Below are 110,631 nucleotides of genomic sequence, written 5' to 3' on the forward strand. Positions count from 1 at the left end.
TGGGCTGGATCGGCACGGCCGTTCACCTCCAGAAGGGCTGCTACCGCGGCCAGGAGACGGTCGCCCGCGTCCAGAACCTCGGCAAGCCCCCGCGCCGCCTGGTCTTCCTCCACCTCGACGGCAGCGAGGTCCATCTGCCGCCGCACGGCGCGGAGTTGCGCCTCGCGGACGAGGGCCCCGAGGGCCGCAAGGTCGGCTTCGTGACGACGTCCGTACGCCATCACGAGCTGGGCCCGGTCGCCCTCGCCCTGGTCAAGCGGAACGTCCCGGTCGACGCCCGCCTCCTCGCGGACACCACGGCGGCGGCTCAGGAAGTGATCGTCGAGCCGTAGCGGCGGTTCACATCTCCAGCAGCACCGTGAACGGGCCGTCGTTCGTCAGCCCCACCCGCATCCGCGCGCCGAACCGGCCCGTCGCGACCGTCGCGCCCAGCGCGCGGAGCTGCGCCACGACCTCGTCCACCAGCGGCTCGGCGACCTCGCCCGGCGCCGCCGCGTTCCAGGTGGGCCGGCGGCCCTTGCGGGCGTCCCCGTAGAGCGTGAACTGGCTGATCACGAGGAGCGGCGCGTCGATGTCGGAGCACGACGTCTCGTCGTGCAGCATCCGGATCGACCAGAGCTTGCGGGCGAGTTGGGCCGCCTTCTCCTTGGTGTCCTCATGCGTGACCCCGACGAGGACGCACAGTCCCTCGCCGCTGATCTCGCCGACCGTCTCGCCGTCCACGACGACGCTCGCGCCGTCCACCCTCTGCACCACCGCACGCATGAGGACCATGATGCCGTGCGCCCCCGAGGCGCCCGAAAGGGGCCGACACAACCCCGGTCCCTCCAAGGCGCCACTCCCTGATGCGCTTGGGCTCGTTGTGCATCGGTGATGCCCTTGTGCCCCGTGTTGCCGTCCGGTTCTCTTCCGGTTCTCTTCCGGACGCGTCCTCATTGGTCCATAACGCCCCCATCTGGGGCTGATCGGGGGCACTCGGTCACACAACGGCCACTCACGGTGGCACGATGCGTGTGTTGCGGCGTATCCGTGGGGTGCCGCGCCGGTCGAGGGGACGGTTGAGAGGTACATGAGCACACCGAGTACCGGGCTGCCGCCGGAGGCCGTGGCGCCCGCCTGCACGGGCAGTACGGGGGAGATCCGGCCGACCGTGGGCAGTACGGGCGAGATCCGTCCGCCCGTGCAGCGTACGGACAGTTGCCTGCCCGCGGACCCTCCCGAGGACGACCTGTCCGCGCTGCGCCTGGCCGAGCTGCGCACGCTGCGCCGGGACGCCCAGCGGGACGAGGCCGACCTCAGCTACGTACGGCGGCTGCTCCAGGGCCGTATCGACATCCTGCGGGCCGAGCTGGCCCGGCGCGGCGGACGGGCCGCCTCGGAGGGGGTCGTGGAGCGGCTCTCGGAGATCCTCGCGGACGCTCCGGCCCGGCAGCGCTCCTCCGCCCGCCATGTGACGCTCGGCACACCGCGTGGCGAGGAGTACCGGCGGCTGGCGGCGGAGATGCTCGCCGAGGTCGAGCTGTCCGACCTGCTGGCGCGCACGGACGAGGAGTTGGCCGCGGGCCTCGGCCGTCTCGTGGCCTACGAGCAGCAGGCGTCCCGGCGGCGGCAGCGGTTGCAGCGCACGGCGGACGGATGCAGTGCCGAAATCGCGCGCAGGTACCGTGAAGGAGAAGCACAAGTAGACGACCTGCTCATGTGACGTGGTGGGCTCCGGCGAACCCGGAGCCCGCCGGTGCGCACGGCGGCCCCAGACCCCGGTGCCGGTCGCGGCCCGGAAGAGTCCGGGTGGCGCGGCGGACGGGAGCGCCTGGGCCGTACGCGGTGCCGTGTCCGGTGGGATCCCACCGGGCCGGAAGGCGCCGGGCGGGTCCCCCGTCGACCCGAAGGCCGCCGCCCATGTCCACCGCTGTCCAGATCACCACCCCGTCCGCTCCGTCCGCCGTCCCCCCGGTGCTCGCCGAGGTCGTCCGCTCCGGGTTCGTCGAAGGGCGCCACCGGGGCAGCCTCGTCGTGCTGGCCGCCGACGGCAGCGTGGAGATGGCGCTCGGGGACGCGACGGCGCCGGTCTTCCCGCGCTCGTCCAACAAGCCGATGCAGGCGGCCGGTGTGCTGCGGGCGGGCCTGGAGCTGACCGGGGAGCGGCTGGCGATCGCCGCCGCGAGCCACTCGGGCGAGGCCTTCCACCGGGACCTGGTGCGCACGCTGCTCGCGGAGCACCGCCTCACCGAGGAGCAGCTCCAGTGCCCGCCGGACCTCCCGCTGGACCCGGAGGAGGCCGAGGCGTACCTGGCCTCGGGCGCCGTACGCGAGCGGGTCACCATGAACTGCTCCGGCAAGCACACGGCGATGCTGGCGGCGTGCGCGCTGCGCGGCTGGCCGCTGGACTCCTACCTCGACCCCGCCCACCCGCTCCAGCAGTTGATCCACTCCGTGGTGGAGGAGGCCGCCGGGGAGCCCGTGGCGGCGGTCGGTACGGACGGCTGCGGAGCCCCGCTGATGGCGATCAGCCTCGTCGGCCTGGCCCGCGCCTTCCGCTCCTTCGTCCTCGCCGCGCCGGGCACGGCGGAGCGCCGCGTGGCCGACGCGATGCGCGCGCACCCGGAGTACGTGGCGGGCACGCGCCGCCCCGACACCTGGCTGATGCGCGAGATCCCCGGCGCCCTGTCGAAGATGGGCGCGGAGGCGGTCCAGGCGGTGGCCCTGCCGGACGGCCGGGCCCTGGCCTTCAAGGTGGACGACGGCGCGGTCCGCGCACTCGGCCCGGTCCTGGCGCGAGCCCTGCCCCTGCTGGGCGTCGAGGGCCCGGTACTGGAACGGATCGGCAAGGCACCCCTGCTGGGCGGCGGCCGTGAGGTGGGGGAGATACGGGCGGTGTTCTAGAACCTGCGGGGCCGGGGGCTTCGTCGGGCCGGTGGGCGCCGCGAAACCCCCGCGACAGGTCCGTGGGCGTGCGTCTAGCGTGACCCCATGAGCCGCCGCATGCGCGACATCGACGTACGCCCCGTCACCGAGGGTGACATCCCCGACTGGACCCGCGCCCTCAACACCGGGTTCCTGCGTTCCTCGGCCTCCACCGAGGCCGAGTTCGCCGACCGCGGCAGCTACCTCGTCCCCTCCCGCACCCTCGGCGCCTTCGACGACGGCCGCTGTGTGGCGACGTTCCGCTCCTTCGCGCAGGAGCTGACCGCGGTCGGCGGCAGGCCCGTCCCGGCCGACGCGATCAGCAACGTCACGGTCACCGCCACGCACCGCCGCCGGGGCCTGCTCACGCGCATGATGGCGCTCGACCTCGCCGCCGCGAAGGAGCGCGGCGATGTCGTGGCGACGCTCATCGCCGCCGAGTACCCGATCTACGGCCGCTACGGCTTCGGCCCGGCCACGCACACCGCCGAGTGGACCGTCGACGTCCCGCGCACCGGTCTCGACCGCCACCGCCCCGTCCCGGACGACGGCGGCCGGATCGACCTCGTGGACCCCGCCGAGGTGCGCAAGCTCGGCCCCGAACTCTTCGAACGCGTGCGGAGCACGCAGCCCGGCGCCATCAATCGCGACGACCGTTGGTGGCGGGTGAACACGGGCGAGATCCGCCTGGCCCGCGCGCCCTGGAGCGAGCCCTTCTACGCCGTCCACCGCGCCGCCTCCGGTGAGGTCGAGGGGCTCGCGGCCTACGTGTGCGACGACCGCTGGAACGACGACAAGCGGCCCCTGAACACGGCGACCGTCAAGGGCCTGATCGCCACGAGCCCGGCCGCCGAGCGCGCCCTGTGGCACTACCTGTGCTCCATCGACTGGATCACCACGGTGAAGTCGGGCTACCGCGCCCCGGACGACCTGCTGCCGCACCTCCTGCCCGACCCGCGCGCCGCCCGCCTCACCACGTACGCCGACTGGCTGTGGGTACGCGTCCTGGACGTCCAACGGGCCCTGGAGGCACGGACGTACGCGACCTCGGGCACGCTCGTACTGGACGTGGTGGACGAGGCGGGCCTGGCCGGGGGCCGCTATCTCCTGGAGGCCGGACCGGACGGCGCGCGGTGCACGCGGACCGACCGGGAGGCCCAGTTGACCCTGTCCGTGGGCGAGTTGGGCACCCTGTGGCTGGGCGACGAGTCCGCCGTGCGGCTCGCGGCGCTCGGGCGGGTGCGGGAACAGCAAGAGGGCGCCGCCTTGGTCGCCGACGCCCTGCTGCGTACGTCCAGGCGACCGTGGTGCCCGGACATGTTCTGAGCCTCGCGGCTCGTGGGAGGGGTACTCCTTCCGCGCGCGTGGGTGGCCGCTGTACTGGTGCCGTTCATCCGTAGCGATTCGAGCGATTCAGTTGTGGTGGTGCGGCAGGACGCGAACCGGCGGGGCTCCCGGCTCCCCTCTGGAAGGGAGCCTCGTCGGCGGTACATCCGGGACCTGGCAGAAGTTGGCGACCAACTCCCCGTAACTATCTCCGCGTCCACATGTCTCATAACCGCCTTTCACCGAACTATCCCAAGATGGCGCCAAGTTGAAGGTGCCGTGCGGACGCGTGGCGGCGGGACCCGTTGTATCGGCCGGTCCGCGACGTGGTCGGTCTGCGCCAACCTCTCTCCACAACTCCCCATGGCTACAGGCTGGTTGTAGCGTCGATGGCGTGGCCCAGGAGGAGAACGGTGCAGTGAACGGCAGCGGAAGGTTCTCGCCCCAGGACATCGCCGACGCCCTGCGGACCCGTATCCGCACCGGCGACCTGAGGACGGGCGACCGCCTGCCGACCCAGGCCGAACTCGCCGAGGAGTTCAGGGTGGAGCGCGGCGCGGTCCGCCAGGCCCTGCGCGTCCTCCAGGGGGACGGGCTGCTCAGCGATGTCAGCAAGGGCAGCCCGCCCCGGATCGCCGAACCCCGGCCGACGAGGGACGAGCCGCAGTCGCCGCTGGTCGGGCTCGCGCCGAGACTCACGGCGGCGTTCGCCGCGCCGCATGTGCGTATCGACGCCGCCTGTCTGACCGCCGAGACGCTGACGCTGGCACTGGGCGAACCGGTACGGCTGATCCACGAGGGCAGGATCCGCCCGGTGTCGATCGACGTCCGCATCCTGCTTCCGTCCCGCGACATCAATCTGGCGTTCCCCGTCCCGGTCGACGCGGGCGGCGAGGACGCCCCGGTCCACAAGCGCTGGCTGGACCAGCGCAACGCCCAGGGCCATGTCCTGCGCCACAACCTCCAACTCCTGCGCTCCTCGCACGACATCGACGTCCATGTGACGTTCCGCGCGCTTCCGTTCACCCCTCCGGTGAAGCTGTACCTCCTCAACGGAACGGAGGCGCTGCTGGCGTACTACATGCTCACGAAGCGCGAGGAACAGGTGGAGAGCCGGACGCTGGAGATGTACGACACCCTGGGCGCCAAGTCCCTTCTCTTCTCCTTCGAACGCCGCACCGGCCGACGCGACGCGGCGTTCGTGGACCAGTCCCAGAAGTGGTTCGACGCCCTGTGGGAGACGATCACCACGGACCTGACGCTCTCCTCGTGACGTGGAGCCGCGATCAGGTGCCTACACGTTCCTGTACGTGCACTGCGCCAACTCCACGACATCGGCGACCACGCAACTGACGTTGTCGGGGCCACCGGACTCGTTGGCGAGGGCGATCAGTTCGCGGACCGCCCGGTCGGGCTCACCGGTCTCGCTGAGTACCCGGCGGATCTCCTCGGTCGGCACGACGGTGGACAGACCGTCGGAGCAGAGCAGATACCGGTCTCCCGACAGGGCGTCCTGGAGGCGCAGTTCGGGGGTGCCGTCGGCGCCCTCGCCCAAGCCCCGTACGAGCAGGGACCGTTGGGGATGCGAGGCGGCCTCCTCCGGGGTGAGACGCCCCTCGTCGATCATCGACTGCACCAGGGTGTGGTCATGGGTGATCTGGAACAACTCCCCGTCGCGCAGCAGGTAGATGCGTGAGTCACCGATGTGGACGAGCGCCAGACGCGAACCGGTCCAGAGCATCGCCGTGAGGGTCGTACCGGCGCCCTTCGGCCACGCTCCGGCCCCGGCGACGCCCCGCACGGCCCGCCCGGCCTGTTCGACGGCGTCCTCCAGGACGTCGAGAAGATCGCCCGCCGGGACGCTCTCGGTCTCCAGACGCTTGAGCGCGTCGACGGCGGCGGCGCTCGCGGGTGCCCCCGCGCTGCCGAACCCGTCGGCGACGGCGAGCAGTCGGGAGCCCGCGTAGGCGGTGGCCTGGTTGCTCTCCCGGACGAGCCCGGTGTCGGACAGTGCGGCGTAGCGGATGCCCAGGGGTTGGGCGGTCGCGGTCATGAGAGGGTCCTTCCAGGTCAGTTGGTCGATGAGGAAGGTGGCCAGGTCCCGCCGCGCGGCGGTGTCGGCCTCGACCGCGGCCCAGTACGCGCGGACCTCGCGGGCCGCCGGGCCCGCCTCCAGCGTGCAGACGTACTGGATACGGGCCAGCGGCATCCCGATCCGCCGGAGCCAGGCGACCAGTCGGGCCTGGTCCAACTGCTCCGGTGCGTAGCGGCGATAGCCGGTGACCGGGTCGACGCGGGCGGGGGCCAGCAGACCGAGTTCGTCGTACAGCCGCAGTGCCTTCGGCGACAGCCGGGACGCCTTCGCGAACGCCCCGATGGTCAGCAACCCCATGCCCCGCCCCTCCCTCGTACCGAGCACGTCGCCCGGCCCCACCGATGCTGCGGCTTCCCCCAAGGTGAAGGTCAACCACCGCCCTCCGGTCGCATACGTCAGCCCTCGCCGCGGGTGGCCACCACCGCCCAGGTGCGATGCGGGACGTCGAGAACCTCGCCGGGGAAGCGGTCGTTCAGCACCCGGCCGAGGGCGTCGTCGAACCGTTCCACCTCGTCCGTCGGCAGCGCGGCGCCGACTCCGGCACTGGCCCGGATCCGGCCCCGCCACGCCGTGGGCGAGTACGGCACGGCGAGGTCGAAGGAGAAGGTCTCGATACCGGTGAAGCCCGCGGTCGCCAGGTCGGTCAGCCAGCGCGGGTACAGGCCGGTGCCGCCGCCCATCGTCCAGGCCGGGTTGACGGAGAGGATCAACTCCTCGGTCGCCTCGACCACGGTGCCCGGCAGCGGCAGCCAGTCGAAGTGGGCGATGACGGCCCGGCCGCCGGGGCGCAGCAGCCGCCGTACCTCGGCGGTGGCCTTCGGCGCGTCGAACCAGTGCCAGCACTGACCGGCGCTCACCACGTCGTACGACGCGTCCGGCAGCCCGGTCGACTCCGCCGTGCCCACCCGGTAGTCGATCTCCACTCCGGCTTCCCTGTCCAGCTCCCGAGCCTGCTCCAGCAGCGGCTGCGCCGGGTCCAGCCCGGTCACTCGCGCCCCGGCCCGCGCGAACAGCCGGCCAAGGGCGCCGGTACCGGTCCCGAGGTCGAGCACGTCCTTGCCGGGGAAGGCGATGCCGTGCCGGTACAGGTGGGCGACGATCTGCGGCGGGAATCCGGCGCGGTGGCGACCGTAGTCCTGCGCGGTGAGCCCGAAGTCGGGACGGAACGAGGTGGTCATGAAGGGCCTCCTGGCAGCGGAAGGGGGCATGCGGGACGCGGGATTCGAGCCGGGCTGTTCCGGCTGGTCGGATCCCCGCATGACGGATGGGTCGCGACTGAGCCATGCCTATGGCTCGGCGCAAGACATACCCACCCTGCTGGACCGGATCGCCCCGGAACCGAAGCCCGAGCTGTGGAGCGACCTGTGGTCGGCGCTGTGCCATCAGGGCAGCGTCTACTCGGCCGGCTTCGCGGCGCTGCCAGCGAGGACTACGCGCTCTCGGACGGCGACGGCGATGTCGAGAAGAGACCGCTGCTCCCGGCCGCCCCGGCGAACCTGGACGGCATCGGCCGCCGTCTCCACGCCATCGCCCGCGCCGACGGCCGACACGAGGTCGCCCACGCACTGACCCACGTATTCGGCCACGCGACGTGCCCGGCGTGCGAAACCCACCTCTCCGTGGCCGACCGGTGTCCTGTCCCAGATAACTGTGAGCAGGGCGAGGTGCTGACGTGCGGTGCCTACGGTTGGGTGGGACGAGCTTCCCTCCGCCCGTCCCACCCAACCGTAGGCAGCCGCCCACCTGACCAGGCTCGTCCCTGCGCTCAGGCCGATCTCAGTTGATGTGGTCCGACTTCGCTGTGCCGTCGGCCGCAACCGGACCGCTGGCGTGGCTAGGACTGACGGCGTGCGAAGAGGACCGCACCTGGAACGCTCTCGTCGGGGGTGATCAGCATTTGGGCCTCGACGGTGAACCCGGCATCGCGTAGCCAGGCCGCCACTTGGTCAGGCTGGCGGCGGTGAACGTGGACGTTCATCGGGTGGCCGCCGTAGCCCTGCGTCTTCAGCCTTGACCCGTCGCCGACGTGAAAGCCGAGCAGCAGTGGTCCGCCGGGACGCAACACGCGCCGGAAGTGGCCGAAGACCGTGGGCACTGTTTCGTCGGGGACGTGAATCAACGACCAAAATGCGAGCAGGCCGACGACTGAAGCATCTGCGAGGTCGAGGTCGGTCATCGAGCCCACCTCGAACCGCAGGCTGGGGTGGTCACGTCGAGCCATGTCGATCATCCCGGATGAAAGGTCGATGCCGAAAGCGTCCACACCCAGCTTGTGCAGGTGAGCGGTGACGTGTCCAGGTCCGCAGCCCACGTCCGCCACTGGGCCACTGCCAGCGGCGTGCACTAAGTCGGCGAACAGCGCCAGAGCCGCCCGAAGATATGGCGCCCCGGCCAGAGCCTCGCGTAGTTGGTCGGCATAGCTGACAGCGACCGTGTCGTAGGAGGTCCGGGTGTCTGCCAACCAGTGGTCCGCGTTCATGGCTCGACAGAGTAGTGCAGCGGTCAGGATGACGAACCAGAGCAACTGAGTTCAACGACGAATCAGACCAGGCCACTTGAGACGGAGACCAGATCCTTCGAGAAGGAACAGCGTCCTAGGATCTCGACCGATGCCGAGCTGTCCCATCTCAGATGGGTCCGGGCAGCGTAGGCCGTTGACCAGGGACGCTCAGAGCTGAGTGGGGCGAGGAAGGTGTGGGGCGTCACGGTTGGCGATGAGCGTGGCCACGGCCTCGGGGTTGCCGAGCCGATACTCGATCTCCGCGGCCGATGACTTGACGGTCTTCGTGAGCCAGACGCGGCTGGTGCCCCGAAGCGTGCTCTTGGTGGGGAAGCGCTGGTGGAACTGGGCGATGCTGCTGAGGGAGACGTAGAAGTCGTCGCTCATCGCCAGTTTCCTCCAGTGGGGTGACGTGAACATGTGGATCAGCGCGACGCGTTCGGGGAAACCGGCTGCTGTCAGCCAGGGTGCCTTCCTGTCCGGCTCGACTTCGGGTCCTTTGACTCGGACCAGGTCGTGAAGGGTCTCGGCGCGGTGGACGAGCCGGTAGTGGCGGTGGGCGAGGCCTGTCCAGAGCCCTGTGGTGAGTTCTTCGCAGAGGTCGATCAGGGCCGGGCCGTGATGTCGGCGAAGGCGCCAGTACTTCTGCTGTGCTCGAACGACATCGGGGGTGCGGGACAGATCGAGCTGCTCCTCGGGCGCGTAGACGTGCTGACCGACCCAGAGTTTGTGGCGGATGCAGACGTTGTCGTGGACGGGTGCCCAGATCTGGGCGGGCAGTGCCGCGCCGGTGCGCGCGACGACGCAGCGGCGGCAGGCCCAGCGAAGGACGTGGTCATCCGGGATGGCGGGCCGATCCGCAGGGCGGCCGTCGGTCTGAAGGTCAGGGAGTGTGCGGACCAGGCGTTGTCGAGTCTGACCGCTGAGGATGCAGAGGACATTGACGCTGGTCAGCTGCGATTCCAGCCAGCGTGACGGTGCCCGCAGCCGGGCCAGAGGGACATGGTTGGCCAGGGCCAGTCGGGACCAGTAGGACGACTCGCACTCGCCGGGAAACGGCGGCAGAGGGATGGGCAGAGGACGGATCAGAGCCGGGCGGAACATGTTCATCCCGCGTGGGGCAGGGACGAGGGACGGCCGTGGCCGGAGGATTCGCTGCTGTGGTCGATGCGGATGTTCTTGATCGTGGCCCGCGTGATGCGTTCACTCTGGTCGAGGATCGCGGAAATGGCCGCGGCCCGAACGAGGTGGGAAAGGCTTCCGATCATGCCGCCTGTGCGCTGGTGCAGGTATCTCACCATCTTCACCAGGGTGTTCGGCTCGTGCTGGTGGAGGCGCAGGGTGTTCTCCATGGACGCGATCAAAGACCGCCACTCGGTGTTGAGGGGGAAGGGGCCGGTGCGAAGAAGGACGCAGCGGCCGGCGAGCTGCTTGCCGCGGATGCCGGTGAACAGCCCCGACTGCTCGACGTTGATGCCGGCATAGACGAAGGTCGCGGGCAGGTGCTCCGTGAAGTACTTCAGGTGGTCGGAGAGGTCTTCCCCGGCGATGGTGGCGTGATTGAGCAGGTGGATCTCGTCGACCAGGACCAGGTCCGTGCGCGCTTCGATGAGCACCTGGCAGACAGCGCTGGTGACGTCGATGGTGTTGTGCCGCGGGCCGATCACGGGCAGGCCGAGGAACCGGGCGAACTCCATCGCGAGTTTGCGCGGCGAGCCCTTGGGCGGGGCGGTGATGTAGACGACCGGGTCGCTTCCCGGATAGCGCTGCCGGACACGGAGTTCGTGCAGGCGGCCGAGCTGCTTGAGCGCGGTGGTCTTCCCGGTGGTCCACTCCCCGGAGACGATGAGTCCGCGACGGGCGCCGTGCTCGCGCTGGTTGAGCAGGGTCAGAAGCCGCCCCTGGTGGGCGATGTCCTTGACCGTGGACGTGCCAGCCGCACCAGTTGCCCTGGCCTCGGAAAGCCGGGAACCGACGCTCGGGTCGTACGGACTCGAACCGCACCGGCCACAACCAAAGGCCCCCGCTCACGGACACCGGCCGTGCTGACGTACTCCAGCTCGATGTCCTCCGCCGACACCTCATCCGCATCCATCCCGGGCCTCCGGTACGACGCCGACCAGCCGCTCCGACCGTAGAAGCGCCGTGACCGCCGTACCTACACAAGACCGGAACTCTCCAGAACTTGCCTACACATGACCGGGACCCAGCCCCGTATGCCTACAGATGAATGGGACTGCCTACACATCGCAGAGACAGGACAGGCCGGTCGGTGTCAGGATCAGTCGCCGACCGGCAGGTCAACGGGTTCGACACACTCTTGCAAGCAGATGCTTGCAAGAGTTAGCGCCGATGAGGCAAGGTGGAGGCATGGCATCGCTCAACGTCGGCGGTCTTGGTGAGTACCTGCGCGAACAGCGGCGCAACGCGCAACTGTCGCTCAGGCAGCTCGCCGATGCCGCCGGGGTGTCCAATCCGTATCTGAGTCAGATCGAGCGCGGGCTGCGCAAGCCGAGCGCGGAGGTGCTCCAGCAGGTCGCCAAGGCGCTGCGGATCTCCGCCGAGACGCTGTACGTGCGGGCCGGCATCCTCGACGCCGAACGGGACCCGCAGGAGTGGCGGAGGGAAGAGGCGACACGCGCCGCTCTCCTCCACGACCCCACGCTCACCGAGCGGCAGAAGCAGGTGCTGCTCCAGATCTACGAGTCCTTCCGCAAGGAGAACGGCTTCGAAGCCGCGCGGGCAGGCGCGGCGGCTCAGGACGCGGACGACGACACCCAGGACGCCGCGGCCCCCGGCCCCCATACGGCCGATGGCGGCGACGTCGGTCCGCGGCCGACGGTCAGTTGACCGGGACGATGACGAGACGATCGGGGCAACCGAGATGATCGGGACGATCAGGATCATCGGGACGACGGGAAGGCGCCCGCGGACCGCCCCTCAACCCTCAACCGAAAGCCGAACCGGGAGGACCATCCCCATGGCCATCACCGACGACCTGCGCAAGACCCTCAGCGACCCGACCCCGCTCTACTTCGCCGCCGGCACCGCCGACCTGGCCTTCCAGCAGGCCAAGAAGGTGCCCGGCCTGATGGAGCAGTTGCGCGCCGAGGCCCCGGCCCGTATCGACGCCGTCCGCAACGCCGACCCCAAGGTCGTGCAGGAGAAGGCGACCGCGCGTGCCAAGGAGGCCTCCGCCCGGGTCAAGGAGACGCAGGAGAGCATCCAGACGAAGGTCGGCGAGATCCTCAGCTCGCTCGACCTGGACATCAAGAAGCTCGGCAGCAACCTCGACGCCGACCTGAAGAAGCTCAGCGAGGGCGCCCAGGACCTCGCCCTGCGGGGCGTGGGCGTCGCCGCCGAGTACGCGGTCAGGGCCCGTGAGACCTACGAGAAGGTCGCCGAACACGGCGAGCAGGCCGTACGGACCTGGCGCGGTGAGGCCGCCGACGGGATCGAGGAGCTGGCGGTCGCCGTCGAGCCGTCCGCGGAGCCCGTCGAGGTCAAGGACGAGCCGAAGCCGGCCGCGTCCGAGGCCGAGCAGGCCAGGAAGCCCGCGATGAAGAAGGCCCCGGCCCGCAAGCCCGCGGCGAAGAAGACCATGCCGCCGGCCCAGTAGAAGCCACGACGGGGAACGGGCCGGGCACTCTGGAAGTCTCCGGCCCGTTCTTACGGGTACACGGCCGCCGGACACGGGTACGGTGGCCGGAGGAACGACTCGACTCGGGTGGTGGGCATTGTGCTGATGACGGCATTCGGCGGCCTGATGTGGCTGCTCTTCACCGCCATTCTGGTGCTCGCCGTGGTGGCACTGGTGATGGCGGCGCTGTTCCGGGACGACGCGTACCGCGCCGCGGACAAGCAGAACAAGGGCTTCTGGCTGATCATCCTCGGCCTCACGGTCGCGGTGAACCTCCTGGTGCCCATCCTCTTCCTGCAGATCATCGGCCTCATCGCCACGATCGTCTTCTTCGTGGACGTCCGCCCGGCCCTCAGCCAGGTATCGGGCGGCGGCTGGGGCCGCCGACGCCGCGGCGGCAGCAGCAGCGACGGCCCGTACGGGCCGTACAACGGCGGCCGGTAGACCCCCCCGCGATCTCGCTCACGGCCCCCGGTCGAGCAGCAGTACCGCGACGTCGTCCGTCAGTTCTCCGCCGTTGAGGTCGCGGACCTCGTTCACCGTGGTGCGCAGCAGTTCCTTGCCGCTCAGGCCCTCGGCCAGTCGGCGGCGGACCAGGTTCACCATGCCCTCCTGGCCGAGCCGCTCCGTGCCCTCGCCGATGTGGCCCTCTATCAGACCGTCGGTGTAGAGCATCAGGCTCCAGACCTGGCCCAGCTCCACCTGCGTACGCGGCCAGCGGGCACGCGGCAGCAGGCCGAGCGCCGGGCCGTTCTTGTCGTACGGCAGCAGCTCGGCCGCGCGGTCGGGACGGGCGAGCAGCGGTGAGGGGTGACCGGCCAGGCACAGCCCGGCGCTGCGTCCGTCCGGCGCGATGTCCACCGTGCACAGCGTCGCGAAGATCTCGTCGTTGTCGCGCTCGTGCTCCAGGACCTGCTGAAGCGTGGCGAGCAGGTCGTCGCCGCACAGGCCCGCCAGCGTCAGGGCGCGCCAGGCGATGCGCAGCTCCACGCCGAGCGCGGCCTCGTCCGGGCCGTGCCCGCAGACGTCGCCGATCATCGCGTGCACCGTGCCGTCGGGGGTGCGGACGGTGTCGTAGAAGTCGCCGCCGAGCAGCGCGCGGGAACGGCCGGGCCGGTAGCGGGCGGCGAAGCGCAGGGAGGAGCCGTCCAGCAGCGGGGTGGGCAGCAGGCCCCGCTCCAGGCGGCGGTTCTCCTGCGCCCGCAGCCGGGACTCGGTCAGCCGCCGCTCGGTCGTGTCGGAGCGCTTCCGCTCGACCGCGTAGCGGATCGCGCGGCTCAGCAGCCGTCCGTCCAGCTCCTCGCGGAAGAGGTAGTCCTGGGCGCCCACGCGGACCGCCTCGGCGCCGCGCTCGGCGTCACCGGACGCGGTGAGCGCGAGGACGGCGTGGCGGGGTGCCAGTTCGAGCACATGCCGCAGCACGGCCAGCTCGTCGCCTTCCTCGTCGGCCCGTCCGGGGGCGGGCAGCGCGAGGTCCAGCAGGATGCAGTGGACGTCGTCGGTGAGCAGCCGCCCGGCCTCGGTGAGGTTACGGGCGGTACGCAGCCGGATGGGCCGGCCCGCCGAGTCGAGCAGCTCGGGCAGGAGCGGTGAACCGGCCGGATCGTCCTCGATCACCAGCAGGGTGAGCGTGTCGGCCGGGCCGCCCTTGGTCCGGGGTGCGGCCGAGGTCCCCGGCGGGGGCCCGGCGGGAGCCTGACCACTCTCCACGGCCGGGGTCACCCTCTGCCGCGGTACGGGTACGGGCATCGTGTCTGGGTTCCTTCCCTCCCCCCGAGGGCACGGTGGGGCGAGGGACCTCGACCCACCGACGGGGACCATAGCGGGAGCAGTGGTCGCAACGGAATGCCCGGTGGGGTGACGCGCGGAATCAGGCTGACGTCATATGCCGCATCCCGTACCGCAGTTGGACAGGGCGCGGCCGGTCCGGGGATGAGGAATGTCACGCCGTGCGGAGGTTTGACGCGGCGGTGGCGTGCGCCAGGTCACAGGGGGGACGTCACGGCGTGTCCGGCCCCTCGACGGGCGGTGCCCGGCCCGTCGAGGAGCGGTGTCCACCGTGTGCTCACGCGTCGGGCCGTACGACCCCGAGGATCGGCATCGTGCCCGCTCCCGCGAGCGTCACCGTCCGGCCGGGCCGCGGCGCGTGGACGATCGTGCCGTCGCCGACGTACATCCCGACATGGCTGGCGTCCTTGAAGTAGATGATCAGGTCGCCGGGGCGCATGTCCTTGACGCCGACGTGCCGGAGCTGTCTCCACTGCTCCTGCGAGGTGCGCGGAATGCCCGTACCGGCCGCCGCCCACGCCTTCGACGTCAGCCCCGAGCAGTCGTACGACTTCGGGCCCACGGCGCCCCACTGGTACGGCTTGCCGATCTGGTCGGTCGCGAAGTCCACGGCTCTGCGGCCGTCCTCGGACGCCTTGCCGTTGATCTCCCGCAGTATGCCGGAGCCGAGCCAGGAGGCCTGCGCCTTCTTCGCCGCTTCCTCCTCCAGCTTCCGCAGCCGTTGCTGCTCCTGCTTCTTCAGCCGGGACTCGACCTTCCGGGCCGTCCCGATCTGCTTCTCGATCTTCTTCTTGGCCTCGGCCTTGGCCTTGCGGTTGGCCTCGAGCTTCTTCCAGTGCTCGGAGGCGTCGTTCGCGTACTGCTTCAGGTCGTCCTGGGTGCGCGTCAGCTCCGTGAGCATGCCCTGGGTCGCGTGCTCGCCCTGGCGGACGGTGCCCGCGCCGTCGAGGAACTCCTGGGGGTTGCGGCTCAGCCAGAGCCGCACCTCGGGAGGCAGGCCCTCGCCGCGGTACTGGGCGCGGGCCGCCGCGCCCGCCCGGTCCTTCAGCCGGGTCAGCTTCTCCTGGCCCTTGACGATCTCCTGGGCCAGCTCGACGAGCTGCTTCGACTGCTTGTCGGCCTTCTCCTCGGCCGCGTTGTAGGCGTCCGTGGCGACCGCGGCGTCGTGGTAGAGGTCGTTCAGCTTCTGGCGGATCGCCTCAAGGTCCTTGTCGGGGGCCGCAGTCGGGCCGCCGGACGGAGTGGGTGCCGGAGTCGGCCGGCTCGGAGTCGCGTGTGCCGCGCCTGGCGCGCCGAGCACACTGACCGCGCAGACCAGGGCGATCGCCGCCGTGGTCAGGGTCCGCTTGCCGGATCCCATATGTCGCCCCCACATCTGATTTACCGTCAGTAACTAGCGGTCGCCTGGGGGATCGTGCCATGTCGGCGCGGAATGTGACAGAGGTGGGGCTCGAGCGCGCGAAAGTCCCTCCCGTTGCCGTACCCAGTACGACGATCTCCTTTCCCCCGCACCGGCCCGCGTACGGCGCTCTTCCGCGAATGTGACGAACGACGCAGGAGGAACGTCCTCTTGGGGGGCGCGAGGGTGGAGCGGTGAGCGCCCCGGGGTGGGGCGGGCTCACGCCTGAGGGGCCAACGCCCCCCAGGAGACGGTGACTTCGCCCTGGCGCCAGCGCGTCGGGCCGTCGGTCACCGGCCAGTCCGCCGTCAGTTGGCGGACCGTGCGTATCCAGCGCTGGCGCGCGCCGTACGAGGCGTAGGGCGCGGCGGCGGCCCAGGCGCGGTCGAAGTCGCGCAGGAAGGCGTGCACGGGCTCGCCCGGGACGTTGCGGTGGATGAGCGCCTTCGGGAGCCGCTCGGCCAGGTCGGACGGGCGGTCCAGCGAGCCGAGCCGGGTGGCGAAGGTGACCGTGCGCGGGCCCTCGGGGCCGAGGGCGACCCAGACGTGGCGGCGGCCGATCTCGTCGCAGGTGCCCTCGACGAGCAGTCCGCCACAGGAGCCGGACGCCGGATCGGCGGGCGCGAGCCGGGCGCACAGCCGCTCCCAGACGGCCGCGACCTCGCGCTCCTCGTACTGCCGCAGCACGTTCGCGGCGCGGATCAGGGACGGGCGGCCGGGGACGGGTACCTCGAAGCCGCCGTGCCGGAACACCAGGCCCTCACGGGCGTACGGCTGCGCGGCGGCGACCCGGGCGGGCTCGATCTCGACGCCGACCACGCGGGCGCGGGGCGCGGCACCGCGCAGGCGGCACAGCAGTTCCACGGCGGTCCACGGCGCGGCGCCGTAGCCGAGGTCGACGGCGACCGGGTCCGCCGTACGGCGCAGTTCGGCGCCGTGGACCGCGGCGATCCAGCGGTCCATCCGGCGCAGCCGGTTCGGATTGGTGGTCCCGCGCGTCACCGTGCCCACGACGGGGGTCCCCCCGGCCGAGCGAGGCCGAGAGCGGGGGAGGGGCGAGGTGCGGGTTGGCATGTGTACGAGAGTAAGCGGCCGGATGACGGGGCCGAGCAGCCTGTGGATAACCCCACTGGCCCTCCCGCAGCGCACCCCCGTACCCCGCCACGCCTCGAACGGTTGAGCGAAGTTTGGTAATGATTCGGTAAAGCGACGTGTGGGGGAAATGGAGCGCCGCGTTCTGGTGTTCCCACCCCTGGAGAGAGGGTCCGCACCGTCCGTCGGGCATGGCCGCAACAAGGAGGAACGCCAGGTGAGCCAGTATGTGAGCAGGCTCGGGCGTCGCTCTCCGGCGGCTCCCCCCAGGCTGCGGCTGCACCGCCGCCCCCGCCGCGTCGCCATGCTCTCCGTGCACACCTCACCGCTCCACCAGCCCGGCACGGGCGACGCGGGCGGCATGAACGTCTACATCGTGGAGCTGGCCCAGCGGCTGGCGGCCATCAACATAGAGGTGGAGATCTTCACGCGCGCCACCTCCGCCGCGCTCCCGCCGAGCGTCGACCTCGCCCCCGGCGTCCTCGTCCGGCATGTCGACGCCGGTCCGTACGAGGGCCTCGCCAAGGAGGACCTGCCCGCGCAGCTCTGCGCCTTCACCCACGGCGTGATGCAGGCCTGGGCCGGCCACCGGCCCGGCTATTACGACCTCGTGCACTCCCACTACTGGCTCTCCGGCCATGTCGGCTGGCTCGCCGCCCAGCGCTGGGGCGCCCCCCTGGTGCACGCCATGCACACCATGGCCAAGGTCAAGAACGCCTCCCTCGCCGAGGGCGACACCCCCGAGCCTGCCGCCCGTGTCATCGGCGAGACCCAGATCGTGTCCGCCGCCGACCGGCTCATCGCCAACACCGCCGACGAGTCCGAGGAGTTGGTACGCCACTACGCGGCCGACCCGGGCAAGGTCGCCGTCGTCCACCCCGGCGTCAACCTGGAGCGCTTCCGGCCCGCCGACGGCCGTGCCGCCGCCCGCGCCCGCCTCGGGCTGCCGCAGGACGCCTTCATCCCCCTCTTCGCCGGGCGCATACAGCCCCTCAAGGCCCCCGACGTCCTGCTGCGCGCCGTCGCCGTGCTCCTCGACCAGCGTCCCGAACTGCGCCCCCACATCGTCGTACCCGTCGTGGGCGGGCTCAGCGGTCGCGGTCTGGCCAGGCCGGAGGGGCTGCAGAAGCTGGCCGCGCGGCTCGGGCTGTGCGACGTGGTGCGCTTCCATCCGCCCGTCGGGCAGGACCAGCTCGCGGACTGGTTCCGCGCCGCGTCGGTGCTGGTGATGCCGTCGCACAACGAGTCGTTCGGACTGGTCGCCATCGAGGCGCAGGCGGCCGGTACCCCGGTGCTGGCCGCCGCGGTCGGCGGACTGCCCGTCGCCGTCCAGGACGGCCGGACCGGATTCCTCGTCCAGGGGCACGATCCGGCCGCCTACGCGCGCGTCCTCGGCGAACTCGCCGACGACCCGGGGCTGTCCCTCCGGCTGGGCGAGGCCGCGGCCCGGCATGCCCGGTCCTTCGGCTGGGACACGGCCGCCCGCGCGACGGCCGATGTCTACACGGCCGCCATCCAGGCCCATCGGCGCCGGGTCCGCGCGTACCACGGCTGACAGCGGTCGCGTAGGCTCCCGGCATGGCTGAGGAACAGCGGGCGGCGCGGGTCATCGAAGAGACCCTCAAGGACGCCGAACTGGAGTGGGAGAGCCCGCGTACCGGCTCGTACGTCGTGAAGCTCCCCGGGACGCACAAGCTGTCCACGACCGTCTCGCTCCTGGTCGGCAAGCACTCCCTGTCCGTCAACGCGTTCGTCATCCGGCACCCCGACGAGAACGAGGCCGGGGTGCACCGCTGGCTGCTGGAGCGCAACCTCAAGCTGTACGGGGTGAGTTACGCCGTCGACCCGCTCGGCGACATCTACCTGACCGGCAGGCTCCCGCTCACCGCCGTCACCGCGAACGAGGTGGACCGCCTGCTCGGCTCGGTCCTGGAAGCGGCGGACGGAAGCTTCAACACCCTCCTGGAACTGGGCTTCGCGTCCGCGATCCGCAAGGAGTACGCCTGGCGCGTCTCACGCGGCGAGTCGACCCGCAATCTGGAGGCGTTCAGCCACCTGACCGGACGCCCGGAGTCCTGAGCCCCGACGGGAGGGCCGGGGCTCAGCCGCACACCAGGCGTTACCTCGTCGAGCGGGAGCGGTATCCGGCCACTGTGGACGTGACGTTCCTCGACGCGGTTGTGGGGAAGGTGGCGGCGGACGGCCCGTCACAGGCCTCAGGCCGTACGGACTTCCGGCTCGGCCGCCTCCACGTGCGCCTTCGCCACCGGCTGTTCCACGGGCAGGCGGCGCATCAGAACCCCGTACCCGAGGGCCGCGCCCGTGCCGATCACCGCGCACATGCCCCACAGCCACTCCGTGCCCAGGCGGTCGATGACGAAGCCGGACATCAGGGGGGCGGTCAGGGCCGCGACCGCCCAGGACAGGGTGTACATGCCCTGGTAGCGACCGCGTCCGTGCACAGGGGAGAGGCGGACGACGAGGCCGGTCTGGGTGGGTGCGTTGACGATCTCCGCGAGCGTCCACACGCACACCGTCAGCGCGAAGACGCCGACCGAGCCCGCGAACGCGGTGAGTCCGAAGCCGTATCCCGCGAGCAGGGACGAGATGACGAGCAGCCGACGCGGGTCGCGGTGCTCGATGAAGCGGGTGACCGGGATCTGGAGCGCCACGATCAGGACGCCGTTGACGGCGATCGCCATGCCGTAGTCCGCGGGGGTGAAGCCCGCCTTGCCCATCGCCACCGGCAGGCCCACCGACCCCTGCTGGAAGATGAGCGCGACCAGGAAGGACAGGCCGACCACGCTCATGAAGCGGCCGTCGCGCAGAACGGTCCCGAGGCCGACGCTCTCGGCGGCTTCCTTGGCCGTCGGCTCCGGACGCGACTCCGGCAGCTTCACGAAGACGACGATCGCGCAGACCATCGTCATCCCCGCCTCGATCAGGAACCCGGCGAGATAGCTGTACTCGGCGATGAAGCCCGCCCCCATCGAGGAGACCGCGAAGCCCAGGTTGATCGCCCAGTAGTTGAGGGAGAACGCGCGGACCCGGTCCTCGGGCCGGACGATGTCGGCCATCATCGCCTGCACGGCGGGGCGCGAGGCGTTGCTCGCCATGCCGACCAGGAAGGCGACGGCCGCGATGGCCACCGGGTCGTGCATGAAGCCGAGCAGGGCGACGGAGAGGGCCGTGGACGTCTGGGCGATCAGCAGGGTGGGCCGTCGTCCGAGCCGGTCGGTCATCACGCCCGCGCCGAGGGAGGAGACGACCCCGCCGAGGCCGTGCAGCGACGCGACGAGACCGGCGTACGAGGCGGAGTACCCACGCTCCAGGGTCAGATACAGCGCCATGAAGGTGGCGACGAAGCCGCCGAGACGGTTGACGAGCGTGCTGGTCCACAGCCACCAGAACTCACGGGGGAGCCCGGAGACGCTCTGTCGTGCGGCGCGTCTCAGGGCGGTGAGCGGCATCAGGAATCCCCCAGGGTGTAAGCGGTACAGATCGCTTCGACACCTTACGAAGAGGGATCGGACGGAGCCACTCGATTAACAGATGTCGTCAACCGTCGTATCAGCCGTCGTATTCCAGCCGCTGGGCAGCCGTTCCGGGCCTGCCGTTTCGTACGCCGGGCGGGCGCGCAGGCGTCCGGAGGGTTCGATTACGCTCAGGACCATGGCCGACGCACCGTACAAGCTGATCCTCCTCCGCCACGGCGAGAGCGAGTGGAACGCGAAGAACCTGTTCACCGGCTGGGTGGACGTCAACCTCAACGAGAAGGGCGAGAAGGAGGCGGTCCGCGGTGGTGACCTGCTCAAGGACGCCGGCCTGCTCCCCGACGTGCTCCACACGTCCCTCCTGAAGCGCGCGATCCGCACGGCCCAGCTCGCCCTGGAGACCTGCGACCGCCACTGGATCCCGGTCCACCGCACCTGGCGCCTGAACGAGCGCCACTACGGCGCCCTCCAGGGCAAGGACAAGGCGCAGACGCTCGCCGAGTTCGGCGAGGAGCAGTTCATGCTGTGGCGCCGGTCCTACGACACCCCGCCGCCGGAGCTGGACCGCGACGACACGTACTCCCAGTTCTCCGACCCGCGCTACGCGACCCTCCCGCCGGAGGAGCGCCCGCAGACGGAGTGCCTGAAGGACGTCGTCGGCCGCATGCTCCCGTACTGGTTCGACGCCATCGTCCCCGACCTCCTGACCGGCCGCACGGTCCTGGTCGTCGCGCACGGGAACAGCCTGCGCGCCCTGGTCAAGCACCTCGACCGCATCTCGGACGCCGACATCGCGGGCCTGAACATCCCCACGGGCATCCCCCTGGCCTACGAACTCGACGCCGACTTCCGCCCGATCACCCCCGGCGGCACCTACCTCGACCCGGACGCGGCAGCAGCCGCGATCGAGGCGGTCAAGAACCAGGGCAAGAAGAAGTAAGCGCCCACGAGTTAGCCCCCTGCCTGCGGATTCTCCGCTGGGAGGGGGCTTCTTCGCGCTCTGGGGCCGCCTGCGGGCCGTTGGGGTGATGGGGCCGTGTGCTCTCCGGGCTCCGGTTCCTGTTTCCACTCCGCTCTGGCGCCGACGCTCTGGAGCACAGCGACAGCGGACTGGACCCTGTACGCAGACAGCCCTCCAGGAGGGTGACAGGCGCTTGGCGCGCCAGCGCCCGGCTGTGCCACGAACTCAGTCCGGAGGTGATCAGGTCGACCTCAGGTGCAGTTGCTCGCAAATCGCGAAGTCGCGCTTTTGGAGGAATGGTGAAGGAGAAAGTAAACGATGTCGACGCGCTGATACGGTATCCGAAGCGAAGGCTCGTAAAGAGCTGGTAGCAGAATCGAGACCGCTTCAATAAACGATTCTCTTCCCTTCGGACGTAGGTAATAGGGCAACCGATGGAAAGTCAGTTGAGTATCACGCATCGCTCGCGTCGCTTCATTCTGCGGCAATACGATTCCGCATCGACTGCATCCAGGGTAGCCATGGAGAGGGGGTGGCAGGAGGTCGGCAAAACTGAGAACAAGGGCTTCAGGAAGAAAGCGCTGCACATTGCTTGGGAGATGTCATCGGGGGTTGGGCTCAGCTATTTGAGTGACAGTAAGGAGCGGACGTCGTACATGCTCATCACGAGCAATTCGACCTCGGATCTTGATCCTTATGTGACTCAACTCATGGAAGCGAATCTAGAATTTTACACACCTGAGGAACTCCTCGATGAAGTGGTAATGGCCCGTACTCCCAAGATCAAAGGGCTGGCGCTCATTCGATCGGGTATCGGAGCTCCGGAACATCCGACGAAACCGTACGTGCGCACCTATTTTGAAGCAATGAGAAGCTCATCGCCGAGTGTGCGTCTGAGCGGAATCACGGCCATTGGGTATTCCGAATGGCCGGAGTTCCTGGAACTTCTGGATGCCGTAGCGGTAGAAGACGACGACAAAGAAGTGAGGAGTCATGCAACGAGCATGGCCAACGCCTTCCGGAAGGCGACGAGAGGAGAAGAATGACCCGCTACCCCGACGTCCCGATGGTCAGGCACATTGTCCGGCGCCCTTTGCTGCTCCTAGTCCTCGTGCTGATTGCTGTGGGAACCAGGTGGCTCAAAACCCTGTTGCCGCAGTCATGGGACGGTGTGCCTTACGGGTTCGCCATGCTCGCTGGTGTGTGGTCCATACGATCGACACTCCGCCGAGCTACGACCACCGCTTGATGATCTTTGCTGGAAGTTCCGGGGCCGGCCACACCTGGATGCGGATTCTCTCGGTGGTTTCGGGGCTCTCGTCAGCGTCGATGTCGGCCTGAGCCGCCCGAGCCAAGTTGTTCCGGGACACGCGGACACGATTCCAGCCTGCCGGGACCTCGAACGTAGCCGCATCGGGGGCGTAGTCCGTACAGCCCAGGACCATCAGGCGCCCCAACGACACATCGAGGCTGGCCTCAACCACGTGATCGAATTCCGAGCTGTCATCACTCGGCTCCTGAGGCAGGACAACGACAGTGACGGATACGTTGACGTTGACCGCCGTGCCAATGCCCAGCGCATCCTGCGCAACCGCGAGGTGATCGGTAACGGCCTGATCCGTCCACGCGTCGCTGAGATCACCGTCCGAATCCGCATCGGAGACGTGTATCTGGAAGTAGTCGGCGAAGAGGGTGAGCTCTGTCGTTGTCGTCATGGCGGCACAGTGCCATGCAGCACTGACAGCGCTGTCGTCCCACTCCGGCTCGAAGTAGGGCTCAGGTGCTGCCAGTTGCCGACGCATCTCGGGGCGGCGGGGAAACGGCGGTGGTGGTGCTCCGTGTTCGGGATGGACTCGTCGACGACGTACGCGGAGTCGCAGTGGTACCCCTCCTCCGTGAACGCGTCCAGGACGGCCTCGTGCAGGGGCAGGGCCGAGATGTGCAGCAAGTCGTTGTCGACTTCCACGCCCTCGTCGCCCCAAGTGCGACGGAGCTTGCTCTTCACCGAGAGCACCACTCCCAGGGCCCGTCCGCCGAGTTCGCTCACCGGCGTCTCCCAGGACAGCCGCTCGCCCTTGCGCAGAGTGATGTCCGAGGGCCTGGCGACGCAACTGTCGAACTCGTAGTCGCGCTGCTCGCCGCTGTAGTGTGTGTACCGGACCGTGAAGCGCAGGTAGATGCCCTCGATGCGCGTGTCGCGCGTGTCGCCTCTGAGGAGGACCTCGCCCTTCACCTCACCGCCCGGATACACCGGCCCCCGGACCCGCGTGTCCACCTCGACCGCCTCGTCCGGGTCCCCGATCCCGAACAGCCGCTTGAACCCCGGCTACAGCGGGCTCAACGCGGCGGCCTGGCACGGCCGTTGTCAGCCCGTGCTCGTCCAGGCGTCCGGGCGCGGCTCCAGCACCGCGGAGACGACCTCGGCGGACGAGGTCATGACATCGGAGACGAACCGCAGGCGTGGGATGCCGAGTCGGCGCAGCGCCCGGCCGTGGTCGGCGGCGACGACGACGGTGACGGCCAGGAGAAGGAGCCGCCACAGGGCCATCACCGGGCGGCGTATCACGCGAGGTAACTCCGCCATCGAGGCGTGCAACCGCTCGCAGTGGAACGGGACATGGCGCTCCTCGTCGGACAGGATCCGTCCCGCCACATCCGAGGTGAGGGGGTCGTCGGTGCCGTCGCGCAGGGCCCGGTAATAGCGCAGGGCCACGAACTCCGCGATCATCAGGACCAGCAGCTCCAGCCGCAGGCCCATGAGGCGCCGTAAGCGTACGAAGACCGTGTCGCTCCAGTGGCCGGTCAACGTCCGTACGCCACCCGAGGCCAGCAGCCGGGCGAGGAGACGGGCGTGGTTCTGCTCCTCGGCGACGAAGAGCCGTACCGCGCGCGTGTAGTCGGCGTCGCCCGCCTCGTCCGCCTTGGCGACGAGGTTGGCTCCGTCACCGTCCTCACCGACCTGGAAGCGCTGGATACTGGCCCAGACCGCCGGATGCAGCCGCGCACCCCGCTCCCAGTCCGGGTCGCCCAGAGCGTTCCTGCGCTCACGCTCGTCCTCGAACCGCCTTGTCCACTTGGCGAAGTCGCCCGTACCCACCCGGTCTCCCCTCTCCGGGGCACGGTCGCGTGCCCTGGAGAGGGACGACGCTCGCGGGCAGTGAACCGTTCCCTGAGCAACAGACCTTGCTCACGGGACGAGCAGGGCGGCGATCAAGACGATCGGACGGTCCCGCTCGTCAGCCGCACTGGCACGGCGCGCCGGACTGGCAGCCGCAGCCGCAGCCCGAGCCGCAGCCGCACGCGCCCACCAACGGCAGGCTCCTGAGATCGGCGGGCTGTGGGGTGTCGCGCTCCTGCGTGGGGTCGGGCGTGCTGGGGGTCTCGGCCATGGGGCCCTCCTCGAGGCTTTCGAGACTGGTGCCGTACCCATTGCACGCCCGCCGTACCCGGCGCATCAACGGCGCACGGAGGCTCGTGCGCGCCCGAGGGCCTTGGGCAAGCCCCTCGGGCGCCCCCGTTCCGTCAGGCCCCCTCGGCCCCCGTCACCGGCGGCATCTCCGGCTGGAGCTCGTCCGCGTGCTCGCCGGTCACCAGGTACACCACCCGCTTCGCCACCGCCACCGCGTGGTCCGCGTAGCGCTCGTAGTAGCGGCCCAGCAGGGTGACGTCCACGGCCGTCTCGATGCCGTGCTTCCAGCGGTCGTCCATCAGGTGCTGGAAGAGCGTGCGGTGGAGCTGGTCCATCTCGTCGTCGTCCTGCTCCAGTTGCAGCGCCAGGTCGACGTCCTTCGTGATGATGACCTCGGCCGCCTTCGCCATCAGACGCTGCGCGAGCTGGCCCATCTCCAGGATGGTCGCGTGCAGGTCGTGCGGGACGGCGCGCTCGGGGAAGCGCAGCCGCGCCAGCTTCGCGACATGCTGGGCCAGGTCGCCCGAGCGCTCCAGGTCGGCGCTCATCCGCAGGGACGTGACGACGATCCGCAGATCCGTCGCCACCGGCTGCTGACGGGCGAGGAGGGTTATGGCGCGTGCCTCCAGCTCGTGCTGAAGATCGTCGACCTTCTGATCGCCCTCGATCACCGCTTCCGCCAGCTTCAGGTCGGCGTCGAGGATGGCCGTCGTGGCGCGCCCGATCGCCGACCCGACGAGTCGGGCCATGTCGACCAGGCCCTCACTGATCGAGTCCAGTTCCTCGTGGTACGCGTCCCGCATCAGGTGTCCCTCTCTCACGTCCGCTTCGGGGCGGGGGCCGGGAGCCCACCGCCATGGCGACCACGGTGGCCACGGGGCCTCCGCACCCCACGCTCCCACGTTCCGGCCCGTACGCGACTGTTTCCGGCATCCCCGGTGAATCACTCCTTGCTCCAAGGTGAACTCTGGGCGACGAGTGGTCCAGGTCGCACTCCCGTGGCTGGGGGCAGGGGACAGCAGGTGCCTAACCTGGATGCATGGACGTGAACGCGGCGGTCGCCGCAGCGGCAGCGATCGCCGGAGTACTCACCGGTGTCATCGCCATGCTGGCGTTCCGCTGGAGCGAGCGCGACCAGAAACGCCCCACCCGTACCTCCTCGCACCCCGAGTCCGTGCTGCCGCCCGGTGTGGACACGGTGCTGTCCGTACTGGGCTCCTCGGCCGTCGTCCTGGACGAGGCCGACACCGTGGTCAAGGCCAGCTCCGCGGCGTACGCGCTCGGTCTCGTACGCGGCGGGAAGATCGCCGTAGAGCCGATGCTCCAGATGGCGCGGGACACCCGGCGTGACGGCGAGATCCGCCAGGTCGAGCTGGACCTGCCGCGCCGGGGCACCGGACGCGGCGAAGCCCTCGCCGTCTCCGCGCGGGTGGCGCCCCTCGGCTCCCGGCTGGTGCTGCTCCTCGTCGAGGACCTCACCGAGGCCCGGCGCATCGAGGCGGTGCGCCGTGACTTCGTGGCCAACGTCAGCCATGAGCTGAAGACCCCGGTCGGCGCCCTGTCGCTGCTCTCCGAGGCCGTCATGGACGCCTCCGACGACCCCGAGGCCGTGGAGCGCTTCGCGGGCCGTATGCAGATCGAGGCGACCCGGCTGACGAACCTGGTCCAGGAGCTGATCGACCTCTCGCGGGTGCAGAACGACGACCCGCTGGAGGACGCCGAGCCGGTCCGCGTGGACGAACTGGTCGCCGAGGCCGTCGACCGGTGCCGCCACCAGGCAGGCACCAAGCAGATCACCATGGCCTCGAACATCTGGACGCCTCCGGGGCGCGACCCCAAGAGCGGCGGCGCCGGTCTGCACGTGTGGGGCAACCGCGGCCAACTGGCCGCCGCCCTCGGCAACCTCGTGGAGAACGCCGTCAACTACTCGCCCGCGCGCACCCGCGTCGGCATCTCGGCGCGCCGGGTGACCGCGTCCGGCGGGGATCTGATCGAGATCGCCGTGACCGATCAGGGCATCGGCATCTCCGAGAAGGACAAGGAGCGCATCTTCGAGCGCTTCTACCGCGTCGACCCGGCCCGCTCCCGTGCCACGGGCGGTACGGGCCTCGGTCTCGCGATCGTCAAGCATGTGGCCGCCTCGCACGGCGGGGAGGTCACCGTGTGGAGTTCCGCGGGTCAGGGCTCCACCTTCACTCTGCGGCTGCCGGAAGCGGGCGTGGCCCGCGACCGCGCGGCCGGCCATCCGACCGGACTCGATGACGAGGACGGCCGACCCGACGGGACGACCACCGTCTCTTCCCCGTACGAACCGCATCCCTCCCCGGAGGTCCTTCAGTGACCCGAGTGCTCGTCGTCGAGGACGAGGAGTCCTTCTCCGACGCCCTGTCCTACATGCTCCGCAAGGAGGGCTTCGAGGTGGCCATCGCGGCCACCGGGCCCGACGGTCTCGACGAGTTCGAGCGCAACGGCGCCGACCTCGTCCTGCTCGACCTGATGCTGCCCGGACTGCCGGGCACGGAGGTCTGCCGTCAGCTCCGGGGCCGTTCCAACGTTCCAGTGATCATGGTGACCGCCAAGGACAGCGAGATAGACAAGGTGGTCGGGCTGGAGATAGGGGCCGACGACTACGTCACCAAGCCGTTCTCCTCCCGGGAGCTGGTCGCCCGTATCCGGGCCGTCCTGCGCCGCCGCGGCGAGCCGGAGGAGGTGACGCCCGCCGCGCTGGAGGCCGGTCCGGTCCGTATGGACGTAGACCGCCATGTGGTCACGGTGGCCGGTGCCAAGGTCGACCTGCCGCTCAAGGAGTTCGACCTGCTGGAGATGCTGCTGCGCAACGCGGGCCGCGTGCTGACCCGTATGCAGCTCATCGACCGTGTCTGGGGCGCCGACTACGTGGGCGACACCAAGACCCTCGACGTCCACGTCAAGCGGCTGCGCGCCAAGATCGAGCCGGACCCGAGCGCCCCGCGCTATCTGGTGACGGTCCGCGGCCTCGGCTACAAGTTCGAGCCGTAAGCCGACGACGGCGCGGCACGGTCACGCACGACACAGGGCGGCACCCCTTCCCGGAGGAGGGGTGCCGCCCTGTCGTACGGGTGTGTCAGTGCCCGGCGGTGGCCGACGCCGACGCCGACGGGGCCTTGCTGTCGCCCGGCGACGCCGTGGCGCTCTCGGTCGGCGCCTCGGGGGCGGCCGGCGACGGGATGGCCGTCGGGCCCCACTTGGTGAAGTAGCTCTCGGCCGGGACGGCGAAGGCCTCGAGGCTCACGTCACCGGTCTTGCTGAAGGAGAAGGTCACCTTGTGAGCGCTGCCGCTCTTGACGGCCTCACCCGGATTGCTCAGCGCGGCGGAGGTGTTGCCCTTGCCGCCGATGACGACGGACCCGCCGGCCGGGACGGTCACCTTGCCGCCCTTGACGGGCGTGAGGTCGGCGGTGCCGGCGCCCTCCACGGCGATCGAGTCCAGCGTCTGGGGCGTGCGCCCGTCGTTGAAGACGGTCGCGGCGATCACGGCCGGGCCGCTCGACTTCTGGTCGGGCTGGGTGATGACGATCGCGTTCTGGATCTTGATGTCACCAACGGCGGTCGCGGCGTGGTCCGGCTTGATTCCCAGCGTCTGGGCGTCGTTGCCGGCACCGCACGCGGTGAGCGCGGTGATCGAGAACGCGATGGCGGCAGCGGCGAGGGCGCCGCGTCGAAGGCTGCTGCTCACGGCGGCGGCAACTCCTTGAACGTGGGCGGAGCAGGACGACCCCCTGATAAAGCCGCCCTAAGTGTCTGTCAGCGGCCATAGGTTACCGAGCCGTCCAGGAGCGCCCGCACCCGACCCTCCCCTAACCCCGACTTCGCCCCCGCGGGGACCGTACGACGACGCTCCCGGCACCCTGCCGCCGCGTCCCCTCACCTCCCGCAGTTCCCGCGGGTCTCACCAGCCGGACACATTGACCTTGCCGGAAGTGGACTTGGCGGAGTGGACCTTGACGGAGTTCCGCATTCACATAAGCGGGTTCCGAGTCCGGGCCTGGATTTCGGTAAGGAATGCGCGGCGGTAGGGAAAATCGATCAACGGGACAACAAGCGCGGATCGCCGTACGGCTTGATCAATTCCGGATTCGTACCGCATCCGGCTCCGGGCACCGAACGGAGTAGCGGAAGCGGAGCGGCCGGAGGAGGACAAATCTGGACGATCGGGCCCTCGTCAAGCGTTCGTGAAGCGTGTAACGTACGCGTTTCCCTTCGCCCGCAGAGCCGCTCCGACCTGCGAATACCTCCTTCCGCTCCCCCCTCGAAGCACGTCCCCGTCGCGGTTGTCAAGCCCCGAGATATGCCCTGACCTGCGAAAACGCCATTCAGAAGACGCAGTTTCCGTGTTACCCTGGATAGCCACGGAAGGGGTACCTGTCACATGACGTTCAAGGTTGGCGACACCGTGGTCTATCCCCATCACGGGGCCGCGCTGATCGAAGCCATCGAAACTCGTCAGATCAAAGGCGTGGACAAGACCTACTTGGTGCTGAAGGTCGCCCAGGGCGACCTGACAGTGCGTGTGCCTGCGGACAATGCGGAGTTCGTCGGTGTGCGTGATGTGGTCGGCCAGGACGGGTTGGACCGGGTCTTCGAGGTGTTGCGCGCGCCGTACGCCGAGGAGCCCACGAACTGGTCGCGCCGCTACAAGGCAAACCTGGAGAAGCTCGCCTCCGGTGACGTCATCAAGGTCGCGGAAGTCGTACGTGACCTGTGGCGCCGTGAGCGTGAGCGCGGACTGTCCGCCGGTGAGAAGCGGATGCTCGCCAAGGCCCGCCAGATCCTGGTGAGCGAACTCGCCCTCGCGGAGAACACGAACGAGGACAAGGCCGAGGCCCTGCTCGACGAGGTCCTCGCGTCCTGACGCTCATGCCGCCCCCTCGCTTCCCGACCAGGGCGCGATGGGCGGTCCGGTGCATTCCAGCACCCAGCACGCATGCACATGCCGTGGTGCCCGATGACGCAACAGCTGTCGCCGGGCGCCGCGGCATGTGCATACCCATGGGCATGCCCATCCCTACGGGCGTGGTCCTGCCCATGAGTCCTGCGGTGAGGTCCCCCCAGGAGCGAATGCCGGCCCGAGCGCCGTACGCCGGTGACCACCCCCGATACTCGGCGCCGGACCCCGGGCGGCTGCCGCCTCGACCAGAAGTCACGGAAAGGGTCTCCGGTCTGGGCGTCGCGCCCGGCATCCTGGCCATACCCACACCTGCCGAGCACACAAACCTGACAGGATCCGATGTCTGACGAATCACGTCCCTCGCCCGGCGCAGCCAGTACAGCCGCCGTGATTCCCGCCGCCGGCCGGGGTGTACGCCTCGGTCCGGGCGCCCCGAAGGCGCTGCGCGCGCTGAACGGCACGCCCATGCTCATCCACGCCGTGCGCGCGATGGCCGCCTCCAACGCCGTCTCCCTGGTGATCGTCGTGGCCCCGCCCGACGGCGCCACCGAGGTCAAGTCGATGCTCGACGCGCACGCGCTGCCCGAGCGGACGGACTTCGTCGTCGTCCCCGGCGGCGCGACGCGCCAGGAGTCCGTGAAGCTCGGCCTCGACGCGCTGCCGCCCGGGTACGACACGGTCCTCGTCCATGACGCGGCCCGCCCGCTCGTCCCGGTGGACACGGTGGACGCCGTGATCGACGCGGTACGGGACGGCGCGCCCGCCGTCGTCCCCGCGCTGCCGCTCGCCGACACCGTGAAGGAGGTCGAGCCCGCGAGCGCCCCCGGCGCGCCGGAACCGGTGGTCGCGACCCCGGACCGCGCCCGGCTGCGCGCGGTGCAGACCCCGCAGGGCTTCGACCGCGCGACGCTGGTCCGGGCCCACGAGACGGTGACGAACGACGTCACGGACGACGCGAGCATGGTGGAGCAGTTGGGGCTGCGGGTCGTGGTGGTGCCCGGCCACGAGGAGGCCTTCAAGGTCACCCGGCCCCTGGACCTGGTGCTCGCGGAGGCCGTGCTGGCGCGCAGGAGGCTCAACGATGGCTTCTGAGACACCTCTGTTGCCCCAGGTGGGCATCGGCACCGACATCCACGCCTTCGAAGAGGGGCGGGAGTTGTGGTGCGCCGGTCTGAAGTGGGAGAACGCGGGGCCGGGTCTCGCGGGCCACTCGGACGCGGACGTGGTCGCCCACGCCGCGTGCAACGCGCTCTTCTCGGCGGCCGGACTCGGCGACCTGGGACAGCACTTCGGCACGGGCCGGCCCGAATGGTCGGGCGCGTCCGGCGTCACGCTGCTGACGGAGGCGGCCCGTATCGTGCGCGCGGCCGGATTCCGGATCGGGAACGTGGCGGTGCAGGTCGTCGGTCCCCGGCCGAAGATCGGCAAGCGCCGCGCGGAGGCGCAGAAGATCCTGTCCGAAGCGGTGGGGGCACCGGTCTCCGTGTCCGGCGCGACGACGGACGGCCTCGGCTTCCCCGGGCGCGACGAGGGGCTGATGGCGATCGCCACGGCGCTCGTGGTGCGCGAGGGCTGAGCGTGTGCGAGGGTACCCGGAGAGTGACCGGAGAACGAGGTCCCGGAGGTACCCATGCCCGCCGCCGTACTGTCCGACCGGCTCAAGAACCTGCTCGACAGCCCCGTCTTCATCGTCGTCGGGACACTCCAGCCCGACGGCGGTCCGCAGCTCTCCCCGGTGTGGGTCAAGCGGGACGGTGACGCGATCCTCTTCTCCACGACGGCGGACCGGCGCAAGAAGCTGAACCTGGACCGCGATCCCAGAGTGAGCATCGTGGTCCAGGACCCCCGGTCGCCGTACGAGTACGCGGAGATCCGGGGGACCGTGGAGGTGTCGACCGAGGGCGCCCGGGACCTCATCGACGAGCTGTCGCTCAAGTACACCGGCAAGAAGTACGCCGAGTTCAACCCGGAGTCGGTGCGGGACGCGGAGCGGGTGGTGGTCAGGGTCGTGCCGCGGAAGGTGGTCGGCCGTATCTGAAGTCGGCGCCGCGTACGGGTCACCGCCGTGTCCAGGTCACGGCCGTATCGCGGGTCGGCGCCGTATCCGCGTCAGGCGCGAGGCACTCCCCGCGGCCCACTACCCTGGACACGTGACTATTCGCCTGTACGACACCAGCGCCCGGCAGATCCGCGACTTCTCCCCGCTCAAGCCGGGTTGCGTCTCGATCTACCTGTGTGGCGCCACCGTGCAGGCGGCCCCGCACATCGGGCACATCCGCTCGGGCCTCGACTTCGACATCATGCGCCGCTGGTTCGCCTACCGCGGCTACGACGTCACGTTCGTCCGCAATGTGACGGACATCGACGACAAGATCATCACCAAGTCCGCCGACCAGGGCCGCCCTTGGTGGGCCATCGGGTACGAGAACGAGCGCGCCTTCAGCCGGGGCTACGACGTCCTCGGCTGCCTGCCGCCGACCTACGAGCCGCGCGCCACCGGGCACATCACCGAGATGGTCGAGATGATGCGCACGCTCATCGAGCGCGGGCACGCCTACGAGGCCGACGGCAACGTGTACTTCGACGTGCGCTCCTTCCCCGACTACCTCCAGTTGTCCAACCAGGAACTGGAGAACCTCCTGCAGCCCTCCGGGGCCGGGGAGACGGGCAAGCGGGACCCGCGCGACTTCGCGATGTGGAAGGCCGCCAAGCCCGGTGAGCCGACCTGGGAGACGCCGTGGGGACGCGGCCGACCGGGCTGGCACCTGGAGTGCTCGGCGATGGCGCACAAGTACCTCGGCTCCGCCTTCGACATCCACGGCGGCGGCCTCGACCTGATCTTCCCGCACCACGAGAACGAGATCGCCCAGGCCCAGGCCTACGGTGACGAGTTCGCCCGGTACTGGGTGCACAACGCCTGGGTCACCATGAGCGGCGAGAAGATGTCGAAGTCGCTCGGCAACTCCGTGCTCGTCTCCGAGATGGTCAAGCACTGGCGCCCCATCGTCCTGCGCTACTACCTCGGCACCCCGCACTACCGCTCGATGATCGAGTACAGCGAGGAGGCCCTGCGCGAGGCCGAGTCCGCGTTCGCGCGCATCGAGGGGTTCGTGCAGCGCGTCGTCGAGAAGGCGGGGGGCGCCGTCGAGCCCGCCGACGAGGTGCCGCCCGCGTTCGCCGAGGCGATGGACGACGACCTGGGCGTGCCGCAGGCGCTCGCCGTGGTGCACACCACGGTCCGGCAGGGCAACAGCGCGCTGGCCGCCGACGACAAGGACGCCGCCGTGGCCCGGCTCGCCGAGGTGCGGGCCATGCTCGGGGTCCTCGGCCTCGACCCGCTCGACGCGCACTGGGCCGGGGAGAACGACCGCGGCGAGGATCTCCACGGCGTCGTGGACAGCCTCGTGGGCCTCGTGCTCCAGCAGCGCGAAGCCGCCCGTGCCCGTAAGGACTGGGCCACCGCGGACGCCATCCGCGACCAGCTCGGCCAGTCCGGGCTCGTCATCGAGGACAGCCCCGAGGGGCCGCGCTGGACGCTCGGCCAGCGCTGAGCCGCTCACCGATCCGATGATCGATTGTGCCGCCCGGCCCTCCGGGCGGCACACTGCATACGTACCGCATGGACGTACTGCACAGACGTACAGACGAACGCTTCGAAGAGACAGGTAGGTCATGGCCGCGAACAACCGCCGCATGTCCGGCAAGAAGGGCGCGCAGGTCGGCAGCGGCGGCCAGCGGCGCCGGGGCCTCGAGGGCAAGGGGCCGACCCCGCCCGCCGAGATGCGCAAGGGGCACGCCAAGCAGCGCGCCGCCCAGGCGAAGGCGCGCCGTACCCAGCCGGGGCGTCCCACGCGCCGTACGGGCGGGAAGTCCTCGTCCGAGCTGGTCGTCGGGCGTAACCCCGTGGTCGAGGCGCTCCGCGAAGGGGTGCCCGCCTCCACGCTCTACGTCCAGCAGTTCATCGACAACGACGAGCGGGTGCGCGAGGCGCTCCAGCTCGCGGCCGAGCGCGGCGGCATCAACCTCATGGAGGCCCCGCGTCCCGAGCTGGACCGGATGACGAACGGGCTGAACCACCAGGGCCTGGTCCTCCAGGTCCCGCCGTACGAGTACGCGCACCCCGAGGACCTCGCCTCGGCCGCCTACGACGAGGGCGAGGACCCGCTGATCGTCGCCCTCGACGGGGTGACCGACCCGCGCAACCTCGGCGCCGTCGTCCGTTCCGTCTCCGCCTTCGGCGGGCACGGTGTCGTCGTGCCGGAGCGGCGCGCGGCCGGGATGACCGCCGGTGCGTGGAAGACGTCCGCCGGTACGGCCGCCCGTACGCCTGTCGCGCGCGCCACCAACCTCACGCGCGCCCTGGAGGCGTACAAGAAGGCGGGCATCACCGTCGTCGGTCTGGCCGCCGACGGAGAGGCCGAACTCCACGCGCTGGAAGCCCTGGACGGGCCGGTCGTCATCGTCGTCGGCAGCGAGGGCAAGGGCCTGTCGCGGCTCGTCGGCGAGACCTGCGACGTCCGGGTCCGGATCCCGATGCCGGGTGGGGCGGAGTCGCTCAACGCCGGTGTGGCGGCGGGCATCGTGCTCTACGAGGCGTCCCGCAGGCGCGTCTGACCGCGCGGGTCGTATAGGCGATGAAGGGCTGAACACATGTTCAGCCCTTCACACGTAAGAGGCGAACCCCTCGCTGGGGACGCGCTTGACGGGGTCCGGACAGATCCGCGCGGTCAAGGCAGTGTCCTAACCACACGTCACTCGGTTAGATGAGTGTGGAGACCAGAACGCCCCGCACACCCACGGGGGACCGATCGTCGGGATTCGACGACACCCCCGTGCTGAGCATGGTGAAGGTGCCGAGCGATCCGGCGCAGGTCATCGTCAATCACGCCAGCTTTCGCGTGCAGTTGGGCGCCCCGGCGCGGCGCGCCCAGCCCCGGCGCGTCGTATGGCAGGCGACCTCGCCGCAGGTCGTCGCGCGTATGCCCTACGCCGGTGCGGCGGACAGAACTGACGTGTCCGGTACGCCCGTTGCTCCCGCCCGCCGCCGTCGGCCGGTCGTCTGGACCGGGAAGTCGGGGCCCGACGACACCGGCGCGCACCGGCTGTTGCAGGCGGTGCGGAGCACGAGCGTGGGCTACGGCGAGGACGCGGGCGCGACCCAGGTCCTGCCGCGCGTCGACGGCCTGCCGGGGACCGACGGCTATGACGAGCTGACCGAGGCGACCGTCCCGACACCGATCGTCGGTGGCGGGCACGGCCACGGCCGCGATCTGGGCCGCACCCGGCTGCTGCCGCACATGCGCAGCGCCGACGACGCGTACGGCGAGTCCGGCCACGACCCGTACGAATCCCCGTACGGGGAGCGGGAGTTCGCGGCCGCGGACCGGCCCCCGGGGCGGCGGCACGCGGGCGACCAGACGCGGCACGCCTACTACCCCGGCCGCCGGTTGAACCTCGGCGTGGTGCTGCTGCCCCTGCGGATCGTCCTCGGCTCCATCGCCGCCTACGCGGGCATGAGCAAGCTCTGCGACCCGGTCTACTTCGACGGTGGCAAGCAGGGCTCCATGGTCGCCTGGCTCCACACGCTGCACCCCTGGCAAGTCGCCGAGCCGCTGCGGCAGTTCGCGCTCCAGCACCCCATCGGCACGGGTCTCGCCGTGGCCTTCCTCCAGGTGATCGTGGGCGTGCTCACGGTCCTCGGCCTGTGGCAGCGCGTCGCGGCCGTGCTCGGGGCCCTGCTCTCGGCCGCGCTGATCGTCACGGTGAGCTGGCGGACGGACCCCGCGTACGAGATGGCCGACATCCTCTATCTCGCGGCCTGGTCCCCGCTGATCATCGCCGGGGCGCCGGTGTACTCCGTGGACGGACGGCTCGCGGCGGGGGCGTGGCGCACGCTCGGGCCGCGCTCGGACATCTGGGAGCTGCGGCAGTACGTGCTGCGCCGCGGCGCGCTGGTGGCGGGGCTGGTGACCGGGGTGATCCTGCTGGTCGGGTCGCTGCTCGGCGGTGCCGTGCGGGACGCGAACCGCGTGGTCGTGCCCGGCCCCGGCGAGGCGCCGCGCAACGAACTGCCGGGCTCGCCGCTGCCGGAGACGCCGGGCGCGCGGCATCACAAGGCGAGCCCCTCGGCCTCGCGGCCGCCGACGACGCACGGAACGACGTCCTCGCCGTCCGGCGCGGCCACGGCCCGGGAGACGGCCGGTGCGACGGGCGCTCCCGGTACGACCGGCGCCCCCGGCCGGACGGGCGCGACGGGCGCGGCCACGGGCGGTCGGCCGAGCCAGACCCAGGGCACCGTGGGCCAGGCCCCGCAGCGGCAGTCGGTACCGCAGCGGCAGGCCCCGAGCACCAGCGCGGGCCCGTCGTCCTCCGGCGGCAGCGGCACGGGCGGCCCGACGGGCGGCACGGGCGGCGGAAGCAGCGGCGGCTCCGGAGGCTCGGACCGTCTGGTGGGCGGCCTGCTGGGGTAGCTCGCGGTGGGTGTACAGGAGGGGCCCCTGCACGATGTCCGTGCAGGGGCCCCTCTTGCGTGAGACGTGAGAGCTGTCAGCGGTTGTCCGGTCGGCCACTGCGGTGGCAGGCCCCGAGCGTCTGGTGGGTGGCCTGCTGGGGTAGCTCGCGGCCGACACACAGCAGGGGCCCCGCGCGATCTTGTGCACGGGGCCCGCCCTTGTGTGAACGTCCGGTCAGCGGCCCAGCGCCGCCAGCTCCCTGGCCGCCTCCGTGAGGTCCTTCGCCGTGTCGATGGCCCGCCAGTACGCGCCCTGCGGGATCGGGAAGCCGGCCAGCCGCCGCTCCCGGGCCAGGCGGGGGAACGTCGTACGTTCGTGGTCCCCACGCTCGGGGAGCAGCCCGGCGAACTCGGCGGAGAAGACGTAGACGCCCGCGTTGACCTCGTACGTCGTCGGCGGGGACTCGATGAAGTCCGTGACATGGCCGAAGCCGTCCGTCTGGACGGCGCCCCAGGGGATGCGCGGACGCGCCAGCGCGAGCGTGGCGACCGCGTCGCGCTCGGTGTGGAAGTCGGCCATGTCGCGCAGCGAGAACCGGGTCCAGATGTCGCCGTTCGTCGCGAACCACGGCTGGTCGGGGTGGGGGAGATGCGAGGCGGCGTACCGCAGACCGCCACCGCGGCCGAGCGGCTCGGTCTCGACGACCGTGGTGACGCGGACGGGCAGTTCGGTCGACGCCAGCCAGTTTTCCAGGACGTCGGCGAGATGGCCACAGGAGACCACCACGTCCGTGACGCCCTCTTCGGCGAGCCAGGCGAGCTGATGGCCGATGATCGGGGTCCCGGTGCCCGGGATCTCCACCATCGGCTTGGGGCGGTCGTCCGTGTACGGACGCAGCCGTGAGCCCTGGCCGCCGGCCAGGATGACGGCTTGAACGGGGCGCGAGGCGGCGTGCGGATCGGTCATGACCCGCACTGTACGTCGCGCCCCGTCAGCCGTTTCGGGCGGTATGCCCTGGCGCCGGGCGAACTTCAGCCGTGCTGCGCCACGCCCGAGGCGAAGGAGGTGTCGCAGGCCGGGCGGGCGTAGGACTGCGCGCGGGAGGCGCCGTAGACCCGGACCGCGGCGCGGCCGAGGGCGCGGGCGATGGACGTGCAGTGCTTGGCCAGCGCCGGGCGGCCGTTCACGGCCTGCTGGAGGTGGGTGAGCGCGACGCCGGGGTTCTCCTGCTGGAGTTCCAGCAGCAGCCGGTCGCGCAGCACGTCCTGCGGGGCGCGGGCGGAGCTGTGCGCCGCCCCCTTCGCCGGGATCGCCTCCGAGGCGGCGAGCACCGAACTCGAAGGGTTCCCCGACCAGTTGACGCGCGCGACCGCCAGGGTCCCGGACAGCACCAGGACGACAGGCAGGACGAGGGCGAGGGTGCGGCCGACCCGGAGAGCGGGGCCACGGCCGCGCCGTGCCCGTGGAGTAGTGGAGTGCTTCACGCGAGCGAGCGTAGCGCGAGGTAGTGATTTGGCGACATTTAGTCACCGGTTCGAGGGATACGGAAGCCGTGAATTGTGGGTAAGGGGTTGACGCGCGCCGCTCGAATTGCCCTTGTTCGCCGGGGTCTTGGCGGATAGCGGAGACCGAAGGTGAAGGTCCGCGGGCGAGGGTTGACGACGAAGAGGGCCCCGCGGCGAATCGCGGGACCCTCTTCAGCGATGCACAGGTGTCAGTCGGAGAGCCGCTCACCCGTCGACGTCGAGAACACGTGGGTCTCGCCCGGCTGCGGTACGACGTGCACGGTGGCGCCCTTCTCCGGGACCGCGCGGCTGCTGACGCGGACGACGAGGTCCGTGTGCTCGCCGCCGACCTCGACGGAGCCGTAGATGTACCCGTCGGCGCCCGTCTCCTCGACGACGTTCACGGAGACGGCCAGTCCGGCCGGGGCGTCCTTGGAGAGCGCGGACGTCGCGCCGTCGCCCTGCTGCACGTCGAAGTGCTCGGGCCGGACGCCGACCGTGACCGTACGGTCCCCCTTGTCGGTGGCGGCCTTCAGCGCCTCGCGGCTGACCGGCACCACGCTGTTGCCGAACTTCACCCCGCCGTCGGTGATCGGGACCTCGACCAGGTTCATGGCCGGGGAACCGATGAACCCGGCGACGAACAGGTTGGCGGGCTTGTCGTACATGTTGCGCGGGGTGTCGATCTGCTGGAGCAGCCCGTCCTTGAGCACGGCCACCCGGTCGCCCATCGTCATGGCCTCGACCTGGTCGTGGGTGACGTAGACGGTGGTGATGCCGAGACGGCGCTGCAACGAGGCGATCTGCGTACGGGTGGAGACGCGGAGCTTGGCGTCGAGGTTGGACAGCGGCTCGTCCATGAGGAACACCTGCGGCTCGCGCACGATGGCGCGGCCCATGGCGACCCGCTGACGCTGACCACCGGAGAGCGCCTTCGGCTTGCGGTCCAGGTACTCGGTGAGGTCGAGGATCTTCGCGGCCTCCTCGACCTTCTTGCGGATCTCCGCCTTCGGTACCCCGGCGATCTTGAGCGCGAAGCCCATGTTGTCCGCGACGGTCATGTGCGGGTAGAGCGCGTAGTTCTGGAACACCATCGCGATGTCCCGGTCCTTGGGCGGCAGATGCGTGACATCGCGGTCACCGATCCGGATGGCACCGCCGTTCACGTCCTCCAGACCCGCCAGCATGCGCAACGAGGTGGACTTGCCGCAGCCGGACGGGCCGACCAGGACGAGGAACTCCCCGTCCTCGATCTGGATGTCGAGCGCGTCGACGGCGGGCTTGTCGGAGCCCGGGTAGACCCGGGTCGCCTTGTCGAACGAGACAGTGGCCATGGTGAATGGGCCCCCTTCACCGGCAGGAACGTGCCGGACGATCCGTTGTAAAGGTGGTGAGCCACTACGGGGTTCCGTTGTGGTGTAGTCCACACGAGTGAACTGATTCAGGACGGTACCCGGCGTCACCGCACCCTGTCAGTACCGGGGGGAGGACGAACTTCCCGGGAATTCCCGCCGGAGCCACAACGGGACCTGGGTACACTGCACGGGCACACACACGCAGGCCTCCTTAGCTCAGCTGGTCAGAGCGCCGCTCTTGTAAAGCGAAGGTCGTCGGTTCGAATCCGACAGGGGGCTCCATCGCTGAACAGCGCGAACGCCCCGGCCGAGGATCGGTCCGGGGCGTTCGGTGTTCCTGGTGCTGCTGTGGGGCTACTTCACGTCGACGAAGTCGCCCGTGGCGTTGACCGCGGGGGTCGTGGTCGTGCCGGCGAAGCTCCAGCGCCAGTAGCCGTCCTGTGCGGCCTTGACCGTGGTCTTCAGCGTGCCGGTCTTGGAGGTCTTCACCGTCTTGACGGTGGTGTACGTGCTGCTGTTCTTCTTCCGGAACTGGAGCTTGACCGGCTGGGACGTGTAGCCCGCGTACTTACGGGTGTCCCAGTTGGCCCGGTCCAGCTTGCCCGTGACCGTGATGGTCCTGCCCTTCTTCACGGGCTCCGGGGAGGCGTTGACCGTCAGCCGGGACAGCCGCTGGAACCTGACCGAGGAGAACGAGTCCCGCTCGGTGAAGTTCCCGTCCTTGCCCCAGGCGGCGGCGTAGACGTGCCAGCTCGTGGCGTTGGTGTTCCACAGGTATCCGGGGTCGACCGTGATGGTGAGGGTGCAGGTCGAGGTGGTGGCCTTCGCGGCCTTGCACTTGGCCCTCGACCCGTCCGGGTGGAACCCGAAGCCGTACAGGTTCGGCTTGCCGTCGCGGCCCCTCCAGAGGTAGGAGAGCGCGTCGTCGATGCCCGAGGCGTGGGACGCGGTGACGGAGACCGTCACCTTCTTGGTGGCGGTGGTACCGAGCACGATCGGCTTCCCACCGTTGACGACGACCTTGCTGATCACCGGGGCGGAGTCCGCCTGAGCGACCGGCACGGTGAGGGCGGACAGGGCCAAGGCGCCGGAGACAGCGGCAACAGTGGCACGGATACGCATGTGTTCCCCAAGTCTGGTCCGTGGGTCTGCTGACCCGACAGGCCAGACCTGAGGTGAACGCGAAAGGTTGTACGGAGAGACGGCATCTGCGCGCAGAGGCGTGGGTGTACGCCCCTTCACCCACGTGGTTCATACGAGTCGCGCGCTTCCTGTGGCCGGAACACGATCGAGGAACGCTGACGTCGCGTCACCCGCGCTCGGCGTCGACCTCCGCCCGGTGAAGGAGATGTGCCCTCAAATGACCACAACGTCTGAACGTGTTTCAGAACCGACGACCCGGCCGGCGACGAAACGAGTCTCCCAGTCCGTGTTCGACGGCTCCCGCCTCCGTGTCGTCCTGCTGGTGGACGTCCACGACGGCATGCAGCCGGAGTTCCTGAAGGCGTACGAGCACCTGTGCGGCCAGGTCGCGAAGGTCCCCGGCCATGTCAGCGACCAGATCTGCCAGTCGATCGACAACCCCGCGCAGTGGCTCATCACCAGCGAGTGGGAGAGCGCCCCGCCCTTCCTCGCCTGGGTGAACAGCGAAGAGCACGTACAGATGGTGCGGCCGATGAACACCTGTATCCGGGAGACCCGGTCGATGCGCTTCCACATCATGCGCGAGACCGGCATCGGCGTCCCGGCCGTGTCCGAGGACCGGCGACTGCGGAACGCCCCCCGGATCGGCGACGGCGTGATCCGCCACGCGATCACCTTCACGGTCAAGCCGGAGAGCGTGCCGACCGTCGCGAAGATCCTCGCGAACTACGCGGCGCCCGAGGCGCGGGTCGACGACACCACCCGGCTGTGCCGCACCTCGCTGTTCATGCACGGCAACCGGGTCGTGCGGGCCATCGAGGTCGAGGGCGACCTGCTCGCGGCGCTGCGCCATGTCGCCCGGCAGCCCCAGGTACGGGCCGTCGAGGAGGCCATCAACCCGTATCTGGAGCAGGAGCGCGACTTCAAGGACCCCGAGGCCGCCCGGATCTTCTTCGCCCGTGCCGCGCTGCCCGCCGTGCACCATGTGACGGCCGGGCAGGAGTACCAGGACACCGAGCGGCACGCCCTGTACTACCCGGCCCGCCCCGGCTGCGGGATGAAGCTCGCCCGGCTGCTCTCCGAGCACGACGAGGCCCAGGCGGAGAACCCGGCCGGCCCCGTCTGCGGCAGCACGATCTTCCAGCGCGACGACATCGTGGTCCGGCTGATCGACGTACGCGGCGGCCTCGCCGCCGACCCCGTCCGCTCGCTCGGTCTGCGCGACCCCGAGCAGGCGGCCGAGCTGGCGGCCCTCGTCGACACCGCCGCCGGACCGGACGCGTCCGCGCTGGACAGCGGCGACCTCAAGGGCTTCCTCGAGTTCGCCCGCATGGACCTCGTCACCGACCGCCACGCGTCGACGGCCTGACCGGCCCCCGTCGGCCGAGCCCCCGCCGACGCAGCACACCATCGGAGGAACGACGTGATCAAACCCCGTCCCAGAATCGTGGATCTCAGCGAGACCGACCCCAACCGCAGACGCGGAGGCGATCTGCGCGCCATGCTCACCCCGGCCACGGTCGGGTCCACCAGCGGATTCATGGGCGTGGCCATCGTGCAGCCCGGCGACCGCATCGGCGAGCACTATCACCCGTACTCCGAGGAGTTCGTGTACGTCATCTGCGGAGAACTGGAAGTGGACCTCGACGGTGAGGCCACCCCGCTGCGGCCCGAGCAGGGGCTCATGATCCCCGCCTATATGCGCCACCGCTTCCGCAACGTCGGTGACGAGGAGGCCCGGCTCGTCTTCCACCTCGGCCCGCTCGCGCCCCGCCCGCAGCTCGGCCATGTCGACACCGAGGACGACGCCGCCGTCCCGGTCGCCGCCGCCGAGGGAGCAGGGGCGGCCGACCGAGACCAGGTTCCTTCATGACCCGGCGCGTGGCGGTCACCGGTATAGGCATCGTGGCCCCGGGCGGCATCGGCGTACCGGCGTTCTGGGACCTGCTCGCGGCGGGCCGCACCGCGACGCGGGGCATCACCTTCTTCGACCCGAGCAGCCTGCGCTCACGGATCGCCGCCGAGTGCGACTTCGACCCGGTGGCCCACGGGCTCGCGCCGGAGGACGTCGAACGCGCCGACCGGTACATCCAGTTCGCCCTGGCCGCGGGCGACGAGGCCGTCCGGGACGCCGGGCTCGACCTGGCCCGGGAGGACCCCTGGCGGGTGGGCGTCTCGCTGGGCACCGCGGTGGGCGGCACCACCCGGCTGGAACACGACTACGTCCAGGTCAGCCACCACGGGCAGCGCTGGGACGTGGACCACCGCGAGGCGGACCCGCATCTTCACCGCGCCTTCTCGCCCAGCACGCTGGCCTCGATGGTGGCGGAGCGCTTCGGGGCCCGCGGGCCGGTGCAGACCGTCTCCACGGGCTGCACCTCGGGCCTCGACGCGGTCGGCTACGCCTTCCACACCGTCGAGGAGGGCCGGGCCGACATCTGTGTGACCGGGGCGTCGGACTCGCCGATCTCACCGATCACCATGGCCTGCTTCGACGCGATCAAGGCCACGTCCCCGAACAACGACGACCCGGCGCACGCCTCCCGCCCCTTCGACGCCGACCGTGACGGGTTCGTCATGGGCGAGGGCGGCGCGGTGCTCGTCCTGGAGGAACTGGAACACGCACGGGCCCGTGGCGCGCACGTGTACTGCGAGATAGGCGGATACGCCACCTTCGGCAACGCCTACCACATGACCGGTCTCACCAAGGAGGGCCTGGAGATGGCCAGGGCGATCGATGTCGCGCTGGACCACGCCCGGCTCGACGGCTCGGCGATCGACTACGTCAACGCCCATGGCTCGGGCACCCGGCAGAACGACCGTCATGAGACGGCCGCGGTGAAGCGGGCCCTCGGCCACCACGCCTACGACACGCCCATGAGCTCCATCAAGTCCATGGTGGGGCACTCGCTCGGGGCGATCGGGGCCATCGAGGTCGTGGCCTGTGTGCTGGCGCTGGCCCACCAGGTCGTGCCGCCGACCGCGAACTACGAGACCCCCGACCCCGAATGCGATCTGGACTACGTGCCCCGTGTGGCCCGCGAACGGAGACTGAACAGCGTGCTCTCCGTGGGCAGCGGGTTCGGCGGATTCCAGTCCGCGGTGATCCTGACCCGGCCGAGGGAGAGGACACGATGAACGCACCGCACGTCCGGCGCGCCGCCGTCACCGGAATCGGCGTCGTCGCGCCCAACGGAACGAGCACCGACGCGTTCTGGAAGGCCACCCAGGAAGGAGTGAGCGTCCTCGACCGGGTCACCCGCGAAGGGTGCGAGCAGCTACCGCTGCGGGTGGCCGGTGAGGTCCGTTCCTTCGACGCGTCGGCGGCCGTCGAGGAGCGCTATCTGGTCCAGACGGACCGGTTCACGCACTTCGCGATGGCCGCCGCCGATCTCGCGCTGACGGACGCCCGGCTCGGCCAGGCCGATGTCGACGGCGCGCCGTTCTCCCTCGGTGTGGTCACCGCCGCGGGATCCGGCGGCGGCGAGTTCGGGCAGCGCGAGTTGCAGCGGCTGTGGGGCAAGGGCAGCCGGTTCGTCGGCCCGTACCAGTCCATCGCCTGGTTCTACGCGGCCAGCACCGGTCAGATCTCGATACGCCGTGGCTTCAAGGGCCCTTGCTCGGTCGTCGCCGCCGACGAGGCCGGCGGTCTGGACGCCCTGGCGCATGCCGCGCGGGCCGTGCAGCGGGGCACCGACGCGATCATGGCCGGTTCCACCGAGGCGCCGCTGGCCCCGTACTCGATGGTCTGCCAGCTCGGCTACGAGGAGTTGAGCACCGTCGACGACCCGGCGCGGGCCTACCTCCCCTTCACCAAGGGCGCCCGCGGATTCGTGCCCGCCGAGGGCGGCGCCATGCTCGTCGTGGAGGAGGAGACCCGGGCCCGGGAGCGGGGCGTACCGGTCCGGGCTGTCATCGCCGGACACGCGGCGACGTTCACCGGCGCCTCTCGCTGGGAGCTGTCCCGCGACGGGCTCGCCCAGGCGATCCGCGGCGCCCTGCGCGAGGCGCGCTGCGCCCCCGAGGAGGTCGACGTCGTCTTCGCCGACGCCCTCGGGGTACCGGAGGCCGACCGTGCCGAGGCGCTGGCGATCACCGACGCCCTGGGTCCCCACGGCAGACAGGTGCCGGTCACGGCGCCCAAGACCGGTACGGGACGCGGCTATTGCGCGGCGCCCGTCCTGGACACGGCCGCGGCGGTGCTCGCGATGGAGCACGGCCTGATCCCACCCACCCCCAACGTCTTCGACACCTGCCATGACCTCGACCTGGTGACCGGCCGCGCCCGCGCCGCCGAACCGCGCACGGCGCTGGTCCTCAGCCGGGGACTCATGGGGTCGAACTCGGCCCTCGTACTGCGGCTCGCCTCCTAGGCGAACGACCGACAGCCGACCGACCGCCAGCCGACCGACCGCCAGCCGACCGACCGCCGGCCGAACGACCGACAGTCGAGAACCGAAGGGCGAACGACCGACCACGCGACGCCTCGCAGCGAGGCCGCCCTGGAGCAAAGGAGAGGAACCGCATGAGCGCATCCATCACCCTCGAAGAACTGGCCGAGCTGATGAAACAGGCCGCCGGTATCACCGTGGCCCCGCAGGACCTCAAGGAGCAGTACGACTCCGCCTTCGACTCGCTCGGCCTCGACTCGCTGGGCCTGCTCGGCATCGTGGGCGAACTGGAGAACCGCCACGGCACGCCGATGCCTCCGGACGCCGAGCGGTGCAGGACGCCCCGGCAGTTCCTCGACCTCGTCAACAGCACTCTGATGGCAGGAGCCTGATCATGGCCGGACACACCCAGAACGAGATCACCATCGCCGCGCCGCTAGACCTCGTGTGGGACATGACCAACGACCTGGAGAACTGGCCGCAGTTGTTCAGCGAGTACGCGGCCGTGGAGATCCTCTCCCGCGAGGGCGCGAAGACGACGTTCCGGCTGACCATGCATCCCGATGAGAAGGGCACGGTGTGGAGCTGGGTCTCGGAGCGGGAGACGGACCGCGCCGGGCTCAGCGTCAAGGCCCGCCGCGTCGAGCCGGGCCCCTTCGCGTACATGGACATCCGCTGGCGCTACGAGGAGGTGGCCCAGGGCACCCGGATGGTGTGGGCGCAGGACTTCGAGATGAAGCCGGACGCGCCCGTGGACGACGCCTGGATGACCGACAACATCAACCGCAACTCGAAGATCCAGATGGAGCTCATCCGGGACCGCATCGAGAAGGTGGCGGCCCAGCACCGCCCGGCCTCGGTCCTGGCCGACTGATCCAGCGGGAGCACGGGACGGAGAGCAGGACGATGTACCAAGAGTTGATCGTCGCCCGGATGGCCCCCGGCTCGGCCCCGGACATCGCCAAGGTGTTCGCGGAGTCCGACCGGGGGGAGCTGCCGCACCTCGTCGGGGTGGCCCGGCGCAGCCTCTTCCAGTTCGGGGACGTGTACATGCATCTCGTCGAGGCCGAGCGGGACCCCGGCCCCGCCATCGCCAAGGTGGTCGGCCACCCGGAGTTCCGGAACATCAGCGAGCGCCTGTCGGCGTACGTCACCGCGTACGACCCGGAGACCTGGCGCTCGCCCAAGGACGCGATGGCGCAGTGCTTCTACCGCTGGGAGCGTGACGCCACGTCCTGAACAGCCGCCCACACCGCCGACGATCGCCGGGCCCTGTCCTCCCACGGGCCCGGCGATCAGCCGCGCAGTGCGCGTCCGATCTCCAACTGCACCGTCTCCAGCGGGCGTTCGTCCTCGATCTCCCACAGGCAGTTCTGTAGCACTCGCCCCAGCGTCCAGGCCCGTGCCCGCTCCCGGTCCAGGCCGAGGGCGGCTGTCAGCGCGTCGAAGCGCCACCGGGTCTCGGCGGGGTCGTAGCGGTTGTCGAGTGCGGGCATGAGGTCGAAGCCGGGGTCGCCCGCGAGCGGCTTGGGGTCGATGGCCAGCCAGGGGGCGCGGTCGGCGGCGAGGACGTTGGCGTAGTGCAGGTCCCAGTGCAGCAGGCGGTCGCCGGGCTCGGAGAGCACCTCGCGGACCGCCGCCGCGCAGTCCTCGATCAGACGGCGGTCCGCCGGGTCCGGGATCCGCTCCAGCACCCGGGGCACCTGCTCCAGCATCCCCCGCGCGATGTCGCCCAGTCGGCGTATTCCCGCCGGGGCGGGCCGGGAGGTCAGCCGGGCCAGCAGCTCGGCGATGACGAGGACGGCCTCGCGGGCGTCCGGCAGGTCCGTGAGCGCGCGCTCGTGGTCGAGGCGCTCCAGCAGGAGCGTGCAGGTCGCCGCGTCGTGTTCCAGCAGCCGTACGGCCCCCTCGCCGCCCCAGGCCCGCAGCGCGACCGGCTCGCCCTCGCTCTCCGCGTCCAGGAGCTGGAGCTTCAGCGCGGCCGGTGTCCCCTCGGCCCGGCGCACCGGAAGGACCAGCGCGCACACCCCGTACATCGAGGGCCCGTCGATCCGCAGCCGCCAGCGGTCCAGGAATTCCGCCGCCCGCCGGGGCAGGTCCGCGATGAACGCCCGCCCCGCGTCGCCGTTGAACATCTCCTGTGAGGCGGCCAGCTCGCCAGGCACCGGAATCACCTCCCCGACGATACTGGCGAGTGTGAAGCGGGGCATACGTTTCCGACGTCTGCCCGGGGCAGCGGCGGCCTACGTCCGCAGCGCCCCGGGGACCTACCTCTGGCTGCTGCTCCTGTGCCTCACCACGGTCGCCCTGCGCCATATGCCCCCGGGGGTGGCCGAGCACTTCCTGCGCCGGCGCTCCACGAACCTCCACGAGCTGTCGTCCCACCCCGTACGGGCCCTCATCGCCAGCGCGATGTGGATCGAGGGCGGATACGTCCTGCCGTACGCCGTGCTCTACACCGTCTTCCACGCGCAGGCGGAGCGCTGGCTGGGCACCGTGCGCTGGCTGGCCGTGTGCCTCGCCGCGCACGTCCTGGCCACGCTCGCCAGCGAGGGCGCGCTGCTGCTCGCGATCCGGGACGGCAGCGCCCCGCGCTCGGCGTTCAACGCCCTTGACATAGGCGTGAGTTACGCACTGGCCGGGGTGGTGGCAGTGCTCACGTACCGGATCGCTTCGCCCTGGCGGTACGTGTATCTGGCGGGCGTCCTGCTGGTCTACGGGACCCCGTTCGCCCTCGCCCCCGACTTCACCAAGTTCGGACATCTCGTCTCGGCGGTGATCGGTCTGGCCTGCCGACCGCTGGTGGTGGGGCGGGGAAGACCATGGAATCCGAAGGAGACACTGGCCGCACTCAGGAGTTAACGTCCGGCGCATGAGCAGCGCAGCGAACAGCGTGGTCAACGGCGGTATCTCCTACTGGTACGCGGACGACGGCCTCCCCGCCCCGCGGGAGCCCCTCGCCGGGGACGCGTCCGCCGACGTCGTGATCGTCGGCGGTGGCTACACCGGCCTGTGGACCGCGTACTACCTCAAGAAGGCCGCGCCGTTCCTGCGGATCACGGTGCTGGAGCAGAAGTTCTGCGGCTACGGCGCCTCCGGGCGCAACGGCGGCTGGCTCTACAACGGCGTCGCGGGCCGCGACCGGTACGCGAAGCTGCACGGCCACGAGGCCGCGGTGAGGCTCCAGCAGGCGATGAACGAGACGGTCGCCGAGGTCGTACGGGTCACCGAGGACGCGGACATCGACGCGGACGTACACGTCGGCGGTGTCCTGGAGGTGGCGTACACGCCCGCGCAACTGGCCCGGCTGAAGGCGTTCCACGAGCACGAGCTGTCGTACGGGGAGAAGGACCGCGAGCTGTACGGCGCCACGGAGACCGCCGAGCGGATCCGGGTCGCGGACGCCGTCGGCTCGACCTGGACCCCGCACGGGGCGCGGCTGCACCCGGTGAAGCTGGTCAAGGGCCTCGCGGCGGCCGTCGAGGCGCTCGGTGTGACCGTCCACGAGCAGACCCCGGTCACGGAGATCCGCCCGAAGCACGCGGTGACGCCGTACGGCACCGTCCGGGCGCCCTATGTGCTGCGCTGCACCGAGGGGTTCACGGCGTCGCTGAAGGGCCAGCGGCGTACCTGGCTGCCCATGAACTCCTCGATGATCGCGACCGAGCCGCTGACCGACGAGCAGTGGGCGGAGATCGGCTGGGAGGGCCGCGAGACGCTCGGCGACATGGCGCACGCGTACATGTACGCGCAGCGCACCGCCGACGGCCGGATCGCGCTCGGCGGGCGCGGGGTGCCCTACCGCTTCGGCTCGCGCACGGACAACGACGGCCGCACCCAGCCGGCCACCGTCGAGGCCCTGCGCGAGATCCTCGTCCGCTTCTTCCCGTCACTCGCCGGGGTGAACGTGACCCACGCCTGGTCGGGCGTGCTCGGGGTGCCGCGCGACTGGTGCGCCACGGTGACCCTGGACCGCTCCACGGGGCTCGGCTGGGCGGGCGGTTACGTCGGCTCGGGCGTGGCCACCACGAACCTCGCCGCGCGCACGCTGCGCGATCTGGTCCAGCAGGACTCCGGCCAGGCGGGCGCGACCGAGCTGACCGCGCTGCCCTGGGTGAACCACCGGGTGCGCAAGTGGGAGCCGGAGCCGCTGCGCTGGCTCGGCGTGCACGGCATGTACGCCACCTACCGCACGGCCGACCGCCGCGAACTGACCACGCACAGCGCCGAGTCCTCGAAGCTGGCCAGGATCGCGGACCGGGTGGCGGGACGGCACTGAGCCCCCGGAAGATCACGTTCCGGGGCTTGCCGGAACCCGCCACCCCTGTGTGACACTGCGCCCATGATCCGCACCGCGACCCCCGCCGACGTCCCCCTCATCCACACGATGATCTGCGAGCTGGCCGAGTACGAGAAGGCCTCGCACGAGGCACGGGCGACGCGGGAGCAGCTCCACGAGGCCCTGTTCGGCGAGCGCCCGGCGGCCTACGCCCATGTCGTCGAGGACGGGACGGGCGAGGTCGTCGGCTTCGCGCTGTGGTTCCTGAACTTCTCCACCTGGCGCGGGGTGCACGGCATCTACCTGGAGGACCTGTACGTCCGCCCGCAGGCCCGCGGCGCCGGGTACGGCAAGGCGCTGCTGACCGAACTGGCCCGCCTCTGCGTCGCCCGCGGCTACGAGCGCCTGGAGTGGTCGGTGCTCGACTGGAACACCCCGGCCATCGGCTTCTACAAGGCCCTGGGCGCCCGCCCGCAGGACGAGTGGACGGTGTACCGGCTGACGGACGAGGCGCTGGCGGAACTGGGCGGCGGCGCCGAGCAGAGCTGACTCAGTCCGCCACCCGCAGCCCTATCTGCGCCGCCAGCACGGGGGCCAGGTCCAGGAGCTGGGCGTGGCTGACCACCGCCCCGGACAGCCGGTCCACACCCCGGGCGATGTCCAGCTTCGCCGCGCCCCGCAGGTCCACGTCCACCAGGGTCGCGGCCGTGAGGTCCGCGCCCTTCAGGACGCAGTCGGTGAACGAGACGCGCTCCAGCCGGGCGGCCCCGAAGTCCGGCTCGACCAGGACGCAGCCCTCGAAGACGACGTCCTTGAGCCGCGCCTTGCGCAGGTTCAGGTAGTCGATCTTGCCGCCGCGCACCAGCACCCGCTCAAGGACGGCGCCGTGCAACTGCACCCCGCCGAGCCGGGCCTCCACCAGCTCCACATCGCGCAGCGTCGCCTCGGCCAGGTCCGTGCCCACGCCCCGTATGCCCGTGAGGACCGAGTCCAGGATCCGGGCATGGCGCAGCCGCGTCTCGTCCAGCGCGCAGCCCGTCAGCGCGCAGTCCATGAACCGGGCGCCCGCGCCGTCCTGCCCGACGAATTCCGCGTCCCGGAACTCCAGCCCGTCGTAGTCCCCGTCCGGCGTCAACTCCCCCTCGTCGAACGCCATCAGCTCCGGCAGCCGCACCTCGGGCCTGCGCGCCGCCTTCACCACCCGCTTCCTGTGCACCATGTCCCCATCGTGCACCCCACCACTGACACCGCCCCCGGCCGTCGCCTCTCTGACCGGCCCTTCCCCGACCTGTCCTGAAGGTGCGTTACGTGGTGATCCATGGTCTTCTGGCAGGGTGATCGCCCTCCGAGCGGGAGAGCCCGCGGCAGCCGAGGACGCCGATCCCCGCCGCTGGTGGGGCCTGGCGGTCATCGCCATGGCCCAGTTGATGGTGGTCCTGGACGCGACGATCGTGAACATCGCGCTGCCGTCCGCGCAGCACGACCTCGGCATCTCCGACGGCAACCGCCAGTGGGTGGTCACCGCGTACACCCTGGGCTTCGGCGGGCTGCTCCTGCTGGGCGGCCGGGTCGCCGACCTGGTGGGCCGCAAGCGGACGTTCGTCATCGGGCTGATCGGCTTCGCCGGGGCGTCCGCGATAGGCGGCGCGGCCACCACGTCCGGGATGCTCTTCGGCGCCCGCGCGCTCCAGGGCTCCTTCGCCGCAGTCCTCGCCCCCTCCGCGCTCAGCCTGCTCACGATCACGTTCACCGATCCGCGGGAACGCGGGAAGGCCTTCGGCGTCTACGGCGCCGTCGCCGGGAGCGGCTCGGCGATCGGGTTCATCGCGGGCGGGCTGCTGACCGAGTACGTCGACTGGCGCTGGTGTCTGTACGTCAACGTCCCCGTCGCGATCGCCGCCGTCATCGGCGCCGTGACCGTGCTGCACGACCGCCCCGGCCACGCGGGCGCCCGCCTCGACGTCCTCGGCGTACTGCTGGGCTGCGGCGGGCTGGTCGCGCTCGTGTACGGGTTCAGCGAGGCGCAGCCACGTGGGTGGACCGACCCGGCGGTGCTGGCCCTGTTCGCGGTGGGGGCGGTGCTGCTCGTGGTGTTCGTGTGGTGGCAGGCGCGGGCGCCGCGACCGCTGCTGCCGCTGCACATCGTCCAGGACCGCATCCGGGCCGGGTGCTTCCTGACGATGTGCCTGGCCGTCGTCAGTGTCTTCGGCGTCTCGCTGCTGCTGACCTTCTATCTCCAGGTCGTCCTCGGCTACTCGCCCCTGCGGACGGGCCTCGGCTATCTGCCGATGACCCTCGCGAGCGTCGTGGCCGCGACGCAGATCTCGGCCCGGCTGCTGCCCCGCGTGGCGCCGCGCGTGCTGATGGTGCCGGGCACGGTGCTGACGGCGACCGGGATGGCGCTCCTCACCCGGATCACGGTGGACTCGCCGTACGCGACGGAGATCCTGCCCGGTCTCGTGCTGATGGGCCTGGGCATGGGCCTCACCTTCATGCCCATCTACGCGACCGCGACCGCCGGGATCGCGCCCCATGAGTCGGGCGTGACCTCGGCCGCCGTCAGTACGTCGCAGCAGGTGGGCGGTTCCATCGGGACGGCCCTGCTGAACACCCTCGCGACGACCAGCGGCACGGCCTATCTCGCCGCGCATCTGCACGATCCCGCCGAGCGGGCGCAGATCGTCCGGCAGGGCACCGTGCACGGCTTCACGGTCGCCCTCTGGTGGGCGGCGGGCGTCCTGCTCCTCGCGGGCCTGGCCGCGGGCCTGATGGTCGAGGCGAAGCCCGCGGCCCGCGGCCCGGCCCCGGTGCCCCTGCCGCAGGACGCGCGCCGCTGCTGACCGGCGCTACGAGATCCGGGGGAAGCGGGCTTCGAGCGTCCAGATCGCCGGGTTGTCCCGCAGGCCCTCGTGGAGGTCGGTCAGGTCGGCGATCAGGTCGTGCAGGAAGTCCCGTGCCTCGCGGCGCAGTTCGGTGTGGGAGAAGGTGAGCGGCGGCTCGTCCGCCGGGATCCACTCCGCCTCGATGTCCACCCAGCCGAAGCGGCGCTCGAAGAGCAGGCGGTCGGTGGACTCGGTGAAGTCCAGCTCCGCCTGCTGCGGCCGGGCGGCGCGACTGCCGAGCGGGTCGCGGTCGAGCCGCTCGACGATGTCGCACAGCGCCCACGCGAAGTCGAGCACCGGCACCCATCCCCAGGCTGTGGACAACTCCCGGTCCGTCTTGGTGTCGGCGAGGTAGACGTCACCGCAGAACAGGTCGTGCCGCAGCGCGTGGACGTCCGCGAGGCGGTAGTCGGTCTGCGGCGGGTCGGGGAAGCGGTTGGAGAGGGCGTAGCCGATGTCGAGCACGGGCTGATGGTGTCACGGCCGGGGAGCGGGGCCGTACGCGGTCAGGACGGCAGGCCGCCGTCCAGCTCCGTGAGCAGCTCACCCAGGCGGGGCGGCCATACGGACTCCGACGTCTCGACGAGCTCCCGCCGGGTCCACCAGCGCCACCCGAGGATGCCGTCCTCGGCGTGGGCGGCGGCCAGGTGGGGACCGCTCAGGTCGCGATGCGGGCCGTGGGCGACGTAGATGTGCTCGTGCTGGTGGACAGGGATCCCGGAGTGGGTGAAGTCGTGTTCCCAGGTACACAGCAGCGGGCCGGGCTCCAGATCCGTCCAGCCGGTCTCCTCGCGCAGCTCGCGTACGGCGCCCTCGCGCGGCGTCTCGTCCTTCTCCAGGCCGCCACCGGGCAGCGCCCAGTGATGGCCCACCTCGACGTTGTCGTAGCGGAAGAGGAAGACCGAGCCCTCGGGGTCGACCACGGCGACGCGAGCCGCCTTGCGCGGCGTGCGCAGCTCCTTGCGCAGCACGGCACAGGGGCGGCCGAGCCTGCGGTCCGCGCGGTGGTCGACGGTCGCGTAGCCGAGGGCCGTCCAGAAGGCGAGGCCCTTGGGGTTGTTCGCCAGCACGGCGAGCCGGACGCCGGTACGTCCAGCGAGCCGGAAGCGCTCCTCGACAAGTGCCGCGAACTGTCGTCCGTATCCGTTCCGTTGCGCCCCCGCGTCGACCATCAGCAGCCCGATCCACGGGTCGGGGTCGGCCGGATCGGGGTGGTGGGCGAGCGTGATCGCGATCCCTACGAGACGTCCCGCCGAACTACGGGCGAGGAGAACCTCCGCATCAGGGTTCGCCAACTCCTCGACCAGCGCGGCCTTCACCTGCTCGGGACGGATGTCGTACGGGTCCGGGAAGTCACCGCTGAGGGTGTGGAACTCGTGCTGGGAGGCGTACAGCGCGGTGAGTTCGGCGAGCAGCGGGGCCGGGATGTCGTGGTCGGGGGTGAGGAGAAGCGGAGTGAGGATCATGTCCTGCAACGTAAGGGCTCGTCGGGCCTGTACGCAGTCAGAGTGTTCTTTCCGCGAACGCCTGCGCGTAGCCCGGGGGCGTAATTACCTTGCGTCTTCCGAGAGATACGACGCCGTGGAGGACGCGATGCCGCCGAGAAGGGTGATCACGGGGCGCAGTCAGGAACCGCGCAGGCGCTTCGCGGAGGAACTGCGACTGCTGCGCACGGAACGGGGGTTGAGCCTGCGCAAGCTGGGCGAGGCGCTGGGCTGGGACTGGTCGCTGTTCGGCAAGATGGAGAGCGGCCAGACACTGGGGAGCCCGGAGGTGGTCCAGGCGCTGGACCAGTACTACGGGACGCCGGGGTTGTTGTTGGCGTTGTGGGAACTGGCGGTGGCCGACCCCTCGCAGTTCAAGGAGCGGTACCGCCGGTACATGACGCTGGAGAGCGAGGCGGTGAGCCTGTGGCACTTCGCTGCGGCGGGCCTGCCTGGTCTGCTTCAAACCCCGGAGTACGCACGCGAGTTGCTGGCAGCAGGTGGGCTGTGCGGGGACGAACTGGATGCGCAGGTCGAGGCCCGCGTCGGACGCCGCGAGGTGCTGATGACGGACTTCGCACCACAGTTCCGCACGATCCTCTCTGAGGTCGTACTGCGTACTCCGCTGCGGGACGCCGAGGCGCGGCATGCGCAACTGGACCACTTGCTGTGCATGGAGAGCCGCGCCAACATCGCTATCCAGGTGCTGCCTATGTCCGCAGGACTCCATGCGCTGACGAACACTGACACCATGTTCCTGCGTGGCGCTGGCGGCTTGACCACGGCGTGGGTGGAGAACGGCTACGCGGGCGACCTCGTTCAGGAAACGGCCGCTGTCGAACGGCTTCAGCATCGATACGATCTGGTACGCGATTTGGCACTGTCTCCGGCCGAGTCGCGGAAGTTCATCCTGTCGATGTTGGAGGAAGTGCCGTGCGAGTCACCGACCTGACCAACCCGACGTGGCGCAAGAGCAGCTACAGCAACCAAGACGGCGGCCAGTGCGTAGAGGTCGCCGACAACCTCCCCTCCGTCGTCCCCGTCCGTGACAGCAAGGCCCCCGCTGTCGGCGCGCTCGTCTTCGACGCCACCGCCTGGGCGTCGTTCGTCGGCGCGGTGAAGCGTGACGGGCTCCGGGGCTGATTCCGGGCAACTCTGCCGCTCCGGGTGAATTCCGGTGGGCGCCCCGCGTGTAGCGGGGCCTCGCCGTCCCGTCCTGCTACACCGTCGCCTATGCGTTGGACAGGACACTTCCACGGTTACGGCCCCTGGATCGGTTCGCCCGACCACTACCACCGAGAGGGCGACCGGCGGCCCGTGCATCCCGACCCCCCGGCGCCGCCCGTCTCCGACGACGACAAGGTGGCCATCCGCGTCCAACAGCGATACCGCGAGGTGGCCGCCGAGTTCGCGGCGTCCGAGCTGCCGCCCAAGATGTCGGGCCACTGGCTGATGAAGCGCGGCCGGGCCTCGGCCGAGCGGACCTGGGACGACTCCTCCGTGGTCCTGGACTGGCTGACGCGGCAGTTCCTCGACCACCCGCCGATGGTGCGCGAGGACGGGCGGCAGGCGTACGTCGACCTGGACATCAAGCGCGCGTACGTGCTCGACGTACTGCCCGTCGGCGTGGACGTGAGCTGGGTCTACTACAACCGCTCCGGCGGCATCGTCTCGCTCGACGTCGTCTGCTGCCCGAACCGGCACCACCCCGAGCTGACCTGCCCGCTCGGCTGAACAGGGAGGGCGAGGAGGTCGGAGTACAGGCCGGCGTCGGCGAGGCGGCGGATCAGGGGGGCGTCGGTGTTGCCGTCTGCGTCGAGCTCGGGGGCCTGGCTGTCGATGGGCAGGCGGATGAGGCGGGTGCCGGGCAGCAGCTCATGGAGGGTCTTGCCGGCCGTTCCGGGGAACGGTGGCCAGGAGTGGGCGCATGAAGGGCATATGGCTTCGGCGAGGTTTTCCACGACGGCGACGAGTGGCACCGATGCTTCTTCGAGCATCCGGAGGGATCGGCGGACGTCGCGGAGGGCCAGTTCATGGGGGGTGGTGACGATGACGGCCCCGGCGATGTCGAGTTCGTCCAGCACGGCGAGTTGCGGTTCACCGGTGCCTGGGGGCAGATCCACCACGAGGGCGTCCAAGGGGCCCCAGTCGGTGTCGTGGAGGAGCTGGTGCATGGCGCCGCGCAGGAGAGGACCGTGCCAGATGAAGGGCCGGTCGGCGTCGGCGAGAAGCCCGGTGGACACCACGGGGATACCTGCGCTGATCGCGGGCTGGATGCGCTGGCCGACGACGCGCAGGCGGCCGTCGACGCCGAAGAGGGCGGGGGCCGAGGGGCCGGTGAGGTCGGCGTCGAAGTGACCGGGGCGGACTCCGTGAGCCTTGAGGCCGCGGGAGACGGCCTTGGCCACGGTGCTCTTGCCCACACCTCCCTTGCCGCTCCACACGATGATCGCCCGGGTCTCGAATGGTGGGTCAGATGCCATCGGTTCGGTTCCTCCTCAAGGTGACGGCCGGTTCGGTGATCGTCAGGGCGGTGGTGTCGACGGTGGCGGCCACGCCGAGGGGATAGGTCGGCATGGGGTCGACGTGACCGCCCTCCACGTCGATCAGTACGGGGTAGGAGCCACCGCGGGACTGGGCGCGCAGGACATCCGCGTATGCGACGGTTTCCTGGCCGGTCGGGGTGCGCAGCATGACTACGGCGGCGGGGTCGTGGGTCAGGCCTGCTTGCCGAAGGTGGGTCAGGTCGGCGTCGAAGTCCGCGGGGCCGTAGGCGTGGTCGCTGATGTCCAGGAGCAGGATGCGGCCGGTCAGATCCGGCTGCCACGCCGTCCCGGCGAGGAGTCGCATGGAGGGTAGGCAGAACGGGGCGAGAGGGCCGTGAGCGCGGCCAGGGCGCAGGGCCGTGCGAGGCGGGGCCGGGCGTGTGCTCCGGGCCCGGTGGGCGGCTTGGGCCGTGCGATGGCCTTCGTGGACGAGGTAGCCGGAGACCAGGATGGGGCCGGGCCCGGTGGTGGTGGTCGTGGTGACCGTGCGGAAGTGGCTGATGGTGTAGGGGAAAGGGCGCCCGTGCTCGCCCCACTGCGGGATGACTGCCGGCCCGTAGAAGGTGACCATGCCGGTCATGCGGTGGATGGCGTAGTGGAGGGCGGTGGTGTCCGAGTACCCGCAGAACACCTTGGGGTTGGCGGCGATCGTCTCCCAGTCCAGGTACGGCAGGAGTTGCGCGGAGTGGTTTCCGCCGATGGTGGTGACGATCCCGTCGATCGCGGGATCGGCGAAGGCGTCGTTCAGGTCCTTCGCGCGCCGACGGGGGGTTCCGCTCGTCCAGCCTGTGCGGCCGGTCGTGGTCGGTGTGGCCACCGTGCGGAAGCCTGCGGCGTTCAGGCGGGCGACGCCTCGGGCGTAGGCGTCGGGGTAGTCGGCCGGGCCCGGCGCGGAGAGCGTGACCACGGCGAGGGTGTCGCCGGGGGCGAGGGCGGCCGGTCGTAGCAGGGCTGTCACGGGCACACCTCCCTCAGCAGGCGGGTCATGTCGTCGGGGACGCGAGCGGCCCACCTCGCGAGGTCGTGGGCGAGGGCGTGGGGGTAGTCGCCGCGCATGAGGCCGAGACAGACCAGGCCCACGGCGACGGCGCCCCCGGCCGGCGGCAGACACGCCCGCTCCACCGGGGTGAGGGCGCGCACCTGGGTGTAGGCGGTGAGGATGTCGGCGGCCTCGCCGCGGTTGATCAGGCCGGGCACGGCGGGGGCGAAGTTGGTGGTGTCCTGGCGGTATCGGACGGCGCAGAAGGACAGGAGCGCTTCGGCGACGTCGCGGAGGCTGGGGCCCCGGTGGGCGTTGTCGAAGTCGATCAGGGCGGCTGCGGTGTCGGTGTAGATGAGGTTCCAGGGGTTGGTGTCTCCGTGGGTGAGCTGTCCGGTCAGCGATTCCCAGCCCGAGGCCGCCGCCTGGGCTGCCCAGGAGCGGACCGCGTGCCGCATGAGGTCGAGCGCGGCCGTCGAAGCGGACGTGACAGGAGCGAGCGCGATGTGGTCCAACGCGCCCACGAAAGCGTCCTCGGAAGGGGCGTTGGGAATGTCTGCGGGGGTGGAGTGGAGCAGGGCCATCGTCCGGGCGGCCTGGGCGCGGTCGTGGGGCGTGCCGGTGTAGCGGCGGCCGGGCACGTACTCGGTGAGGGTGAAGGATGATCCGCCGATGTCGTACCAGGCGCTGCCCTCGGTGGTGCGCAGGATGCGGGGTACGGGGAGTCCGGCGGCGGTGGCCTGCGCCTGCCAGGCGGTGGCCAGCGTGAGCGTGTCCTGCTCGCAGTACCAGGGAATCTGCTTGAGGAAGAGGCGGTCCCCGTCGGCCGTCTCGATGATCATCTTGCGGCTGGTCTGGGACCGGATGTCGATGAGCGTGACGTGGTCGCCGTCCAGCAGGACCGGCCGGAACCCGGTCAGGGGCCCCAGGCCGTAGGCGACCGAGAGCTGTTGGAGCAGACCCCCGTCGAAGGCAAAGAAGCCGTACCGGTCCGGCTTGGCTGAGATCGGCATATTTGTGCACCTCCCAGACCGGCTCCGCCGCTACCATCGGGTCCCCGTACGGGGCCGGTCGGAGGAGGAGCCGTGAGGTATTCGGTCAACGTTGACGTGGCGCTGCGCCGTGGTGATGAGTGGCTGCTGATCGTGCGAGGACTGAACGAGGAACACGCAGCGGGAACGCTGTCCCTGGTTGGCGGGACGGTGGACACGCAGACTCCCGGCGGGGACGTGATCACCGACACCGCCCGCCGGGAAGTCCAGGAGGAGATCGGCGTGGACCTGGACGGAGTCCAGTTGGTCTACGCGGAGAGCACGTTCTTCGTCACGGACACCGGCAGCCCGGTCATCAACATCGTGCTCGCCGGTGAACTCCCCGAGGGAGCGAAGCCGGTGATCGCCTCCCCGGAGGAGGTGGCGGACATCCGGTGGGAGTCGCTGCCCGCTCTGGAGTTGGATGCCGCGTGTCCGCCGTGGACGCTGCGCAGTGTGCAGCAGGCCACGGCGGCACTCGGCCGAGCAAGCACGGCCGCTTAGGGCACGCAGTTCTGCCCGTTGACGCGGGGCAGGATCTGGAGATCGCGGATGTCGTGGTGGTCGAGCACCCACATCAGGAACCGCTCGACCCCCATCCCGAAGCCGGACGTGTGCAGGGGCCGCCGCTCGCGCATCGCGAGATACCAGCCGTAGGGACCCTCGCCGACGTGGTGCAGGGCGAGCGCGGATCGCACCTGCTCGGCGGTGGTATGTCGTTCCCCCGCACCGACGATCTCACCGAGGCCGAACAGCAGGTCGGCGTTGAGCGCGCTGTGCTGGCTGTCGTCGGCGAACGCCTGGTAGAAGGGCACGGCCAAGTGGTCGTAGTGGGTGACCCAGACCGGGCCCTTGCAGCGGTCGATGAGCAGCCGTTCCGCCTCGCGGGTGAGCGTGCGCCAGGGGCGCCGCCCCGGCGCCGTTCCGGTGCGGATCAGCCCGGGGTCGTGGTTCAGCAGCCGGGCCGTGTCAGTGAAGGTGATCCGCTCGAACGGGCCGTCGCCGTCCGCCATCTCTTCGAGGTGGGCGACCGTGCCCGCCACGGCGCGGATGGTGTCCGCGCAGGTGACGAGCAGATGCCGGGCCAGGTAGCGGACGTACTTCTCCACCGCGGACATGGTGGTGTCCAGGCCGCCGGGCAGCTCCGCCTCGCTGTGGAAGAACTGGCACAGGTGGGAGGGGTCGGGGTCCTCGCCGCGGAACGACGGCATGAGGTAGTAGCAGCCGGTGTCGGCCATCCGGCACCCGTACTCCAGCGCGAACTGCATGGAGTCCGCGAGGTACACGTCCTTGCCGAACACGCGGGCCTTGACCGGCTGGGAGTCGGAACCGAGGCCCATCGGGGAGGAGATCGCGCCGGTGGTCACCGGCAGGTGCAGGGTCGGCACGCCGCGAGCCGCCCAGAACTGGACGGTGGCGTAGGACAGCGCGTCCTGCACCGTGACCAGCGTGCGGCCCCACGGAGAGTCCATGAGGTCCAGGTACCGACCGGGGCCGGACCACAGAGGCGGGGCACTGGTGGCGGTCGTCATCAGATCGTCTCCGATTCCGTCAGGGGCACGAAGGCACGCTCGAAGTGCGGGTCATAGGCTCCCGGCTCGATGAACAACTCCGGCTGCTCCGGTACGTCGTCGCGCACCGGCCGGCGAAGGACGAGCTCCAGGACCCCCAAGTACGCGTGGTTGTCATTGAAGACGCGGCTCACCTCTCGCCACTGCTCGCGGACCCGCGCGCGCTCCTTGACCGGCAGCGCCGCGATCCGGGAGGTGCTGGTCAGGGCGTCGGCGTAGGCGTCGACCACGCGCGTGGGCCGGGCGGCCATCGGCCTGCGGTCCAGGTGGTAGACCTCCCAGCCGATCGGAGCGAGGTCGGCCAGCCACTGCTCCCACCCGTACACGGGCACCGTGAACCCGAGGATGTCGGCGAGGTGGCCGGACAGGTCAGGGGGCGGAGTGCTGCGGTAGTACAGGTGGGTGATCGACACCATGCCGAGCGGGCGCAGAACGCGGCGGATCTCCGCGAACGCGGCGGGCCGGTCGGTGACGAATCCGAGCGCTCCGCCGCACACGACGGCGTCGAAGACGTCCGCCCCCCAAGGCAGGGCACGGACGTCGCCCACGTGGAAGGCGACCCGCTCGCCGATGTGGGAGGGCAACTGGGCGGCAGCCCGGTCGGCTTCGGCGACAGCGGCCGGGTTGATCTCGATCCCGTCCGTCCGACAGCCGGTGAGCACGGCCAGTTCGATGGACGTGAATCCAGTGTTCGAGCCGACTTCGAGCACGCGGTGGCGGGAGTCGAGGTGCATCGTGTGGGCGAGACGGGAGATGGCCCGCTTGCCGCCAGGGCATCGGTTGGTCTCGCCGACCAGGGAGACCAGGTCGACGTACGGCATGGGAACGCTGATCGTCACTCATCCTCCTCGTAGGGCAGGTGGAGCGGGATGCCGGTGCGGCTCTGAGCCCGTTCGGCGGTACTGGGTCCGGTCAGAGGGGTGCCTCGGCAATGAGTCCCGGGCTGGGGTACATCCCGCCCGCTTGCCTCGGAGAGGAGATCTACGGGCGGGATGGCCACCTGAGGCGGCAGACAGACAGTCAACGGCGATGGGGGTATCCCGGGAGACTCCAGAAGGCGACTCCAACCCGGAGTCATCTCACGGCAGTTGGGCATAGCATCAACTCACCGTTACTCATGGGAGTCGCGTGTGAACCGGCAGTTACCAGACCTCCGTGTGATCGTGGCCGGTCTGCTCAGTGATGAGCGGCTCCTTCGAGCCTGCGAAGAGCGGGACATGGGTGCCCTGTTCCGGATACTCAACACCCGAGGCGTCAGCACCCGCCGCATCGCCGCCGCCGTCGACATCACGCAAGGGCGTCTCTACGACTACATGAACGGCAAGAGTCGGGTAGAGAAGCTGGCCCTTTTCGAGCAGATCGCCGACGCCTTCCACATTCCGGGTCACCTGCTGGGGCTGGCTCGCCGAGCGTGGGAGCCCAGGCCGGTGGATGGCGAGCACCATCGGGCGGACGACCATCCGCCGCCGGACGGCGACGACCTGGTGACCATGGATCACTTCCGCAGTGCCGACCGGCAGACCGGAGGCGGCCGGCTGTACGGGGCCGTCGTGCGCCACCTGTCGGACCAGGTGGCGCCCCGACTGGTCGATGTCGGCAGCGGGCCGCAGGTGTTCGCCGCTGCGGCAGCGCTCACCGAGATGGCAGGCTGGATGGCCCACGACTCCGGGCACGATGACCGCGCCACGCGGCACTTCGCCCGCGCGCTCCTCCTGGCTCACACCTCCGGCGATCTCCCGCTGGCCGCGCACGTCGCCGCGAGCAGTAGCCACCTTGCACTCCAGACCGGGGATGTGGCGAAAGCGGTCGGCTGGGCCCGGACCGGCCTCGACCTCGCGGCGCAAGGGTCTCGGATTCCGGCCCTGACCGCACGCCTTCACACCATGCAGGCGCGGGCCCTGGCCGTCGCAGATCAACGCACCCCGGCCGCCCGCGCGCTGGAAGCCGCACAACGCGACATCGAAGGGGTGGCTACCGCTGATCACCCGTGGCTGAGCCCGTTCGACGCCGCTGCGCTGGCCAGCGAGTCAGCGCTGATCCTGCGTGACCTGGGCCGGTTGGAAGGCGCACTGCGCGAGGCCGAACAGGCGGTCACGCTACGGGAGGTGGGGCGGGCACGGTCACTGGCGCTGTCCCGGATCACGCTGGTGGACATCCACGTGTGCCGCGGCGACCTGGACGCCGCCGTGCACGTCGGCCATGACCTTCTCAGCACGAGCCCGACTCTGGGGTCCATCCGGGTCGTGCGGCATCTGGACGGGCTGCGTCGGCTACTGGACCCGCACAAGAGGTACGGGCCGGTCCGTGAGTACCTGGTGCGGTTCGATGACGCACGCCGCGCCAGAATGCTCCTGCTGGCCGATCTCATTCCACCGTCACCGGGAGGCACCACCGCATGAGGCCCACCGAGACACCGACTCCCGCCGACCCTGAAGCGTGGTTCGCCTACCTTGCGGAGGGCAACGCCAAACAGGCCCGCAAGCGCGTTGCCGCTGACGTGCTCCTACGAGATCCAGCCGGGCGCGTCCTTCTGGTGAACCCCACCTACAAACCCGGCTGGGACCTGCCCGGCGGGATGGCCGAGGCAAACGAGTCGCCGGAGGACGCAGTACGCCGCGAGCTGCTCGAAGAACTCGGGCAACAGATCACGGTGCGCGGGCTGTTGGTGGTGGACTGGGTCGCCCCGCACGGACCCTGGGATGACCAGCTCGCGTTCATCTTCGACGGCGGAACCGTCGCCGGGGACCAGATCGACCGGCTCACCCCACAGGACGGCGAGCTGGCCGAAGCCGCGTTTCTGACCACAGACGTCGCCCATGCCCGCCTCGGTGACCGCATGCGCTTGCGTTTCACGGCCGCACTCGACGCCGTGACAGACAGGTACCCCCGCTACCTCAGGAACGGCACACGCCTGTTCTAGATGCGGCGTTACAGGCTGAATCGCATCCTCAAGCAAGAGCGCTTCGGCCACCTCGTATCCACAAGAAGACCCCTCAAGGGCCAAGTTGAGGGGCCTTCCTACTGACCAGGTCAGGGGCTCGACTAGACGTTGACGCCGAAGTCCTGGGCGATGCCGACCAGGCCCGAGGCGTAACCCTGGCCCACCGCGCGGAACTTCCACTCCGCGCCGTTGCGGTACAGCTCACCGAAGACCATGGCCGTCTCCGTGGCCGCGTCCTCCGAGAGGTCGTAGCGGGCGATCTCCTGGCCGCCCGCCTGGTTCACCACGCGGATGTACGCGTTGCGCACCTGGCCGAAGTTCTGCGAGCGGTTCTCCGCGTCGTAGATGGAGACCGGGAAGACGACCTTGTCGACGTCGGCCGGGAGCCCCGCCAGGTTGACGTTGATCGCCTCGTCGTCGCCCGCGCCCTCGCCCGTGCGGTTGTCGCCGGTGTGGACGATGGTGTTGTCCGGGGTCTGCTTGTTGTTGAAGAAGACGAAGTGCTGGTCCGAGTAGACCTTGCCCTCGGGGTTGACCGCGATCGCGGACGCGTCGAGGTCGAAGTCCGTACCCGTGGTGGTGCGGACATCCCAGCCCAGGCCCACGGTGACGGCGGTCAGGCCCGGGGCCTCCTTGGTGAGCGAGACGTTGCCACCCTTGGACAGGCTTACAGCCATGGTGGGGAGTTCCTTCCCTCGTCGCGTACGCGGTGCGTTGTGTGCGGCTTCGTACGGTCACGAAGCTACCGCTAACGGTTGCAACGTCGAGAGGGGTCCCCATGGTTCCGCCCCCCTTTACTTTCTTTACCCGACTGCCCGAAAACGAGGTGACGCGGATCGGACAGGCGCGCGACCATGGAGGCATGTCCGGCCCCTACGTCATCCGCGGCTCCGTCTCGCTCCCCGAGGCCGAGCTGATGTGGCGTTTCTCGCGTTCGTCCGGGCCCGGTGGACAGCACGTCAACACCAGCGACACACAGGTGGAGTTGCGCTTCGACCTCGCTAACACCGAGGCGCTGCCGCAGGTGTGGAAGGAGCGGGCCCTCGAACGGCTCGCGGGGCGGCTCGTGGACGGCGTCGTCAGCGTGCGCGCCTCCGAGCACCGCTCGCAGTGGCGCAACCGCGAGGCCGCCGCCGTACGCCTCGCCTCCCTGCTCGCGGAGGCGAGCGCCCCGCCGCCCCGGCCCCGCCGGGCGACCCGTATCCCGCGCGGCATCAATGAACGCAGGCTGCGCGAGAAGAAGCAGCGCTCGGAGACCAAGCGAGGCCGGTCGGGGCGGGATTGGGGCTAGCGCCGGTCTAGCTCAGGTCCAGTACGCCCACCGTCTCGTCCCCGCTCGTCTCGCCGGTCTTCCGGAAGCCGAGCCGCAGGTAGAACTTCTCGGGACCGTCCGGTCCGGGATGCCAGGTGACGTAGAGGCGGTCGCCGCCCCGGCGTCGTATCTCGGCGGCCACGGACTCGACCGCGAACCGCCCGTACCCCAGGCCCTGTTCACCCGCCGCGATGTTCAGCCGCCACAGGCCGGAGCGGAAGAGGCTGCCGTCGTTGTGCCAGTCGATGTCGAAGAAGGCCATGAGGAAGCCCACCGGGCGTTCGCCGTCGACGATCAGGCGCGGCCAGGCGACGCCCGCGGGATGGACGTACGCCTCCGCCAGTGACTGGACGACGGGGGAGACGGCGTGCTCCTGGTCCGGGCGGACCTTGATGGCGATCGCGGTGTCGAAGTTCCGGGGCGTGACCTCTTCGAGGCGCGGGCCCGTCGTCGTCCGGTTCTGGTCTGTCGTCGTCATCCGGGCACCGTAGGCGGGGAGGTTCCCGGCGGGCCACGGAATTACCGCGCGCCCCCGGGCGTCAGCCCAGGTGCCGGTAGCGCCCCCGGAAGTACGTCAGCGGTCCGCCCTCCGCGCTCGGGAGCTGGGCCGCGAGCACCCGGCCGATGACCAGCGTGTGGTCACCCGCGGCCACCCGCTGCTCCGTACGGCACTCCAGGGTCGCGAGGGCCCCGCCGACCAGCGGCGCGCCGCTCGTCTCGCCGCGCACGTACGGGATGTCCTCGAACAGCAGCCGGTCGCTGATGCGGCCCTTCATCGCGAAGCGGCCCGCGATGTGCCGCTGGCTCTCCGCGAGGACGGAGACCGCCCACATCGGCTGCTCGGCGAGCAGATCGTCCATCCGGGACCCCTCGCGCAGACTGACCAGGACCAGTGGCGGGTCCAGGGAGACCGACAGGAACGCGGTCGCCGTCATGCCGACGTCCTCGCCGCGCGGCCCGTCCGGGGCCAGCGCCGGCTCGTGCGCGGTCACCAGGACCACACCCGCGGCCAGCCGGGACATGGCGGCGCGGAACTCGTCGTTGCTCACCCCCTCAGCATGCCCGGAGGCGGGTGGGACGGCGGGGACGCGGAGGGCGGCAGGAGTCTTGAGCACGTGAGCACGCTAGTCGCCGTCGCCGGGCCGACACATCGGACCAAAGCCCCGATCAGGACCTAGGACCAGCGCCGCACCGCAGGCCCGGACCTGTCGTCACGGCCGCGCCGCGAGGATCTCAACCCGCCCTGGAAGTACGTGAGTTGGCGCGTATGATCACTCCATCTCCACCGACCCGAGGCAGGCTCGGGAAGCGCTCGGGAAGCATGGGAGCCCCCGCTCAACCTCCCACACATAGCTGTGACTTGAGTCACAGGAGTCGTTATTTGTTGACCCTGTGTACCTAGTGGGCAGCGCGCTGTGATTCAGTGGCGGTGACGCTGCACCACGCTACCTCCGGAGTACGCGCAGTAGCGTCGGCGAGACAGACCGAGAGAACCGTGGAACCCGACGCGTCCCTGGAGTTGCTGCGAGACCTCGAGGGGAGGGCGAGTGGAGGCCGAATCCGAGCCGTACGTCCGTCTTGCGACCCTGCGACAGTTGCATCAGGTGATGGCGGACATGAACACCGCCCGCAGCCTGGCGGACACCCTCCAGACCGTCGCCGAAGGCATCGTCAGCGGCCTCGGCTATGAGCTGGCGGCCGTCAACCTCGTCCGCTCGGACGGTGACCTCGTCGTGGCCGCGTTCGCCGGTGACCCCGCCGCCGAGGCGCTGATCACCGGCCGGGTCGGCTCCCGCGCCTCCTGGGAGCGCCGGTTGGAGATGGGCGAGGCCTGGGGAGACCTGCGGTTCATACCCCACACCGAGGGCTGGGTCCTTGACGAGGACGACGTACCGCAGTGGTACACGGGCGGCCCCGACCCCCGCTTCGAGGACGAGTGGCACCCCTGCGACCGCCTCTTCGCCCCCATGCGCACGCCCAACGTCCCGAACGGTGCCGCGGGCGAACTCATCGGGGTCATCTCGGTGGACCGCCCGCGCAACGGGCGACGGCCCGGCGCCTGGGGGCGCGAGGCGCTCCAGGTGTACGCGTTCCAGGCGGCCATCGCCATCAGCAACGCCCGGCTGCGGGCCAACATGCAGCGCGCGCTGGTCCGGCTGGAGCGGGAGCAGCAGGCCCTGCGTGCCAGCGAGGAGTCCTTCCGCCAGGCCTTCGAGTACGCGCCCTCCGGTATGGCCATCGCCGAGCTGGGCGGCGACCAGCACGGGCGGATCCTGCGGACCAACGACGCGCTGTGCCGACTGCTCGGCCGCCCCGCCTCCGCCCTGCGCCGCTACTCCTTCGCCGACCTCGTCCACCCCGAGGACATAGGCACCCTGCTGCGCACCTCCGCGGAGGGCGGCCGGGCCGAGCTCCGGCTGGTGCGCCGGGACGGCACGTACGTATGGGTGTCGCTGCGCAACTCCGTCGTCGCCGACGCCGCCGACGGGCCCCGCTTCCTGCTCACCCATGTCGAGGACATAGAGGAACGCAAGCGCCGCGAGCTCCAGCTCGCCCACCGCGCCTCCCATGACTCCCTCACCGGCCTGCCCAACTCGGCCGAGCTGCGCTCGCGGTTGTCCGCCCGTCTCTGCCAGCGCCCGCACGCCCTGCCGCCGAGCGCGGCCGACTCCCTGGACGCCGCGTACGGGAGCCATGCGGCCGGTCATCCGGGGGCGTACGAAGGCGGCGCGCACAGCACCGATCACCCGGTCGTGTACGAGGGCGACGCGGGGCAGGGCGCGGGGCATCCGGCCGGGTACGAGAGCGGCGGGCACGCCTTCGACCTCCATGCCGGGCCCGGCCCGTACGACGCCTTCGACCACCACGTGCACATCGCCACCCCCGAAGGCGGCGTGGACGACGGCACGAAGGGGCTCGCGGTGCTCTTCTGCGACCTCGACGGCTTCAAGTCGATCAACGACCGCTTCGGGCACAACGCGGGCGACGCCGTCCTGATCGAGGTCGCCCGGCGGCTCAGCAACGGCGTACGCGACGGGGACACGGTCGCCCGGCTCGGCGGTGACGAGTTCGTCGTCCTCGCCGACGGGCTCGGCAAGGCCGACGCGCAGGACCTCGCGGTGCGGCTGCGCAACGAGATCATCCAGCCCATCCGGGTCGACGGCCGCGCGATGCGGGTCGGTGCCAGCTTCGGTATCGGCTGGGCCCATTGCGGCATGACGGCCGACGAAGTGTTGAAGTCGGCTGACGAACGGATGTACGTAGAGAAACGATCTCGTCCCAAACAGCATCGGCGTGCGGGGTAAACCGCAGGTCAGCGAAGGGGTGACCGGGAGAGCACCGGTAAGGGTTCCTGGGAGCAGGTAGGCTCGCCATTCAGCCACATACGCATCTGGACCCGCACCTGTTGAGGAGACCAAGGGATGACGGCCGGCGACAACGGCGCGAGCACGCCCGAGGACGACGACCCGTTCGGCTACCTCTACGCCGATGGCCAGGCCAACGGTGCCCAGCCACCCACCGGTGGCTACGGCTACCCGGGCTCCGTCAACAGAGTGCGCGCGGTCGGACAGCGTCAGTACGGTCAGCCGCAGCAGCCCCCCGCGGGCGCCTACGGCCAGCCGCCCCAGCAGGCGTACGGCCAGCCGAACGCGCACTACGCGGCCCCCGAGACGATGCCGGGCGGCGCGCAGGCGACCCGGCAGACGCCGATGGGTCCGGGCGGCGGCGCGGGCGGCCGGGGCCGCGGGCCCAACACCAAGGTGCTGCTGATCGGCGCGGTCGCGGTGGTGGCCGCGGTCGTGATCGGCATCAGCGTCGCGATGCTCGGTGGCGACTCGAAGGACGACAAGGCCGACAACCGGCCGACCGTCACCGAGACGACCGAACAGACCGACGAGCCGAGCGAGCCCACGACGACCAAGCACCCGCCGAAGAGCACGGACCTGCCGAAGACGGACGCGAAGGCGCTGAAGCTGGACGGCGGCGCGGCGGCGGCGTCCGACATCAAGGGCGCCCGGTCCGAGGACGGGTCCTATGTGACGCTCAACCAGGCCGGTGCCGCGCTGACCTGGTCCGTGGACGTCCCCGCGACCGGCAAGTACACGCTGTACAGCAACTACGGCGTGCCCGGCGCCGACTCCGACGCCACCCTGTCGATCAACGGCACACCGCAGACCAAGCCCCTGGAACTGAAGAACTTCTCCCAGGCGCCCCAAGGGGACTGGGAGAAGGGCTGGACGAACCGGTACAACTGGGTCGAGTTGAACAAGGGCACCAACACGATCCGGATCTCCTGCGAGCAGGGGAACCAGTGCAACGCGAACTTCGACCAACTGTGGCTGGCGGAGGGCTGGAAGCAGTAGCGCCCCGGCGGGGTCAGGCCGCCGTCGCCTCGCCCGTCACCGTCACCTGCTCCAGCAGTTCCTCGTACGTCCGCCGGTCGAACTCGCCTGCCACCGGGGCCAGTACCGTCGCCGTCGACAGGGCCACCGCGCGCGTCAGGCGGTCCGGCCAGGGCAGATGTTCCACCAGGCCCGACAGCAGGCCCGCGACCGCCGCGTCGCCCGCGCCCGTCGGGTTGCCCCGGACGCGGCGCGGTGGGGCCGCGCGCCAGCGGCCCTGAGCGGTCAGCGCGAGCAGACCCTCCGCGCCCAGTGAGGCGACCACCGTGTGCGCCCCGCGTCGGCGGGCGTCCTGCGCGGCCCGCAACGGCTCGTGGGAGCCGGTGAGTTCGGCCAGTTCGTCGGCGTTCGGCTTGACGATGTCCGGGCGGGCCGCGACCCCGCGACGCAGCGGTTCACCGCTGGTGTCGAGCAGCACGGGCACGCCCGACCCCCGTGCGGTGCGCACCAGTCGGGCGTACGCGCCCACCGGCACCCCCGGCGGCAGGCTGCCGCACAGGGCCACGGCCGCGGCGGAGCGCACCAGTTCCTCGTACGTCGTCAGGAACGCCGACCAGTCCTCGGGCGTGATCTCCGGTCCCGGCTCGTTGAGTTGGGTGGCATCGCCGGTGCTGTCGTCGACCACCGCGACGGTGCGCCGGGTCACGCCCTCGATGGGGATCAGCGCGTCCGTGATGCCGGGGGAGTGGGCGAGCCCCTCCTTGAGGGAGCGGCCGGTCGCGCCGCCCGCGAAGCCCGTGGCGGTCACCTCGTGGCCGAGCGCGGCGAGCACACGGGCCACGTTCAGGCCCTTGCCGCCGGGCCGTTCGGTCACCTCGGTCACCCGGTGCGAGGCGTGCGGCCTCAACGCCCGTACGTGATAGGTGACATCGAGAGCGGTGTTCAGCGTGACCGTCAGGATCACCCGGTGGACCTCCCTCGCATGCGGATGGCGCGTGCCGCGGCGCGGTGCGGCACGATCATGCCAAACACGTCGGCGGCCGTCCCACTCGCCCCGGGCGACCGCCGTACGCCAAAACGCTGACGAATCAGCCCAGTTGCGGATCGACTACCCACTCACCCCGGCGCATCACACCCTTGAGGCCGAACTCCTCGTCCAGCAGCACCAGATCGGCGTCCTTGCCGGGCTCCAGAGAGCCCACCCGGTCGTACACGCCCAGCAGCTTCGCCGGGTTGGCGCTGAGGGCGGCGACGACGTCCTCCACCGGGAGCCGGTCGAGCGTGACGGCCCGCCGGAACGCCCGGTCCAGGGTGAGCGTCGAGCCCGCGATCGAGCCGCCCTCCATCAGTCGCGCCACGCCCTCGACGACCTCGACCTCCAGCGGGCCGAGCATGTACCGGCCGTCGCCGCCGCCGGCCGCGTCCATCGCGTCCGTGATGAGCGCGACCCGCCCCGCGCCCGCGTGATGGAACGCCAACTGGAGCGAGGCCGGGTGCAGATGCGTACCGTCGTTGATCAGCTCGACCGTGACCCGTTCGTCCTCCAGGAGCGCGGCGACCGGGCCGGGCGCGCGATGGCCGAGCTGCGGCATCGCGTTGAACAGATGCGTCGCCACGGTGGCGCCCGCGTCGATCGCCGCCACCGTCTGCTCGTACGTCGCGTCCGTGTGCCCGATCGCCGCGATCACCCCGTGCTCGGCGAGCAGCCGTACGGAGTCGACACCGCCGGGCAGTTCGGTGGCCAGCGTGACCATCCTCGCCCGGCCGCGGGCCGCCTCGATCAGCTTGCGCACCTGGGCCGGATCCGGGTCGCGCAGCAGGGACTCGGAGTGCGCGCCCTTGCGGCACGGCGAGATGAACGGCCCCTCGAAGTGGATCCCGGCGATGTCGCCCTGCTCGGCCAGTTCGGCCAGCAGCCCGGCCTGGCGGGCGAGCACGTCGAGGTCGTCGGTGACCGTCGAGGCGACGACGGTGGTGGTGCCGTGCAGCCGGTGGGCGCGGACGGCGGTCAGGGCCTCCTCGGCCGTGCCCGAGAAGGACGCGCCGCCGCCGCCGTGGTTGTGCAGGTCGACGAAGCCGGGGACCAGCCAGTGCCCGGTGACATCGACGGTCTCCGCGCCCTCGGCGGCGCGCTCGGCGATCCGGGTGCCTGTCACGGCGATACGGCCGTCGGGCACGGTTCCGGTGGGCAGCACCACACGGGCACCGGAGAGAACCTTGCTAGCGGCCATCACGGGGTACCTCCGGGGAGTCGGCGGATTCGTCAAGGAGATCCCAGGCGAGGAGTCCCGCGCCCAGGCAGCCGGCCGTGTCGCCGAGGGCGGCGGGGACGATGGACGGCAGCTTCTGAAAGGTGACGCGCCGCCGCACGGCCGCGCGCAGCGGGGTGAACAGCGTCTCGCCCGCCTCGGCGAGCCCACCGCCGACGATCATCGTGCGCGGGTCCAGCAGGGTGAGCGCGGTGACCAGGCCGTCCGCGAGCGCGTCCACGGCGTCCTGCCAGACCTTCAGGGCCCGCGGATCCCCGGACTCCACGGCCTTGGCGCAGTCGGCCGCGTCCGCCTCGGGGTCGCCGGAGGCCTCGGCCCAGGCCTCGCTGACGGCCGCCGCGGAGCCGTAGCGCTCCAGACAGCCGTACTGGCCGCACGGGCAGGCGAGGCCGCCGGGCCGTACGACGACATGGCCGATCTCGCCCGCGAAGCCGTGCGCCCCGGCCTCCACCCGGCCGTCGATCCCGATGGCGCCCGCGATGCCGGTGCCCAGGGGCACGAACAGGAAGCGGTCCGCCCCCCGGCCCGCGCCGATCCGGCCCTCGGCGAGCCCGCCGGTGCGGACGTCGTGCCCGAGCGCGACGGGCGCGCCGCCCAGGCGGCGGCTGAGCAGCGCGCGCAGCGGTACGTCGCGCCAGCCGAGGTTGGCGGAGTAGGCGGCGATGCCCTGGTCGGCGTCGACGATGCCGGGGACGGCGACGCCCGCGGCCACCGCGGGCGCGCCGAACCGCCGCTCGCCCTGGGCGCGCAGCTCGGCGGCGAAGCCGAGGATCGACTCCACCACGGCGTCGGGCCCGCGCTCGCGTTCGGTCGCCCGGCGCGCCTGGTACAGCAGCTCACCTCCGGCCCCTACCAGGGCAGCCTTCATCCCGGTGCCGCCCACATCGAGGGCGATGACATGTCTCACGGTGACAGTGTGGCGCCTTGGCCCAGAGAGGTCTAGTCCACTCGGCCAGTCCGCTCGGTGCGGGAAGCACCCTGTCGGCCCCGCCGGTTACCGTTCCCTCATGGACGACCTCACCCCTCGCGAACTGGCCATCCTCGCCCTGGAGGGGCGCGGCTTCGCCGGGCCGGGCGCGAAGGAGCGCGCCATACGCGAGCAACTGGGCCTGGCCCCGGTCCGCTACTACCAGTTGCTCAACGCCCTCCTGGACGATCCCAGGGCCCTCGCCCACGCCCCGGTCACCGTCAACCGCCTGCGCCGCGTGCGCGAGTCCCGCCGCGAGGAACGCTGACCCGGCGCACCCCGGACGGCACACATCCGGCCGACTCCCGCCGTACGGGTGTGCACTCGGTGCCACTCGGCCCGCGGGCGCACTAGCCTCGACCCATGGGCAGCCACACGGACTCCTTGCCGACGCCCGCGACCCCCGCCGGGCGTGACGGTCTCGACGCCATCCTCACGCGGCCCGACCGGGCCGTCCTCGTGTTCGACTTCGACGGGACGCTCGCCCCGATCGTCCCCGACCCCGACCAGGCCCGTCCCCACCCCGACGCGGTCCCCGCCCTCGCGGCGCTCGCCCCGAAGGTCGCCGCGGTCGCGGTGCTCACCGGCCGCCCCGCCGGGGTCGCCGTCCGCCAGGGCGGCTTCGCGGGCGTGCCAGGACTCGACCACCTCGTCGTCCTCGGCCACTACGGCGCCGAACGCTGGGACGCCCGCACCGCCACCGTCACCGCCCCCGCCCCGCCCCCCGGCGTCGCCGCCGTCCGCGCCGAACTGCCCGGATTCCTGGACGAGATCGGCGCCTGGCGCGGCACCTGGATCGAGGAGAAGGGGCGCGCGCTCGCCGTCCACACCCGCCGCGCCGAGGATCCGCAGGCCGCCTTCGACGCCCTGCGCGGCCCCCTTGCCGACCTCGCCGCCCGCCACGGCCTGATCGTCGAGCCCGGCCGGCTGGTCCTGGAGCTGCGGCCTCCGGGCATGGACAAGGGCGTGGCCCTGCTGGAGTACGTCCGCGAGACAGGCGCCGAAGCGGTCCTGTACGCGGGTGACGACCTCGGCGACCTCGCCGCCTTCGCCGCCGTCGACAAGCTCCGCTCCGACGGCATCGAGGGCCTGCTCGTATGCAGCGGCAGCGACGAGGTCAAAGAACTGGCCGACCGCGCGGACCTGGTGGTGGCAGGCCCGGCCGGGATCGTCGGCCTCGTCCGCGCGCTGACGCGACGGCTGAGCCATGAGTGACCTGAGTGGCCTGAGCGCCCTGGAGGGCTCACGCCTCCAGGGCCGCCAACTGGTCCAGGAACCACTGGCCGGGTGGCAGCGCCGTGGCACGGGCCGCCAGGGCCTTCGAGCGTTCGGCCCGTTCCGGTGTGGGCATCGACAAGGCCTCGTGCAGTGCGGCCGCCGTCCCCACGATGTCGTACGGGTTCACCGTCACCGCGTGCTCGCCCAGCTCCTCGTACGCCCCCGCCTCCCGTGACAGCACCAGCGCACAGCCCTCGTCGGAGACCACCGGGACCTCCTTGGCGACCAGGTTCATCCCGTCCCGGATGGGGTTGACCAGCGCCACGTCCGCCATCCGGTACGCGGCCAGGGAGCGTGCGAAGTCGTCCTTCACATGCAGCTCCACCGGGGTCCAGTCCGGCGTCCCGTAACGGGAGTTGATCTCCTCCGCGACCCGCCGGACCTCCGCCGTGTACGCGCGGTAGACGGCCAGATCCTGCCGGGACGGATAGGCGAAGGCGACATGGACGACCCGCTCGCGCCACTCCGGACGCGCCCGCAGCAGCTCCTCGTACGCCAGCAGCCCCCGCACGATGTTCTTCGACAGCTCCGTACGGTCCACCCGCACGATCGTCCTGCGCGGCGTCCCGTCCGGCGCCGACCCGATCTGCTCGCGCAGCACGGCCAACCACTCGTCCACGTCCGGCCGGTGGGCCCGCTCCCGCAGGAAGTCCGCGTCCGCGCCCAGCCCATGGACACCGACGCGCTCGCCCGAGGGGATCCCCGGGCCGAGCACCGCATGACAGCAGTCCGTGAACGCGTCCGCCCACCGCCGGGTGAGGAACGCCGCCCGGTCCGCGCCCAGGATCCCGCCGAGCAACTGCGCCGCGATGTCGTCCGGCAGCAGACCGAAGTACTCCGGCGGCGCCCACGGGGTGTGCGAGAAGTGGCCGATGCGCAGGTCGGGACGGAGACCGCGGAGCATCCGGGGCGTCAGGGCGAGGTGGTAGTCCTGGACCAGGACCGCCGCGCCCTGCGCCGCCTCCTCGGCCAGCGCCCGCGCGAACGCCTGGTTGTACGCCTCGTACGACGCCCACTGCCGCCGGAACTCCCGGCCGAACGCGGGCTCCAGCGGGGTCTGGTACAGCATGTGGTGCACGAACCACAGCACCGAGTTCGCGACGCCGTTGTACGCGTCCGCGTACACCCCCGGGTCGATCCCGAGCATCCGGACGCGCTGCCCGCCCGTGTCCGCGGTGTCCAGCGCCCCGCCGGTCCGCCGCACGGCCTCGCGGTCGCCCTCGCTCAGCGCCGCGCAGACCCAGACCGCGTCCGCGTCCGGACCGATCGCCGACAGCCCCGACACCAGCCCGCCCCCGCCCCGCCGGGCCACGAGCGCCCCGCTCTCGTCGAGGGAGTACGAGACAGGACCGCGATTGGACGCGACAAGGACACGGGCGCCTTCTGTGACAGCCATGCCGGGAAACCTAGCGCCTCGGCAGACAATGTCCACCCCGTCGCGACGCCCGGCACTCCCCCAAGCTCTTCGAGCAGGGGGGACCCCCACTCGCCGCACCGGCCGAAAGCCCACGTACGTCCAGTACGAGGGCTTCCGTCCGGCACACCGAGAGCACGCACCGAACGCCGCTCCTTGACGGGCGAACATTGCCTGCCGAGGCACTAGCCCGGCCCCCAAACGCCCAAACGCGCGGTTCGGCCGTCTGCGAAGGCGTGGCCGGAACAGCGCGTCGGGCGCCCTCGGGCTCAGGCCGCCGTGCGCTTCACGTACTCCGCTATCTGTGTCATCGGTGGCCGCTCCTCCGTGTCCACCGGGTAGGTGCGCGGCTCGAAGCCCGCCGCGCCCCGCTCGAACTGGGTGAGGGACGGGCGGATCAGATGGCCGCGGGCCAGGCGGAGCTGTGCGGTGCGGTAGATCGCGGCGGCCATCCGGCCCAGCGCCTGGCCGTCCTGGTGGCGATGGATACGCACTCCGACGTCGACCTGCGCGAGAGCGTCCAGGCCCACCAGATGCAGCGCGTCGACGAGCATGCCCAGCTCCACCCCGTACCCCACCGGGAAGGGGAGCCGCTCCAGCAGGGCGCGGCGGGCCGCGTACTCGCCGCCGAGCGGCTGGACGAACCCGGCGAGCTGCGGCCAGTGCATGTTGAGCAGCGGGCGCGCCATCAGCTCGGTGACCCGGCCGCCCTGACCCGCCGCGGTCGCGTTGCCGGTGCCGTCGCCGGGCAGGGTCAGCGGGCGGTCGTACATCGCCTTCACCAGGTCCACGCCCGGATCCGTGAGCAGCGGGCCCACGATGCCGACGACGAAGTCCGACGAGAACTCCCGCAGGTCCGCGTCGACGAAGCAGATGATGTCGCCGCTGGTCACCAGCAGGGAGCGCCACAGCACCTCGCCCTTGCCGGGCACGGCCGGGATACGCGGCAGGATCGCGTCGCGGTGCACCACCCGCGCCCCGGCCGCCGCCGCCACCTCGGCCGTACGGTCCGTGGAACCCGAGTCGACCACGACGATCTCGTCCACCAGCGGAACCCGCTCCACGAGATCACGGTGAATGACGGCGACGATCTCGCCGACCGTCTTCTCCTCGTCGAGTGCCGGCAGCACGACACTGACCGACGAACCCGAGTCCCGTTTCGCGGCCATGATCGCGTGAAGCGGGCGATCGGCCACGGACCAGGAACGCGTCCTCAGCCAGCGCTCGACTTCTTCCAGCACGGTCTTCCGGCTCCTTACCTACGTTCGACAAGACAAGTGTCCGAGTGACCTGTCTCGCGCTTCGGACGACTATCTCAACCCACCTGGCCTTCGGTTACAGTCTTGGGCAACGCCGACGGACTTCCGAAGCCGGGGGTCGTCGCCTGCGTATATCGAGAGAAACAACTCCATACAGCTCATCCAGAGGGGCAGAGGGAAACGGCCCGGTGAAGCCCCGGCAACCCTCCAGTCGGTACTCGTCGTTGATCGCGAGGCTCCCGGCTAGGGAAGGTGCCAAATCCGTCTCATGACGAAGTGCGTCATGAGGAAGATGAGGAGAAAGGGCCTCGCCGGACATGGCTGCTCAGTCAGTTGTCAGTACCTCCGCACACACCACCTCCACCTCCGCGGACACCTCGCGTCCCGTGGATCTCGGCCCCGCCGCCGCGCTGTCCTGCCGCGAGTGCGGACACCGGGTGCCGCTCGGCCCCGTCTTCGCCTGCCAGGAGTGCTTCGGCCCCCTGGAGATCGCGTACGACTTCTCGGCCTACGAGCCCGAGGAACTGCGCCGCACGATCGAGTCGGGCCCCGCGAACATCTGGCGCTACGCCCCGCTCCTGCCGGTCCCGGCGGATGTCGCCACCAAGCCGAACCTCAACCCCGGCTGGACCAAGCTCGTCAAGGCCGACCACCTGGCCCGCGAACTGGGCGTCACCGGCGGGCTCTATGTGAAGGACGACTCCGGCAACCCGACGCACTCCTTCAAGGACCGCGTCGTCGCCCAGGCGCTGGAGGCGGCGCGCGCCTTCGGCTTCACCACCCTGTCCTGCTCCTCCACCGGCAACCTCGCGGGCGCGGTCGGCGCCGCCGCGGCCAGGGCGGGCCTGCGCTCCTGCGTCTTCATCCCGCACGACCTGGAGCAGGGCAAGGTCGTCATGGCCGCGATCTACGGCGGCGACCTCGTCGGTATCGAGGGCACCTACGACGACGTGAACCGCTTCTGCTCCGAGCTGATCGGCGACCCGGCCGGCGAGGGCTGGGGCTTCGTCAACGTCAACCTCCGTCCGTACTACGCCGAGGGGTCCAAGACCCTGGCGTACGAGATCGCCGAGCAGCTCGGCTGGCGGCTGCCCGACCAGATCGTGGTCCCGGTCGCCTCCGGCTCCCAGCTCACGAAGATCGACAAGGGGCTGCGGGAGCTGATCGCACTCGGGCTCGTCGAGGACCGGCCGTACCGGATCTTCGGTGCGCAGGCCGAGGGCTGCTCGCCGGTGTCCGTCGCGTTCAAGGCGGGCCACGACGTCGTACGGCCGCAGAAGCCGGACACGATCGCCAAGTCGCTGGCGATCGGCAACCCGGCGGACGGCCCCTATGTCCTCGACATCGCGCGCCGCACGGGCGGCGCGGTGGAGGACGTGACGGACGCGCAGATCGTGGACGCGATCAGGCTGCTCGCCCGCACCGAGGGCATCTTCGCGGAGACCGCCGGAGGTGTCACAGTGGGCGTGACCCGCAAGCTCATCGAGAGCGGCGCCCTCGACCCGACGAAGACGACGGTCGTCCTCAACACCGGCGACGGCCTCAAGACCCTCGACGCGGTGGCCGGCACGGGCGCGACCGCGACGATCCGTCCGAACCTCGACTCCTTCAAGGCGTCCGGCCTCGTCTGACCTGTCCCGACCCGCCGTCCGTCTCTCTCCCCCCACCCGCCGTACCCAGACCGGAGGTCACCCGTATGAGCGTCACCGTCCGCATCCCCACCATCCTGCGCACCTACACCGGCGGCCAGTCCGAGGTGGCCGCCCAGGGCGCCACCCTCGCCGAGGTCATCGAGGACCTGGAGAAGAACCACACCGGCATCGCGGCCCGCGTCCTGGACGACCAGGGCAAGCTGCGCCGCTTCGTCAACGTGTACGTCAACGACGACGACGTCCGCTTCGAGCAGGGCCTTCAGACGAAGACGCCGGACGGCGCGGGAATCTCCATCATTCCCGCCGTCGCCGGCGGCTGAGGGTCGACTTCCCGCCACCGATGTGCCGCCCCCTCCGTCACGCGAAACGGAGGGGGTAATTCTTGGGGATTGAGCACGGTACAGTTGGGGAACACGCTCGGACCCTGTTAGCCGGGCGTTCTGAGTTCCTGTCTTCGTGTACGGCAAGAAATAGCCAAAGTAGGCAGGCCATTTGCGCCATTCGCTCCCTTTGTGGGGCCCGACTTGCCCTGAAGTCGGCCGAATTCTTCGTACATTCCCGACCGGCCATGCCCGGATTTCTCGTCCGACTGCCCTGTTGCAGAGGGCAGTTGGACAGATACATTCAGCCGCGGTCGACGCGTTCCGGCGCACGCCCCCAACCGTTGGGGGGTGAGGTCTGACCCGGATCCGCGAAGTGTGGATCTGTGCAAGGGCCAGTAATAGGGGAGTTAGGCATGGCTCAGGGCACCGTCAAGTGGTTCAACGCGGAGAAGGGGTACGGCTTCATCGCGGTCGACGGTGGTGCGGATGTTTTCGTCCACTACAGCGCCATCCAGATGGACGGCTACCGCACTCTGGAAGAGGGTCAGCGGGTCGAGTTCGAGATCTCGCAGGGCCAGAAGGGTCCGCAGGCGGACATGGTTCGCCTGGCCGGCTGAAGTGCGCGCCGACGACTGAACTGTTCGATGTGCCGAGGGGCTCGTATCCCACTGGGGGTACGGGCCCCTCGGTCTGCCCGGAAGCCGCCGCGGGGGTGCCCCGGGACCTGCGTCCGCAGAGGGTGATCGTGCCCCCGTCGTGTTCCCCATCGAGTCCGCTTTCGCGGCTGCGCCTTGCACTCGGAGGGGGCGAGTGCTAATCATTGGCGTTAGCACTCTGAAGGTGAGAGTGACAAAAGAAGGACCGAGTCGGTGAGGCCGTGGCCGGGTGGGGCAAGGAACCACAGGCCGGGGTCGTCCGTCGCGGGCGCGGGCGCGGTCCGAAGTCATCACCCCCAGTCCTGGGAGGACCACTTCACATGGCCAAGATCATCGCGTTCGACGAGGAGGCGCGGCGCGGCCTCGAGCGCGGCATGAACCAGCTCGCGGACGCCGTCAAGGTGACGCTCGGCCCCAAGGGTCGCAACGTCGTCCTCGAGAAGAAGTGGGGCGCCCCCACGATCACCAACGACGGTGTCTCCATCGCCAAGGAGATCGAGCTCGAGGACCCGTACGAGAAGATCGGCGCCGAGCTGGTCAAGGAAGTCGCCAAGAAGACGGACGACGTCGCCGGTGACGGTACGACCACCGCGACCGTGCTCGCCCAGGCGCTGGTCCGCGAGGGCCTGCGCAACGTCGCCGCCGGTGCCAACCCGATGGCCCTGAAGCGCGGTATCGAGAAGGCCGTCGAGGCCGTCTCCGCCGCCCTGCTGGAGCAGGCGAAGGACGTCGAGACCAAGGAGCAGATCGCTTCCACGGCCTCCATCTCCGCCGCCGACACCCAGATCGGCGAGCTGATCGCCGAGGCCATGGACAAGGTCGGCAAGGAAGGCGTCATCACCGTCGAGGAGTCCCAGACCTTCGGTCTGGAGCTCGAGCTCACCGAGGGTATGCGCTTCGACAAGGGCTACATCTCGGCGTACTTCGCCACCGACATGGAGCGTATGGAGGCCGTCCTCGACGACCCGTACATCCTGATCGCCAACTCCAAGATCTCCAACGTCAAGGACCTGCTCCCGCTCCTGGAGAAGGTCATGCAGTCGGGCAAGCCGCTGCTGATCATCGCCGAGGACGTCGAGGGCGAGGCCCTGTCGACCCTGGTCGTCAACAAGATCCGCGGCACCTTCAAGTCCGTCGCAGTCAAGGCCCCGGGCTTCGGCGACCGCCGCAAGGCCATGCTCGGCGACATCGCCATCCTCACGGGCGGCGAGGTCATCTCCGAGGAGGTCGGCCTCAAGCTGGAGAATGCGACCCTGGACCTCCTGGGCCGCGCCCGCAAGGTCGTCATCACCAAGGACGAGACCACCATCGTCGACGGTGCCGGTTCCTCGGACCAGGTCAACGGCCGCGTGAACCAGATCCGCGCCGAGATCGAGAACAGCGACTCCGACTACGACCGCGAGAAGCTGCAGGAGCGCCTGGCGAAGCTGGCCGGCGGCGTGGCCGTCATCAAGGCCGGTGCCGCCACCGAGGTGGAGCTCAAGGAGCGCAAGCACCGCATCGAGGACGCCGTTCGCAACGCGAAGGCGGCCGTCGAGGAGGGCATCGTCGCCGGTGGTGGCGTGGCCCTGCTCCAGGCCTCCCAGGTCTTCGAGAAGCTGGAGCTGGAGGGCGACGAGGCCACCGGTGCCGCCGCCGTCAAGCTGGCGCTCGAGGCCCCGCTGAAGCAGATCGCCGTCAACGCCGGTCTCGAGGGCGGCGTCGTGGTGGAGAAGGTGCGCAACCTGACCCCGGGTCACGGCCTGAACGCCGCGACCGGCGAATATGTCGACCTGGTCAAGGAAGGCATCATCGACCCGGCGAAGGTGACCCGTTCCGCGCTGCAGAACGCCGCCTCCATCGCCGCGCTGTTCCTCACCACCGAGGCCGTCATCGCCGACAAGCCGGAGAAGGCCGCCGCGGCCGCTCCGGGCGGCATGCCGGGCGGTGACATGGACTTCTGATCCTCCCGAGGATCGGACCCGTCCTGCACGGACCGAGGGCGGCACTCCCTGGCGACAGGGGGTGCCGCCCTCGGGCGTATCCGGAATCACACCCCGCGGGCCCGCCGATGCGGAATGCGGGGAACCGTGAAGCCGTTGGGATGGACGAACGCCGTATGCGTATGCATGTATCCGGCGTGCCCCACCCCCTTCCCTCGGCTTGGAGTTCCCTGTGTCTCTCTCCGCCTCCGCGTCCCGCGCGGCCGAGATCCTCTCCCGCCCCACGACGATCAACGGCCTGACGGTCCGGAACCGCATCGCGATGGCGCCCATGACCCGCCAGTTCTCGCCCGGCGGCATCCCCGGCGAGGACGTCGCGTCGTACTACGGGCGCCGCGCCGCCGCGGACGTGGGCCTGATCGTCACCGAGGGCACCTATGTGGACCACGCCTCGGCCGGTGAGAGCGACCGCGTCCCGCGCTTCCACGGCGAGGAGCAACTGGCGGGCTGGGCGCGGGTCGCCGAGGCCGTGCACGCGGCGGGCGGTGCGATCGTGCCGCAGCTCTGGCACATCGGCATGGTGCGCAAGGCCGGTGCCCCGCCGTTCCCGGACGCCCCGGCCGTCGGCCCCTCGGGCATCCGTCTCGACGGCACCGAGGGCACGGGCCGGGCCATGACGCGGCAGGACCTGGACGATGTGATCGCGGCCTTCGCCGGGGCCGCCGCCGCGGCGGAGCGCATCGGCTTCGACGGCGTGGAACTGCACGGCGCGCACGGCTACCTCGTCGACCAGTTCCTGTGGGCGGGCACCAACCGCCGTACGGACGCCTACGGCGGCGACCTCGTCGCCCGTACGAAGTTCGCCGCCGAGATCGTGGCGGCCGTACGGGAGGCGGTCTCGCCCGAGTTCCCGGTGCTCTTCCGCTTCTCGCAGTGGAAGTCGGACAACTACGACGCCAGGCTCGCCGAGACCCCCGAGGAGCTGGAGGCCCTCCTCACCCCGCTCGCCGCGGCCGGTGTGGACGCCTTCCACGCCTCCACGCGCCGCTACTGGCTCCCGGAGTTCGACGGCGCCGACCTCAACCTCGCGGGCTGGACGAAGAAGCTCACGGGCAAGCCGACGATCACGGTCGGCTCGGTCGGCCTGGACGGCGACTTCGTCCGCGCCTTCGCGGGCGAGGGCGCCCCGGTCAAGGGCATCGACAACCTCCTGGACCGGATGGAGTCGGACGAGTTCGACATGGTCGCCGTCGGCCGCGCGCTGCTCCATGACCCCGAGTGGGCGGCGAAGGTCCTGCGGGGCCGTTTCGACGACCTGAAGCCGTACGACGCGGCGTCCCTGAAGACGCTGAGCTAAGGACTAGTCCAGCGCTGCCGCCCGCTCCAGTGCCGTGCGCAGACGGCCTTCGCTCTCCGCGAGGAGCCGGGCGGCCGAGGGGCCGTCCACGTCGGCCAGGATCGTCAGGATCGCGTTCTTGACCTCGCCGTCCGTCGCCGTCAGGGCGCGCTCGATCTCCTCGTCCGGCGCGCCCGTCGCCAGCGCCACGATGCGGCGCGAGCGGGCGCGCAGCTTGTCGTTGGAGGCGCGGACGTCGACCATCAGGTTCCCGTAGGTCTTGCCCAGGCGGATCATCGTGATCGTCGAGAGCATGTTGAGGACCAGCTTCTGCGCCGTCCCCGCCTTCAGCCGCGTCGAGCCCGTGATCAGCTCGGGGCCCACCACGACCTCGATCCCGTGCTCGGCGGCGGCGGCCAGGGCGCTGTCCGCGTTGCAGGACAGGCCGACGGTGAGCGCGCCGAGCGAGCGGGCGTGCGTCACCGCGCCGACCGCGTACGGGGTGCGGCCCGAGGCCGAGATACCGACCACCGTGTCACGGGCGGTCAGCTCCAGCGCGTCGAGGTCGCGGGCCGCCAGCTCGCCGGAGTCCTCCGCGCCCTCGACCGAGGTCACCATGGCGCCGGGGCCGCCCGCGATCAGGCCCACCACCTGGGCGGGGTCCGTGTTGAACGTCGGCGGGCACTCGGAGGCGTCCAGGACGCCGAGCCGCCCGGCGGTGCCCGCGCCCGCGTAGACGAGCCGGCCGCCGTGGGCCATGCGCGCGGCGAGGGCGTCGATCGCGGCGGCGATCTCGGGCAGTCGCGCGGCGACCGCGCCCGCCACGCTCGCGTCCTCGCCGTTCATGAGGGTGGCGATCTCCAGCGTCGGCAGCCGGTCGATCTCGGCCAGCTCGGGACGGAAGGCCTCGGTGGTCAGGGTCTCCAACTGGGCGCGCAGATCACGGGGTTCGGACGTGGGGGAGGTCATCGCGGCTGACTCTTTCCGGTGCGGCGTCACTGCTCTGGGAGAGGGGGCGGGGCTAGCGCTTGGTTCCGCCGCGTGGGCTGTGGCGGTGGGCGAGGGCCTCGTACGAGGCGGACAGGGCGGGCGCGGCGGTCTCGTAGGTCCGTTGTGCCACGCCGATGAACAGACAGTCCACGACGAGGAGTTGACTCGTACGGGACGACATCGCGGCAGGCCGCAGCTCGCTCTCGCGCGCCGTGGACGTGGTGAGGATGTGGTCGGCGTACTGCGTGACGGGCCCGTCGGGGCGGCCGGTGATCGCGACGGTCGTCGCACCGCGCTCGAAGGCGACGCGCAGTGGTTCGATGACGTCCCCGGTGGAGCCGGAGTGCGTGATCGCGATCGCCACGTCCTTGGCGCGCAGTTGCACGGCGTTGGTGACGGCGAGATGCGGGTCGCTGTGCGCATGGGCTATGAGCCCTATCCGCAGCAGCTTCTGCGCGAGGTCCTGGGCGACGAGTCCGGACGCCCCCACCCCGTACACATCGACGCGGCGCGCGGCGGCGAGCGCCGCCACCGCGGCCCCGAGCTGCACGGTGTCGAGCCCGGCCGCCGTGTCGGCGAGGGTCTGCTGTTCGTCGTAGGCGAGCTTGGCGACGACGTCCGCGAGCGGGTCGTCCACCGCGATGTCGGCCGTGACGGACGGGGCGCGGCCGGACTGCTGCTGGGCGGCGAGGCCCGCGAGCGCGAGGCGCAGATCCCGGTAGCCGGGGTAGCCGAGGAGGCGGGCCGTGCGGACGACGGTGGCCTCGCTGGTGCCGGTCAGCTCGGCGAGCCCGGTGACGGTGAGCGCCGCGCAGCCCGCCGGATCCCCGGCGACGGCCTCGGCGACGCGCTGCATGGACCGGGTCATGGAGGGTGCGAGGGTCCGTACCTTGGCGGCCAGCGCGGCGGGAGCGGGCGGCGTACCGGAGCCCACGGGGGCGCGCGCGAAAGTTTCCTTCACATCCTGGGTCACACCATGAAAGATATTTTCGACTCGTAGCGATGGTCAAGACTGCGCACAATAGGGGCATGAAACCCATCACCCCCCAGGAACAGGCCCTGCACGCGGCTCGCGCGCTGGTGCTCGCCGATCTGGTCGCGGGGGAGGTCGCCAAGGCGGACGTCGTCTCGCTCGTCGAGGACTCCGTGGTCCAGCGGCGCTGGTGGGTGGAGCAGTGGCCCGAGGGCGCGGAGTACGTGGCGGGGCTGGTCGCGCAGGACGTGCAGGACGCGCTGCTGGAGCGGTACGGCCGCTGGCCGCTGTGTCCCGTCTGCCCCTCCGGCGGCCCGCACGCCCTCGATGTCGAGCCCGAACTGGGCCCCGACCCGCACTGGGTGTGCCACAAGGCCGGGGTGCGGGTCGCGGCGGTGGGGTCCCTGGGGCGGGCGACGGGCGCGATGCCGTCCTCCTGAGCCGGGGACCGGCGGGTTCAGCGGGTCAGCGCGTAGGTGTACGTCTGCTCGTCCTCGGCGACCCGGCTGAACCCGGCGCGTGTCACCACGCCCTGCGAGGGGAGGTTCGACCGGTCGATGACGGCCGTGAGCGTGCTGACGTCGTCGCGTGCCAGCGTCCGGTCGGCGAGGGAGCGCAGCGCCTCGGTCGCGTAGCCGTGGCCGCGGGCGCCCGCCACCAGGTCGTAGCCGATCTCGACCGTCCCGTCCGCGTCCGGGGCGCTGTGGAAGCCCATGGCGCCGACCGCGAGACCGTCCTCGGCACGGACGAGCACGAAGACGCCCCACTCCGGCCGGTACTGCCCCGCCTCGTACGCCTTCACCAGCATCCCGGCGGCGTCCCGCGTGCCCTCGAAGGGGCCGCCGTCGAGCCAGTCGAAGCCGCCCGTGCCGCCCTGGGCCAGGTCGGTGGCGCGCGCCGGGGTGAGGCCCTCCAGGGTGAGCCGCTCGCCCAAGATCACCACGTTGTTGGCCCAGCGCCAGTCGGTCACCGGGGCGCGGCCGGGCAGATCGCCGCGGCCCGTGGCCCACAGGAGCGTGCGCCAGGGGGCCGGGCCGGGCTGGACCCGCGGGAAGATCCGGGTCAGCACGCCCTCGCACAGCTCGGCGGACGGCTCGTAGGCGAGGCCGAGCCCCTCCGCGATGTCGTGCGTGTGCAGCAGTACTTCGGCGATGCCCATCGCGGCGAACCCCTCGCGGTCCGCGCTGCGGAAGGGCCACGGGTGGAAGGCGCGCACCGCACGGGGCGCGGTGTCGACGGCGGCGGCGAACAGCGCCCCCGTCAGCTCGATCCCCTGCACCGCTTCCTCGTTGTCGGCTTCCTCGTCCAGGGTGATGTCGAAGGCCAGATACACGTCCTGCGCCCGCCCGGCCAACTGCGCGGCGTACGTGACGAGATCGCTCGTGATGTGCCCGGCGGTGAAGCGGCAGCTCCACGTCAGCCGACCGGCCCGTACCTCTTCCCAGTCCCGGTCCGTCGCCGTACGCAACACGGCCGCGCATCCCGCGACGGCCTCCTTCACCTGTTCCCCACCCATGATTCGCATGCCGGTGAGGATAGGTTCTGTCAGGCCTCGCTCCGTACCGGATTTTCCACCGCCGCCGGTGCCCCCGCCACGACCCGCGACGTTCCCCCGCGCCGCTGCAACCGCAGGGAGAGGGCCGCCGCGCCCAGGCCGGTCACGGTGAGCGCGGCGCCCGCCCACGCGGTCGACAGATAGCCGAACCCGCCGTCGATGACCGCGCCGCCGAGCCAGGGGCCGCTCGTGTTGCCGAGGTTGAAGGCCGCGGTGGTGGTGGCACCGGCCAGTGTGGGGGCGGCCCCGGCCACGTTGAACATCCGGGCGTTGAGGGCGGGGGCGGTGTAGAAGGACGAGACGCCGAGGAGGAAGGAGATCAGGACGGCCGCGGTGGCGAACTGCCCGAGGAGGGCGAGCGCGACCAGGAAGACGGTCGAGGCGCCGGTACCGGTCAGCAGAACACCGAAGAGATGCGCGTCGGCAATCCGTCCGCCGATCGTCGTGCCGATGACCGCGCCGATGCCGAACAGGGCGAGCACGGTGGGCACCCAGCCGGAGTCGAGCCCGGCCACCTTGGTGAGCAGCGGCGCGAGGTAGCTGAACGTGCAGAAGACACCGCCCGCGGCCAGCATCACCGTGATGATGCCGAGCCAGACCTGGGGATCGCGGTAGACCAGGACCTCGCGGCCGAGGCGCGGCTTCTCCTCCGGGAGCGGGATCTGCGGGATGAGGGTGGCCACACCGACGAGGGCGACGGCCGAGGCGGCGGCCACGGCCCAGAACGCGGACCGCCAGCCGAGATGCTCCCCGAGGAAGGCGCCCACGGGGACACCGACCACGTTGGCTATCGACAGACCGCCGATCATCACCGCGAGCGCGCGGGCGCGGGCCCCCGACGACGCCATGGCGACGGCGACAGAGGCACCGACCGCCCAGAACCCGGCGCAGGCGAGCGCGCTGACCACACGGGACGCGAACAGCACGCCGTACGACGGCGCGAGCGCGCCCGCGACCTGGCCGATCCCGAACAGCGTGATGAGCGAGATGAGCGTGGTCCGCCGCGGCAGCCGCAGGGTGGCCACGGCCAGCAGGGGAGCGCCGACGACCATGCCGATCGCGAACGCCGAGATCAGCAGCCCGGCCCGGGGGATCGAGACATGCATGTCCTCGGCGATGGGCGGAAGCAGCCCGGAGAGCATGAACTCACTGGTCCCGAGCGCGAAGACGGACAGTCCGAGGATGTAGACGGCCAGGGGCATGCGAGGGCGTGCGGTGGGTGCGGGCATGTCCGTGGGCAACGCCGTCCGGCGCCGCGGCATTCCCGCGCGTCAGACGTCCAGCCGTGCCAGCTCGCCGCGGAGGTTGCGACGGGCCGCCTCCGCCCACGTCCGCTCTCCGTACGGGGTCCGGAACATCCGTTCCTGGCCGAGGAGTTGACGCAGCAGCGCCGCGCGCGCCGTACGGAACACCTGCTCGGGGACGAAGGCGTACTCCGCCCGGACCGCCGCCGTGTAGGTGGCGTACGTCTCCTCGGGCGCCGCCAGGATCGCCAGGTCGGCGTCGCACAGGACGGCGCCGTTCGCGTCGCCGGGTGCGGGCGCGTGGTCGGCGGTGAGCCGGACCAGCCGGGCGACCTCGGTCGTCGTGGCGCGCTCCACCCCGGCCTCGGGCAGCGCCCGCTCGGCGAGACGGGCCGAGCGCTCCTCGTTCTCCGAGTGCTCCGGCCGGTAGACCGCGTCATGGAACCAGGCTGCGAGGCGCACCGCGTCGGGATCGTCGGCGTACGCGGCGAGCCGGTCGACGTGATCCAGGACAGCCACCAGATGGCCGACCGTGTGGTACCGGCGCTGCGGCTCCGACCAGCGGCGCAGCAAGTTCTCGGCGTACGGCGCGGCGTCGGGCTCCGCCACGCCCCGCCGCACGGCCAGCAGGGTCCGCGCCCAGCGGGAGCGCAACGCGTCGAGATCGGTCATCCGGGCATTCTCCCGTGCAGACAGGCGTCGGAGCCTAGGGCCTTTCGTTTGGATCAGGCCGGATCAGGGAGCGGGGTCTGGTGCCGTGCTTCGCAAGGCGGAGGAGGGCGGCAGGGCGGAGTCCTGCCAACCGACGACAACGCGGCGAGGTGCGGTGCCAGGGCCCGCGAGCCCGGCATGATCCAAACGAGAGGCCCTAGCGTGGGCGCATGACCAACACAGATCTGCAAGGAGAGGTACGAGACCCCGAGCTGCCCGGCCGGCTGCTGACCGTCGAGCGTGACGCGCTGATCCCGCTGCTGCGGGCGCGTCCGGACGCGGACTTCGCGTTGCCGACCGCCGCCTGTCCGGGGTGGACCGTGCGGCATGTGCTCGCGCACTGCTCGTCCGCGCTGGCCCGGGTGGTGGAGCACCGGTTCGAGAAGGGCGTGTTCAGCCCCGAGGCGAACGACCGCGACATCGCCGAACGCGCCACCTGGACGAACGCCCGGGTCGTCGACGAGCTGGAACGGGGGATGACCGAGGCGGGGGCCGCGATCGCGCGGGCCGGTGGCGTGCTCGACCTGGTGGCGCTCGGGGAGTGGGTGCACGCCGGGGACGTACGGGAGACGTTCGGGGAGCCGGGGGCGTACGCGGGGGACGGGCTGCCGTACGCGCTCGCGCTGCTCGCCCACCTCACCCGCGAGCGGGGGCATGTGCCGCTCCACGCGGACCTGGACGACGCCGACGAGCCGCTGCGTCTCGGCGAGGTGGACGGGCGGCGCCCCCCGGCCCGGTACATCGGTGACACGCCCACCCTGATGCGGCTCTACTCGGGCCGCCCGCTCACGGGGACGCGGTACGAGCTGGCGGGGGTGGCGGAGCGGGAGCTGTGCCTCTTCGAGTGAGTGGCTTCCGAGTGGCCTCCTTCGACTGAGTACCCTTCAATTGGACTAGACCTGTAGCAGCGCCAGGGGAACACGACGGAAGGGGCCCTATGAGCACGCGTGCAGTCCTGGAGGTGATCGCCCTCGACGCCGAGGACGCCGTCGCCGCTCAGGCCGGAGGCGCGGACCGCCTCGAACTGGTCGCCGACATGGCCGCCGACGGGCTCACCCCGCCCGTGCCGACGTTCGCCGCGATCCGCGCCGCCGTCGACCTCCCGCTGCGCGTGATGCTCCGGCTGCGGGACGGGTTCGCCGCCGGTGACGTCGAGGTGCTCGTCCGCACCGCGTGCGAACTGCGCGCGGCCGGAGCCGACGCGTTCGTGCTCGGCTTCCTGGACGAGAGCGGCGGACCCGACCTCCCGGCCCTGGAACGGCTGGTCGCGGAGCTGGACGGCTGCCGCTGGACCTTCCACCGCGCGATCGACCGCGCCGCCGACCGCGCGGCCCTGCGCAAGCAACTCGCCGACCTGCCGGGCCTGGACACCTACCTCACGGCGGGCTCGCCGGACGGCGTGGACGACGGCCTGTCCACCCTCGCCGCCGAGGCGGCCCGCGGCGGCGAACCCGGCTACACCCAGCGGCTCCTGGTCGGCGGCGGGCTGCGCCTCGACCATGTGCCCCGGCTGCGCGCGGCCGGTGTGGACGCCTTCCACATCGGCGGCGCGGCCCGCCCCCACGGCTGGCACGCACCCCTCTCGGCGGAGGCGGTCCGCGCGTGGCGCACGGCTGTCGACGGCTGAACCGGGGACACCTGGGGCAGGTGAGGGCAGGTCACAGGTGCATATCCGCCACGTAGTTGTTGTGTGCGGGGTTGTCCCCCGACGATCACCACACGCGCGCGGACGTGCATAGTAGGGGCGGGCCGGCCATGCCGGTGCATGACAAGAACCAGCCACGGGGAGACCACGCTCCATGCCATTCATACGCCGCCGAGGCATCACGGCCGCAGCCGCCGTGATCGCCGCGGTCCTGGTGACCACCACCGCCTGCGACAGCAAGACGAAGGACGAGGGCAAGGCGTCCGCCTCGTCGTCAACGCAGGCGGAACAGCACGATCCGGGCGTCGACACCGGTCAGGACAAGGGCGGGTTCTCGCTCGGCGGCTACAAGCTGCCCGACGGCATCCCCACCGACCTCACCGGTCAGGCCATGCAGAAGTGGAAGGACGGCGGCTGGGAGGACTTCGGCGACTGGAAGTCCAAGGCCGAGGAGTTCGCCAACCCGTACATCAAGGACTTCTGGACGCCCGAGCGGGTCGCCGAGGCCAAGTCGAACATCCCCGGGGTCACCGCGGCGAGCAGCACCAGCACCAACTCCGGTGGTGGCCAGACGTACATGTGGGCGCCCGACGGCACGGTGAAGCGCAAGGCCGCGACGCGGGTGAAGACGACGTACCACCGCTACGCGCCGCCCGTGGGCAAGATCTTCTTCAGCACCCCGCAGGGCAGCATGGTGTGCTCCGGCGCGGTCGTCACCGACCCCGCGCACCCCGGCAAGTCCAACCTGGTGTGGACGGCCGGACACTGCGTGCACGCGGGCAAGGGCGGCGGCTGGTACCGCAACATCGCCTTCGTGCCGTCGTTCGACAACACCGGCCGCTACAACATCCAGCAGGCGAGCCAGAACATCCGCTCCACGTCGGTCTCGCCGTACGGTATCTGGTGGGCGAACTGGGCCACCACGTCGCAGAACTGGATCAAGGGCGGCGCCCACCAGGGCACCGTGGCCTCCACCTACGACTACGCCGTGCTGCACGTGAAGCCTGAGAAGGGCCACAAGTCCCTTCAAGAGACCGTGGGTTCGGCGCTGCCGGTGTGGTTCAACGCGCCCGCGGCCAACAAGGTCAAGAACATGGCGGTCCGCGGCTACCCGGCCGAATCCCCCTACGACGGCTCGAAGATGTACGACTGCCGCGGCGCGACCAAGCGTTCGGTGCTCGGCTACAGCTACCCGAGCAAGTACCCGGCGATGTACATGCTGGGCTGCACGCTCAACGGCGGTGCCTCCGGCGGCCCTTGGTACATGGTGCACAACGGCCATGTCTACCTGGTGTCGGACAGCTCCCTGAGCGACCGCAGGTCCTATGTGACCGGCCCGCGACTGGGCGCCAACGCCAAGCAGGTGTACCTGGCGACCAGCAACAAGTTCAAGAAGTCCAACTGACCTCTTGAAGGCTCGACTTCACGGCCCCCGGCGCCTCTCGGCGCCGGGGGCCGTGTCGTTCAGCCGAGTTGGGGCGGCAGCGGTGCCGCGTGGGTGACGATCAGGCCCGAGACCGCACGGGTCAGGGACACGTACAGGCGGCGCAGGCCCGTGCGTTCGTCGGGCTCGCCGTCGACGACGGCCCGCGGCTCGTCCAGGACCACGTAGTCGTACTCCAGACCCTTGGCGAGCGACGCCGGGACCAGGGTCAGCCGGGTCTCCCGCGTGGTCTCCTCACCCGGGCCGAGATGGCCGATCCCGGCCGCGGCGAGCGACTCGGCGAGCGCGGGGATCCGGGCGTCGGCGGCGATCAGGCCGATCGAGCCCTCCTGCTTCAGCAACTCCTCGCAGGCGGCGACGACTTCGCGGTCCGCCTCGATCGCCCGCACCTCGAAGAACCCGGGGTTCTCGCGGACCGACGCGACCGGGGCGAGGCCCGGCGCGATGTGCGGCAGCAGCCGGGAGGCGTACGCGATCACGTCCGTCGGCACCCGGAAGCCCGCCGTCAGCTCCTCGACCACCGCCTCCGACTTCCCGAGATGCGTGAGCGCCTCCTGCCAACTCCGCGTCGCCCAGGGCGTGGTGCCCTGCGCGAGATCGCCGAGCACGGTCGCCGAACCGGTCGTGCAGCGGCGGCCGACGGCCCGGTACTGCATCGGCGAGAGGTCCTGGGCCTCGTCCAGGACGACATGCCCGAGGGAGTGCGTGCGCTCGACGAGATCGCTCGCCTCGTCGATCAGCACGGCGTCCGCGGGCGACCACCGGGCGGACTTCACCGACCGCACCGGCTTCGCCCAGAGGATCTCCTTCTGCTCGTCCTCGTCCAGGATCCCGTCCGCGTGCTCGGCGAGGAAGTCGGCGTCGGTGAGCAGCCTGAGGACCAGCTTGGCCGGGTCGACGGGCGGCCAGATCGCCTTGACCGCCGCCTTCACGGCCGTGTTGCGGGCGACGGCGTCCTGCACCCGGTCGTCCGGCGCCTCCCCGGCCCGCTCCATCTGGACGAGCACCGCGTGCGCGATCCGCTGCGGCAGGGCCTCGCGGGCGGCGCCGTAGCGGATGTCCCGGTCCTGCAACTGCCGGACGATCTCCTCCAGTTCGTACGCGGGTACCCGCCAGCGGCGCGAGCCGCGCACCACCACGACCGGCTCGGTGGGCGGCGTGACATGCGAGTGGACGGCCCGGCGCAGCACCTCGGCCATCCGGGCGTCGCCCTTGACCACGGCGGCGCTCGCGGTGTCACTGCCGCGCACCTCGACCTGCGCGACGAGGTCGTCGACCGTCGCCTGCTTGACCTCCAGCTCGCCGAGCGCGGGCAGCACCTGCTCGATGTAGTGCAGGAAGGAGGCGTTGGGGCCGATGACGAGGGTGCCGGTGCGGGCGAGCCGCTCCCGGTGGGCGTAGAGCAGATAGGCGACCCGGTGCAGGCCCACGGCGGTCTTCCCCGTCCCCGGCCCGCCCTGCACACAGACGGTGCCGGACAGCCCGCTGCGGACGATCTCGTCCTGCTCGGGCTGGATGGTGGCGACGATGTCGCGCATCGGGCCGACGCGCGGGCGCTCGATCTCCTGCTGGAGCAGCTTGCTGGTGGTCGCCGCCTCGGCCGGGTCCGAGAGGTGCTCGTCCTCGTACGCGGTGAGGTCGCCGCCGGTGTAGCCGAAGCGGCGGCGCAGCGCGACGTCCATCGGGTCCTTCTTCGAGGCCCGGTAGAACGGCTGGGAGACGGGCGCACGCCAGTCGATCACCATCGGGTCGCCGTCCGCGTCGTGCACATGGCGCCGCCCGATGTAGAAGCTCTCGCCCGCCGCGCCCTCCGCCTGCTCGGCGCCCGGGGCGTGCAGATAGTCGAGGCGGCCGAAGAAGAGCGGGGTGTGGCTGAGGTCGGCGAGGGCCTTGATGCGGTCCTCGATCTGACGGCTGAGGACCTCGGCGTTGACCCAGTTCGCGGTGACATCGCGGATGTCGAGGTTCTTCACGTCCTCGCGCATCGCGCGCAGCGCGGCCCGGGAGGCGGTGAGGTGGGTCTGCTCGCGGACGAGGGGGTCGGGGGTGGTCGGGACGGACGGCGTGGACACGGGAGGGTGCCTCCGGGCGGGATCGAGCGACGTCGGGTACGCGGGGGGTGGCGGGCCGGGCCGTCGCGGTGGCGGTGAGGAATCAGCCGTCCGCGGGGTGGCCGGCGGTCATGCCGTCCGGTTTCCGTCCGGACGACGGCTCTCCGTGAAGGGAGGCAGGCAAGGGAGGGGATTGTAGAAGAACACGGATGCGGCGGCCACTGAATATCGGCGGCCCGCTATGTCACGCCCATGTGCACGTCCATCCCCGTCCCCGTCCACCCGCGTCTCCGTCCATCTCCGTCCATGGTCCGACGCCATTCGGGTCGCGGGGTTCCACCATGGGGAGCATGAGTGCAGCAACCGTTCCCGGTGGGCCCGGAGCGACCGCCCTCGGCCGGGTGCACCGCCACCGCCTCGGCGACGCCCTGCACGCCGTGCAGGTCTACACGGGCGCCGCCTTCGACGTCCTGCTCTTCGGCGAGTACTGCGAGGAGGCGGGTCTGCGGCGCCGTGGCAGCCACGGCGCCCTGCGGTACCTCAGCTCTCCCCGGCGAGCAGCTCGTCCGCGTCCATGATCCGGTAGGCGTAGCCCTGCTCCGCCAGGAAGCGCTGGCGGTGGGCGGCGAAGTCCTGGTCGATGGTGTCGCGCGCCACGACCGAGTAGAAGTGCGCCTGATGCCCGTCGGCCTTGGGCCGCAGCACGCGCCCCAGCCGCTGGGCCTCCTCCTGCCGTGACCCGAAGGTCCCCGACACCTGGATGGCGACGGTCGCCTCCGGCAGGTCGATGGAGAAGTTCGCCACCTTGGAGACGACGAGCACGCTGATCTCGCCCTCACGGAAGGCGTCGAAGAGCTTCTCGCGCTGCGCGTTGGAGGTCTCGCCCTTGATGACGGGCGCGCCCAGATGCTCGCCCAACTCGTCGAGCTGGTCGATGTACTGCCCGATGACGAGGATCTGCTGCCCGGCGAAGCGCCGCACCAGCGCCTCGGTCACCTTCCGCTTGGTGTCGGTGGTGGCGCAGAACCGGTACTTCTCCTCCGTCTCGGCGGTGGCGTACGCGAGCCGCTCGGAGTCGGTGAGGTTGACCCGCACCTCCACGCAGTCGGCGGGCGCGATGTAGCCCTGCGCCTCGATCTCCTTCCACGGCGCGTCGAACCGCTTCGGGCCGATCAGGGAGAACACGTCCGACTCGCGGCCGTCCTCGCGTACGAGCGTCGCCGTCAGCCCGAGCCGGCGGCGCGCCTGGAGGTCGGCGGTGAACTTGAAGACGGGCGCGGGCAGCAGATGGACCTCGTCGTAGACGATGAGGCCCCAGTCGCGGGAGTCGAACAGCTCCAGGTGCGGGTAGACGCCCTTCCGCTTGGTCGTCAGCACCTGGTAGGTGGCGATGGTGACCGGGCGGATCTCCTTCCTCGTACCGGAGTACTCGCCGATCTCGTCCTCGGTCAGCGAGGTGCGCTTGACCAGCTCGTGCTTCCACTGCCGGGCGGAGACGGTGTTGGTGACGAGGATCAGGGTGGTGGCCTTGGCCTGGGCCATGGAGCCCGCGCCGACCAGCGTCTTGCCCGCGCCGCAGGGCAGGACGACGACCCCGCTGCCGCCGTGCCAGAAGTTCTCGACGGCCTGCTTCTGGTAGGCCCGCAGGGACCAGCCGTCCTCGCGCAGCTCGATGGGGTGCGCCTCGCCGTCGACGTATCCGGCCAGGTCCTCGGCGGGCCAGCCCAGCTTGAGCAGCGTCTGCTTGATCTGCCCGCGCTCGGAGGGGTGGACGGCGACGGTGTCCGGGTCGATCCGGGCCCCGACCAGCGGGGCGATCCGCTTGGACCGCAGCACCTCTTCGAGGACGGGCCGGTCGGTGGAGGTGAGCACCAGCCCGTGGGCGGGGTGCTTGGTGAGGGTCAGCCGTCCGTAGCGGTCCATGGTCTCGGCGATGTCGACGAGCAGCGCGTGCGGTACGGGGTAGCGGCTGTACTGCACGAGCGCGTCCACGACCTGCTCGGCGTCGTGCCCGGCCGCGCGCGCGTTCCACAGCCCGAGCGGGGTCACCCGGTAGGTGTGGATGTGCTCCGGCGCCCGCTCCAGCTCGGCGAACGGGGCGATGGCCCGACGGCAGTCGTCGGCCTGCTCGTGATCGACTTCGAGGAGCAGGGTCTTGTCGGACTGAACGATGAGCGGACCACTCACGCGCGGCATCCTTTCCATGGGGCCAAACGTCCAGTGTGCCTCATTCCGGGATGATCACCGCTGGTGTTCCTGGCTGTTCATGGCGGTTCCACGGCCGTTCCGCGGCTGTCTCATGGCTGCTCGTCCGCGGGCTCGGCCACCCCCGTGACCCGGTGCAGCGCGTAGGTACGGACCTCGTCCGCCGTGTGGTCGTAGGCCGTGACGAAGCCGCCCTCCACACGGACGGGGGCGATGAGCCGCTGGGAGGCGGCGCCCTCGGCGTTGACGTAGCCGATCCACAGGGAACCGCCGGTGAGGACGGCCGCCTGCACGGTGGCCAGGGTCTCGGCGGCGCTCGTACGGGGCAGTTCGCCGCCCGTGGCGGGCACCCCGCCGGACTTGCGCGGGGCCGTGGCCGCCAGATCCCCGGCGCGGATCGCGCGCAGGGCCGCCGTGAGCAGCGCGGCGTCCGGGGCCGGGGGTCCGTCCGGGACCGGCGCCGGGGCGGTGCGCGGCGGGGTGCGGCGGGTGTGCGCGCGGGCGATCAGGACATCGCCCTCGGCGGACTCCGCGGCCGGGGCGAAGCCGAGCGAGCGCAGTCCGTCCAGGAGCGAGGCCGGGTCGGTCTGGGCGGCCAGGACCGTCGGGGCCAGGCGGCGCAGCCGCAGGGAGGCCGCGCGCTTGTCGGCGAGGATCTCGTTCAGCACGGCGTCGTCGTCGCAGCGTACGTACGCCGAGGCCGCCCCCACCCGCAGATGCCCGTGCCGCCGGGCCACGTCGTCGATCAGATAGGAGAGCGGCTGGGGGACGGGGGTGCGGGAGTGCGTGGCGAGGAACGCGTGCAGATCCGCGGCCGAGCGGCCCGCGTCCAGGGCGCGGCGTACGGAGGCGGGCGTGAAGCGGTAGACCGTCGCGCCGCCCTTCGACTCGATGTCCGCGAGCACCCCGAGCACCTCGGCCAGCGGGCGCTCCAGCGGGCCGGGGGCCACCGCGGTCAGATCCGCCTGGAGCAGCACATGGTCCAGCGGCTCGGGGAGCAGCGGCGCGAGGAGCCGCGCGGCGTGGGAGGCCGCTGTCGTCCGCTCCGCGGTGGTGCGGGGGCCGTCGTGGACGGGCCGGTGGTGGCGGTGGCGCACGGGGAGCTTGTCGCCCGGACCGGCCGGGGGCGGTGCCTGGCCGGGGTGCGGGCCGAGCAGCGCGCGACCGTGCGCGGACAGCGCGCCGCGGCCGGTCACGCCCAGCGTCTCGGCCTCCGACAGCGTCCAGCGCGCGAGGCGGCTGCGCAGATCGTCGCCCGCCGTCCGGTCGCCGCGCGGCGGACGCTCCCAGCTCAGCCGGGCCAGGATCGACTCGGGGGTGGGCGAGGCGCCGTCGGGGAGCGCGGCGAGCAGTTCGAGGACGCGGTGGCGGACCTCCGGCGCGGCCGAGCGGTCGAGGCCGGGGCCGAGCGCGGAGAGCGTACGGTCTTTGGCGTCCCGGCCGCCGACCAGGCCCGGTGTGCGGGTCGCCGTGAGCCAGGCGGTGGCGAGCCGGGTCCAGCGCTCGGCGGGCGGCAGCTCGCGCCACTCGTCGTACGCCGGGGTCGCCGCGTACCGCTCGTCGACCTCGCTGTCCGCTGCCAACAGGCCTGCCGCGTAAGCGAGTTCGACCCAGAAGGCGGCGGCGGGCTCGGGCAGGTCGAGGGCCACGGCCGTCCGCTTGAGGTCACGGACGCTCAGGCCGCCCGCGCGCAGCACCAGCGGCCCGCCCTCGTCCCAGTCCCGCAGCAGCTCCTCGACCGTCGCGAGCGCGGTGTACGCCTGACCGGCCGCCGAGGCGTCCACCCCCTGGGGACGGTGCGTCGCGGCGGTCTCCACGGCGGGCGGGAGCGGCTCGGTACGGCGGTGCGCGTGACCGTCGCGCAGATGCAGGGCCACCTCGCGGGGCAGGACGACCGTGCCGGGCGCCGTCGGCAGCAGCAGGCCCCGGTCGAGGAGCCAGCGCAGATGCGGCGCCGGGCGCGGGGTGACCTGGCCGTACGGCGGCCCCCACACCAGCCGGGACAGTACGTCGAGGGACTCGGCGGGGGCCGCGGCGAGGAGCGCGGAGGTACGGGCGCGGTCGGTGAACAGGGCGGTGAGCGAGGCCACGGCGGACACCGCGTCATGCGTGGTCGGCAGCCCGGTGGCGGTCAGGATCTCCTGGACCCGGCCGGGCGACATGCCCGCGGTGGCCTCGGCGACGGTGGGGCCGAGACCGGTGGGAGAGGGGTGCTGCGGCGAGGGGGCGAGCATCTCGCGGGCCGTGCGGACCAGCCGGAGACGCTCGTCCGTGCCCCAGACGAGGGCCTGTTCGCGCAGGGTGCCGAGGGCGCGGGGGAGCGCCTCGGCGGTCACGGGGTCGGCCTCCGGGCCGCCGTCGCCCGCCAGCAGACGCAGGAGCTCGTCGTACGTCGCCGGGTCCGCGGCCACCGCCAGGGCCTGGGCGGTCTGTAGAGCGAACCGGTCGAGGCGCTCCAGCGCGCGGACCACGCTCGCGCGGGTGGCGGCACGGGCGGCGAGCTGCGCGAGGTCGGTGGGGACGGGCGTGATGAGGTCCGGGCGGGCACACAGCAGGGCGGCGAGGGAGGCGTCGTCCCGCGCGCGCAGAGCCTCGGCCAGCGAGCGGGGGGCCGCGGGGGCCGGGGGTTCCTTGCGTGAGTGCGCCTCGGGGGTCATCCGATCAACGGTAGCGGGTGAGACCGGGGTGGGGCCGGGGTGTGGGGGGTTCGGCCGGGTGCGGCGTACGGGGGTGGCCGACGCGGAGGCCGGTCGGGAGACTCCCGGTGACGGTGCGACCGGGAAGCCTGGGTTGGGGGGCGGTCGGGGCCGAACGCCTGAGGTGGTCGACGTGGAGGACGGGTGCGGTGGACGCGGTGGTCGACACGGGGCCGGTCGGGGGACCCCGGTGACGGGGGGAGCGGGATACGGTACGACGGGTGAACCCGGCGCACCCCGGAGGGACTTCGTGGGGATCGAGAGCGATCAGTTGGTCTTCGACTATCTGAGCAAGGTCGGCGACCTGGCCCAGCAGCAACAGCTTCCGTCGGGCGCGCGCATGCGGCTCGTCTCCGGGCTGCGCCACGAGATCGACCGCAGCCGCGCGGGGTCCGCGGCCGACAACCCGGCCGCCGTGCGCCGCATCCTCGACCGGCTCGGCACCCCCGACGAGGTCGTGGCCGCCGCGTCCACCGACAGTCCGGGCGCCGCCGCCCCGAGCCCCGTCGTCGACGTCCCCGCCCAGCGCGCGGACTCGGCGGACACCCGCCCCCGCGCCCGGGGCCTGCGCCGCGCCGTACCCCGCCCGCGCGCGGCCGAGCCCCGGCCCGCCGACACCTCCGCGAACGCCCCCTCCCCGCCCCACCTGGCCGGTGCGCACGAACTCGGGGACAGCGCCACCCGGCCCGACTGGTGGCGCACGGACGGTGGCAGCGCGTTCGGGCTCGGGGACAGCGTGCCGGGGTTCGTCGGTGGCCTTGAGGTTCCGGAACTGCTGAAGCCGCCGGTATCGGAGGAGGAGGCAGTTCCGGCCAAAGAGAAGCCGACCGAAGGGAAGTCGGCTGACGAAGAACCCACTGACGAGAAGCCCGCCACCGTCCCGCGCCCCCTGCTGCCCCGCCTCGGCCGCGGCCTCAGCGGCCGTCGCAACCCCCTGCTGCTGCTCGCCGCCCTGTTGCTGGTCGCCGGCGCGATCACGGGCAGCCTGATCGCCCTGGGCCTCGGCTGGCTCATCGCCTGGGCGTCCCGCAGACTGACCCCCGCCGAGTCCAAGTGGGCCGTCATGGGCATGCCCGGCCTGGTGGCCGCCGCGGGCATCATCTGGCTCTGGGGCCGCACCGACCACCGCTGGGGCGACCCGATCGCCCAGGGACAGATGTCCGACGCGATCGCCCAGACCTGGCCCTGGGTCGTACGCGGCGCGGCCATCGCCTCGGCCCTGTACCTGGCCTGGCGCTCACAACGGGAACGGTGAGACGCGGGCCTACGCGGTACGCCCCCGACAACCCGCCATCCGTACGAAGGAGCCCTTCGCGGGGCGAGGACAATGGGGCATATGACCTCTCGTGCCTTCACCGTCGGCTTCGATCTCGACATGACGTTGATCGACTCCCGGCCCGGCATTCATGCCTGCTACCGGGAGCTGTCCGCGCGGACGGGGACCTATATCGATGCCGATCTGGCCGTCACCCGGCTCGGGCCGCCGCTGTCGGACGAGTTGGTCAACTGGTTCCCGGTGGAGCGGATCGAGGCGATGGCCGATCTCTACCGCGAGATGTATCCGACGATCGCGATCGCCGCGACGCCCGCCATGGTCGGTGCGCGTGAGGCGATCGAGGCCGTGCGGGCCGCGGGTGGCCGGGCGATCGTCGTCACCGCCAAGTACGAGCCCAACGCCGAGCTGCACCTGGAGCACCTCGGCATCGAACCCGACGCGGTCATCGGCGACCTGTGGGCCGAGCGCAAGGCGGAGGCGCTGCTGGAGCACGGCGCGGCGGTCTACGTCGGCGACCACACCGGTGACGTCCGGGGCGCCCGGCGCGCCGACGCGTACTCCGTCGCCGTCGCCACCGGCCCCTGCGGCGCCGAGGAACTGCGGGACGCGGGCGCGGACGTCGTCCTGACCGACCTCACCGAGTTCCCCGCCTGGCTGACGTCGTACGCGTCCCGGTAGCACCGGGCCGCCTGCCTACGACTTGGCGGCGCGCGCCCGCCTGCGGCCCTCCGCGATCGACTGGAGCAGCCCCGCTCCGGCCATCAGGAAGCCCACGGCCATGAGCATGCTCAGGCCGAACATATAGGTCGGGAACGGCGTCGCGCCGAGCAGCATCGGGGCCACGGTGACCAGCGTGGCCACCGCTCCGAGGAAGAACACGATGACACCGGCACGGATCAGCCAATCACCGGCCGCCGGGGAATTCGCTTGGGTTTTGTCACGCACCCCACCAGGGTAGTTCCCAGCGCGAGGAACAACTCGGCGGCGTCTTGTCACCGGCCCCTGGACCATTAGCCTTGGTACCGGCGGGTCCGTGGCGACCCGCTGTAGTGCTATCCAGAGCTGTTTTGCACCGTGCAGACGCAGTTTCCGACGAGTACGAGGACGAGGACAGACGTGCCCACCGGCAAGGTCAAGTGGTTCAACAGCGAGAAGGGCTTCGGCTTTCTCTCCCGCGACGACGGCGGCGACGTCTTCGTCCATTCCTCGGTTCTCCCCGCCGGAGTCGACTCCCTGAAGCCGGGGCAGCGCGTGGAGTTCGGAGTGGTCGCCGGTCAGCGCGGCGACCAGGCGTTGTCCGTCAGCGTCCTGGATCCGACGCCCTCGGTCGCGGCGGCCCAGCGCAAGAAGCCGGACGAACTCGCCTCCATCGTCCAGGACCTGACGACGCTCCTGGAGAACATCACGCCGATGCTGGAGAAGGGCCGCTACCCCGAGAAGGCCTCCGGCAAGAAGATCGCGGGCCTGCTGCGCGCGGTCGCCGACCAGTTGGACGTCTGACCGCGCGCCGGACCGTCCGGCCGACTCAGGGGAACGCGAGCGCGTTCGGGCCGAGGGGCGGCAGCAGCCCCTCGGCCGCCGCGCGCGTGAGCAGCCCCCGGATCGCGGCGTAACCGGCCTCGCCGAGGTTCGCCGTGAACTCGTTGACGTACAGCCCGATGTGCTGGTCGGCCACCGCCGGGTCCATCTCCTGCGCGTGCGCCATGACATAGGGACGCGACACCTCGGGGTCGTCCCAGGCCATCCGTACCGACGTCCGTACGGACTCGGCGAGCAGCCGCAGCGTGTCCGCGCCCAGCGTGCGCCGGGCGATGATCGCGCCGAGCGGGATCGGCAGCCCGGTGGTCCGCTCCCAGTGCGCGCCCATGTCGGCGAGCTTGTGCAGGCCGTAGTCCTGGTACGTGAAGCGCGCCTCGTGGATGACGAGCCCCGCGTCGACCTTCCCGTCCCGCACCGCCGGCATGATCTCGTGGAACGGCATGACGACGATCTCGCCGACCCCACCGGGCACGGTGTCCGCGGCCCACAGCCGGAACAGCAGATACGCCGTCGACGTCTCGCTCGGCACGGCGACCGTCCGCCCCCGCAAGTCGGCCCCCGGCTCCCGGGTGAGCACCAGCGGACCGCAGCCCCGGCCCAGCGCCCCGCCGCACGGCAGCAGGGCGTACTCGTCGAGGACATGCGGCAGGACGCCGTACGACACCTTCAGAACATCGAACTCACCGCGCTCGGCCATGCCGTTGGTGATGTCGATGTCGGCGAAGGTGACATCGAGCGGCGGCGCGCCCGGGACCCGGCCGTGCGCCCAGGCCTCGAAGACGAACGTGTCGTTCGGGCAGGGCGAGTAGGCGATCTTCAGGGGCGTGCTGGATGCGGTCATGCGGGGTTCCAACCCTCCAGGACAGGTGCGAGCTTCCCGAAGCCCTCGGTGAGTGCGGTCAGCGCCTCGCCGATGCGCCAGGCGGCGCGGTCGCGCGGGCCGACCGGATTGGAGACGGCGCGGATCTCCAGGACGGGGACGCCGTGCGCGGCGGCGGCCTCGGCGACCCCGAACCCCTCCATGGCTTCGGCGAGCGCGCGCGGATGGCGGGCGCGCAGTTCGGCGGCGCGGGCGGCGCTCCCGGTGACCGTCGAGACGGTGAGGACGGTCCCGGTCAGGGCCCCGGTGGCGGCGGCGACCTCTCGTACGAGTGGCTGCGGCGGGCGATGGTTGACGGTTCCGAAGCCGAGCGCGGTGACCGGCAGGAAGCCGTCCGGGGTCTGCGCGCCGAGGTCGGCGACGAGGATGTCGTCGGCGACGACGAGCGAGCCGACGGGCGCGTCGGGCGCGAAGCCGCCCGCGATCCCGGCGCACACGACGAGGTCGTACGGGGCACCCCGCAGGGCCGCGGCGGTGAGCGCGCAGGCGGCGGAGGCCGCGGCGAGGGCGGGGCCGACGCCCGCGGCGAGCAGATCGAACGCGCCGGTCCGGCGCAGGCTCACCCCGGGGAGCGCGACCTCTTCGGCCGGGGACGCGAGCGCCTCGGCCACCGCGTCCCGTTCGACGGGGACCGCGGTGGCCACGAGCACGCGCGGGGAGGACGTGGTCAGGAGTTCTTCTTGAACTTGAACGTCCACAGGCCCGTCAGCGTGTTCTCGCCCTGCTTCACGGAGACACGGGTCGAGCTGCCGCTGGCCCCGTACTGCGCGTTGAAGAACACGCTGCCCGGGATCGTGCGGTACGTCTTGGTGCTGGAGTCGGTCAGCGGCTGACCGTTCAGCAGGATCGTCCAGCCCTTGTCCGCGATGCTCGGGTCGACGCCGAAGCGGACCGTGTCATCGGGGTCGACCGTGATCGACTGGACGTCCTTCGCCGTGAGGCACTTCGTCGCCTCGGCGGCGCTCACCGCCTTGCCGTCGTGGTAGCAGTCGGTCTGAGTGCTCACCGTGTTCGTGCCGACCGTGACGGTCGCCATGGGCGTCGGCTTGTCACAGGCGGACAGCAGGAGAACTCCGGCGGAAACGGCGCCGAGGGCGGCTACGGTGCGGCGGGAACGCAGTGCGGTCATGGCCGAAGGCTATCGGGCGTGTCCAGTTCACTCCCCACGTGGGGTGTACGACGTGCCGCGCGCTCGTGCGATCAGGTGCCGTCGGCCCCACCGGTCAGGGCACCCGCGGCGGCGGTGCGCCGGGCCGAGGCGAGCAGCCCCCGTACGGTCGCGAGCCAGCCCGTCGCGACGATCGCGGACGCCACCGCGAGACCCAGCATCCCGTTCAGCGGCAGCACGATGCCGACCGCGCCGCCCAGCACCGACGCCACTTGCAACAGCGTCTCGGAGCGCGCGAACGCGGACGTACGGACCAGGTCCGGCACATCCCGCTGGATCAGCGCGTCCAGCGACAGCTTCGCGAGGGCCTGCGCGAACCCGGCGACCGCCGACAGCAGCGCCACCATGAACAGGCTGAAGAAGAGCGCCGTGGTGAGCGCCGTGCCCAGCGCGCCCGCTACCACCGTCACGATGATCACTTCCGGTGCGCGCGCCTTCAGCCAGGCGCCGACCGCCGTGCCCAGCGCGTTGCCCGCGCCGGCCGCGACGCCCGCGATCCCCAGGGACACCGCGGCGCTCTGCCCGGCGAGCGGGTGCACCCGCAGCAGGAACGCCAGGAAGAAGATCAGGAAGCCGGTCAGACAGCGCACCGTGGCGTTGGCGGCCAGGGCGTGGGTGACGGCGGGCCCGACCGTACGCAGTCCGGGCCGCGGCTGTCCCGTACCGCCCTTGCCGCCCTTGCGCGCATGCGCGTGCCCGGTGCTCGCGGTGAGCAGCGCGGTGTCCTCGCCCTTGGCGGAGTCCACCTTCGGCGGCAGCGAGAACGACAGGATCGTTCCGGCGACGAACAGCGTGAACGCGCCGAAGAGCGGCCAGCTCGGGCCGATGGTGTGCAGCCCGGCGCCGAGCGGAGCCGCCAGACCGGTGGCGAGGAGACCGCCCAGCGTGACCCGGGAGTTGGCCTTCACCAGCGAGAAGCGCGGCGGCAGCAGCCGGGGCACCACCGCGCTGCGGATCACGCCGTAGGCCTTGGAGGCGACCAGGACACCGAGCGCCGCCGGATACAGCTCCAGGCTGCCGCTCGCGACCGCCCCGGAGATGACCAGCGCGAGCAGGGCACGCGCGAGCATGGCGCCCGCCATCGCCGCCCGGCGGCCGTGCGGCAGCCGGTCGAGGAGCGGGCCGATCACCGGGGCGAGGAGCGTGAACGGCGCCATGGTGATGGCGAGGTAGAGCGCCACCCGTCCGCGGGCCTCGTCCGTCGGTACGGAGAAGAACACGGTGGAGGCGAGCGCGACGGTGATCATGACATCGCCCGCGCCGTTCACCGCGTGCAGCTCGATCAGCTTGCCGAGGCCGGACTCGCCCGCGCCGTGCGCGAAGGTCGCCTTGCGGATGCCGCGGACGACGGCGACGAGCGGCAGCCGCAGGGCACGGCCGACCGCACGGACGGACCCGCCGAACCGGCCCGAACCGCCTTCTCGGCCACGCCCCTCCACCTCGTCGATCCCCGGGGCTTCATGGGACGACCTTGCCGCTGCCACCCCGTCATAGTGCCCTGAGAAGGGCGAGCGTGGTGAGGTGGCGGCGCGTCCGGGGTCCTGTGGTTGTCGTACCGACGGGTGCCGACGGCCCCCTGGTGGGGCCCGAGGTGGCGGCGGGCGGTGACTCGGTGTGGGCGCCGTGGCCCGGAGAAGGTAGCGTGCGTAGCGCGCCATGGCGGTTGCTCTCGGCCGCGCGCCTCTTGTCCATCCCTCAGAATGGGTGGTGTGGGTGCGCCCGAGTGCGATCGGGCGCGGGCGTAGACGCGGTCCCCGGGTCCGCTCCGTCCGCACCAAGCCGAAGAAAGACGCACCCGTGAGACGCGTAGGAGAGAAGCGATACCTGTGAGCGCAGCGACAACGCGAAGCCGCACCCCCGACCGCCTGTGCGCCGAGGCCGTCGACCTCGCCCGCGCTGCCGCCGAGGAGGTCGCCTGGCCCGGCGTCGTCGGCGAGCACGTCGGGGCGGTGTCCGAGGGCGACCGCGTTGTCACACACTTCTTCGGCTGCGAGGAGCTGGGCTACCGGGGCTGGCGCTGGGCGGTGACCGTCACGCGGGCGTCGCGCGCCAAGGTGGTCACGCTGGACGAGGCGGTGCTGCTGCCCGGCCCCGACGCGCTGCTCGCACCCGAGTGGCTGCCCTGGAGCGAGCGGCTGCGCCCCGGCGACCTCGGCCCCGGCGACCTGCTGCCCACGGAGGCCGACGACCCGCGCCTGGAGCCCGGATACACCGGCGCGGACGAGCCGCCGCCGAACTCCGCGGTCTCCGCGGAGATGGCGGAGCCGGCCGAGGCGGAGGACGCCGAGGTGACCGCCGAGGCCCCGGCGAACCTCCAGGTCGCCCCCTCACGCGGCTCCATCGCCGCGGTCGCCGAGGAGCTGGGCATGCGCCGCGCCCGGGTCCTGTCCCGCTACGGGCTGCGCGCCGCGGCCGACCGCTGGGACGAGGCGTTCGGGGCGAAGACCCCGATGGCCCAAGCGGCCCCCGCCACCTGCGTGAGCTGCGGCTTCCTGGCACCCGTCGGCGGCTCGCTGGGGCAGGCGTTCGGCGTGTGCGCCAACGAGTTCTCCCCGGCGGACGGCCGTCTTGTCTCCCTGGCGTACGGCTGCGGAGCCCACTCGGAGGCCGCGGTCATGCCGAAGCCGCCGCGGCCCGCCCCGCCGGTCGTCGACGAGACCACGGTGGAGCCCTTCCCGCTGCGGCCCGCCCCGGACTCGGGCTCCGTCCCGGACACGGCGGACGAGTCGGGCGCGGAGCTGGGGCACTCGTAGCGGCACAACCCCCGACGGCCGGACGGTACCTTCGTCCCGCGGTGAGCGGACGCGCGCCGCGAGAGGGAGAGTGAAAGCGTGAGCAAGTTCGTGCGGCCGGCCGCCGAGGGCGCGGACCCGTTCGGAACCGCCCGCCTGCGACGCGGGGTGCTGGACGCCTGGGCGACGAGCCCGGCCCGGTTCCGCGAGGACGCCAACGCCGAGGAGGACCTCGTACTCGGCGGGTACCGCGACCGGCTGGTGGTCGAACTCGCGCAGAACGCCGCCGACGCGGCGGCCCGCGCGAAGGTGCCCGGACGCCTCAGGCTCACCCTGCGCGACGGCGTGCTCATCGCCGCCAACACCGGGGCGCCCCTCGACGCGGCGGGCGTCGAGTCGCTGTCCACACTGCGGGCCTCCGCCAAGCGCGACACCGCCGCCGACACCGGCGCCGTCGGCCGCTTCGGCGTCGGCTTCGCCGCCGTCCTCGCGGTCAGCGACGAACCCGCCGTCGTCGGCCGCCACGGCGGCGTCCGCTGGTCCCTGGCCGAGGCCCATGAACTGGCCGGCGAGACCGCCCGCCACAGCCCCGGCCTCGGCGACGAGATCCGCCGCCGCGACGGACACGTACCGCTGCTGCGGCTGCCGTTCGCCGCCGAGGGCACCGCCCCCGACCCGTACGACACCGTCGTCATCCTCCCGCTGCGCGACACGGCCGCCGCCGACCTCGCCGAGCGGCTCCTCGACGCGGTCGACGACGCCCTCCTGCTCGCGCTGCCCGGCCTGGCGGAAGTCGTCCTCGAGATCGGCGACCGGGCGCCGCGCACCCTGCGCCGCCGCGCCGACGGCGCCGACACCGTCATCGAGGACTCCGTCCCCCACTCTCGACTCGGCTCGAGCGGGGGGACCCCCACGGGCACCACCCGCTGGCGGACCGTCTCCCGGCACGGCGCCCTCACCCCCGACCTGCTCGCCGACCGTCCGGTCGAGGAGCGGCTGCGCCCCCACTGGTCCCTCACCTGGGCCGTCCCCACCGACACCGACGGCACCCCGGCCCGGCCGCGCACCGCACCGGTCGTGCACGCGCCGACCCCCAGCGACGAGCGGCTCGGCGTGCCCGCCCTGCTGATCGCGTCCTTCCCGCTGGACCCCAGCCGCCGCCACGCCGCCCCGGGCCCGCTCACCGACTTCCTGGTGGAGCGCGCCGCCGACGCCTACGCCGAACTCCTCGCCGCCTGGCGCCCGGTGACCCCCGGCGTCCTCGACCTGATCCCGGGCCCGCTGGGCGCGGGCGAGCTGGACGGCGCCCTGCGCCGGGCCGTCCTCGAACGGCTGCCGCGCACCGCGTTCCTGCCGCCCGCGAACGAGCCCGGCGAGGACGACGAACTGCCCGAGGCGCTGCGCCCCCGCGACGCCGAGATCGTCGAGGGCGCCGGTGCCGAGACCGTGCGGGTCCTCGCCGAGGTGCTGCCCAGCCTGCTGCCCGCGGGCCTCGAACGCCGCGTGGAACTGCGGACGTTGGGCGTCGCCCGGCTGCCGCTGACCGAGGCGGTCGACCGGCTCGCGGGCCTGGAGAAGGAACCCGACTGGTGGTGGCGGCTGTACGACAGCCTGGCCGGGGTCGACCCCGACCGGCTCTCCGGGCTGCCGGTGCCGCTGGCCGGGGACACCTCCTCGTCCGAGTTCGGCATGAGCGCGGGGCGGACGACCATCGGGCCCCGGCAGGTGCTGCTGCCGACCTTCGACGGGCCGCCGGTGGCCCCCGAGGCCCTGGTCCGGCTCGGCCTGAAGATCGCCCACCCGGACGCCGTCCACCCCCTCCTGGAGAAGCTCGGCGCCCTCCCGGCCACCCCGCGCGCCGTGCTCACCACCCCCCAGGTGCGCGCCGCCGTCGCCGCCTCCCTGGAGGACGAGGGCCCCGGCTGGGACCAGGAGGGCCTGGACGCCGAGGAGTTGGCCGACACCGTGCTCGCCCTCGTCCGCGAGGCGGGCCTCGAACCCGGTGCCGAGCCCTGGCTCGGCGCCCTGGCGCTGCCCGACGAGGACGGCGACCTCGCGCCCGCCGGAGAACTCGTCCTGCCCGGCAGCCCGTTCGCGAGCGTCATGCGCGAGGGCGAACTCGCCTTCGTGGACGCCGAACTGGCCGAGCGCTGGGGCGAACAGCCGCTGACCGCCTGCGGGGTGCTCGCCACCTTCGCGCTCGTCCGCGCCACCGACGTCGTCCTCGACCCGGACGAACTGGAGCCCCGCGACACGGACTTCGCCGAACCCGACGACATCGGGCTGCTGGACGCCGTCGACGTGTGGTGCGAGGACGTCCTGGACCGGCTGCCCGACACCCCCGTCCCGCCGGTGGCGACCGAGATCGTGGCCGTACGCGACCTCGACCTCGTCGACGACGACCGCTGGCCGCAGGCCCTCGCCCTGCTCTCCCGGCCGCCGCTGCGCGACGCGCTCACCCAGCCCGTGCGGATCCTGCTGCCGGACGGCACCCACGAGGTCGTACGGCCGTACGCCGCCTGGTGGCTGCGCGGCCACCCCGTCCTCGGCGGCCGTCGCCCCGCCGGTCTGCTCGCCTCCGGTGGCGACCCGCTGCTGCGCGGTCTGTACGAGGAGGTGGACGCCGCCGGGTTCGAGGACGAGCAGGTGCTACGGGCCCTCGGCGTACGGACGTCGGTCGCCGCGCTCCTCGAAGAGCCCGGCGGCGCCGCCGAGTTGCTCGACCGGCTCGCCGACCCCGAGCGGCAGCTCTCGGCCTCCCAACTGCACGCCCTCTACGGCGCGTTGGCCGACCTCGACCCGGAACAGGTGACCCTGCCGGACGAGGTGCGCGCGGTGGTCGACGGCCGGGTGACCGTCGTGGACGCCGCCGACGCCGTGGTGGTCGACTCGCCGGACCTGCTGCCCTTCACCGAGGGTGTCCCGCTGCTGCTGGTGCGCCCCGCGCGGGCCGCCGATCTGGCCGAGCTGTTCCAGGTGCGGCGGCTGAGCGAGTCGGTCACGGGCGAGGTGACCTCCGAGGGCACCGAGCACGACGTACCGGAGTCGGTACGGGTGCTGCTCGGGGCGGCGACCCCGGCGTCGTACATCGAGCACGAGGAACTCGTCGTGGACGGCGTGGAGATCGACTGGCGGCTCACCTCGGACGGGGTGCTGCACGCCGCCACCCTGGAAGGCGTCGCCGCGGGCCTCGCCTGGGCGGCGGGCCAGTGGCCGCGCCGCTTCGAGGTCGCGGCCCTGCTGGAGGACCCGTCCCGCACGGAGGAGCTGGCCCGGGACCGCTGGTTCGACTGAGATCCGGCTCTAAACATTCCTTCGTAAGAACTTCACATCGCCATACAACTCTTCACGCTCGCCGCCGGTCTGTTTCCGCGGAGCCCATCGGTTCCGCTGAAACAGACCGGCACGCGGGCGTCGTAGCACCGCCCCGCGTGTCCTTTCCACGTGGGGAACACACATGCGCATTCGTGCCTCCGTCGCCGTTGTGACCGGCGCACTGGCTCTCACGGCTCTCGCCGTTCCGGCCGCGCAGGCCGCCGACGCCCCGGGCATCGGCTCGCTCGCCCGCAGCGTCTCGCCGTCGGCGGGCAAGTCGGCCGCCAACGAGACCTACGGCGACACCAAGATCTCCAACGTCGTCGTCAACGGCGGCAAGGCGGTCGTCTTCGGCCCCACCACGAAGAAGACCTTCACCGTCACCTTCAAGGTGACCGACAACTCCGGCGTCGACTTCGCCCTCGCGATCCTGTACCACGGCTCGACCATGGACAAGAGCGACAACGGCGTCGTGCCGAACGAGGACAGCGCCACCTGCACCAAGGTCAACGCCACCACCTCGAACTGCAAGCAGACCTACACGGTCAAGGCGAACTACGACCTGCCCAACGCCCACGCGGGCACCTGGAAGACCTGGGCGATCGCGCAGGGCAAGGACGACGACTACGTCCAGAAGGACAACGCCAAGAGCTTCTACGTGCAGCGCGCCTCCCAGCTCACGGTGAACGCGTCGCCGGAGCCGGTGAAGAAGGGCAAGACCATCACGGTGACGGGCAAGCTGTCCCGCGCCAACTGGGAGAGCGAGAAGTACGCGGGCTACTCCGCCCAGCCGGTGAAGCTGCAGTTCCGCAAGAAGGGCAGCAACACCTACACCACCATCAAGACCATCAAGACCAACAGCACGGGCAACCTGAAGACCACGGTCAAGGCGTCCACGAGCGGCTACTACCGCTACTCCTTCGCGGGCACCACGACGACCCCGGCGGTCAACGCCGCGGGTGACTACATCCAGGTCAAGTAACCACCGGGGCCTTCCCACCAGGCAGGCCCTACGCGGGGAAGCGGCGGTCGACCCACTTCCACAGGAACTCCAGGACGGCCGCCGCCACCACCGCGACACCCACCGCGATCCACGGGACCGTCACCCCGACCAGCTTCAGCGCGAAGAACTCCTGGAGCGAGGGCACGGCCAGGACGCACAGGAACGCCGCGCCCATCGAGGCCACGAGCCCGATCCGCCACCAGGTGTAGGGCCGGGCGATGATCGCCAGCACCCACAGCGAGATCAGGAACAGGGTCAGCGTCGCCGCGCTGGTCTGTGCCTCCAGCGCACCCGGGCCCGCGTAGTGGCGGCGGGCGACCAGATACATGACGAAGGTGGCGGCGCCCGCCACGACCCCGCCCGGGATCGCGTACCGCATCACCCGCCGTACGAAGTGGGGCTTGGCGCGTTCCCGGTTGGGGGCCAGCGCCAGGAAGAACGCCGGGATGCCGATCGTCAGGGTCGACAGCAGCGTCAGGTGACGGGGCAGGAACGGATACTCCACCTGCGAGACCACCACCAGCAGCGCCAGCAGCACCGAGTACACGGTCTTCACCAGGAAGAGCGAGGCGACCCGGGTGATGTTCCCGATCACCCGTCGGCCCTCGCCGACCACCGACGGCAGCGTGGCGAAGCTGTTGTTCAGCAGCACGATCTGGGCCACGGCACGGGTCGCCTCCGAGCCCGACCCCATCGAGACACCGATGTCGGCGTCCTTGAGCGCGAGGACGTCGTTCACGCCGTCACCGGTCATCGCGACCGTGTGCCCGCGCGACTGGAGGGCGCCCACCATGTCCCGCTTCTGCTGGGGCGTGACCCGCCCGAACACGGTGCCCTTGTCCAGCGACTTCGCCATCTCGACCTGGTTCTCGGGCAGCCGACGGGCGTCCAGGACCTCGCCGGACAGGCCGAGCTTCCCGGCCACCGCGCCCACCGACACCGCGTTGTCGCCGGAGATCACCTTGGTGCGGACGTTCTGCTCGGCGAAGTAGCGCAGCGTCTCGGCGGCGTCCGGGCGCAGCCGCTGCTCCAGCACGACGAGGGCGGTGGGCCGCGCGCCCTCCTTGACCAGGGGGTCGTCCAGCTCGCGGGTGGCGCGGGCCAGCAGCAGCACGCGCATGCCCTGTTCGTTGAGGCGCGCGGTCTCCTCCAGCGCTGGGTCGTCGGGGCCCAGGAGGACGTCCGGGGCGCCGAGCAGCCAGGTGCTGGACTCGCCGTCGCCCTCGCTGAAGGCGGCGCCGCTGTACTTGCGGGCGGAGGAGAAGGGCAGCGCCTCGGTGCAGCGCCAGTCCTCGCTGTCCGGGTAGGCGTCGATGATCGCCTGGAGGGAGGCGTTGGGGCGCGGATCCGCCTCGCCGAGCGCGCCGAGCACCTTGCGTATGTACGTCTCGTCGGCGCCCTGGAGCGGGCGCAGTTCGCTGACGTCCATGCCGCCCTCGGTGAGCGTGCCTGTCTTGTCCAGACAGACGGTGTCGACGCGGGCGAGCCCCTCGATCGCGGGCAGCTCCTGGACGAGGACCTGCTTGCGGCCCAGGCGTATGACGCCGATCGCGAAGGCCACGGAGGTCAGCAGGACGAGGCCCTCGGGGACCATCGGCACGATGCCGCCGACCGTCCGGGCCACGGAGTCCTTCAAGCCGTGCCGCTGGACCACGAGCTGGCTGATGACCAGGCCCAGCGCGGTCGGGATCATCATCCACGTCACGTACTTGAGGATCGTGGAGATACCGGTGCGCAGCTCGGAGTCGACGAGAGTGAAGCGGCTCGCCTCCTCGGCGAGCTGGGCGGCATAGGCCTGTCGGCCGACCTTGGTGGCCCGGAACGCGCCGCCTCCCGCGACCACGAAGCTGCCCGACATGACATGGTCGCCGGAGCGCTTGACGACGGGGTCGGCCTCGCCGGTCAGCAGCGACTCGTCGATCTCCAGCCCATCGGCCTCGACGCAGACGCCGTCGACCACGACCTTGTCGCCCGGCCCGATCTCGATGATGTCGTCCAGCACGATCTCGGACGTGCCGATCTCGGCCGCCACCCCGTCACGGCGCACCGTCGGCCGCGCCTCGCCGATCACGGCGAGCGAGTCCAGGGTCTGCTTGGCGCGCCACTCCTGGATGATGCCGATCGCGGTGTTGGCGATGATCACGTAGCCGAACAGGCTGTCCTGGAACGGCGCCACGAACAGCATGATCAGCCAGAGCACACCGATGATCGCGTTGAAGCGGGTGAAGACGTTGGCCCGGACGATCTCGCCGAGGGATCGGCTGCTGCGGACGGGTACGTCGTTGATCTGGCCCCGGGCGACCCGTTCGGCCACCTCGGCCGCGGACAGTCCCCGGGTCGGTCCCGGCAGGGGAGCGGGGTGCACGGGATCGAGCTCG

The 110,631-nt window shown here is 71.3% G+C and carries 111 protein-coding genes, 1 tRNA gene and 1 riboswitch (2 of these 113 running past the window's edge); of the genes, 60 read left to right on the forward strand and 52 right to left on the reverse strand.

Features of this window, described 5'->3' with window-relative positions:
* Positions 1–332, forward strand: partial view of a CAF17-like 4Fe-4S cluster assembly/insertion protein YgfZ gene (gene ygfZ / locus ACZ60T_RS26820; RefSeq protein WP_469668180.1) — the 3' portion only. 634 nt of this gene lie to the left of the window's left edge; 332 of the gene's 966 nt are visible here — the last part of the coding sequence; its start codon lies off the left edge, out of view; the stop codon is at positions 330–332.
* A 7-nt stretch (positions 333–339) separates the two neighbouring features.
* Here the strand turns inward: ygfZ and dtd are convergent, their stop codons facing one another.
* Positions 340–765, reverse strand: a complete 426-nt coding sequence (gene dtd / locus ACZ60T_RS26825; protein ID WP_469668181.1) for a D-aminoacyl-tRNA deacylase — start codon at positions 763–765, stop codon at positions 340–342.
* A 304-nt stretch (positions 766–1,069) separates the two neighbouring features.
* Here dtd and ACZ60T_RS26830 point away from each other — a divergent pair, with 304 nt between their 5' ends.
* From ACZ60T_RS26830 to ACZ60T_RS26845, 4 genes are all read left to right on the forward strand, one after another.
* Positions 1,070–1,702, forward strand: a complete 633-nt coding sequence (locus tag ACZ60T_RS26830; RefSeq protein ID WP_365624948.1) for an RsiG family protein — start codon at positions 1,070–1,072, stop codon at positions 1,700–1,702.
* Between the two features lie 197 nt (positions 1,703–1,899).
* Positions 1,900–2,883, forward strand: coding sequence for an asparaginase (locus ACZ60T_RS26835; RefSeq protein ID WP_365624945.1), 984 nt, complete (start codon positions 1,900–1,902; stop codon positions 2,881–2,883).
* Between the two features lie 87 nt (positions 2,884–2,970).
* Complete coding sequence (locus tag ACZ60T_RS26840) at positions 2,971–4,230, forward strand: GNAT family N-acetyltransferase (RefSeq protein ID WP_469668182.1); 1,260 nt, start codon at positions 2,971–2,973, stop codon at positions 4,228–4,230.
* A 418-nt stretch (positions 4,231–4,648) separates the two neighbouring features.
* Positions 4,649–5,503 (forward strand): GntR family transcriptional regulator, encoded by an 855-nt coding sequence (locus ACZ60T_RS26845; protein WP_469668351.1) that lies wholly within the window; start codon positions 4,649–4,651, stop codon positions 5,501–5,503.
* A gap of 21 nt (positions 5,504–5,524) precedes the next feature.
* Here the strand turns inward: ACZ60T_RS26845 and ACZ60T_RS26850 are convergent, their stop codons facing one another.
* From ACZ60T_RS26850 to ACZ60T_RS26875, 6 genes are all read right to left on the reverse strand, one after another.
* Positions 5,525–6,622 (reverse strand): MerR family transcriptional regulator, encoded by a 1,098-nt coding sequence (locus ACZ60T_RS26850; protein ID WP_469668184.1) that lies wholly within the window; start codon positions 6,620–6,622, stop codon positions 5,525–5,527.
* Positions 6,623–6,720: 98 nt separating this feature from the next.
* Entirely contained in the window at positions 6,721–7,503 is a 783-nt protein-coding gene (locus tag ACZ60T_RS26855) for a class I SAM-dependent methyltransferase (protein WP_469668185.1), read from the reverse strand.
* Positions 7,504–7,719: 216 nt separating this feature from the next.
* Positions 7,720–7,911: a hypothetical protein gene (locus ACZ60T_RS26860; protein ID WP_469668187.1), complete on the reverse strand. Its 192-nt coding sequence runs from the start codon at positions 7,909–7,911 to the stop codon at positions 7,720–7,722.
* A 248-nt stretch (positions 7,912–8,159) separates the two neighbouring features.
* Positions 8,160–8,804 (reverse strand): class I SAM-dependent DNA methyltransferase, encoded by a 645-nt coding sequence (locus ACZ60T_RS26865; protein ID WP_469668189.1) that lies wholly within the window; start codon positions 8,802–8,804, stop codon positions 8,160–8,162.
* A 189-nt stretch (positions 8,805–8,993) separates the two neighbouring features.
* Complete coding sequence (locus tag ACZ60T_RS26870; RefSeq protein WP_469668190.1) at positions 8,994–9,929, reverse strand: hypothetical protein; 936 nt, start codon at positions 9,927–9,929, stop codon at positions 8,994–8,996.
* 2 nt (positions 9,930–9,931) lie between these two features.
* Complete coding sequence (locus tag ACZ60T_RS26875) at positions 9,932–10,738, reverse strand: AAA family ATPase (RefSeq protein ID WP_469668352.1); 807 nt, start codon at positions 10,736–10,738, stop codon at positions 9,932–9,934.
* A 457-nt stretch (positions 10,739–11,195) separates the two neighbouring features.
* Between ACZ60T_RS26875 and ACZ60T_RS26880 the strand changes: the two genes are divergently transcribed.
* The 3 genes from ACZ60T_RS26880 to ACZ60T_RS26890 all read left to right on the forward strand — a co-directional run bounded on the left by ACZ60T_RS26880 (position 11,196) and on the right by ACZ60T_RS26890 (position 12,909).
* Entirely contained in the window at positions 11,196–11,675 is a 480-nt protein-coding gene (locus tag ACZ60T_RS26880; protein ID WP_469668192.1) for a helix-turn-helix domain-containing protein, read from the forward strand.
* A 130-nt stretch (positions 11,676–11,805) separates the two neighbouring features.
* On the forward strand, positions 11,806–12,444 hold the full coding sequence (locus ACZ60T_RS26885; protein WP_365624927.1) for a hypothetical protein: 639 nt from the start codon (positions 11,806–11,808) through the stop codon (positions 12,442–12,444).
* Positions 12,445–12,564: 120 nt separating this feature from the next.
* The gene (locus tag ACZ60T_RS26890; RefSeq protein WP_365625171.1) at positions 12,565–12,909 is read left to right on the forward strand and encodes a DUF2516 family protein; all 345 of its coding nucleotides are present in this window, start codon (positions 12,565–12,567) and stop codon (positions 12,907–12,909) included.
* Between the two features lie 18 nt (positions 12,910–12,927).
* Here ACZ60T_RS26890 and ACZ60T_RS26895 read toward each other — a convergent pair whose 3' ends face one another.
* From ACZ60T_RS26895 to ACZ60T_RS26905, 3 genes are all read right to left on the reverse strand, one after another.
* On the reverse strand, positions 12,928–14,214 hold the full coding sequence (locus ACZ60T_RS26895) for a PP2C family protein-serine/threonine phosphatase (protein ID WP_365624924.1): 1,287 nt from the start codon (positions 14,212–14,214) through the stop codon (positions 12,928–12,930).
* A 316-nt stretch (positions 14,215–14,530) separates the two neighbouring features.
* The gene (locus ACZ60T_RS26900; protein WP_469668193.1) at positions 14,531–15,613 is read right to left on the reverse strand and encodes a C40 family peptidase; all 1,083 of its coding nucleotides are present in this window, start codon (positions 15,611–15,613) and stop codon (positions 14,531–14,533) included.
* A 258-nt stretch (positions 15,614–15,871) separates the two neighbouring features.
* Positions 15,872–16,663: a class I SAM-dependent methyltransferase gene (locus ACZ60T_RS26905; protein WP_469668195.1), complete on the reverse strand. Its 792-nt coding sequence runs from the start codon at positions 16,661–16,663 to the stop codon at positions 15,872–15,874.
* 298 nt (positions 16,664–16,961) lie between these two features.
* On the opposite strand from ACZ60T_RS26905, the gene mshA reads away from it, so the two are divergent.
* Together mshA and ACZ60T_RS26915 are read left to right on the forward strand one after the other, a co-directional pair.
* On the forward strand, positions 16,962–18,299 hold the full coding sequence (gene mshA, locus ACZ60T_RS26910) for a D-inositol-3-phosphate glycosyltransferase (protein WP_469668196.1): 1,338 nt from the start codon (positions 16,962–16,964) through the stop codon (positions 18,297–18,299).
* A 23-nt stretch (positions 18,300–18,322) separates the two neighbouring features.
* On the forward strand, positions 18,323–18,823 hold the full coding sequence (locus ACZ60T_RS26915) for a type III secretion system chaperone family protein (protein WP_365624912.1): 501 nt from the start codon (positions 18,323–18,325) through the stop codon (positions 18,821–18,823).
* Positions 18,824–18,960: 137 nt separating this feature from the next.
* Here ACZ60T_RS26915 and ACZ60T_RS26920 read toward each other — a convergent pair whose 3' ends face one another.
* Positions 18,961–20,214 (reverse strand): MDR family MFS transporter, encoded by a 1,254-nt coding sequence (locus ACZ60T_RS26920; protein ID WP_469668197.1) that lies wholly within the window; start codon positions 20,212–20,214, stop codon positions 18,961–18,963.
* A 202-nt stretch (positions 20,215–20,416) separates the two neighbouring features.
* Between ACZ60T_RS26920 and ACZ60T_RS26925 the strand changes: the two genes are divergently transcribed.
* A complete protein-coding gene (locus ACZ60T_RS26925) occupies positions 20,417–21,178 on the forward strand; it encodes a phosphoglyceromutase (protein WP_365624906.1) in 762 nt (253 codons plus the stop codon).
* A 467-nt stretch (positions 21,179–21,645) separates the two neighbouring features.
* Complete coding sequence (locus ACZ60T_RS26930) at positions 21,646–22,245, forward strand: hypothetical protein (RefSeq protein ID WP_469668199.1); 600 nt, start codon at positions 21,646–21,648, stop codon at positions 22,243–22,245.
* A gap of 186 nt (positions 22,246–22,431) precedes the next feature.
* Here the strand turns inward: ACZ60T_RS26930 and ACZ60T_RS26935 are convergent, their stop codons facing one another.
* The 5 genes from ACZ60T_RS26935 to phoU form a co-directional block, all read right to left on the reverse strand.
* Positions 22,432–22,914, reverse strand: coding sequence for a hypothetical protein (locus ACZ60T_RS26935; RefSeq protein WP_469668200.1), 483 nt, complete (start codon positions 22,912–22,914; stop codon positions 22,432–22,434).
* Positions 22,911–23,510, reverse strand: coding sequence for a sporulation protein (locus tag ACZ60T_RS26940; RefSeq protein WP_469668353.1), 600 nt, complete (start codon positions 23,508–23,510; stop codon positions 22,911–22,913). Before ACZ60T_RS26940 ends, ACZ60T_RS26935 begins: the two co-directional genes overlap by 4 nt.
* 54 nt (positions 23,511–23,564) lie before the next feature.
* Positions 23,565–24,296 carry a ferritin-like domain-containing protein gene (locus tag ACZ60T_RS26945; protein ID WP_469668202.1) on the reverse strand — a complete coding sequence of 244 codons (732 nt, stop codon included), beginning with the start codon at positions 24,294–24,296 and terminating at the stop codon, positions 23,565–23,567.
* A 139-nt stretch (positions 24,297–24,435) separates the two neighbouring features.
* The gene (locus ACZ60T_RS26950) at positions 24,436–24,588 is read right to left on the reverse strand and encodes a hypothetical protein (protein ID WP_365624897.1); all 153 of its coding nucleotides are present in this window, start codon (positions 24,586–24,588) and stop codon (positions 24,436–24,438) included.
* Between the two features lie 133 nt (positions 24,589–24,721).
* Positions 24,722–25,411 (reverse strand): phosphate signaling complex protein PhoU, encoded by a 690-nt coding sequence (phoU, locus tag ACZ60T_RS26955; RefSeq protein WP_365624894.1) that lies wholly within the window; start codon positions 25,409–25,411, stop codon positions 24,722–24,724.
* Positions 25,412–25,647: 236 nt separating this feature from the next.
* Here phoU and phoR point away from each other — a divergent pair, with 236 nt between their 5' ends.
* Positions 25,648–26,949: a two-component system sensor histidine kinase PhoR gene (phoR, locus tag ACZ60T_RS26960; protein WP_365624891.1), complete on the forward strand. Its 1,302-nt coding sequence runs from the start codon at positions 25,648–25,650 to the stop codon at positions 26,947–26,949.
* A gap of 5 nt (positions 26,950–26,954) precedes the next feature.
* Entirely contained in the window at positions 26,955–27,626 is a 672-nt protein-coding gene (phoP, locus tag ACZ60T_RS26965; RefSeq protein ID WP_469668354.1) for a two-component system response regulator PhoP, read from the forward strand.
* A gap of 85 nt (positions 27,627–27,711) precedes the next feature.
* Here phoP and ACZ60T_RS26970 read toward each other — a convergent pair whose 3' ends face one another.
* The gene (locus ACZ60T_RS26970) at positions 27,712–28,323 is read right to left on the reverse strand and encodes a copper chaperone PCu(A)C domain-containing protein (protein WP_469668204.1); all 612 of its coding nucleotides are present in this window, start codon (positions 28,321–28,323) and stop codon (positions 27,712–27,714) included.
* Between the two features lie 693 nt (positions 28,324–29,016).
* On the opposite strand from ACZ60T_RS26970, the gene ACZ60T_RS26975 reads away from it, so the two are divergent.
* The 7 genes from ACZ60T_RS26975 to ACZ60T_RS27005 all read left to right on the forward strand — a co-directional run bounded on the left by ACZ60T_RS26975 (position 29,017) and on the right by ACZ60T_RS27005 (position 36,005).
* Positions 29,017–29,499, forward strand: a complete 483-nt coding sequence (locus ACZ60T_RS26975) for a CarD family transcriptional regulator (protein WP_003953493.1) — start codon at positions 29,017–29,019, stop codon at positions 29,497–29,499.
* A 375-nt stretch (positions 29,500–29,874) separates the two neighbouring features.
* Positions 29,875–30,627 carry a 2-C-methyl-D-erythritol 4-phosphate cytidylyltransferase gene (gene ispD / locus ACZ60T_RS26980; protein ID WP_365624885.1) on the forward strand — a complete coding sequence of 251 codons (753 nt, stop codon included), beginning with the start codon at positions 29,875–29,877 and terminating at the stop codon, positions 30,625–30,627.
* Entirely contained in the window at positions 30,617–31,111 is a 495-nt protein-coding gene (ispF, locus tag ACZ60T_RS26985) for a 2-C-methyl-D-erythritol 2,4-cyclodiphosphate synthase (RefSeq protein ID WP_365624882.1), read from the forward strand. Before ispD ends, ispF begins: the two co-directional genes overlap by 11 nt.
* A gap of 54 nt (positions 31,112–31,165) precedes the next feature.
* Positions 31,166–31,573, forward strand: coding sequence for a PPOX class F420-dependent oxidoreductase (locus ACZ60T_RS26990; RefSeq protein ID WP_469668205.1), 408 nt, complete (start codon positions 31,166–31,168; stop codon positions 31,571–31,573).
* Between the two features lie 112 nt (positions 31,574–31,685).
* The gene (cysS, locus tag ACZ60T_RS26995; protein WP_469668206.1) at positions 31,686–33,086 is read left to right on the forward strand and encodes a cysteine--tRNA ligase; all 1,401 of its coding nucleotides are present in this window, start codon (positions 31,686–31,688) and stop codon (positions 33,084–33,086) included.
* 121 nt (positions 33,087–33,207) lie between these two features.
* A complete protein-coding gene (rlmB, locus tag ACZ60T_RS27000; protein ID WP_365624873.1) occupies positions 33,208–34,149 on the forward strand; it encodes a 23S rRNA (guanosine(2251)-2'-O)-methyltransferase RlmB in 942 nt (313 codons plus the stop codon).
* A gap of 149 nt (positions 34,150–34,298) precedes the next feature.
* On the forward strand, positions 34,299–36,005 hold the full coding sequence (locus tag ACZ60T_RS27005; protein ID WP_469668207.1) for a DoxX family protein: 1,707 nt from the start codon (positions 34,299–34,301) through the stop codon (positions 36,003–36,005).
* A gap of 216 nt (positions 36,006–36,221) precedes the next feature.
* Here the strand turns inward: ACZ60T_RS27005 and ACZ60T_RS27010 are convergent, their stop codons facing one another.
* The 3 genes from ACZ60T_RS27010 to ACZ60T_RS27020 form a co-directional block, all read right to left on the reverse strand.
* Positions 36,222–36,953, reverse strand: a complete 732-nt coding sequence (locus tag ACZ60T_RS27010; RefSeq protein ID WP_469668209.1) for a nucleotidyltransferase family protein — start codon at positions 36,951–36,953, stop codon at positions 36,222–36,224.
* 65 nt (positions 36,954–37,018) lie between these two features.
* The gene (locus ACZ60T_RS27015) at positions 37,019–37,471 is read right to left on the reverse strand and encodes a hypothetical protein (RefSeq protein ID WP_365624864.1); all 453 of its coding nucleotides are present in this window, start codon (positions 37,469–37,471) and stop codon (positions 37,019–37,021) included.
* 230 nt (positions 37,472–37,701) lie between these two features.
* Positions 37,702–38,826: an ABC transporter ATP-binding protein gene (locus ACZ60T_RS27020; protein WP_365624861.1), complete on the reverse strand. Its 1,125-nt coding sequence runs from the start codon at positions 38,824–38,826 to the stop codon at positions 37,702–37,704.
* 226 nt (positions 38,827–39,052) lie between these two features.
* Between ACZ60T_RS27020 and ACZ60T_RS27025 the strand changes: the two genes are divergently transcribed.
* Positions 39,053–39,129 (forward strand) — tRNA-Thr (locus tag ACZ60T_RS27025).
* A gap of 72 nt (positions 39,130–39,201) precedes the next feature.
* On the opposite strand, the gene ACZ60T_RS27030 is transcribed toward ACZ60T_RS27025, so the two are convergent.
* Positions 39,202–39,969, reverse strand: coding sequence for a DUF5707 domain-containing protein (locus tag ACZ60T_RS27030; protein ID WP_469668210.1), 768 nt, complete (start codon positions 39,967–39,969; stop codon positions 39,202–39,204).
* A gap of 238 nt (positions 39,970–40,207) precedes the next feature.
* Here ACZ60T_RS27030 and ACZ60T_RS27035 point away from each other — a divergent pair, with 238 nt between their 5' ends.
* The 7 genes from ACZ60T_RS27035 to ACZ60T_RS27065 all read left to right on the forward strand — a co-directional run bounded on the left by ACZ60T_RS27035 (position 40,208) and on the right by ACZ60T_RS27065 (position 45,620).
* Entirely contained in the window at positions 40,208–41,359 is a 1,152-nt protein-coding gene (locus ACZ60T_RS27035) for a SchA/CurD-like domain-containing protein (RefSeq protein WP_469668211.1), read from the forward strand.
* Positions 41,360–41,413: 54 nt separating this feature from the next.
* The gene (locus tag ACZ60T_RS27040) at positions 41,414–41,863 is read left to right on the forward strand and encodes a cupin domain-containing protein (RefSeq protein WP_469668213.1); all 450 of its coding nucleotides are present in this window, start codon (positions 41,414–41,416) and stop codon (positions 41,861–41,863) included.
* On the forward strand, positions 41,860–43,128 hold the full coding sequence (locus ACZ60T_RS27045) for a beta-ketoacyl-[acyl-carrier-protein] synthase family protein (RefSeq protein ID WP_469668214.1): 1,269 nt from the start codon (positions 41,860–41,862) through the stop codon (positions 43,126–43,128). Before ACZ60T_RS27040 ends, ACZ60T_RS27045 begins: the two co-directional genes overlap by 4 nt.
* Entirely contained in the window at positions 43,125–44,363 is a 1,239-nt protein-coding gene (locus ACZ60T_RS27050; protein ID WP_469668216.1) for a ketosynthase chain-length factor, read from the forward strand. Before ACZ60T_RS27045 ends, ACZ60T_RS27050 begins: the two co-directional genes overlap by 4 nt.
* Before the next feature lie 152 nt (positions 44,364–44,515).
* Positions 44,516–44,773, forward strand: a complete 258-nt coding sequence (locus tag ACZ60T_RS27055; protein WP_469668217.1) for a phosphopantetheine-binding protein — start codon at positions 44,516–44,518, stop codon at positions 44,771–44,773.
* Between the two features lie 2 nt (positions 44,774–44,775).
* Positions 44,776–45,255 (forward strand): SRPBCC family protein, encoded by a 480-nt coding sequence (locus ACZ60T_RS27060; protein WP_365624820.1) that lies wholly within the window; start codon positions 44,776–44,778, stop codon positions 45,253–45,255.
* A 32-nt stretch (positions 45,256–45,287) separates the two neighbouring features.
* Positions 45,288–45,620, forward strand: a complete 333-nt coding sequence (locus ACZ60T_RS27065; protein ID WP_365624817.1) for a TcmI family type II polyketide cyclase — start codon at positions 45,288–45,290, stop codon at positions 45,618–45,620.
* A 56-nt stretch (positions 45,621–45,676) separates the two neighbouring features.
* Here ACZ60T_RS27065 and ACZ60T_RS27070 read toward each other — a convergent pair whose 3' ends face one another.
* Positions 45,677–46,591 carry an aminoglycoside phosphotransferase family protein gene (locus tag ACZ60T_RS27070; protein ID WP_469668218.1) on the reverse strand — a complete coding sequence of 305 codons (915 nt, stop codon included), beginning with the start codon at positions 46,589–46,591 and terminating at the stop codon, positions 45,677–45,679.
* Between ACZ60T_RS27070 and ACZ60T_RS27075 the strand changes: the two genes are divergently transcribed.
* The 3 genes from ACZ60T_RS27075 to ACZ60T_RS27085 all read left to right on the forward strand — a co-directional run bounded on the left by ACZ60T_RS27075 (position 46,578) and on the right by ACZ60T_RS27085 (position 49,209).
* Positions 46,578–47,243 carry a rhomboid-like protein gene (locus ACZ60T_RS27075; RefSeq protein ID WP_469668219.1) on the forward strand — a complete coding sequence of 222 codons (666 nt, stop codon included), beginning with the start codon at positions 46,578–46,580 and terminating at the stop codon, positions 47,241–47,243. The two genes, ACZ60T_RS27070 and ACZ60T_RS27075, sit on opposite strands and share 14 nt — an antisense overlap.
* A 10-nt stretch (positions 47,244–47,253) precedes the next feature.
* On the forward strand, positions 47,254–48,660 hold the full coding sequence (locus ACZ60T_RS27080) for an NAD(P)/FAD-dependent oxidoreductase (RefSeq protein ID WP_365624808.1): 1,407 nt from the start codon (positions 47,254–47,256) through the stop codon (positions 48,658–48,660).
* A gap of 63 nt (positions 48,661–48,723) precedes the next feature.
* The gene (locus ACZ60T_RS27085) at positions 48,724–49,209 is read left to right on the forward strand and encodes a GNAT family N-acetyltransferase (RefSeq protein WP_469668220.1); all 486 of its coding nucleotides are present in this window, start codon (positions 48,724–48,726) and stop codon (positions 49,207–49,209) included.
* A 1-nt stretch (position 49,210) separates the two neighbouring features.
* Here the strand turns inward: ACZ60T_RS27085 and ACZ60T_RS27090 are convergent, their stop codons facing one another.
* A complete protein-coding gene (locus ACZ60T_RS27090) occupies positions 49,211–49,879 on the reverse strand; it encodes a pentapeptide repeat-containing protein (protein ID WP_469668221.1) in 669 nt (222 codons plus the stop codon).
* Between the two features lie 196 nt (positions 49,880–50,075).
* On the opposite strand from ACZ60T_RS27090, the gene ACZ60T_RS27095 reads away from it, so the two are divergent.
* Positions 50,076–51,500, forward strand: a complete 1,425-nt coding sequence (locus ACZ60T_RS27095) for an MFS transporter (protein ID WP_365625168.1) — start codon at positions 50,076–50,078, stop codon at positions 51,498–51,500.
* 6 nt (positions 51,501–51,506) lie between these two features.
* Here ACZ60T_RS27095 and ACZ60T_RS27100 read toward each other — a convergent pair whose 3' ends face one another.
* Both ACZ60T_RS27100 and ACZ60T_RS27105 read right to left on the reverse strand, forming a co-directional pair.
* Positions 51,507–52,007 (reverse strand): hypothetical protein, encoded by a 501-nt coding sequence (locus tag ACZ60T_RS27100; protein WP_365624799.1) that lies wholly within the window; start codon positions 52,005–52,007, stop codon positions 51,507–51,509.
* 41 nt (positions 52,008–52,048) lie between these two features.
* Positions 52,049–53,008 carry a bifunctional GNAT family N-acetyltransferase/NUDIX hydrolase gene (locus ACZ60T_RS27105; protein WP_469668222.1) on the reverse strand — a complete coding sequence of 320 codons (960 nt, stop codon included), beginning with the start codon at positions 53,006–53,008 and terminating at the stop codon, positions 52,049–52,051.
* A 127-nt stretch (positions 53,009–53,135) separates the two neighbouring features.
* Between ACZ60T_RS27105 and ACZ60T_RS27110 the strand changes: the two genes are divergently transcribed.
* The 3 genes from ACZ60T_RS27110 to ACZ60T_RS27120 all read left to right on the forward strand — a co-directional run bounded on the left by ACZ60T_RS27110 (position 53,136) and on the right by ACZ60T_RS27120 (position 54,760).
* On the forward strand, positions 53,136–53,978 hold the full coding sequence (locus tag ACZ60T_RS27110) for a helix-turn-helix domain-containing protein (RefSeq protein WP_469668355.1): 843 nt from the start codon (positions 53,136–53,138) through the stop codon (positions 53,976–53,978).
* Entirely contained in the window at positions 53,960–54,169 is a 210-nt protein-coding gene (locus ACZ60T_RS27115) for a DUF397 domain-containing protein (protein ID WP_469668223.1), read from the forward strand. Before ACZ60T_RS27110 ends, ACZ60T_RS27115 begins: the two co-directional genes overlap by 19 nt.
* 90 nt (positions 54,170–54,259) lie before the next feature.
* On the forward strand, positions 54,260–54,760 hold the full coding sequence (locus tag ACZ60T_RS27120) for a hypothetical protein (RefSeq protein WP_469668224.1): 501 nt from the start codon (positions 54,260–54,262) through the stop codon (positions 54,758–54,760).
* Here the strand turns inward: ACZ60T_RS27120 and ACZ60T_RS27125 are convergent.
* Genes ACZ60T_RS27125 through ACZ60T_RS27135 form a run of 3 tightly spaced genes read right to left on the reverse strand, consistent with a single transcriptional unit; the run spans position 54,673 to position 57,564 of the window.
* The gene (locus tag ACZ60T_RS27125) at positions 54,673–55,509 is read right to left on the reverse strand and encodes a P-loop NTPase (protein ID WP_469668225.1); all 837 of its coding nucleotides are present in this window, start codon (positions 55,507–55,509) and stop codon (positions 54,673–54,675) included. The two genes, ACZ60T_RS27120 and ACZ60T_RS27125, sit on opposite strands and share 88 nt — an antisense overlap.
* Positions 55,499–56,530, reverse strand: a complete 1,032-nt coding sequence (locus tag ACZ60T_RS27130) for a S66 peptidase family protein (protein ID WP_469668226.1) — start codon at positions 56,528–56,530, stop codon at positions 55,499–55,501. The genes ACZ60T_RS27125 and ACZ60T_RS27130 overlap by 11 nt, the downstream gene beginning before the upstream one ends.
* Positions 56,527–57,564, reverse strand: a complete 1,038-nt coding sequence (locus tag ACZ60T_RS27135; protein ID WP_469668227.1) for a phosphotransferase — start codon at positions 57,562–57,564, stop codon at positions 56,527–56,529. The genes ACZ60T_RS27130 and ACZ60T_RS27135 overlap by 4 nt, the downstream gene beginning before the upstream one ends.
* Before the next feature lie 72 nt (positions 57,565–57,636).
* Between ACZ60T_RS27135 and ACZ60T_RS27140 the strand changes: the two genes are divergently transcribed.
* Positions 57,637–58,086: an NUDIX hydrolase gene (locus ACZ60T_RS27140; protein ID WP_469668228.1), complete on the forward strand. Its 450-nt coding sequence runs from the start codon at positions 57,637–57,639 to the stop codon at positions 58,084–58,086.
* On the opposite strand, the gene ACZ60T_RS27145 is transcribed toward ACZ60T_RS27140, so the two are convergent.
* Entirely contained in the window at positions 58,083–59,114 is a 1,032-nt protein-coding gene (locus ACZ60T_RS27145; protein WP_469668229.1) for an asparagine synthetase A, read from the reverse strand. The genes ACZ60T_RS27140 and ACZ60T_RS27145 overlap by 4 nt on opposite strands.
* Positions 59,114–59,992: a class I SAM-dependent methyltransferase gene (locus ACZ60T_RS27150; protein ID WP_469668230.1), complete on the reverse strand. Its 879-nt coding sequence runs from the start codon at positions 59,990–59,992 to the stop codon at positions 59,114–59,116. The genes ACZ60T_RS27145 and ACZ60T_RS27150 overlap by 1 nt, the downstream gene beginning before the upstream one ends.
* 378 nt (positions 59,993–60,370) lie before the next feature.
* On the opposite strand from ACZ60T_RS27150, the gene ACZ60T_RS27155 reads away from it, so the two are divergent.
* Positions 60,371–61,552 (forward strand): XRE family transcriptional regulator, encoded by a 1,182-nt coding sequence (locus ACZ60T_RS27155; protein WP_469668231.1) that lies wholly within the window; start codon positions 60,371–60,373, stop codon positions 61,550–61,552.
* Positions 61,549–62,073 (forward strand): NUDIX hydrolase, encoded by a 525-nt coding sequence (locus ACZ60T_RS27160; RefSeq protein WP_365624763.1) that lies wholly within the window; start codon positions 61,549–61,551, stop codon positions 62,071–62,073. The genes ACZ60T_RS27155 and ACZ60T_RS27160 overlap by 4 nt, the downstream gene beginning before the upstream one ends.
* Positions 62,074–62,195: 122 nt before the next feature.
* Here the strand turns inward: ACZ60T_RS27160 and ACZ60T_RS27165 are convergent, their stop codons facing one another.
* A complete protein-coding gene (locus ACZ60T_RS27165) occupies positions 62,196–62,771 on the reverse strand; it encodes a TerD family protein (protein WP_365624760.1) in 576 nt (191 codons plus the stop codon).
* 185 nt (positions 62,772–62,956) lie between these two features.
* Between ACZ60T_RS27165 and arfB the strand changes: the two genes are divergently transcribed.
* Positions 62,957–63,385, forward strand: a complete 429-nt coding sequence (gene arfB, locus ACZ60T_RS27170) for an alternative ribosome rescue aminoacyl-tRNA hydrolase ArfB (RefSeq protein ID WP_365624757.1) — start codon at positions 62,957–62,959, stop codon at positions 63,383–63,385.
* A gap of 7 nt (positions 63,386–63,392) precedes the next feature.
* On the opposite strand, the gene ACZ60T_RS27175 is transcribed toward arfB, so the two are convergent.
* Entirely contained in the window at positions 63,393–63,884 is a 492-nt protein-coding gene (locus ACZ60T_RS27175; protein WP_469668232.1) for a GNAT family N-acetyltransferase, read from the reverse strand.
* A gap of 61 nt (positions 63,885–63,945) precedes the next feature.
* Complete coding sequence (locus ACZ60T_RS27180; protein WP_365624751.1) at positions 63,946–64,521, reverse strand: flavin reductase family protein; 576 nt, start codon at positions 64,519–64,521, stop codon at positions 63,946–63,948.
* A gap of 432 nt (positions 64,522–64,953) precedes the next feature.
* Between ACZ60T_RS27180 and cdgB the strand changes: the two genes are divergently transcribed.
* Both cdgB and ACZ60T_RS27190 read left to right on the forward strand, forming a co-directional pair.
* Positions 64,954–66,711 carry a diguanylate cyclase CdgB gene (cdgB, locus tag ACZ60T_RS27185; protein ID WP_469668233.1) on the forward strand — a complete coding sequence of 586 codons (1,758 nt, stop codon included), beginning with the start codon at positions 64,954–64,956 and terminating at the stop codon, positions 66,709–66,711.
* A gap of 117 nt (positions 66,712–66,828) precedes the next feature.
* Positions 66,829–67,770 carry a carbohydrate-binding protein gene (locus ACZ60T_RS27190; RefSeq protein ID WP_365624745.1) on the forward strand — a complete coding sequence of 314 codons (942 nt, stop codon included), beginning with the start codon at positions 66,829–66,831 and terminating at the stop codon, positions 67,768–67,770.
* A gap of 13 nt (positions 67,771–67,783) precedes the next feature.
* On the opposite strand, the gene ACZ60T_RS27195 is transcribed toward ACZ60T_RS27190, so the two are convergent.
* From ACZ60T_RS27195 to ACZ60T_RS27205, 3 genes are all read right to left on the reverse strand, one after another.
* Complete coding sequence (locus ACZ60T_RS27195; protein WP_469668234.1) at positions 67,784–68,713, reverse strand: 1-phosphofructokinase family hexose kinase; 930 nt, start codon at positions 68,711–68,713, stop codon at positions 67,784–67,786.
* Between the two features lie 124 nt (positions 68,714–68,837).
* Positions 68,838–69,980, reverse strand: coding sequence for an N-acetylglucosamine-6-phosphate deacetylase (nagA, locus tag ACZ60T_RS27200; protein ID WP_469668235.1), 1,143 nt, complete (start codon positions 69,978–69,980; stop codon positions 68,838–68,840).
* Positions 69,970–70,926 carry an ROK family protein gene (locus tag ACZ60T_RS27205; protein WP_469668236.1) on the reverse strand — a complete coding sequence of 319 codons (957 nt, stop codon included), beginning with the start codon at positions 70,924–70,926 and terminating at the stop codon, positions 69,970–69,972. Before ACZ60T_RS27205 ends, nagA begins: the two co-directional genes overlap by 11 nt.
* Before the next feature lie 100 nt (positions 70,927–71,026).
* Here ACZ60T_RS27205 and ACZ60T_RS27210 point away from each other — a divergent pair, with 100 nt between their 5' ends.
* Together ACZ60T_RS27210 and otsB are read left to right on the forward strand one after the other, a co-directional pair.
* A complete protein-coding gene (locus ACZ60T_RS27210) occupies positions 71,027–71,254 on the forward strand; it encodes a DUF3263 domain-containing protein (protein ID WP_469668237.1) in 228 nt (75 codons plus the stop codon).
* Between the two features lie 95 nt (positions 71,255–71,349).
* Positions 71,350–72,201, forward strand: a complete 852-nt coding sequence (gene otsB, locus ACZ60T_RS27215) for a trehalose-phosphatase (RefSeq protein WP_469668238.1) — start codon at positions 71,350–71,352, stop codon at positions 72,199–72,201.
* 28 nt (positions 72,202–72,229) lie between these two features.
* Here the strand turns inward: otsB and ACZ60T_RS27220 are convergent, their stop codons facing one another.
* Both ACZ60T_RS27220 and ACZ60T_RS27225 read right to left on the reverse strand, forming a co-directional pair.
* On the reverse strand, positions 72,230–73,660 hold the full coding sequence (locus ACZ60T_RS27220; RefSeq protein ID WP_469668239.1) for an alpha,alpha-trehalose-phosphate synthase (UDP-forming): 1,431 nt from the start codon (positions 73,658–73,660) through the stop codon (positions 72,230–72,232).
* A gap of 287 nt (positions 73,661–73,947) precedes the next feature.
* Complete coding sequence (locus tag ACZ60T_RS27225; RefSeq protein ID WP_469668240.1) at positions 73,948–74,919, reverse strand: glucosyl-3-phosphoglycerate synthase; 972 nt, start codon at positions 74,917–74,919, stop codon at positions 73,948–73,950.
* A 173-nt stretch (positions 74,920–75,092) separates the two neighbouring features.
* Positions 75,093–75,236, forward strand: a riboswitch (SAM riboswitch).
* An 18-nt stretch (positions 75,237–75,254) separates the two neighbouring features.
* Between ACZ60T_RS27225 and thrC the strand changes: the two genes are divergently transcribed.
* From thrC to ACZ60T_RS27250, 5 genes are all read left to right on the forward strand, one after another.
* A complete protein-coding gene (gene thrC, locus ACZ60T_RS27230; RefSeq protein WP_469668241.1) occupies positions 75,255–76,568 on the forward strand; it encodes a threonine synthase in 1,314 nt (437 codons plus the stop codon).
* A gap of 65 nt (positions 76,569–76,633) precedes the next feature.
* Positions 76,634–76,909 (forward strand): MoaD/ThiS family protein, encoded by a 276-nt coding sequence (locus ACZ60T_RS27235; protein ID WP_365624721.1) that lies wholly within the window; start codon positions 76,634–76,636, stop codon positions 76,907–76,909.
* Between the two features lie 416 nt (positions 76,910–77,325).
* The gene (locus ACZ60T_RS27240) at positions 77,326–77,529 is read left to right on the forward strand and encodes a cold-shock protein (protein WP_009339379.1); all 204 of its coding nucleotides are present in this window, start codon (positions 77,326–77,328) and stop codon (positions 77,527–77,529) included.
* A 359-nt stretch (positions 77,530–77,888) separates the two neighbouring features.
* Entirely contained in the window at positions 77,889–79,511 is a 1,623-nt protein-coding gene (groL, locus tag ACZ60T_RS27245; RefSeq protein WP_365624718.1) for a chaperonin GroEL, read from the forward strand.
* Positions 79,512–79,722: 211 nt separating this feature from the next.
* Entirely contained in the window at positions 79,723–80,847 is a 1,125-nt protein-coding gene (locus ACZ60T_RS27250; RefSeq protein ID WP_365624715.1) for an NADH:flavin oxidoreductase, read from the forward strand.
* 3 nt (positions 80,848–80,850) lie between these two features.
* Here ACZ60T_RS27250 and murQ read toward each other — a convergent pair whose 3' ends face one another.
* On the reverse strand, positions 80,851–81,795 hold the full coding sequence (murQ, locus tag ACZ60T_RS27255; protein ID WP_469668242.1) for an N-acetylmuramic acid 6-phosphate etherase: 945 nt from the start codon (positions 81,793–81,795) through the stop codon (positions 80,851–80,853).
* A 52-nt stretch (positions 81,796–81,847) separates the two neighbouring features.
* Entirely contained in the window at positions 81,848–82,789 is a 942-nt protein-coding gene (locus tag ACZ60T_RS27260; protein ID WP_365624709.1) for a MurR/RpiR family transcriptional regulator, read from the reverse strand.
* A gap of 56 nt (positions 82,790–82,845) precedes the next feature.
* On the opposite strand from ACZ60T_RS27260, the gene ACZ60T_RS27265 reads away from it, so the two are divergent.
* Complete coding sequence (locus ACZ60T_RS27265) at positions 82,846–83,229, forward strand: hypothetical protein (RefSeq protein WP_365624706.1); 384 nt, start codon at positions 82,846–82,848, stop codon at positions 83,227–83,229.
* A gap of 17 nt (positions 83,230–83,246) precedes the next feature.
* Here the strand turns inward: ACZ60T_RS27265 and ACZ60T_RS27270 are convergent, their stop codons facing one another.
* The 3 genes from ACZ60T_RS27270 to ACZ60T_RS27280 form a co-directional block, all read right to left on the reverse strand.
* Positions 83,247–84,314 carry a GNAT family N-acetyltransferase gene (locus ACZ60T_RS27270; protein WP_469668243.1) on the reverse strand — a complete coding sequence of 356 codons (1,068 nt, stop codon included), beginning with the start codon at positions 84,312–84,314 and terminating at the stop codon, positions 83,247–83,249.
* A 20-nt stretch (positions 84,315–84,334) separates the two neighbouring features.
* Positions 84,335–85,546: a Cmx/CmrA family chloramphenicol efflux MFS transporter gene (locus ACZ60T_RS27275; RefSeq protein ID WP_469668356.1), complete on the reverse strand. Its 1,212-nt coding sequence runs from the start codon at positions 85,544–85,546 to the stop codon at positions 84,335–84,337.
* 69 nt (positions 85,547–85,615) lie between these two features.
* Positions 85,616–86,260: an HD domain-containing protein gene (locus ACZ60T_RS27280; protein ID WP_469668244.1), complete on the reverse strand. Its 645-nt coding sequence runs from the start codon at positions 86,258–86,260 to the stop codon at positions 85,616–85,618.
* 209 nt (positions 86,261–86,469) lie between these two features.
* Between ACZ60T_RS27280 and ACZ60T_RS27285 the strand changes: the two genes are divergently transcribed.
* The 3 genes from ACZ60T_RS27285 to ACZ60T_RS27295 all read left to right on the forward strand — a co-directional run bounded on the left by ACZ60T_RS27285 (position 86,470) and on the right by ACZ60T_RS27295 (position 89,349).
* Positions 86,470–87,147 (forward strand): maleylpyruvate isomerase family mycothiol-dependent enzyme, encoded by a 678-nt coding sequence (locus tag ACZ60T_RS27285; protein ID WP_469668245.1) that lies wholly within the window; start codon positions 86,470–86,472, stop codon positions 87,145–87,147.
* 89 nt (positions 87,148–87,236) lie between these two features.
* Positions 87,237–87,926 (forward strand): copper homeostasis protein CutC, encoded by a 690-nt coding sequence (locus tag ACZ60T_RS27290; RefSeq protein ID WP_469668246.1) that lies wholly within the window; start codon positions 87,237–87,239, stop codon positions 87,924–87,926.
* A gap of 172 nt (positions 87,927–88,098) precedes the next feature.
* Positions 88,099–89,349: a trypsin-like serine peptidase gene (locus ACZ60T_RS27295; RefSeq protein WP_365624688.1), complete on the forward strand. Its 1,251-nt coding sequence runs from the start codon at positions 88,099–88,101 to the stop codon at positions 89,347–89,349.
* 59 nt (positions 89,350–89,408) lie between these two features.
* Here ACZ60T_RS27295 and ACZ60T_RS27300 read toward each other — a convergent pair whose 3' ends face one another.
* On the reverse strand, positions 89,409–91,373 hold the full coding sequence (locus tag ACZ60T_RS27300; protein WP_469668357.1) for a HelD family protein: 1,965 nt from the start codon (positions 91,371–91,373) through the stop codon (positions 89,409–89,411).
* A 416-nt stretch (positions 91,374–91,789) separates the two neighbouring features.
* Here ACZ60T_RS27300 and ACZ60T_RS27305 point away from each other — a divergent pair, with 416 nt between their 5' ends.
* Positions 91,790–92,017: a hypothetical protein gene (locus ACZ60T_RS27305; protein WP_365624685.1), complete on the forward strand. Its 228-nt coding sequence runs from the start codon at positions 91,790–91,792 to the stop codon at positions 92,015–92,017.
* On the opposite strand, the gene ACZ60T_RS27310 is transcribed toward ACZ60T_RS27305, so the two are convergent.
* Positions 91,980–93,626, reverse strand: a complete 1,647-nt coding sequence (locus tag ACZ60T_RS27310; protein WP_365624682.1) for a DNA repair helicase XPB — start codon at positions 93,624–93,626, stop codon at positions 91,980–91,982. The two genes, ACZ60T_RS27305 and ACZ60T_RS27310, sit on opposite strands and share 38 nt — an antisense overlap.
* 110 nt (positions 93,627–93,736) lie before the next feature.
* Positions 93,737–96,301: a helicase-associated domain-containing protein gene (locus ACZ60T_RS27315; RefSeq protein WP_469668247.1), complete on the reverse strand. Its 2,565-nt coding sequence runs from the start codon at positions 96,299–96,301 to the stop codon at positions 93,737–93,739.
* Between the two features lie 289 nt (positions 96,302–96,590).
* Here ACZ60T_RS27315 and ACZ60T_RS27320 point away from each other — a divergent pair, with 289 nt between their 5' ends.
* Both ACZ60T_RS27320 and ACZ60T_RS27325 read left to right on the forward strand, forming a co-directional pair.
* Positions 96,591–97,595, forward strand: a complete 1,005-nt coding sequence (locus ACZ60T_RS27320; RefSeq protein WP_469668248.1) for a hypothetical protein — start codon at positions 96,591–96,593, stop codon at positions 97,593–97,595.
* 81 nt (positions 97,596–97,676) lie between these two features.
* On the forward strand, positions 97,677–98,294 hold the full coding sequence (locus ACZ60T_RS27325) for an HAD family hydrolase (RefSeq protein WP_469668249.1): 618 nt from the start codon (positions 97,677–97,679) through the stop codon (positions 98,292–98,294).
* Between the two features lie 15 nt (positions 98,295–98,309).
* Here ACZ60T_RS27325 and ACZ60T_RS27330 read toward each other — a convergent pair whose 3' ends face one another.
* Entirely contained in the window at positions 98,310–98,561 is a 252-nt protein-coding gene (locus ACZ60T_RS27330; protein ID WP_365624669.1) for a hypothetical protein, read from the reverse strand.
* Positions 98,562–98,732: 171 nt separating this feature from the next.
* Here ACZ60T_RS27330 and ACZ60T_RS27335 point away from each other — a divergent pair, with 171 nt between their 5' ends.
* Positions 98,733–99,116 carry a cold-shock protein gene (locus ACZ60T_RS27335; RefSeq protein ID WP_365624666.1) on the forward strand — a complete coding sequence of 128 codons (384 nt, stop codon included), beginning with the start codon at positions 98,733–98,735 and terminating at the stop codon, positions 99,114–99,116.
* Between the two features lie 25 nt (positions 99,117–99,141).
* On the opposite strand, the gene ACZ60T_RS27340 is transcribed toward ACZ60T_RS27335, so the two are convergent.
* The 4 genes from ACZ60T_RS27340 to ACZ60T_RS27355 all read right to left on the reverse strand — a co-directional run bounded on the left by ACZ60T_RS27340 (position 99,142) and on the right by ACZ60T_RS27355 (position 102,687).
* Positions 99,142–99,996: a 1,4-dihydroxy-6-naphthoate synthase gene (locus ACZ60T_RS27340; RefSeq protein WP_365624663.1), complete on the reverse strand. Its 855-nt coding sequence runs from the start codon at positions 99,994–99,996 to the stop codon at positions 99,142–99,144.
* Positions 99,993–100,733 (reverse strand): futalosine hydrolase, encoded by a 741-nt coding sequence (locus ACZ60T_RS27345; RefSeq protein ID WP_469668251.1) that lies wholly within the window; start codon positions 100,731–100,733, stop codon positions 99,993–99,995. The genes ACZ60T_RS27340 and ACZ60T_RS27345 overlap by 4 nt, the downstream gene beginning before the upstream one ends.
* Positions 100,703–101,164 carry a DUF2771 domain-containing protein gene (locus tag ACZ60T_RS27350; RefSeq protein WP_365624657.1) on the reverse strand — a complete coding sequence of 154 codons (462 nt, stop codon included), beginning with the start codon at positions 101,162–101,164 and terminating at the stop codon, positions 100,703–100,705. Before ACZ60T_RS27350 ends, ACZ60T_RS27345 begins: the two co-directional genes overlap by 31 nt.
* 71 nt (positions 101,165–101,235) lie before the next feature.
* Entirely contained in the window at positions 101,236–102,687 is a 1,452-nt protein-coding gene (locus ACZ60T_RS27355) for an MFS transporter (RefSeq protein ID WP_469668252.1), read from the reverse strand.
* A gap of 342 nt (positions 102,688–103,029) precedes the next feature.
* Here ACZ60T_RS27355 and ACZ60T_RS27360 point away from each other — a divergent pair, with 342 nt between their 5' ends.
* From ACZ60T_RS27360 to ACZ60T_RS27370, 3 genes are all read left to right on the forward strand, one after another.
* Positions 103,030–103,956: a DUF3027 domain-containing protein gene (locus tag ACZ60T_RS27360; protein WP_469668254.1), complete on the forward strand. Its 927-nt coding sequence runs from the start codon at positions 103,030–103,032 to the stop codon at positions 103,954–103,956.
* A gap of 78 nt (positions 103,957–104,034) precedes the next feature.
* Positions 104,035–107,229: a sacsin N-terminal ATP-binding-like domain-containing protein gene (locus ACZ60T_RS27365; RefSeq protein WP_469668255.1), complete on the forward strand. Its 3,195-nt coding sequence runs from the start codon at positions 104,035–104,037 to the stop codon at positions 107,227–107,229.
* A 163-nt stretch (positions 107,230–107,392) separates the two neighbouring features.
* Positions 107,393–108,232, forward strand: a complete 840-nt coding sequence (locus ACZ60T_RS27370) for a DUF5707 domain-containing protein (RefSeq protein WP_365624648.1) — start codon at positions 107,393–107,395, stop codon at positions 108,230–108,232.
* 28 nt (positions 108,233–108,260) lie between these two features.
* Here ACZ60T_RS27370 and ACZ60T_RS27375 read toward each other — a convergent pair whose 3' ends face one another.
* On the reverse strand, positions 108,261–110,631 hold the 3' portion of the coding sequence (locus ACZ60T_RS27375; RefSeq protein ID WP_469668256.1) for an HAD-IC family P-type ATPase. 23 nt of this gene lie beyond the right edge of the window; 2,371 of the gene's 2,394 nt are visible here — the last part of the coding sequence; its start codon lies beyond the right edge, outside the window — the gene reads right to left on this strand; the stop codon is at positions 108,261–108,263.

This window comes from Streptomyces sp. NPDC104371, assembly GCF_055583785.1.

Coding starts and splice junctions, on each gene's coding strand:
- dtd (WP_469668181.1), bottom strand. CDS start 765: ATGCGTGCGGTGGTGCAGAGGGTGGACGGCGCGAGCGTCGTCGTGGAC.
- ACZ60T_RS26830 (WP_365624948.1), top strand. CDS start 1,070: ATGAGCACACCGAGTACCGGGCTGCCGCCGGAGGCCGTGGCGCCCGCC.
- ACZ60T_RS26835 (WP_365624945.1), top strand. CDS start 1,900: ATGTCCACCGCTGTCCAGATCACCACCCCGTCCGCTCCGTCCGCCGTC.
- ACZ60T_RS26840 (WP_469668182.1), top strand. CDS start 2,971: ATGAGCCGCCGCATGCGCGACATCGACGTACGCCCCGTCACCGAGGGT.
- ACZ60T_RS26850 (WP_469668184.1), bottom strand. CDS start 6,622: ATGGGGTTGCTGACCATCGGGGCGTTCGCGAAGGCGTCCCGGCTGTCG.
- ACZ60T_RS26855 (WP_469668185.1), bottom strand. CDS start 7,503: ATGACCACCTCGTTCCGTCCCGACTTCGGGCTCACCGCGCAGGACTAC.
- ACZ60T_RS26865 (WP_469668189.1), bottom strand. CDS start 8,804: ATGAACGCGGACCACTGGTTGGCAGACACCCGGACCTCCTACGACACG.
- ACZ60T_RS26870 (WP_469668190.1), bottom strand. CDS start 9,929: ATGTTCCGCCCGGCTCTGATCCGTCCTCTGCCCATCCCTCTGCCGCCG.
- ACZ60T_RS26880 (WP_469668192.1), top strand. CDS start 11,196: ATGGCATCGCTCAACGTCGGCGGTCTTGGTGAGTACCTGCGCGAACAG.
- ACZ60T_RS26885 (WP_365624927.1), top strand. CDS start 11,806: ATGGCCATCACCGACGACCTGCGCAAGACCCTCAGCGACCCGACCCCG.
- ACZ60T_RS26895 (WP_365624924.1), bottom strand. CDS start 14,214: ATGCCCGTACCCGTACCGCGGCAGAGGGTGACCCCGGCCGTGGAGAGT.
- ACZ60T_RS26900 (WP_469668193.1), bottom strand. CDS start 15,613: ATGGGATCCGGCAAGCGGACCCTGACCACGGCGGCGATCGCCCTGGTC.
- ACZ60T_RS26915 (WP_365624912.1), top strand. CDS start 18,323: ATGGCTGAGGAACAGCGGGCGGCGCGGGTCATCGAAGAGACCCTCAAG.
- ACZ60T_RS26920 (WP_469668197.1), bottom strand. CDS start 20,214: ATGCCGCTCACCGCCCTGAGACGCGCCGCACGACAGAGCGTCTCCGGG.
- ACZ60T_RS26925 (WP_365624906.1), top strand. CDS start 20,417: ATGGCCGACGCACCGTACAAGCTGATCCTCCTCCGCCACGGCGAGAGC.
- ACZ60T_RS26935 (WP_469668200.1), bottom strand. CDS start 22,914: ATGACGACAACGACAGAGCTCACCCTCTTCGCCGACTACTTCCAGATA.
- ACZ60T_RS26950 (WP_365624897.1), bottom strand. CDS start 24,588: ATGGCCGAGACCCCCAGCACGCCCGACCCCACGCAGGAGCGCGACACC.
- phoU (WP_365624894.1), bottom strand. CDS start 25,411: ATGCGGGACGCGTACCACGAGGAACTGGACTCGATCAGTGAGGGCCTG.
- phoR (WP_365624891.1), top strand. CDS start 25,648: ATGGACGTGAACGCGGCGGTCGCCGCAGCGGCAGCGATCGCCGGAGTA.
- ACZ60T_RS26975 (WP_003953493.1), top strand. CDS start 29,017: ATGACGTTCAAGGTTGGCGACACCGTGGTCTATCCCCATCACGGGGCC.
- ispD (WP_365624885.1), top strand. CDS start 29,875: ATGTCTGACGAATCACGTCCCTCGCCCGGCGCAGCCAGTACAGCCGCC.
- ispF (WP_365624882.1), top strand. CDS start 30,617: ATGGCTTCTGAGACACCTCTGTTGCCCCAGGTGGGCATCGGCACCGAC.
- ACZ60T_RS26990 (WP_469668205.1), top strand. CDS start 31,166: ATGCCCGCCGCCGTACTGTCCGACCGGCTCAAGAACCTGCTCGACAGC.
- rlmB (WP_365624873.1), top strand. CDS start 33,208: ATGGCCGCGAACAACCGCCGCATGTCCGGCAAGAAGGGCGCGCAGGTC.
- ACZ60T_RS27005 (WP_469668207.1), top strand. CDS start 34,299: ATGAGTGTGGAGACCAGAACGCCCCGCACACCCACGGGGGACCGATCG.
- ACZ60T_RS27010 (WP_469668209.1), bottom strand. CDS start 36,953: ATGACCGATCCGCACGCCGCCTCGCGCCCCGTTCAAGCCGTCATCCTG.
- ACZ60T_RS27020 (WP_365624861.1), bottom strand. CDS start 38,826: ATGGCCACTGTCTCGTTCGACAAGGCGACCCGGGTCTACCCGGGCTCC.
- ACZ60T_RS27030 (WP_469668210.1), bottom strand. CDS start 39,969: ATGCGTATCCGTGCCACTGTTGCCGCTGTCTCCGGCGCCTTGGCCCTG.
- ACZ60T_RS27035 (WP_469668211.1), top strand. CDS start 40,208: ATGACCACAACGTCTGAACGTGTTTCAGAACCGACGACCCGGCCGGCG.
- ACZ60T_RS27045 (WP_469668214.1), top strand. CDS start 41,860: ATGACCCGGCGCGTGGCGGTCACCGGTATAGGCATCGTGGCCCCGGGC.
- ACZ60T_RS27050 (WP_469668216.1), top strand. CDS start 43,125: ATGAACGCACCGCACGTCCGGCGCGCCGCCGTCACCGGAATCGGCGTC.
- ACZ60T_RS27055 (WP_469668217.1), top strand. CDS start 44,516: ATGAGCGCATCCATCACCCTCGAAGAACTGGCCGAGCTGATGAAACAG.
- ACZ60T_RS27060 (WP_365624820.1), top strand. CDS start 44,776: ATGGCCGGACACACCCAGAACGAGATCACCATCGCCGCGCCGCTAGAC.
- ACZ60T_RS27065 (WP_365624817.1), top strand. CDS start 45,288: ATGTACCAAGAGTTGATCGTCGCCCGGATGGCCCCCGGCTCGGCCCCG.
- ACZ60T_RS27070 (WP_469668218.1), bottom strand. CDS start 46,591: ATGCCCCGCTTCACACTCGCCAGTATCGTCGGGGAGGTGATTCCGGTG.
- ACZ60T_RS27080 (WP_365624808.1), top strand. CDS start 47,254: ATGAGCAGCGCAGCGAACAGCGTGGTCAACGGCGGTATCTCCTACTGG.
- ACZ60T_RS27085 (WP_469668220.1), top strand. CDS start 48,724: ATGATCCGCACCGCGACCCCCGCCGACGTCCCCCTCATCCACACGATG.
- ACZ60T_RS27090 (WP_469668221.1), bottom strand. CDS start 49,879: ATGGTGCACAGGAAGCGGGTGGTGAAGGCGGCGCGCAGGCCCGAGGTG.
- ACZ60T_RS27095 (WP_365625168.1), top strand. CDS start 50,076: ATGGCCCAGTTGATGGTGGTCCTGGACGCGACGATCGTGAACATCGCG.
- ACZ60T_RS27105 (WP_469668222.1), bottom strand. CDS start 53,008: ATGATCCTCACTCCGCTTCTCCTCACCCCCGACCACGACATCCCGGCC.
- ACZ60T_RS27110 (WP_469668355.1), top strand. CDS start 53,136: ATGCCGCCGAGAAGGGTGATCACGGGGCGCAGTCAGGAACCGCGCAGG.
- ACZ60T_RS27120 (WP_469668224.1), top strand. CDS start 54,260: ATGCGTTGGACAGGACACTTCCACGGTTACGGCCCCTGGATCGGTTCG.
- ACZ60T_RS27125 (WP_469668225.1), bottom strand. CDS start 55,509: ATGGCATCTGACCCACCATTCGAGACCCGGGCGATCATCGTGTGGAGC.
- ACZ60T_RS27135 (WP_469668227.1), bottom strand. CDS start 57,564: ATGCCGATCTCAGCCAAGCCGGACCGGTACGGCTTCTTTGCCTTCGAC.
- ACZ60T_RS27145 (WP_469668229.1), bottom strand. CDS start 59,114: ATGACGACCGCCACCAGTGCCCCGCCTCTGTGGTCCGGCCCCGGTCGG.
- ACZ60T_RS27155 (WP_469668231.1), top strand. CDS start 60,371: ATGGGTGCCCTGTTCCGGATACTCAACACCCGAGGCGTCAGCACCCGC.
- ACZ60T_RS27160 (WP_365624763.1), top strand. CDS start 61,549: ATGAGGCCCACCGAGACACCGACTCCCGCCGACCCTGAAGCGTGGTTC.
- ACZ60T_RS27165 (WP_365624760.1), bottom strand. CDS start 62,771: ATGGCTGTAAGCCTGTCCAAGGGTGGCAACGTCTCGCTCACCAAGGAG.
- arfB (WP_365624757.1), top strand. CDS start 62,957: ATGTCCGGCCCCTACGTCATCCGCGGCTCCGTCTCGCTCCCCGAGGCC.
- ACZ60T_RS27175 (WP_469668232.1), bottom strand. CDS start 63,884: ATGACGACGACAGACCAGAACCGGACGACGACGGGCCCGCGCCTCGAA.
- ACZ60T_RS27190 (WP_365624745.1), top strand. CDS start 66,829: ATGACGGCCGGCGACAACGGCGCGAGCACGCCCGAGGACGACGACCCG.
- nagA (WP_469668235.1), bottom strand. CDS start 69,980: ATGGCCGCTAGCAAGGTTCTCTCCGGTGCCCGTGTGGTGCTGCCCACC.
- ACZ60T_RS27210 (WP_469668237.1), top strand. CDS start 71,027: ATGGACGACCTCACCCCTCGCGAACTGGCCATCCTCGCCCTGGAGGGG.
- otsB (WP_469668238.1), top strand. CDS start 71,350: ATGGGCAGCCACACGGACTCCTTGCCGACGCCCGCGACCCCCGCCGGG.
- ACZ60T_RS27220 (WP_469668239.1), bottom strand. CDS start 73,660: ATGGCTGTCACAGAAGGCGCCCGTGTCCTTGTCGCGTCCAATCGCGGT.
- thrC (WP_469668241.1), top strand. CDS start 75,255: ATGGCTGCTCAGTCAGTTGTCAGTACCTCCGCACACACCACCTCCACC.
- ACZ60T_RS27235 (WP_365624721.1), top strand. CDS start 76,634: ATGAGCGTCACCGTCCGCATCCCCACCATCCTGCGCACCTACACCGGC.
- ACZ60T_RS27240 (WP_009339379.1), top strand. CDS start 77,326: ATGGCTCAGGGCACCGTCAAGTGGTTCAACGCGGAGAAGGGGTACGGC.
- groL (WP_365624718.1), top strand. CDS start 77,889: ATGGCCAAGATCATCGCGTTCGACGAGGAGGCGCGGCGCGGCCTCGAG.
- murQ (WP_469668242.1), bottom strand. CDS start 81,795: ATGACCTCCCCCACGTCCGAACCCCGTGATCTGCGCGCCCAGTTGGAG.
- ACZ60T_RS27265 (WP_365624706.1), top strand. CDS start 82,846: ATGAAACCCATCACCCCCCAGGAACAGGCCCTGCACGCGGCTCGCGCG.
- ACZ60T_RS27270 (WP_469668243.1), bottom strand. CDS start 84,314: ATGCGAATCATGGGTGGGGAACAGGTGAAGGAGGCCGTCGCGGGATGC.
- ACZ60T_RS27275 (WP_469668356.1), bottom strand. CDS start 85,546: ATGCCCCTGGCCGTCTACATCCTCGGACTGTCCGTCTTCGCGCTCGGG.
- ACZ60T_RS27280 (WP_469668244.1), bottom strand. CDS start 86,260: ATGACCGATCTCGACGCGTTGCGCTCCCGCTGGGCGCGGACCCTGCTG.
- ACZ60T_RS27285 (WP_469668245.1), top strand. CDS start 86,470: ATGACCAACACAGATCTGCAAGGAGAGGTACGAGACCCCGAGCTGCCC.
- ACZ60T_RS27290 (WP_469668246.1), top strand. CDS start 87,237: ATGAGCACGCGTGCAGTCCTGGAGGTGATCGCCCTCGACGCCGAGGAC.
- ACZ60T_RS27295 (WP_365624688.1), top strand. CDS start 88,099: ATGCCATTCATACGCCGCCGAGGCATCACGGCCGCAGCCGCCGTGATC.
- ACZ60T_RS27300 (WP_469668357.1), bottom strand. CDS start 91,373: ATGCGCGAGGACGTGAAGAACCTCGACATCCGCGATGTCACCGCGAAC.
- ACZ60T_RS27305 (WP_365624685.1), top strand. CDS start 91,790: ATGAGTGCAGCAACCGTTCCCGGTGGGCCCGGAGCGACCGCCCTCGGC.
- ACZ60T_RS27315 (WP_469668247.1), bottom strand. CDS start 96,301: ATGACCCCCGAGGCGCACTCACGCAAGGAACCCCCGGCCCCCGCGGCC.
- ACZ60T_RS27325 (WP_469668249.1), top strand. CDS start 97,677: ATGACCTCTCGTGCCTTCACCGTCGGCTTCGATCTCGACATGACGTTG.
- ACZ60T_RS27340 (WP_365624663.1), bottom strand. CDS start 99,996: ATGACCGCATCCAGCACGCCCCTGAAGATCGCCTACTCGCCCTGCCCG.
- ACZ60T_RS27350 (WP_365624657.1), bottom strand. CDS start 101,164: ATGACCGCACTGCGTTCCCGCCGCACCGTAGCCGCCCTCGGCGCCGTT.
- ACZ60T_RS27370 (WP_365624648.1), top strand. CDS start 107,393: ATGCGCATTCGTGCCTCCGTCGCCGTTGTGACCGGCGCACTGGCTCTC.